Below are 115,343 nucleotides of genomic sequence, written 5' to 3'. Positions count from 1 at the left end.
TTGTACACATTCAACTGCAAGTGACCTTGGCTGGCAGCGATGCCGATGGTCACGTCATTGCCCAGCACCTGGCAGGCCAGCATCGACAGCGCTTCGCACTGCGTCGGGTTGACCTTGCCCGGCATGATCGAACTGCCTGGCTCGTTGGCCGGCAACTTCACCTCGGCCAACCCGGTGCGCGGGCCGGAGCCCAGCAGGCGCAGGTCATTGGCGATTTTCATCAGGGCCACGGCCAGGGTTTTCAGGGCGCCGTGTAGCGTCACCAACGGCTCATGGCCGGAAAGGGCGGCGAATTTGTTCGGCGCGGTGACGAACGGCAAGCCCGACAACGCCGCCAGCTCGGAGGCAATCGCCTCGCCAAAACCGTGGGGCGCATTCAGCCCGGTGCCGACGGCGGTGCCGCCCTGAGCCAACTCGCACACGGCGGGCAGTGCGGCGCGAACGGCGCGTTCGGCGTAGTCAAGCTGGGCGATGAACGCCGAAAGCTCCTGGCCGAAGGTGATTGGCGTGGCATCCATCATATGAGTGCGGCCGGTCTTCACCAGCTTCATATGTTTGGCTGCTTGTTCAGCCAGGCCGCCGGAAAGCGTCGCAATTGCCGGTAGCAAGCGCTGATGCACAGCCTGGACCGCTGCGATGCTCATGGCGGTGGGGAAGCAGTCATTGGAACTCTGGGAACGGTTAACGTGATCGTTGGGGTGCACCGGGCTCTTGCCGCCACGTTTGTTGCCCGCCAGTTCGTTGGCGCGGCCGGCGATCACTTCGTTGGCGTTCATGTTGCTCTGGGTGCCGCTGCCGGTCTGCCAGACCACCAGGGGGAATTGGTCGTCGTGTTGACCATCGAGCACTTCGTCGGCGGCCTGTTCGATCAAGCGGGCGATGTCGGCGGGCAAGTCGCCATTACGGTCATTGACCCGTGCTGCGGCCTTCTTGACCAGGGCCAGGGCGTGCAATACCGCCAGCGGCATACGCTGTTCGCCAATGGCGAAGTTAACCAGCGAACGTTGGGTCTGGGCGCCCCAGTAAGCGTCATCCGGGACGTGAACTTCTCCCAGGCTGTCGGTTTCGATACGGCTCATCGGGCACACTCCTTCAGGTTCGTTTGCGCAGTTTAGGCCGTGTTCGGCCAGGGGGGTTCCCTAAAAGACTTTTCATCGGTCAATCCTTATCCAGCAAGGCTCGGGGTTGAGCCATAAGGTTTTTTAGGCGCAGAATGGGCGCCCTTGGGGTCTGACCTCGCCTGCTAGAAAAGGAAACTCGATGACTCGTCTTCGTGCCATCTGTACCGCGGTTGCTCTGGTTTGCGCCAGCGGCCAGGTTCTTGCCGATACCGCCAGCCACAACGCCAGTGCCGAAGCCTTCCTTACCCTGGCCCATGCCGACAAGCTGGGTACCCCGGTGTACATGCAAGTGCAGCAAATGTTCGCCCAGCGTTTTGAACAGACCAAGGCGCCTGCCGCCAAGCAGTCCGTACTGGACAGCTACCAGGCCAAGGCCAACGCCGCCCTGGACCAGGCCATCGGCTGGCCAAAGCTGAAACCTGACATGGTCAAGCTCTACACCACCAACTTCAGCGAATCCGAACTCAAGGACCTGGTTGCCTTCTACCAGTCGCCGCTGGGCAAGAAAGTCCTGGAAAAAATGCCGCAGCTGACCCAGCAATCGGCCCAGATGACCCAGGCCAAGCTGGAAAGCGCCGTGCCGGTAGTCAACAAGCTGCTGGAAGACATGACCAACGAGCTGTCGCCTAAAGCCGCCGCTCCGGCCAAGAAGAAGTAAGCAGGAATGACCATGCAACAGCGTATCGAAACGGCGCTTGCCGCCTTGGGCACCAACCACTTGAGCGTGCTGGACGAAAGCCATATGCACAGCCGTGGGTTGCAGACCCACTTCAAGGCCGTGCTGGTCAGCCCGCAGTTCGAGGGGCTCAACCGCGTCAAGCGCCACCAGAAGGTCTACGCCACCCTGGGTGACCTGATGAACGAGTTTCATGCGTTGGCGCTGCATACCTACACGCCTGAAGAATGGGCGAAAATCGACGCAGCCCCGGCCTCGCCGACCTGCGCTGGCGGACATGATTGATGATCGGGTGTCTCTGACACCGGGCATTTGTTAGAATCTGCAACGCGCCGCTCAGCCGGCGCGTTTTTTTTGCATCCGGTTCACCCTTTGCGAGGGTAGCCACCTGGAGAGAACACCCATGACTCAACCGATTGTCGTGGCGGCACTGTATAAGTTCGTCACCCTCGAAGACTACGTCGCCCTGCGCGAGCCCCTGTTGCAGGCGATGGTCGACAACGGCATCAAAGGCACCTTGCTGATCGCCGAAGAAGGCATCAACGGCACGGTTTCCGGTAGCCGCGAAGGCATTGATGGCCTGATGGCCTGGCTGAAGCAAGATCCGCGCATGGTCGACATTGACCACAAAGAATCCTACTGCGACGACCAGCCGTTCTACCGCACCAAGGTCAAGCTCAAGAAAGAGATCGTGACCTTGGGCGTCGAAGGCGTCGACCCGAACAAGAAAGTCGGTACCTACGTCGACCCGCAGGACTGGAACGCGCTGATCAGCGACCCGGAAGTGCTGTTGATCGACACCCGTAACGACTACGAAGTGTCCATCGGCACCTTTGAAGGCGCGATCGACCCGAAAACCACCAGTTTTCGCGAATTTCCCGACTACATCAAAGCCAACTTCGACCCGGCCAAGCACAAGAAAGTCGCGATGTTCTGCACCGGTGGCATTCGCTGTGAGAAGGCGTCGAGCTACATGCTCAGCGAAGGCTTTGACGAGGTCTATCACCTCAAGGGCGGCATCCTGAAGTACCTTGAAGAGGTGCCGCAGGCAGAAACCAAATGGCAGGGCGACTGCTTTGTTTTCGATAATCGCGTGACCGTGCGCCACGACCTGAGCGAAGGCGACTACGATCAATGTCATGCCTGTCGTACACCGGTCAGTGTCGAAGACCGCGCCTCCGAGCATTATGTGGCTGGCATCAGTTGCCCGCATTGCTGGGATAAGCTGCCGGAGAAGACCCGCCGCAGCGCGATCGACCGGCAGAAGCAGATCGAGCTGGCCAAGGCCCGCAACATGCCGCACCCGATTGGCTTCAACTACAAGCAAACCCCTTCCGAGGCCTGACCCATGTCCGCGCGGCTGCTCTATGTAATGGACCCGATGTGTTCCTGGTGCTGGGGTTTTGCCCCGGTGGCCGAGGCGTTGGTGGAGCAGGCCCAGGCGGCCGGCGTCGAGCTGCATCTGGTGGTGGGCGGCTTGCGTACCGGCAGCGGCGCAGCGCTGGAGCCGACCACTCGGCGCTATATCCTGGAACACTGGCAGGCGGTCACTGACGCCACCGGCCAGCCGTTCAAGCGTGAAGGCGCGTTGCCCGACGGTTTTGTCTACGACACGGAGCCGGCGTGCCGCGCCATCGTCACCGCACGCAGCCTGGCGCCGGACTGCGCCTGGAAACTGCTGGGGCTGATCCAGCGTGCTTTCTATGTGGAAGGCCGCGACGTGACCCTCGCCAGCGTATTGGTGGAATTGGCCGAGCAGGCGGGTATCCCGCGCATCGAGTTTGCCGGCGAGTTTGACCGCGCTGAGCAGCATGCCGCCACGGCGGCCGATTTCACCTGGGTGCAAGACCTGGGCATCGCCGGTTTCCCGACGCTGCTGGCCGAGCGTAATGGTCAGTTGGCGTTGCTGACCAACGGTTACCAGTCGCTGTCCGAGCTGTCGCCTCTGCTGGGTCGATGGCTGGAGCGAGCCACCTGTGCATGAACCCGCCCAGCGCACCGATCGCCTGACCTGGGCGGAAATTCGCCGCCTGGCCCTGCGTCACAAGAAATCCCTGTGGATCGCCAATGGCGTCGCCGTGCTGGCGACCCTGTGCAGCGTACCGATTCCCTTGCTGTTGCCGCTGCTGGTGGACGAGGTCCTGCTGGGCCACGGCGACGCTGCCCTCAAGGTGATGAATCACGCGCTGCCGCTGGGCTGGCAGAAGGCGGCCGGCTATATCGGCCTGATGTTGCTGGTGACCCTGTTCCTGCGTTGTGGTGCCCTGGTGTTCAACGTGGTGCAGGCGCGGCTGTTTGCGCGGCTGGCCAAGGACATTGTGTACCGCATCCGTGTACGCCTGATCGAGCGGCTCAAGCGTATCTCCCTGGGCGAGTACGAAAGCCTGGGCAGCGGCACGGTAACGACTCACCTGGTCACCGACCTCGACACGCTGGACAAATTTGTCGGAGAAACCCTCAGCCGCTTCCTGGTGGCCATGCTCACCCTGGTGGGTACCTCGGCGATCCTGGTGTGGATGCATTGGCAGCTGGCGTTGCTGATCCTGTTGTTCAACCCGCTGGTGATCTACGCCACGGTGCAGTTGGGCAAGCGCGTCAAACACCTGAAGAAGTTGGAAAACGACAGCACTTCGCGTTTTACCCAAGCGCTGACTGAAACCCTGGACGCGATCCAGGAAGTCCGCGCAGGCAATCGCCAGGGCTTCTTCCTCGGGCGTCTGGGCCAGCGTGCCCAGGAAGTGCGCGACTACGCGATCCATTCGCAGTGGAAAACCGACGCCTCCAGCCGCGCCAGCGGTTTGCTGTTTCAGTTCGGTATCGACATCTTCCGCGCAGCGGCGATGCTTACCGTTTTGTTCTCCGACCTGTCGATCGGCCAGATGCTCGCGGTGTTCAGCTACCTGTGGTTCATGATCGGCCCGGTGGAGCAATTGCTGAACCTGCAATACGCCTATTACGCGGCAGGCGGCGCGCTGACGCGGATCAACGAACTGCTGGCGCGTGCCGATGAGCCGCAATACGTCGGCGGCGAAGATCCTTTCGTTGGGCGCGAGACGGTCGGCATCGAAGTGCGCGGCCTCAATTTCGGTTATGGCGAAGACTTGGTGCTCGACCAGTTGAACCTGGCCATCGCACCCGGTGAGAAGGTGGCAATCGTCGGTGCCAGTGGCGGCGGTAAAAGTACCTTGGTGCAACTGTTGCTCGGACTTTATACGCCACAGGCTGGAACTATCCGCTTTGGTGGTGCTACCCAGCAGGAAATCGGCCTGGAAACCATTCGCGAAAACGTCGCCGTGGTGCTGCAACACCCGGCGCTGTTCAACGACACGGTGCGCGCCAACCTGACCATGGGCCGCGAACGCAGTGATCAAGCCTGCTGGCAGGCACTGGAAATCGCCCAGCTGGATGCTACCGTCAAGGCATTGCCCATGGGCCTGGACAGTGTGGTGGGGCGTTCCGGGGTGCGGTTTTCCGGTGGGCAGCGTCAGCGCCTGGCGATTGCGCGCATGGTGCTGGCCGAGCCAAAAGTGGTGATCCTCGACGAGGCGACTTCTGCCCTGGACGCCGCCACCGAATACAACCTGCACCAGGCGCTGGCGCGGTTCCTCAGCGGCCGTACTACACTGATTATCGCCCACCGCCTGTCGGCGGTTAAGCAAGCCGACCGAGTGTTAGTGTTCGACGGCGGTCACATTGCAGAGGACGGCGACCATCAACAGCTGATTGCTGACGGTGGGTTGTACGCCAAACTCTACGGACACTTGCAGCAAGTTCGTTGATTTAGCCTAGGCTGAGCTATCGGAAGCGGTGTTTCGCGTGCGTATCCAGCGGTGCATGTGCAAGGGGCTTCATGAAGCAAAAGCGGACTCTCGGAACGCCACGGCTGTTGGGCATTGTCTGGCCCTTCATCGCCGTTGTGCTGTTCCAGGCATTGTTAGGCTGCGTCAGTCTTTACGTGCTCTCGGCAGTGCGCGGCTACGTCGCAGGTGAAAGTCTGTGGTCCAAGGGCCAGAAAGATGCCATCTATTACCTGACGCTCTACGCCGACAACCGCGACGAAGCCACTTACCTCAAATACCAGCAGGCCATCGCCGTGCCCCAGGGCGGGCATGAATTGCGGGTTGCGCTGGACCAATCCACACCAGACCTCAGCGCTGCCCGCTTGGGCATCCTCAAGGGGGGCAACCATCCGGACGATGTCTCCAGTCTGATCTGGCTGTACCTCAACTTTCGCCATTTCAGCTACCTGGAAAAAGCCATCGAGCTATGGACAGTGGGCGATGGTTACCTGATGCAACTGGATGAGTTGGCCCGCGAGATGCACGGCGCAATCACCCGCGACCACGTCAGCGCCAACGACGTACGCCAGTGGAAAGCACACATTATCGCCATCAATGAAGGTGTGACACCGGCGGCCAAAGCGTTCAGTGATGCCTTGGGCGAAGGCTCGCGGATGATCCTGCGGTTGCTGCTGATCACCAACCTGGCCACGGCCCTCGGCCTGATCGTCCTGGCACTGCTGCGTACCCATAAGCTGCTGACCCAGCGCCACGCGTTTGCCAATGCCTTGCAGCAAGAGAAGGAGCGTGCGCAGATCACGTTGGAGTCGATTGGCGACGGGGTGATCACCACCGACGTCGACGGCGCCATCACCTACATGAACCCGGCGGCTGAGGCGCTGACCCACTGGAATTCGGCCCAGGCCCAAGGCCTGCCCTTGGCTGCGCTGTTCAACCTGCTGGACGACAATGCCCAGCCCGACGGCTTTACGCTCATTGAACACATCGTCAAGGGCCAGCTCAGTGGCGGCAGCGAGCATTCCAAAACCATCCAGCGCCTGGACGGCAGCACGGTCTCGGTGACGCTGGTGGGCGCGCCGATCCGCAGTGCCGGCAAGGTCACGGGTGCGGTGCTGGTGTTGCATGACATGACCCAGGAGCGTCAATACATCGCCAACCTGTCCTGGCAGGCGACCCACGACGCCCTGACTGGCCTGGCCAATCGTCGCGAATTCGAATTCCGCCTGGAACAGGTGCTGCATCCCACCGCGCAGCGGCTGGGCGAGCGTCATGCGTTGATGTTCCTCGACTTGGACCAGTTCAAGCTGGTCAACGACACTTGTGGCCACGCGGCCGGCGACGAACTGCTGCGGCATATCTGCGCGCTGCTGCAGTCGGACCTGCGCGAGGGCGACACCCTGGCGCGCCTGGGTGGCGATGAATTCGGCATCCTGCTGGAAAACTGCCCGGCGGCAGTCGCGGAGAAGATCGCCGAGAGCCTGCGCCACACCGTGCAAAGCCTGCACTTTGTGTGGAAGGGCCGGCCGTTCATGACCACCGTCAGCATCGGCCTGGTGCACCTGGGCCACACTCCGACCACGCTGGAAACCTCACTGCGCGCCGCCGACATGGCATGCTACATGGCCAAGGAAAAAGGCCGCAACCGCGTGCAGGTGTACCACGCCGACGACTCGGAACTGTCGCTGCGTTTTGGCGAAATGGCCTGGGTGCAGCGCCTGCACATGGCGTTGGAAGAGAACCGGTTCTGCCTGTACGCCCAGGAAATTTCACCGCTGGGGCCTACCGACGGCGGCGATGGGCATATCGAGATCCTGTTGCGCCTGCATGACGAGGCCGGCCGTATCATCCTGCCCGACAGCTTTATCCCGGCGGCCGAACGTTACGGTTTGATGACGTCCCTGGACCGCTGGGTGGTGGAGAATGTGTTCAAACTCATCAGCCGGTGCATACAGGAGCGGCCGGGACGCCCGATGGCCATGTGTGCGATCAATCTGTCAGGCATCACTATTGGTGATGAAGACTTCCTCGGGTTTTTACGTGAGAAGTTTCATACATACAATATTCCGCCGGGCATGATCTGTTTTGAAATAACCGAAACCAGTGCGATTGCAAACTTGGGCAGTGCGATCCGTTTTATTAATGAACTCAAAGCTTTAGGTTGTCAGTTTTCGCTGGATGACTTTTGTGCCGGAATGTCCTCATTCGCCTATCTCAAACATTTACCTGTAGACTTTCTGAAGATCGATGGAAGTTTCGTAAAGGATATGCTGGACGACCCGATTAACCGCGCAATGGTCGAAGTGATAAACCACATCGGCCATGTCATGGGTAAGCACACAATTGCTGAATTTGTCGAGACACCGCAAATCGAACAGGCATTGCTCGAAATTGGTGTGGATTACGCTCAGGGCTACCTGATTGAACGACCGCAATTGTTTACCTTTGATAGCTTGCAGTGTCGACCTGTGCGGCCGCAGCCTCTGTTATTCAAGGCGCCCGGCACATTCCGCTGAAACATTCGCTGGTCTGTACAATCACACTTAAAAAGGAACCTTAACAGTGATCGACACATTCATCAGAACCGGCCCGCTTATGGAAGCCTCCAGTTACCCTGCCTGGGCTCAGAAACTGATCCTGGACTGTAGCGAGAGCAAGCGCCGCGTTGTCGAACACGAACTGTACCAGCGTATGCGCGACAACACGCTCAGCGCCAAGACTATGCGCCACTACCTGATCGGTGGATGGCCCGTGGTGGAACAGTTTGCCTTGTACATGGCACAGAACCTCACCAAGACCAAATTTGCCCGCCATCCTGGGGAGGACATGGCGCGCCGCTGGCTGATGCGCAATATTCGCGTGGAACTCAACCACGCCGACTATTGGGTGCATTGGGCCCGTGCCCACGGCGTGAGCCTGGAGGAATTGCAGGCCCAGAACGTACCACCGGAACTGCACGCGCTGAGCCATTGGTGCTGGCACACCAGTTCTGCCGACTCGCTGATCGTGGCCATTGCCGCGACCAACTATGCGATCGAGGGCGCCACGGGTGAATGGTCCGCCGTGGTGTGTTCTACCGGCGTCTATGCGGCGGCTTTCCCAGAGGAAGAGCGCAAGCGTGCGATGAAGTGGCTGAAGATGCACGCGCAGTACGATGATGCCCACCCATGGGAAGCCCTGGAAATCATCTGCACCCTGGCCGGGATGAACCCGACCAAGGAACTGCAGACCGAGCTGCGCCAGGCCGTATGCAAGAGCTACGACTACATGTACCTGTTCTTGGAAAGCTGCATGCGCCTGGAGAAAGAAAAGACCCCAGCCGTGGTGCGCGAGCGCCAGGTGCGGGTCGCCAGCGAAGCTTGATGAAATGAGGGTGGCGGGGGCTTACCCCGCCATTGCCAGGCGGTTGCGACCCTCTCGCTTGGCCACATACAAGGCGCTGTCGGCCCGACGCAGCAGGCTTTCGGTAGACTCTGCGGCCAGCAAAGTCGAGCAGCCCAGGCTCACCGTCAATTCGATCCGCGTGTCATCCGCCCAATAATCCTGGGCCTGCGCCGCTTGGCGTAGGCGCTCACCGACCATCGCAGCGGCATCCCGGCCCGTGTTGGACAGCAGGATCAGAAACTCTTCCCCGCCAAACCGGAACACCATATCCACGTTACGCAACTGGCGCTTGATCGCCCCGGCGACGGCGCGCAGCACCTTATCGCCAGCGGTGTGGCCGTAAGTGTCGTTGATGATCTTGAAGTGATCGATGTCGAGCATCAGCAAGGACAGCGGATTGAGGTGCCGGCGCGCCATGTCGACTTCCCGTTGCAGGGTCTGGTCCATGGCTATACGGTTGCCGGTCTCGGTCAGCGGGTCGCGCAAGGCACTGCGGGTGGCGGCGCGGTAGAGCAGGGCGTTGCGGATTGGGTAGAGTAAGGTGGCCAGCAGGGATTCGAGCTGGCCGAGCTCTTCTTCCGCCAGGCGCTGGTTGCGACGAAAGATCAGCTCGCCCAGGTGCTCGCCTTCATGGCTCAGGCTATAGCTCACTGAGTGATGGCCGCGATGGCCGAACTCCAGGCGCAGGTCGCTGGCTTGATGGCGGTACTGCAAGGCGTCCAGGGGCACCAGGCGTTGGATCTCACGGAAGAACACACCGAGGATGCGCTCCGGCTCCAGGCTGGTTTGTAATTGCAGGCCCAGTTGCTGGCGAAGTTGCTCCAGCCTCGTGGGGCGGCGTGGGAGGAGGGATGGCTGACCAAACCCCAGGCGTTGCAATTTGGCACTGTCAAAGTCAATTGCGTTGGTCTGGGTGGGTGTTTTCATAAGCGATCGGCCTCTAAGCACTGGGCTGTCTTACAGGCTCGATGAGAGTGGCGAATGCCAAGCGTCTTACTGTTCCTTCAGTTCCGTAAAACATGAGTAACAGTTTAGACCGCTTTTCACAGGGTTATAACCCCTGGGCGCTGCCGCACGTCTTGTCATCGCTTAACCTGCTTGAATAAGGTTAGAGCGAGATTCATGCCAAATCGCTTCAAACTAATAAAAGTCATATAAATCAATCGACTGCTTTTATCGCTAAAAGCAGTCGCTGGATGATGACGCCAGTTAATTGGCAACTAAGCGGTGGCCTTACTGTTTCTGCGGATCGAACTGTTTATCGCGAATAAACAACGCCGGTATGACACCGCAGATAAAGTACGCGCCGCCCATCACCAAAAAGCCCATGCCGATGGAGCCATGGGACGCCAGGAAGCCGATGGCTGCCGGCGCCACCGCCGCGCCGATACGGCCGATGTTGTACGCACCACCCACCGCCGAACCACGAAACTTGGCCTCAAAGCTTTCGGTCATGTAGGTCGCGTTCACGCCATAGGGAATGCCGTACAGGAAGCCGAACACCACCAGCATCCACAGGATATTCTCGGGGCTCTGGAACAGCACGATCACCGGCAGGAAGATCGCCGTGCCCAGAGCGCCGAACGCGAACACCACGCGTCGACCGAGACGGTCCGCCGCCAGGCCCGCGAGGATCTTGCCGAAGATCATCGCCGCATAAGTGCCGACCATGTAGCTGGTCATCGACTTGAAGTTCATCCCCAGCTCGCTTTCCAGGTACGACGGCATCCAGTTGTTCACGCCGTAGTAACCGAATTGCAGGAAGCCTGCGGTCAGGGCCCAGAGCAGGAACATACGGCTGGCCTTGGGGTCGCTGAAGATCAGCTTGAACATGCCATCGGGCTTTTTCTTCAGGACGTCCTGGCTACCGTTGGCTTTGTCTTTCGCCCGTTCGGCGCGCGCGGTCAACCAGGCCTGAGGCTCCGGCACCAAGCGTTGCATCAGCACGGCGAGGATCACCGGGATGATGGCCACGTAGAACAGCCAGCGCCAGCCGTGCTCCGGGAGAATCCAACCGGCCAGTAGGGTGGCAACGATGTAGCCCACCGACCAACCTGCCTGCAGGGTGCCGAGCACGGTGGTGCGGTAGCGGGTCGGCACGTATTCGGCCATCAACGTGTTGCACGCCACATACAGCGCGCCCAGGCCGAGGGAGGCGAAAAACCGGGTGGCTGCAAACTGCCAATAGCTGTGGGTCATGCCCAGGATCGCCGTGCCCACGGAAAACAGCACGATGCTCCACACCACGGTTTTCACCCGGCCGAAACGGTCACAGGCCCAGCCCCCGTAGATACCACCGATGGCCATGCCGGCCAGGGTGAAGCTGCCCAGGCTGCCGGCTTCGACGCTGGTCAGGCCGAACTCGGCCTTGAGGCTGCTGAGGCTGTAGGACAGCAACATCAGGTCCGCGCCATCGATCAACAGGCCGAGGAAGCAGAAGATGAAAACGACGATCCACAGTTTGCTTTTTGCAGGCGACAACGCGCCCGCCGATGCGGCGACTTCCATAGCGATACCTTGCTTGTAGTTGTTAGGGCATTGGGTATGGTGGTGCGGTGAGGCCTAGCGTTGCGCCGCGCGAATCATGTTGCGGGCAATCACCAGTTGCTGGATTTGCGTGGTGCCTTCATACAGGCGGAACAGACGCACATCCCGGTAGAAACGTTCGATGGCGTACTCGCTGATATAGCCGGCACCGCCGTGGATCTGCACGCAACGGTCAGCGACGCGGCCGCACATCTCGGTGGCGAACATCTTCGAACACGACGCCTCGGTGCCGATGTCCTGGCCTTCGTCGCGCTTGCGGGCGGCATCGAGCACCATGCAACGCGCGGCGTAGATCTCGGCCTTGCTGTCGGCGAGCATGGCCTGGATCAGCTGGAACTCGGCAATCGGCTGGCCGAATTGCTTGCGCTCGATCGCGTAGTTCAGCGCGTCGTTCAACATGCGCTCGGCAGCCCCCACGCTGACAGCGGCGATGTGCAGGCGGCCTTTGTCGAGGACCTTCATCGCGGTCTTGAAGCCCACGCCTTCCACGCCACCGATCAACTGGCTGGCCGGCACGCGTACGTTGTCGAAAATCACGTCGCTGGTGTGGGCGCCTTGCTGGCCCATCTTGTGGTCGCGTTTGCCCAGGGACAGGCCGGGTGTGTCACGTTCGACGATGAATGCACTGATACCGGCCGAACCACGGATCGCCGGGTCGGTGCGCGCCATCACGGTGAAAATCCCGGCGTGGGGCGCGTTGGTGATAAAGCGCTTGGTGCCGTTGATCACATAGTGGTCGCCATCGCGCACGGCGGTGGTTTTCAGTGAGGCGGCGTCGGAGCCCGAGTCTGGCTCGGTGAGGCAGAACGAGCTGAGCAGCTCGCCGCTGGCCAACAGCGGCAGGTAGTGCTCTTTCTGTGCGTCGGTGCCATCCAACAGGATGCCGATGGAGCCGATGCCATTGTTGGTGCCGAAGTAGGAACGGAAGGCCGGTGAGGTGCGCCCCAGTTCAAAGGCGATGGTCACCTCTTCTTCCATGGTCAGCCCGAGGCCGCCGTAGGCTTCGGGGATGGTCAGGCCGAACAGGCCCATGTCCTGGAACTGACTGACGATGTCCGCCGGGATTTCATCGGTCTCGGCGACTTCGTTTTCCCGTGGGATCAGCGCTTCGTCGACGAACTGCGCAATGGCGTCCACCAGGATATGAAGCGTTTGTGCGTCTCGGATCATGTGCATTCCTCAGCGGCCCGTTCGGCGGGCCTGTTATCGTCAATCTGCCGAGGCCATGCACCGGTCCAGCTAGCGGGTGGCGGCCTCGATGTTGTTCACCATGTGCTTGAGGCGTGGGCCGATGTCGTCTTCGAGTTTCTCCCGGGAGAGGTGGAAACTCGGTCCGCCACAGTTGAACGCCAGCAAGCCGTGTTGTGCGTGTCGCAGCGGCACGGCGATGGCGTTGACATCGCGGTGCCACTCACCGATCGACATGCAATAGCCGAAATCGGTGTAGTCCCGGAAGGCGCGTTCCAGCCCCTTGCGGATGCTCGGCCAGTCCTCCAGATGGCGCTGGCGGATATGGTCGAGAATGAACTCCCGCTCGTTTTCCGGCATTGCTGCCAGGCAGGCGCGGCCTGCTGAACTCAAATGCAACGGCAACCGTGTGCCGACCTGGCGGCGCATGGTCATGTTCGCTTCGCCCTGGACCACGTCCAGGTACACCGCGTCGAGGCGGTCCCGAGTGGCCATCGCAACGGCCGCCTGGGCGTACTTGGCCATGGTCTCCATCAACGGATGAGCCACGGCGCGGATCGACAGGTTCGACAACATCGCGTAACCGAAGGCCATCACGCCCACATCCAACTGATACCGGCCTGACTGCGGCAGGTGCTTGAGGTAACCCAAGCGGGTCAGGGTGTGGGTCATGCGGGTGATCGTCGGTTTCGGCAGGCCGGTCTTGCGCGCCAGTTCCTGGTTGCCCAGCACGCTTTCGCTCGGCGTGAAACAGCGCAGCAGTTCCAGGCCACGGGCCAGGGCGGTGACGAATTGGCGATCCTTGTCTTCCTCCTCATCGTTGTTCATCGGGTCGATCAACACATGCTCGAAAGCGGAAACTTCTGTGCTGTCCGGCTCGGGGTTTCGACGGCGCATGGTAATCCTCATTTTTTTATAAAATCAACAAAACAAAATAGTATTCCGCACTGCGAAACTAAGCAATCTTTTGCGCCTTGATTTTAAGATGAGATAAAACCCTTTAAAACAGCGAGTTAGTCGATGGTTTGAGCATTGTCCGCGTTTTTCCGTTTACACCAGCGGGGTCGGTATTTATGCTAATTGTCAAATACGGAATGTTATTTCGCACAGCGAAACATGCGCCAGCCCAACTAACAAGAACAGTGCAGCAGGAGTGAATGTGACCAGCGCCAACTCACCCGTGGTGACCCTCGACATCCATGACAATGGCGTGGCCGTGGTGCGTATCCACCGCCCTGAAGTGAAAAACGCCCTCAACGCCCAGGTGCGTGAAGCCCTCGCCGAGCACTTCCGCGCGCTGTCCCGACGCCAGGATGTGCGCGCCATCGTACTGACCGGTGGCGAGCAGTTCTTCGTGGCCGGCGCGGATATCAAGGAGTTCGCCAGTGCGGGCGCAATCGATATGTACCGCCGCCACACCGAATACCTGTGGGAAGCCATCAGCCGTTGCCCTAAGCCGGTGATTGCCGCCGTCAACGGTTTTGCCCTGGGCGGTGGCTGCGAGCTGGCGATGCATTGCGACCTCATCGTAGCGGGCGAGTCGGCGCGATTTGCCCAGCCGGAAGTGAAGCTCGGCTTGATGCCCGGTGCGGGCGGCACTCAACGCCTGATCCGCGCGGTGGGTAAATTCCAGGCCATGCGCATTGCGCTCACGGGCTGCATGGTCAGCGCGAAAGAAGCGCTGGCGATGGGCATGCTCAGCGAAATGGTCAGCGACGACCAGACACTGCCCCGCGCCCTGGAACTGGCTGCGCAGATTGCCGCATTGCCGCCGTTGGCGGTGGAGCAGATCAAGGAAGTGATGCTGGCCGGCGCCGACCTGCCGCTGGAAAGCGCCTTGGTGCTGGAGCGCAAGGCGTTCCAATTGCTGTTTGATTCCAAGGACCAGAAGGAGGGCGCCGCCGCGTTCTTCGAGAAACGCACACCGCACTACCGGGGGGAATAAGCATGACCGACACCCTGAATACGATGGGATTGGTGGGCACTGGCGTCATGGGCGCCGGTATCGCACAAATCGCGGCCCAGGCCGGTGTGGTGGTGCATCTGTTCGATGCCCGTGAAGGCGCTGCGCAATCGGCTCGGGATAATCTCAGCGGCACCTTTGCCAAGTTGGTGGGCAAGGGCAAGCTCAGCCAGGCCGCGATGGAGGCGGCGCTGGCCAACCTGCGGGTTGCCGAGGCGATTGATGACCTGAGCGATTGCGACCTGGTCGTCGAAGCCATCGTGGAAAACCTCGATGCCAAGCGGGGTCTGCTGCAACAGCTGGAAGGCATCGTCAGCCCGACCTGCATCCTCGCCACCAACACCTCTTCGCTGTCTGTCACGGCTATCGCCACCGGTTGCCAGCACCCTGAGCGCGTGGCCGGGCTGCACTTCTTCAACCCGGTGCCGCTGATGCGTGTGGTGGAGGTGATCGACGGCCTGGCCACCGCGCCAAAGGTTGGCGACGCGCTGTTGGCCCTGGCTGCACGCATCGGCCATCGCGGCGTGCGCGCCAAGGACACGCCGGGTTTCATCGTCAACCACGCCGGTCGTGCTTATGGTACTGAAGCGTTGAAGATGCTTGATGAGGGCATCGCCGAGCGCGGTGATATCGACCGCATCCTGCGCGACGGCGCCGGGTTCCGGATGGGGCCGCTGGAGTTGCTGGACCTCACCGGCCTGGATGTGTCGCACCCGGTGATGGAGTCGATCTACAACCAGTTCTATCAGGAGCCCCGCTACAAACCGTCGCCCCTGACCCGGCAGATGTTGGTGGCTGGACGTCTTGGGCGCAAGACCGGGCATGGGTTCTATCAGTATGAAAACGGCCAGCTCATCAATGGCCCTCAGCCTCAACCCGTACCGACTGTAAACCCGCAACCGCCGGTTTGGATCGCCACGGAAAACAGTGAAGACTACGAGCGCTTGAGCGCCCTGGTGATCAACCTGGGCGCCCATCTTGAACACGCCGCGCAACCTTCGCCTGAGGCGTTGTGCCTGCTGGCCCCGTATGGCCGCGACGCCACCAGCGCCTGCGTGCGCTTCGACACCGACCCCGCGCGCACCCTGTGCATCGACCTGCTGACGGACCTGTCGCGTCATCGCACCTTGATGCAGAACCCACTGACTTCGCCCGCCATGCGCGATGCGGCTCACGCTTTGCTCGCAGCAGACGGTGTGGGCGTCACGGTGATTGGCGACAGCGTTGGCTTCGTGGCCCAGCGCACCTTGGCGATGGTGGTCAACCTGGCCTGTGATATTGCCCAGCAGCGCATCGCCAGCGTCGAGGATATCGACCAGGCCGTGCAACTGGGCCTCGGTTATCCCAAGGGGCCGCTGGCTTGGGGCGATGCCCTTGGGCCTCGGCGGATCCTTACGATTTTGCAGCGCATGAGCGAACTCACCCACGACCCACGTTACCGCCCCAGCCCCTGGTTACGGCGGCGGGCGATGCTGGGTGTTTCCCTGCGCCATGAAGAGCCGACAGCCGGCTGATTTCCCAACCTCACAGGATAAGAACAATGGGTGCATTGACAGGTTTGCGGGTACTGGATTTAAGCCGTGTGTTGGCCGGCCCCTGGTGTGGGCAAGTGTTGGCCGACCTTGGCGCGGAAGTGGTCAAGATCGAACGCCCGAAAAGCGGCGACGACACCCGTGCCTGGGGGCCGCCCTGGATGAAGACCGACACCGGCGAATCGTCCGGCGAAGCTTCTTATTATCAGTCGACCAATCGCGGCAAGTTATCCGTGGCCATCGATATGGCCACTCCCGAAGGTCAGGAATTGGTACGCGCTTTGGCGGCCAGCTCGGATGTACTGATCGAGAACTATAAGGCCGGTTCCCTGGCCCGTTATGGCCTGGATTACGCGACCCTGGCCGAGATCAATCCGCGCCTGGTGTATTGCTCCATCACCGGTTTCGGCCAGACCGGGCCGCGTGCCGAAGAGCCGGGCTACGACTTCATCATCCAGGGCATCGGCGGCTTGATGAGCATTACTGGCGAGCGTGATGATTTGCCGGGCGGCGGTCCGCAAAAAGTTGGCGTGGCGTTTTCCGACTTGATGACCGGCCTGTATTCCACCGTGGCGATCCAGGCTGCATTGCTCAGCCGTGAGCGCACCGGCGTTGGTCAATACATCGATATGGCGTTGTTGGACGTGCAAGTCGCCACGTTGGCCAACCAGAGCATGAACTACCTCGCGTCGGGCAAGGTGCCGCAGCGTTATGGCAATGCCCACGCCAACATCGTGCCTTACCAGGTGTTCCGCGCCGCCGACCGTGACTTCATCATCGCCTGCGGTAATGACAGCCAGTTCATCGCCCTGTGCCAGAGCATCGGCCTGCCGCACTTGCCGGAGGACCCGCGCTTCCGTCGCAATGCCGACCGCGTGGCCCATCGCGAAGACATCGTCGCGTTGCTCTCGGCGCACTTCCTGGGGCGCAGCGCCGATGAGTGGGTGGCATGCATCCACGCGTCGAAGGTGCCGGTGGGGGCGATCAACTCGATTGCGCAATCCCTGGAAGAACCCCAGGTGATCGCGCGCAACCTGATGGTGAACATCCCACACCCGCAGAACCCGGACTTTGCCATGGTCGGCAGCCCGATCAAAATGTCCGGCACGCCCGTGGAATACGTGCGGCCGGCGCCGAGGTTGGGGCAGCACACCGACGATATCCTCGGTGAACGGTTGGGCTTGTCGGCGCAGCAACTGGCCCAACTCAAGGCGCGAGGGATCGTCGAGCAGCAGGGTTAGACCAAGGTAGAGCGGTCGATCTGCGCGATGGAGGTGACGCCGGTGAGGGTCATGGCCACGCGCATTTCCTTGGCGAAGATGTCCAGCAGGTTTTCCACGCCGTGCTGGCCGTCGGCGGCCAGCGCGTAGGCGGTGGCACGCCCCAGCAGGCAGGCCTTGGCACCCAAGGCCAGCATGCGCACCACGTCCAGTCCGGAGCGGATGCCGGAGTCCACCAAAACCGTGAGATCGTCGCCCACCGCATCGGCAATCGGAGGCAGGGCCTTGGCAGTGGACAGCACACCATCCAACTGGCGACCGCCATGGTTGGAGACCACGATGCCATCGGCACCGAAACTCACTGCGTCCTTGGCGTCCTGAGGGTCGAGAATACCTTTGATGATCATCGGGCCTTTCCAGAATTCGCGGATCCATTCCAGGTCCTTCCAACTGATGGAGGCGTCGAAATTGTTCGCCAGCCAGCCGATGTAGTCTTCCAGGTGTGTGGGTTTGCCCAGGTATTTGGAGATGTTGCCCAGGTCATGGGGTCGGCCCATCAGTCCTACATCGAAGGCCCATTGCGGCTTGGTGACGGCTTGCAGCATGCGCCGCTGTGCTGCGAACGGTCCGGACATGCCCGAGTGGGCATCGCGATAACGCGCGCCGGGCGTGGGCATATCCACGGTAAACACCAATGTAGTGACGCCCGCGGCTTGCGCGCGCTCCAGCGCGTTGCGCATGAAACCACGGTCCTTGAGCACATACAGCTGGAACCAGATCGCCTGCGCGCTCTGCGATGCCACCTCTTCAATCGGGCACACCGACACCGTCGACAGGCAGAACGGAATGCCCTTGTTCGCCGCCGCCTTGGCCGCCTGCACTTCGCCACGTCGCGCGTACATGCCGGTGAGGCCCACCGGGCTGAGTATCACCGGCATGTCCAGCTCCTGGCCGAACAGCGTGGTCTTCAGGCTCAGGTTGTCCACATTGCGCAGGATGCGTTGGCGCAGGCTGATCTCGGCCAGGTCCGAACTGTTCGCACGCAGCGTGTGTTCGGCGTAGGCGCCGCCGTCGATGTAGTCGAACAGGAAGCGCGGCAACTTGCGCTTGGCGGCTGCGCGGTAGTCGGAGGCGGACGAGATGATCATTATTGGAGGGCTCCACAAGGCAAGGTGGAGTCAGGATAGGCAATTCTCTGGCATGATAAAAACAACTTTTATCGCTGGTGGTCAGTCGCCGAAGGAATACCGATGAACCTGAGAACATTGCGTGCCTTTGTCGAAGTGGTGCGCCAGGGTGGTTTCTCCCAGGCCGCCGAGGTGGTGTGCCTGACCCAATCCACCGTGAGCAAGGCGGTCAAGACGTTGGAAGATGAACTGGGCACACCGTTGCTCAACCGCCTGGGTCACCGTAACGAACTCACCGCTGCCGGCGAAATCGCCTACCGCCGAGCCTTGGTGCTGCTTGCCGAGCGCAACGACTTGGTGGCCGAGATCAACGACCTGCGCGGTTTAAAGCGTGGCGTGCTGCGTATCGGCCTGCCGCCGGTGGGCTGCGGTGTGCTGTTTGCGACGATGTTTGCGACCTACCGCAGCCGCTACCCGGACATCGACATCGAACTCACCGAGTACGGCAGCAAAAAGCTGCGCGAATGCCTGGAAGCGGGGGAGGTCGACCTGGCGGCGCTGCTGCTGCCGGTGGATGAAGACTTCGACTACCAACCTGTGCGCAATGAGCCGCTGATGGCCGTGCTGCCCATCAGCCACCCTTTGGCCCAGCGCAAGCGCATCGACTTCACTGACCTGGCCGATTCACCGTTCATCCTCTTCGAAGCCGGCTTTGCCCTCAACGCCAAGATCCTCGCTGCCTGCGAGCGCAAAGGCGTCACCCCCAAGGTGACCGCACGCAGCGGGCAGATCGACTTCATCATCGACCTGGTCGCCGCGGGACTGGGTGTGGCCTTCGTGCCTCGCATGCTGGCGCACAAACATCAACACGCTGGCATCGCCCTGATCCCGTTGGATGAACCCCACACCGACTGGCACATCGCCCTGGCTTGGCGCTCGAGCGCCCATCTGCCACCGGCGGCTTTGGCCTGGCTGGAGTTGGCAAGGGAACACGCCGATTCAACCGGTCATCCGATTTAATCACACCGAATGAAAGGGGGCGCTTGACTTATCCTTTTTAATCAGTAACATACGGCGCATTCCGCGATAGCTCAGTTGGTAGAGCAAATGACTGTTAATCATTGGGTCCCTGGTTCGAGTCCAGGTCGTGGAGCCAGATAGCGACATAAAAAAGCCTGCAGAGATGCAGGCTTTTTTTTGCCCTGGATTTCTCCAGCGTGATCAGACGTACAACGCGGCCAGCATTCAGCCGTCTCTGTATCGATGTTGAAACAAATTCATACATTTAATTGACGCCACTATATCGCCACCCTATGATCGCCGCTCATTGATGGCTCTGTGCCATATAGAGGGATCTATTAATGTGGCGTTTGTTACGCCGGACCGGGCTCGGCCTGCTGTCCGCTTTTTTTTGCCTGAGCGCAGCCGGATTGGCTCAAGCCGCCGCCCCGCAGAACACGCCGGGCATCACCGATCTGATTCGTGACCGTCAGGACCGTTTGCTCGAAGAGCAGCAGCGTCGCCTCGAAGAGCTCAAGGACCTGCCAGGGAAAACCGTCGCGCCCACTGCGCCAACGGCCCCCGTCGACACTCGTTGCTTTCCCATCAAGACCCTCGAAGTTTCCGGTGCCGACGCGCTCTCTGAACGCGAACGCCAAGCGCTGATCCAGCCCTACATTGGCCAGTGCCTGGGCGTGCCGCAACTCAATGAGGTGCTCAAGGTCATCACTGACCGCTACTTGGCCAAAGGGCTGGTTACCAGCCGTGCCTACTTGCTTCAGCAGGACCTCTCCAGTGGCGTGCTCAAGATCCAAGTAGTCGAAGGCCGACTGGAAGGGTTGAAGGGCGCGCAGGGCAGCGGCATCACCGACCGCCAACTCGGGATGAGCTTTCCAGGTAAACAGGGTGAATTGCTTAACCTGCGCGAAATTGAGCAGATGGTCGACCAGTTGAACCGCCTGCCGTCGAATCAGGCGCAGATGGAACTGGCGCCGGGTAAAGAAGTGGGCGGCAGCGATGTACTGGTCAAAAACACCCCACAAAAGCCCTGGCGCGTTGGGCTGTCACGCCATAACGGCGGTCAGCGCAGCACCGGTGAGCAGCAATGGGGCGCCAGTCTCGATTGGGATAACCCGCTTGGCCTTGCCGACCAGCTTTCCCTGCGTGGCGGTCATGATGCCGTCAGCGACCACCAGAAAACCTCGCGTAACTCGATGCTCAATTACAACCTGCCGTTTGGCTGGTGGAACCTCAATTACAGCTACAGCGAGTCCGAATACCGCTCCCTGGCCCAGGCCAACAACTTCAACTTCAAGCAGTCGGGCGACAGCCAGAGCCACCAGTTGCGCCTGGAGCGAGTCATTCACCGTGACGCGCTGAGCAAAACCTCCCTCAGCACTGGCGTGGCTTACCTGCGTACCAATAATTTCATCGAAGACAGCAAGCTGGCCCTGAGCAGCAACCGTCTCAGCGAAGCGCAGTTCGGCATCAACCACGGTCGGCGCATTGGCGAGTCATTCCTTAACATCGACCTGGGCATGCAGGACGGCATTGGCGCCTTCGACGCCCAGGCTAATCACAACCCACGGCCGGGTCAGGCTGATGCGCGCTACCGCAAATACACCGCAACCGTGAGCTACCTGTACCCGTTCAAACTGTGGGGCGAGTCGTTGAGCTTCAGCAGCCTGATGACCGGCCAGCGCAGTGAGGACGTGCTGTTCAGCCCACAGCGCATAAGCCTGGGCGGGCAGTCATCGATTCGTGGTTATAAGGATCAGATGCTCTCCGGCGACAGCGGCGGCTATTGGCGCAACGACCTGCGTTGGAGCCGCCCGGTGACCTGGGCCTGGCTGCAACCCGTGCTGACCGAATACGGCACCAGCCTCGGCTACGACCAGGGCGTGGTCCGCCATGGTCGCTACAACGCCGAGCAGCATGGGCGCATGAGCAGCAATTCCCTGGAACTGTTTGCACGCGGCAAGAACGTCGCGGCCACGGTGACCTTTGCACACTCTTTGGAACGACCGGACCCGATCACGGAACGTGAAGCGCCGATCTATTTCCGCATGGATTTCTTCCTTTAAATTTTTACCGCCCTTTGGGCATCGAGACATGACATGGATGTTCGCCAGTTCGCCTACCTTGCGCGCCAGCCTTCTGCAGCCGTAAAAAACCGGTCCACCTTCCTGGGCTTGCCCAAGCGCGGGTTGGCGTTGGTATTGGCGAACGCCATGTTCTGGCAGCCGCTACTGGCTCAGGCGGACGGGATTGCAGTGAGCGGGCCGGGTACCACGCTCGGACAAGCGGGCAACGGCGTACCGATCGTGAATATTGCCGCGCCGAACGCGAATGGGCTGTCGCATAACCAATTCCACGACTACAACGTCGGTGCCAACGGGGTCATCCTCAACAATGCCACCGACCGCACCCAGTCCACCCAGCTCGGCGGAATTATTGTCGGCAACCCAAATTTCCATGGCAGCGCCGCCAGCGTCATTCTCAATGAGGTGAATGGCGGTAGCCCCAGCCAACTGCGTGGCTACACCGAAGTGGCGGGGCAGTCGGCCCATGTGATCGTGGCCAACCCTTACGGCATCAGCTGCAACGGCTGCGGTTTTATCAACACTCCACAAGCCACACTCACCACGGGCAAGGCGGTCATCGAAAACGGCCAGATCAGCCGTTATCAAGTGGACAAGGGAAATGTGTCCATCGAAGGCACCGGCCTGAATGCCAGCAACGTCGACCAGTTCGAAATCATCACCCGCGCCACCACCATCAATGCACAAATCCAGGCGAAAAAACTCACCATCGTCGCGGGGCGCAACGATGTGGATGCGCGCACTTTGAACGCCACGGCGCGTGCAGCGGACGGCAGCAAGGCGCCGGACCTGGCGATTGACTCGTCGGCGTTGGGCGGCATGTACGTGGGGGCGGTGAAGCTGGTCGGGACCGAAGCAGGCGTCGGCGTAAAGCTGTCCGGGGACATGGTTGCCGGTGGCGATATCCAGATTGACGCTGCGGGTAACGTGGTCATGGGCCAAACCTCCGCCGGTACGGCAGTGGCGGTCAAAGCGGCCAGCGTAGAGACCAAAGGCGCGGTGTATGCCGGTACTGACTTGTCGGTGAACACCCAAGGTGCGCTGACCAATCAGCAAACCCTGGCGGCCAAGGACAGCATCACACTGGACGCCGCTGGGCGGTTGACCAACAACGGAATTATCGAAGCCGGTGTCAATGCCGATAACAGCCGCAATGCCCAAGGCGATGTGCGCTTAAAAGCTCAAAGCATCGACAACACTGGCAAGACGGTGATCGCCAGCCGTGACTTGACCATCAACACGGGCGAGCTGGCCAATCAGGGCGGTACCCTGAGTGCCCAACGGGCAGCCCAACTGACCGCCACCCAACTCGATAACCAAAACCAAGGCCGCATTCTCAGCGCAGGCAACCTCAGAATCAACGCGGATCAACTGCTTAACAGCCAACGCGGATTGGTCACCAGCACCGGCAACCTGACGGCGGGTATCGGGCAATTGATCAACCGCAGCGGCGAGCTGTCGAGCCAGGCGCAGGTCACGCTGCAATTGGTAGCGTTGGATAACGTGGCAGGCCTGGTGTCGGCCGGGCAGTCGTTGAGCCTCAACGCATCAGGTTTGATCAATAACCAGGGCGGCCGAATTGCTGCGCGTCAGACAGTACAGATCAATAGTGGCGCCCTGGACAACAGCCAAAAAGGCTCGCTCACCAGCCAAGACTCACTGACGCTGAACCTCAACCAAGGGCACTGGGATAACCGCAACGGCCAGATCAACGCCAGCGGTCAATTGACCCTTGATAACCTCAATACGGTCGATAACCGCCAAGGGGAAATCTCCAGCACGCGGTCATTCCTCTTGGCCGCCAACCGCCTCGACAACGGCGCGGGTAAAGTGCTCAGCGACCAAGATCTGACCCTGCGTATCGCCGGCGCGATGAACAATGCGTTGGGCCTGGTTTCGGCGTCAAACCTCGACATCAACGCCGCCAACCTGAACAACCAGGGCGGCAAGCTCAGCGCACGTAATCGTCTGACGGCGAACACCGCAGGCCTGCTGGACAATCGCAGCGGCGAGCTTCTGGCTACCGACCTTGCGTCCACCACGGGTGAACTGAACAACGACCGCGGCCGCCTGCAAGGTGATCGCGCCCTGGTGCTCAACAGCGGTGTGGTGTCCAACCAGCGCGGGACATTGGCGGCAGGTGCAACCGCTACCCTCAATGCATCCCGCCTGGACAACAGCGCAGGCACGCTCACCAGCGACGGCGCGTTGGTCGCGGCGATCGCCGGGCAATTGCTCAACCAGACCGGTCTGTTTGCCGCCAAAGGTGATGCACGCCTCAACCTGGGTCGCCTTGATAACCAACAAGGCACGCTTGTCGCCCATAACCTCACTGTGCAATCGAGTGGCCCGCTGAATAACCAGCGTGGCACCTTGCGCGGTGATGGCGCATTCAACTTGAACGCCGGCCAAGTGGATAACAGTGAGGGCGGCCGCATCAGCGCGGGCCAAATGCTGAATGCTGGCGTCAGTGGTCTTGATCAGCACAACGATGGTCGTTTCTTCGGCCAGGGGGATGTGCGCCTCAATCTTAATAACGGTCATTTGAATAACCAGGGTGGCACGATCAACGCCCCTGGCCAATTACTGCTGAGCAACCTCGCCAGCGTCGATAACCAGGGCGGCGAAATTTCCAGCACCCAGGCGTTCACCCTGGCCGCGGACACCCTGAATAACCACCACGCCAAGCTCCTCAGCGAGCAGGGTTTGACCGTGCGCATCGCCCACGCACTCGATAACACGCAAGGCTTGATCTCGGCTAAAACCCTGGATGTGCGCGCCGCCAGCCTGGCTAACCAAGGCGGCACGCTCAGCGCCGGCGATGGCTTAATCGCGCAGATCGACGGAGCATTGGATAACCGCACTGGCAAGCTGTTGGCGCGCACGGTATCGGTCAACAGTACGTCGCTGGATAACCGCGAGGGCCTGCTGCAAGGCGACGCGATGCTCTCGCTCAACAGCGTGGGCCTGATCGACAACCGCCAGGGCACGCTGTTCGCCGGGCAGGCGATGGACATCACCGCGACGCGCTTGGACAACAGTGGCGGGAAGCTGACCAGCGACGGTCGCCTTACCGCGTTGATCAGCGCGCACTTGCTGAACCAGGCCGGTCTGTTCAGTGCAACCGGCCCATTGCGGGTGAGCACGGCAAGCCTGGACAACAGCGCCAAAGGCAATATCCACAGTCAGGCGGGTGTAGACCTGGACCTGAACCACGGTCACCTGAATAACCAAGGCGGTTTGATTCATGCGCCGGGTGTACTGCTACTGAGCAATTTAAGCAGTGTCGATAACCAGGGCGGGGAAATTTCCAGTGCCCAGGCCCTGGTGTTTACCGCCGGCAGCCTCGACAACCGGGGCGGCAAGTTGCTCAGCGAGCAAGGGCTTGTGGTGCGCGTTGCCAACGCGCTGGACAACACCAAAGGCTTGGTCGCTGCCACGGGGTTGGACCTGCACGCAAACAGCCTGGTTAACGCCGAAGGCAAGCTCAAAGTCCGCGATGATCTGACGCTGTCCGCCGACACGGCCCTGGACAATCGCCACGGTGAAATCATCGGTGCTACCACCACCTTGAGCAGTATGAGCCTGGATAACAGCCAGGGGTTGTTGCAAGGGGACCGGTTACTTGACGTCACCACCCGTGGTATCGCAATCAACCGTGGCGGCCGTTTTGTCAGCGGTCAGCAGGCGGACCTGGCGATGGGTCAATTCGATAACCGTGGCGGCAGCGTAACGGCAGCCGGGCCGATGCGGGTAAGCGGCACGCAACTGGATAACCGCGAGGGTGGCTTGCTCAATGCACGCCAGTCGCTGGTGATGAAGGTTGATCGCCTGAACAACCAAGGCGGCGAAGTTTCCAGCCTCTCCGACCTGTCGTTCAACGGCAAGCAGTTCGACAACAGCCTCAAAGGACGCCTTCTGGCGAACGGCGCACTGAGTCTGGAACTCGACCAACTGAACAACCAGCAAGGCACCGTGCGCAGTGACAAGCGCCTGACCCTGCAAACCGCCACACTGAACAACGACGGCGGCCGCCTCAGCAGCGGCGCGGCTTTGAATCTGACCGCCAACGGCGTTCTGAGCAACCGCAACGGCGAACTGCTTAGCGCGATGGCGTTGACCGTGAGCAGCGCCAGTATCGACAACGGCGGCGGCAAAATGATCGGCGACGGCGCTGTGCGCATCACGACCGGTGCATTGAATAACCAAAGCGGCGGGCGCCTGACCAGTGCCGATCGCCTGGATCTGACGGCAGGGCAGGTGGATAACCGTTTTGACGGCCATATCGCCAGTAACAAGGCACTGACCGCCAGCCTCACCGGCCTGGATCAGCGCAACGGTGGCCAGCTCTACAGCACCAGCGATTTAAGCCTGGACATGAACCTCGGCGCTCTCAATAACGCCGGTGGCCTGATCCACGCGCCGGGGCAATTGCTGTTGAAAAACCTCGCCTCCGTCGCCAACCAGCACGGCGAGATTTCCAGCGAACGTAGCTTCGTCCTGGCCGCGCAACGTCTGGATAACAGCGACGGCCATGTGCTCAGCGATCAGGCGCTGACCCTCAAAGTCGACCAAGCGCTGATCAACCTCAAGGGCGTCATTGCTGCGGCAGGCCTGACTGCTCAAGCAGAACGACTGGATAACACCAGCGGCGTATTCAGCAGTTCCAAAGACCTCGCGTTAACGTTGGGGGCCGACCTGCTTAACGACAACGGCGAAGTTTCCAGCAGCGGCGCCACAGTGGTCAACGCGATGACCCTGAACAACCGCAACGACGGTCATGTGATGGGCGACATCAGCCTCGACCTGACCACCACCGGCGCGCTGTCCAACCAAGGCGGCACCTTGGGCGCCGGCCAGCGTTTGAACGTGACCGCGGCCAGCCTGGATAACAGCCAGTCCGGCAGCCTGGCGACCGATGGCAGCCTGACGGTGAAGGTCGACGGCCTGCTTGATAACCAAGCCAAAGGCGCTGTGCTCGCCAAAGGCGTGATGGACATCCAGGCGGGGAGTGTGGACAACCGCACCGGTCGCCTGTCCGGACAGAACCTGCTGACGCTACGCAGCAATAGCTTGGACAACCGTGGCGGCGCGGTGCGCGCCAATCAGGGCCTGAACCTGCGCGTCGGCCAACTCGACAACCGCGAAGGCGTGCTTAACAGCAAGCAGGCGCTGGCACTTGCCGGCCAGTCTTTGAACAACCAGAACGGCCTGACCAGCGCGATGGGCCCGGTACGCCTGACCCTCGATACCGTCGAAAACGCCAAGGGGCGCATCGCCAGCCAGGATGATCTGGACGCCACGGTTGGTGTGCTGAATCAGCAGGGCGGTCAGTGGGTCGCCCAGGGCAATCTGAGCCTCAACGCTGACACGTTGGATAACCAAAGCGGCGGCCTGCTCGCCGCGACAAAAGTGCTGAAACTCAAGGTCGGCAGCACCGACAACCGCAGCGGGGAAATCTCCAGCCAGCAGAACATCGAGTTCAGCGGCACGCGTCTGAATAACAGCGGCGGCAAGTTGTTGGCCGGTACTGGGCTGGAATTGGCGATGGCCGAGGTGATCAATCAGGCCAAAGGTTTGATCTTTGCCCAGGACGCTCGGCTTACCGGCACTGCTGTAGATAACACCGATGGCACTGTTGGTGCTCAGCGTGCTTTGGCACTTCAACTGAAGGCAGGCCTGGACAACACAGGCGGCAAGCTCACCAGCGAAGGCTCGATGGAGCTGGCAGGCCAGCGCATCGACAACACCCGCGGCAAGATTTCCAGCGCAGGACCGCTGACCCTTGCGAGCGCAGCGGCGCTAATCAACCAAGGTGGCACCGTCGAAAGCGGCCAAAACCTCACAGTGACCAGTACCAGCCTGGAGAACACTAACGGCCTGCTCAAAAGCCAAGGTCTGGCAACGGTCAACACCGGACTGTTCACCAACGGCATCGACGGCCGCGTGATCAGCGCCGACAAGCTCGACCTCAGCGCCACCCAGCTCAACAACAGCGGGCATATCGGCAGCGTCGGCGCCATGAATGCCAGCCTCACCGGCCTGACGCAATGGGGCGGCGCCGAACTGGTCAGCACCACGCAACTCAACCTTGACCTGCACAACGGTGAACTGGTCAACGCAGGGGTGATCAACGCACCACTGCTGACACTCGACAACCTCGCCACTATCAACAACCAGCACGGCGAAATCTCCAGCCAAAACGCCTTCACCTTGGTCGCAAAAAACCTGGATAACAGCAACGGCAAACTGATCAGCAACCAGGCACTGACCCTGCGCGTCGACCAACTGCTGGCCAACCTCAAAGGCCATATCAACGCCGCCAGCCTCGATGCCCGCAGCACTCGCCTGGACAACACCGAAGGCCTGCTCAGTGGGCGTGGCGATGTCACCCTCAGCGCCAGCGAATTGATCGATAACCAACGCGGCAGCGTGATCGCCGACGGTGCCTTGTTGCTGACCAGCGCAGCGCTGGACAACCGCAATGGCGAGATTGCGGGCAAGGCGCTTGCGACGATCAACGCCAGCAAACTCGACAACCAGAACGGCAAACTGATCAGCACCGACGCCCTCAACCTGAGCGGCGCAAATCTCGATAACCGCAACGGTCTGGTAGGCGCCACAAAAGCGCTGAAACTCGACGTGGCGACTGTCGACAACCGCACCGGTGAACTGACCAGCAACGCCGACGTCAGCGTCATCGGCCAACAACTCAACAACAGCGACAAGGGCATGGTGTTCGCAGGCGGTACGTTGAACCTCGCCGTTGATCAACTCATCAACCGCACCCTCGGCGAACTCAACGGCCAACGCTTGATCCTGACCGGCACATCGCTGGATAACAACGGCGGCAAGCTGCTCAGCCAAGAGTCGCTGAAGCTGGACCTCGCAGGCGGCTTCGATAACAGCCAGGGCGTGCTTGGCAGCGAAGATGCATTGGCCGTCAAAGCCCGCAGCCTGAACAACAGCAAGGGCAGCCTGTCCAGCGCCAATGGTTTGAGCGTCGCCGTCACCGACAGCCTTAACAACAGCGAAGGCAAATTGGTCACCGACGGCGGCCTGACACTGCAAAGCGCCAATCTTGGCAACAGGCAAGGCATCATCAGCGGCAAAGGCCCTGTCGCCATCACCACGGGCGAGCTGAACAACCAAACCGGCCGTCTCAACAGCGGCGACACCCTGGCCCTGACCACCGCACAGTTGAACAATGGCGGCAGCATCGGCAGCGCGAAGGCGCTGACCGCCAGCGTCACGGGTTTGGATCAGCAGGGCGGCAAGCTGTTCAGCAACGCGGGTTTGAGTCTGGACTTGAACAACGGCCAACTGAACAACAGAGGCGGATTGATCAACGCTATTGGCCCGCTGGCGCTCAACAACCTCAACAGTGTCAATAATCAGGACGGTGAAATCTCCAGCGCCCAAGCCTTCACCTTGGCCGCGCAAAGTCTGGATAACAGCAACGGCAAGCTGCTGAGTAACCAGGCCCTGACCCTGCGCGTCAATCAAGCCCTGGCGAACTTGAAAGGCCTGATCGGCGCCGCCAGCCTCGACGCTCACGCAGGCTCCGTCGACAACCGTGGCGGCACGCTCAATAGCCGCAGCGACTTGCAACTGACCAGCGATGGCCTGCTGAACAACCAGGACCAAGGCTTGATCAGTGCCAAGCAATCCCTGAACCTCAACGCTGCCAGCCTCCACACGGGCAACGGCGGTGAGGTCTCGGCCAAAGGCGTGTTGACCGCAAACCTCAACGCTTTGGCGCTGGCGGGCGGTCGCGTTGTGGGCGAGCAGGGGATGACCCTGGACCTCAACAACAGCGACTTGGACAACCGCAACGGCCTGCTGCTGACTAACGGCCCGCTGACCCTGAAAAACCTGCGTGACCTGAATAACCAAGGCGGCGAAATCTCCAGCCAGCAAAGCTTCGCCCTGACGGCGCGCAACCTGGACAACAGCGCCGGCAAGCTGATCAGCAGCCAAGTGCTGACCGTCAACGCGTCCACGATGAACAACACCGCAAGAGGCCTGCTGTCCGGCTGGCAAGGTCTGAACGTCAGGGGTGACAACCTCGACAACCGTGACAACGGCACGCTCTCCAGCCGTAGCGGTGCAATTGATGTGCGCCTGAGCGGCGCGTTGCAGAACAACAACGAAGGCGCGCTGGTTAGCCAAGGCCGTTTGGGCGTCAGTGCCGCCAGCCTGGATAACAGTGGCAAAGGCGTACTGTCCAGTGGCGACGGGCAAACGCTCACCGTGGCCGGTGCGTTGACCAACGTCGATGGCGGTTTGATCGAAAGCGGCACCACGCTGGATCTGCAGGCGGCAACGCTGACCAACCAAAGCACGATCAACGCCCAACAAGCGATGACCGTCACCGGCACCGACCTGAACAACAACGGCGGCACATTGGCCACCAACGGCCGCCTGACCCTCAACCTGCTCGGCACCCTCAACAACAGCGGCGGCAGCATTGCCAGTTCCGGCCCATTGCTGCTGCAACGGGCGATGCAGGTCAACAACGACGCCAAGGGCAAAATCATCAGCCAAAGTCTGTTGACGCTGTTCAGCGGTGGCCTGAACAACAGTGGCAGCGGCACCCTCGCTGGTAAAGACCGCGTAGCGATCACCAGCACCGGTATCGTGCAGAACAACAGCGACGGTCTGATCTACAGTCAGGACGCCGATGTGCAGTTGACCGCGGTGGGATTGAACAACGCCAAAGGCAAGGTGCAGGGCCAGACCGGCCTGGGCCTGAACATCAGCGGCGACCTCAATAACCAAGGCGGCACGCTCCAGGCCCATAGCCTTGACCTGAATGCCAACCGCCTCGACAACCAGAGCGGCTTCATCGCTGCGCAGACCGGCGATGCAGTGGTCAACGCCAACTACTTCGCCAATGCCAATGGCGGGGTGTATGCCAACGGCTTGATGCGAGTCAGTGGTGTGCAACTGGACAACAGCGCCGGGCAGATTGCAGGTCGTGCGGTTGAGCTGAGCGCCAGTGGCGCGCTGATCAACCGCAGCGGCGTGATTGAAAGCGACAATACCCTGAGCGTGACGGGCGGCAGCGTCGACAACCAAGGCGGGCAACTGCGCGCGCTGGGCCGCAGCGGCAAAACCAACTTCCAGCTCGGCGGTGCATTCGATAACCGTAATGGTCGACTGGAAACCTCCAACGCTGACCTGACCCTGAATGCCGGTGGCTTCCTGAACCAAGGCGGTAGCCTGCTGCACGGCGGCACCGGCACTTTTGATATCGCCACCGCCAACCTGATCAATGCAGGCGGCAACCTGGTGACCCGTGGCGGCCTGACCCTGGCAGCAGACAGCTGGACCAACAGCAGCGTGATCCAGGCCGGGCGCCTGACGGTCAACGTCAATACCCTGAACCAGACCGCCAGCGGACAGTTACTCGCTTCCGACAGCCTGACGGGCAACGGCGGCAACTGGAACAACGATGGCCTGATCGCCAGTGACGGCACGGCCAATCTGACGCTGGCCGGCAGCTACGGCGGTAACGGGCGCTATAGCAGCCTGGGCAACCTGGGTCTGAGCGCCGCGCAGATAACCGTGAATGAAACTGCCAGCGTGGCAGGCGGTGGCGCTTCCCAACTGACCACCGGGAGCCAACTGCTCAACCGTGGGCGTTTGACCTCCAGCGGCGATCTGCGCATCAACGCCGGCAGTATTGTTAACACCGGCACGTTGGGGGCTTCACAGAACCTGGTGCTGACGGCCCAGAGCCTGCTCAACGATCATGCTGCAAGCGGTATCGGCGCACGCGGATTCCTGTTCAGCGGCCAGGATTCGACCTTCAACCTGGGCAGCCTGACCAACAACTATTCGGACATCTACAGCCTGGGCAACCTCACGGTAGCGGGTGTAGCCGGTGGAACCCTGGCGCAGAGCGTGCACAACGTTTCGGCCAGCATCGAGAGCATGGGCGACCTCAGAATCGCGGCCAATGACGTGGTCAACGAGCGCGAGAAATTCAAGCTCAACCAGCAACTGACGTCCGTGGGCGTGGGCATTCGGTGCACCCAGCATTGCAGCGGCGGTTGGAGTGACCGACGCCCTGCGGTGACCTTGAGCCGTACCGTGTCGAGTGTGCTTGAAATCGACTCGCCTTCGGCCACCCTTAGCGCCGGGCGCAACATGGTGGTAACCGGGCAGAACTTCACCAACCGCTACAGCGTGGTGTCGGCCGCCAATGACCTATCGATTACTGGCGAAAACATCCTCAACCAGGCAGCTACCGGTGGTTCCGGTTCCCAGAGCCAGGAATACAGCGGCATTACCAAAATCTCCAAAGGCCAGTACAACCAGATGGTCGCGGCGGTGCAGTCCTATAACCGCGCGCACCCGCAGGGCTCGCCAGTAGATGAGGCGGCGTTTGCGGCCTTGATGGCGCGCTTTAGTCCGTCGCTGTTTCCCGGCATCAACCAACCCATCGCCGTACAAGGCGGCACCCAAGTGGTGGCCCCGGCGATTATTCAGGCCGGTGGCAACGCTGCGCTCACCGCCAGTAAAAGCATCAACAACATCAACGTGATCAAGACCGCGCTGGCGGTGGGTGGGCGTTCGCTGGACACCGGCGTAGGCGCCAATAAAACCCAGGTGGTGGTGCTCAATGCACAGTTGCCACCCGACCTTGCCCAACAGCAGGTCAACCCCCTGACCCTGCCAGGCTTCGGTTTGCCCAGCGGGCAGAACGGGTTGTTTCGTTTAAGTGGCCAAAGCGGCACGACGGGGCAGACGGGCACTGTTAATCAGAATTGGACGCTGGGCAGCGCCAGTCTTGATCCGAGCCAGCGCCAGCAAGCGCTGCCATCCACCCATGGACGCGTGATTCAAGTCGGCGAGGCGGCGCAAGTCGCCACCAGCACGCGGCAGGTCGCCGTGGCTGCCCGTGAAGCGGGTTTGCTTAATGCGGTCGCCAGTGCCATCGATACCGGCGGTGTAGGCAGCGCCGATGTGCAAACCCGGCTACCGGGACGCACCAACGGTGCCGACATCACCCGCGTTGACGGCATTGACCCGCGCAATCCCGCGGGTGTTTCCCAGCCTGCGGTCGATGGTTCGCGGCCGGGCATCGACCTGCCTGCCGTCACGCCAGGCGATAGGGTTGTGCATACGTCGCCAGACGGGACGCTCCCTGATCTGAGTGTGCCGGGCCTGTCGACCATTGCGCGCAGTACCGACGTTGCGGCGATCGCTGCGCCGGAGACCCAACTGCCGGGCCTTACCCCGGCTGCCCAGGACGTACTCGCTGGCGGTCACGTACAACCACCAGCCGTCAGCCAGCCCACGGCATTGGCCGGCCAAACCATCAGCCGCGTCCAGGGCCTGCCGGACAGTCGTGCCGTCTCGCAGCCGCACAAGTACCTGATCGAAACCAACCCGGTACTCACCGACCTCAAGCAATTCATGAGCTCGGACTACCTGCTGCAAGGCCTGGGCTACAACCCAGACGAAAGCTGGAAGCGCCTGGGCGATGGCCTGTACGAACAACGTTTGGTTCAGCAGGCCGTGCAAGCGCGCACCGGCCAACGCTTTATCGACGGCCAGACCACCGACGAAAAGCTGTTCAAGTACTTGATGGACAACGCCATCAGCAGCAAGCAGCAACTGAACCTGTCGATGGGCGTCAGCCTCACCTCGCAACAGGTCGCGGCCCTGACGCATGACATCGTGTGGCTGGAAGAGCACGAAGTGAACGGTGAAAAAGTCCTGGTGCCGGTGCTGTACCTGGCCCAGGCCAATAACCGTCTTGCCCCCACCGGAGCCTTGATCGCCGGTAACGACCTGAACCTGATCGCCGGTGAAAACCTGGTCAACGCCGGCACCTTGCGCGCCACCAACAACCTGTCGGCCAAGGCCGCCAATGATGTGACCAACAGCGGGCTGATCGAAGCAGGCAACCGCCTGGACCTGTTGGCGGGCAACAACATCGTCAACAAAGCCGGAGGCATCATCAAAGGGCGCGATGTGACGCTGACCGCCATTAATGGCGATGTGATCAACGAGCGCAGCGTGACCAGTTGGGATGACAAAGGGGCGGGGTATTCGCAGCATCGCGATTATGTGGATAGCGCTGCGCGGGTTGAGGCGGCGAATGATCTGAGTATCAAGGCGGGGCGAGACGTCTCAAACCAGGGCGCAGTGTTGCAGAGCGGGCGCGACACCACTATCCAGGCCGGGCGCGACCTAAGCTTTGGATCGGCCGAGCAGGTCACCGGCTACACCGGAGGTCGCATCAGCAACAGTACGGTGACCCAGCACGGTTCTTCTGTGACTGTGGGTCGCGACCTTAAGGCGGTGGCTGGTCGGGATTTGACGGCCATTGCCAGCCAGATTGAGGCCAAGCGTGATGTGGCTATGTCGGCTACTGGGGATCTAAGCCTGATTTCTGCGGCGGATGAGCAACACTCAGCGTACAACTCGAAGAAGCTCAAGACTCGGGAAGACCATGTCAGTCAGGTGTCGACGACGGTAAAAGCCGGAAGGGATGTGTCGTTGAGTGCTGGGCAGGACTTGGCCGTTACGGCTAGTCGGGTTTCTGCGGGGGACGAAGCGTATCTGTTTGCCGGTAATGACTTGAGTCTCAACACTGCCGAGGACAGCGATTACTCCTATTACTCCAAAACCAAAAAAGGGTCGTGGGGTAAAAAGAGTACAAAAATGAGTGAGAGTGAAAGCGATGTTGCTATCAGCTCATCCATTGATGCGGGCAAGAAGGTTGTTGTTTCGGCAGCTCAGGATATCAATCTTGAGGGGGCGAAAATCAACAGTGGCGGCGAACTGTTGGCTTCCGCTGGGCACGACATCAATCTTGAGGCTGCGCAAAACTATTCCAGCCAAGCCAGCGCTTCCTCCAAGAAAGGGATGTTTTCGAGTAAGTCTCGTAGCCAGTCGAGTAGTCAAACAACGCTCAACAGTACTGAGCTGGTTGCCGAGTCAATCAAACTACAAGCGGATAACGATATTTCCCTAGAGGCAGCGGCTTTGCGGGCAGAGGGCGCCATAAAGCTCAACGCTGGCAATGACGTTGAAATCGGCACGGCGCAGGTGCAGCAAACCTCTAGCCAATCAAAGCAGTCCAGCAAAGTCGGGCTGTCGCTGACTGTTGGTATGTCGGCGACTCAGAAAGGCCAGCAGGCCCAGCAAAGTGCCTCGCAAAGTATCGGCAGTGACATCAGCGCTGATAGCTTGCAGATCACCAGCGGTCGCGATACCACCGTGCGCGGAAGTACGTTGGTCACGGACCGCGATCTGCGGATCGACACGGGGCGCAATCTTGAAGTGGTCAGTGCTGAAAACAGTGAAAGCGCCAGCTCCAAGGCCAATAGCAAAAAGGTCGGAGAGGTAGGTTCCTGGTGGCAAAGTGCGACGGGTGTCGTCAAGACCAAGAAAACCGAGCAGAGCGACACCACGCGTCAAACGGGTAGCCAGATCGCCTCGCTGGGGGGTGACGTCGGCCTGTCAGCGGGCGAGCAATACACCCAAATTGCCAGCCAGGTTGTTGCGCCTAAAGGCGATATCGATATCAAAGCCAAGCATGTGGACATCGTGGCCGGCTTTGACACCCTCAAAGCCAGCAATACGGCGAGTACCAGTCGCACGGCAATTGGCGGAACGGTCAGCGTCCCAATGGTTGACGCGTTGCGAAGCCTCCAAGGAACAGTTGAGTCGGCCCAACAAACCAGCGACGGCCGCATGCTTGCGCTGTCTGCCGTGAATGCCGCCATGAGTGCCAATGCGGCCATCGAAGGTGGCCAGGCGTTGATGAACCAAAACCTCACTGGGGTGAAGATCAGCGTCAACTTGAGCGACAGCCGCAGCCACAGTGCGAGTGAGCAAAGTGGTCGCAATGTGGTCGGCAGCAGCGTGGTTGCAGGGGGGGACGTCAACATCACTGCCAAGGGAGCTGGCGCTGATAGCAATCTAAATGTGGTGGGCAGTCGGATTGACGCAGGAGGCGACGCCAACCTTAAGGCTGACGGCAAAATCAATCTGCTCGCTGCACAAAATACGGCACATCAGGAGAGCACCAATAACAACAGCGGTTGGAGTGCTGGAATTGGTTTCAGTTTTGGTGGGCAGCAAAACGGGTTCACATTGGACCTGGCGGCCAACAAAGGCCGGGGTATGTCCGATGGTGATGACGTCACTCAGACCAACACGTCCGTTAAGGCTGGACAGACGGTGCGCCTTGACAGCGCTGGGGATACCAACCTCAAGGGAGCGGTCGTTACTGGTCAGCAGGTTCAGGCCAAAGTGGGCGGCGATCTCAATATCGAGAGCCTGCAAGACACCAGCACCTATCGCTCGGAACAACTGAGTGCAAACGTCGGGGTCAGCATTTGCATACCGCCGTTCTGCATGGGCATGAGCAGTGTCAGTGGTGGCATTGGCCAGCAAAAAATGCACAGCGACTATGCCAGTGTCAGTGACCAATCGGGCATCAAGGCGCGCGACGGTGGCTTCCAGGTTGAGGTTAAGGGTAATACCGACCTCAAGGGCGCAATTATCGCCAGCACTGATAAGGCAGTCGCTGATGGTAAGAACACGCTCACAACGGGCACGTTAACCACTTCGGACATCAAGAATAAAGCCGATTACGACGCTACCAGTATCAATCTGAGCGTTGGCTACAGTGCTGGCGGGAAGGTTGGCAGGGATGCAAATGGCAACGTTGATGCCACCAAGACCGGTACGCCAGTGGCTGATAAAGGCGGATTTGGCGTCAACGCGCCTGTTGCGCTGTATGCCGGTGACAGCTCCAGCAGTAAAACCTTAAGCGGTATCAGCGGCGCAGCAGTGACGGTGACTGACAGCGCCAAGCAGCAGGCGTTGACCGGCCAGACGGCCGAGCAAGCTGTGGCTGCAATCAATACTGATGTGTCCAGTGATCGAGATGGCAGCAACAAGCTAAAGCCAATTTTCGACGCGAAGGAGATTCAGGTCGGTTTCGAGATTACCGGCAAGTTTGTTCAGAACGTAGCTGCGTATCTGGAGACCCGCGCCCGCGAGGCGGATACGCTGCGTAGCGACGCTGAAAAGGAATACGCCAAATCCCGCGACCCTGAAGTCGACCCTAACGTACAAGCGGTTCATCGACAGAAATACCTGGACCTGAATAAACAAGCCAATGCCATTGCTGCTGATTGGGGAGCAGGCGGCACCTACCGACAAATCGCCACCGCATTGGTCGCGGGCGCAAGCGGTAACGTAACCGGTGGTGGTGCGCAGTTTGCGCAGAATATGGTCGTTAACTACGTCCAGCAGCAGGGCTCGGACTACATCGGCAAACTGGTCATCAAGGGGATGAAAGAAGGCAGCCCTGAGCATGCCAGCTTGCATGCCATTCTCGGCTGTGCCGGTGCTGCTGCCAGCAGCCAGAGTTGCTCAGCGGGTGCGCTGGGTGGTTCGGCCAGTAGTTTGCTCGCAGGCCTTTTTAACGAAACCAGCCCTAATGAAACGAGCGAGGAGCGAGAGGCCAAGCGCAACATCATCGCGTCGATGGTGACCGGCATTGCTGCAATGAGCAACCCGAACGGCGCGGCGACGGCTACCAACGCCGCGGTTGCGAACGTCGACAACAATTGGCTGGCGACCCAGCAAATAGTCCAAATGATCAAGGAGGTCGCAGAGGCCAAAACCTTCGATGACAAAATGAAGGTGACGGGCAAATGGTTATCCATTTCGGGTAATCAAGATCTGGCCACAGCCAGCGCACTCTTCAACAGTTTCAAAGACAGCATGGCAGGCGCGGGTGTAGACGCGCTAAACAGCGCCGTGGGAGTGCTACGCGATCCAATAGCAAGCATTGACGCTATGAACGAGTTCATATTGTCAGTGGAGGGGGAGAAACTTTTCGGAGCGGCAGCCGCTGGCTTCAAATCGCAAATTACACAGCTTCGCGATGCACTGGTTGTTGGCGGTGATGACAACGCCGAGAAGCTGGGTAAGCAACTTGGTGAGGCGGTGGCCTTGTATGCACAAGTCGTCGCTACCGGCGGTTCAGGGGGGGCGGCTCAGGGGGCGTCAACGCTTTCTAAAGCAGGTGTCGACGTCTCTATCAATGGTTTCAAAGAGATTGCCGCCACCACCAAAGCTGCGGGTGGTGTTGAGGGTAAGCTGGCGAAGTTTGAACGTGTCGTGCCAGAGCCCGATGCGCCACGTCCGATCGAAGTGCCAAATCACGTGCCGGTGGGTGGACCCCAATACGTTAAAAGCGCCACGATTCAGGCCAATACGACCGTCGAACTCAGTGAGAGCGTAACGCTGCAGAGTGGGAAGGTGATTCCCAAGGGCAGTATTGTCACGGTCAGTGACGATACGATGAAGGTTGTGTACGCTGATGGAACGAGTGAGCTTGCTTCTTATTCTAAGGTTAGTACGGCACCATTGGGCTTACCTAATGCCAGTCAAATTGAAAAGGCGGCCACTCAAGCTCGACAAGATTTATTAGATGAAATTAACAAGATATCTTCAAAAACACAGGCAAGTAAACAAGCAACGATGGTGGGTGCATATGACCCTGTCACGGGCAAGACGGCGATAGGAAGTAGCAATGGCGCCATAGCGGCCGATATGTTGCATCCGAACACAGTAAAATATATTGAGGATAAGTTGGGTGTGAAGATCGGAGAGTTTACCGACTTTTGCAAAAACAAGGCGGGTGCCTGTGCAGAAGTATCGGCTGCGGATTCTCTTGTCAGGCAAGGAGTTGATCCCTCGGGGATAAAGTTTACTGACGCGGTCCGTCCACGTGATGTGTGGGGAAAGGACCGTATTCCTGACGCAGCGATAATTCCGACCTGTACAAACTGCAGCGTAACCTGGCCACGAGGAGATCTCTAATGAGTTTATTGAATGCAGAGTGGCGGCCTGGGTTTGGAACGATAGTCACGTGGTTCGCAATAGATAAGGCGGGTAAGATCGCAGTGATGGTAAATAACTGCTACGGAGAATTGCCAAGGATATTGTTGAGCACAGAAAATGTGGAAGCTTTACTTGATAAGATGTCTGAGTTTATGTGGGACGAGTCTTCTGAGTTTTTGAGCGATACGTCGAATAAACAGGGAGAACTCAAGGTCGACTTGTATTCTGCTTGGCGGTATGGGCACCTCCAATCAAAAGACAGTGTGGTTGAGCACCTTGAGTTTGATTTGGCAGAGTCAGCGTCTTACGCTGAGGCTAATCTGTCCGTCAATAAAGGCTTTTTTGTATATCATGGTGTTGAAGGCGATAACGAAGGCGCGGACTATCCAGTTGGCTATAGTGGGAAGTCTGGGATGGGGGATTATTTCAGGTATCTAGTGCCTACTAAATTTGCTAATGTCAATGATATTCCAGAAGCTTTGCATTGTGTGCTAGTGAAGTCTGATAGTTTTGATTTTGCAAACGATCAGTTGCTCAGGAACGATGAGGTAGAACGTCATTTTTATCAAATGTTTTCTAGTTGGACAAACGAAAAAAGGGGGCAGATTTGAATGGCACTTACTTAACCTTCTTCGGGTGCCCGTTTTTCCTGACTTCGTCCCTTGCTGAGTGGCGTGTTTTCATCAGCATGGGGTAAGGTTTGGGTCTTCGTTTTATGGCGCGTGGCTCGATCCTGCCTCATCCAGGACGGCCGTTTCTTGGGCTTTTTCAACTCAACCAAATGATCTTCCTCTCCCAAAAATTTCCCCAGTTGAAAGTCGGTGCTGCACCGTCGAGCACCGTATTGCTCGAACACCCCGTCCACGCCTCGTCGTTGCAGTTCGCACAGTGTCCAGTCCTGAAATAGGTTTACACCTATTTCAGGACTGGACAGCCCCAGTGCACCTAACAGCTTGCAAATGACTGTTAATCATTGGGTCGATTCGAGTCCAGGTCGTGGAGGCAGATAGCGACATAAAAAAGAGCCGTACAAATAAACCCTCAAACGATGCCATGCACACCTATGTTGCAATATTGCCCTTTGAAATACAGCAATGGCCGCGTCGCAACAGCTTCTTTGGATAAATCCAGCGCTTTCACTTCACCAATCACGATCAGGTGATCACCCGCGACGTGCTCGGCGTGGATTTCACAATCCAGCCAATGCAGGCTGCCGGCAATGACCGGATTACCCAGCGGCGATTCCTGCCATTCGATGCCGTGCCATTTATCCGTGCCTCGACGGGCGAACTGGTTGGAAATCCTGACCTGCTCAACTGACAGGATATTCACCGCGAATCGACCTGCCTGGCGAATCTTGGGATAGCTGGCCGAGTTGGACATGACGCTGAATGACACCAGCGGCGGGCTCATCGACACGCTATAGAATGACTGGCAAGTAAAGCCAATCGGCTCGTCATCCACATGGGATGTAATCACCGTGATACCGGATGCGTAGTGACCGAGCGCTTCGCGAAAGCACAATGGCTCGATAGCGGTTTTGGAAAGCGACATAGTCAATCCTGAATAGTGAGTGCTGTTTGAAAGCGCAAAGGCACGAAGTGGCGCGGCACTTTCTATCCTGTCGTGCACCGCTTGCGGCCTTCACCCGGCACTAGTTCGAGAGCTCTCTTCGAACGATTTCTGCACCTGCACTCAGTGCATTCAGCTTGCCTCTGGCTACCTGGCGAGGCAGCGGGGCCATGCCACAGTTGGTGCAAGGGTAGAGCTTGTCGGCGTCCACAAATTGCAGCGCTTTGCGGAGGGTGTTGGCGACTTCCTCGGGCGTTTCAATGGTGTGGTTGGCCACATCAATGGCCCCTACCATCACTTTTTTGCCGCGAATAAGTTCGATCAGATCCATGGGGACATGCGAGTTGTGACATTCCAGCGAGATGATATCGATGCTGGATTTTTGCAGCTTTGGAAAGGCTTCTTCGTACTGTCGCCACTCTGAACCCAGCGTCTTCTTCCAATCGGTATTGGCCTTGATGCCATAGCCATAGCAAATATGCACAGCCGTTTCACATTTGAGGCCTTCAATGGCCCTTTCCAGGGTGGCCACGCCCCAATCATTCACCTCGTCAAAGAAAACATTAAAGGCCGGCTCGTCAAACTGGATAATGTCGACACCCGCCGCCTCCAGTTCCCTGGCTTCCTGATTGAGAATCTTGGCAAATTCCCACGCCAGCTTTTCGCGACTTTTATAGTGGTTGTCATACAGCGTGTCGATCATCGTCATGGGGCCTGGCAGCGCCCACTTTATCGGCTGCCTGGTTTGTTGGCGCAAGAACTTGGCGTCCTCAACAAACACAGGCTTTTGGCGAGACACTGCGCCCACGACCGTGGGGACGCTTGCATCATAGCGATCACGAATCCGGACGGTTTCACGTTTCTCAAAGTCAACGCCGTCCAGGTGTTCAATGAAGGTCGTGACGAAGTGTTGGCGTGTTTGTTCGCCATCGCTGACGATGTCAATGCCGGCGTGTTGTTGTTCTTGCAACGACAAACGCAAAGCATCGTGTTTGCCTTCAACCAGTGCCTCGTCTTGCAGTTTCCAGGGTGACCAAAGCGTTTCAGGTTGGGCAAGCCAAACGGGTTTAGGCAGGCTGCCAGCAGTTGAAGTGGGTAGTAATTTTTTCACGATGGGTGACCTTGTATTCTGATAAGTCAAAGCGCGCAATGAGCGGACCACTGCTCAAGAACAGCGTGGTAGGGTTTGATGAAGTTCTCTTCGACAAACTTTCCTTGCTCGATAGCCAGCCGGCTACGTTCTTCTCGATCATAAACAATCAGGGTTAACGAATAGTCCTGATGCTTCAAACTGGGTTGGTAGGATTGTCCGGCTGCCGAGTTAGCGTTGTAAATCTCAGGCCGGTAGATCTTTTGGAACGTGTCCATGGTGCTGATGGTGCTGATCAGCTCAAGAGGGGTGTAATCACTGAGCAAATCGCCAGAAAAATAAAATGCCAATGGCGCAACGCTGTTGGACGGCATGAAGTAGCGAACCTTCAACCCCATCTTCTTGAAATATTCATCGGTTAACGAGTATTCATCCTGCTGGTATTCAATGCCCAAGACCGGGTGCTGGTTCTCGGTCCGGTGGTAGGTTTTGGTGTTCGAAACGCTCAGGCAGATAACCGGTGGTTTATTAAAATTTTCTTTGTAGGCGTCTGAGTTGACGAAGCACTTGAATAGCTTTCCGTGCAGCTCGCCAAAGTTCTCCGGCGTGCTGAATTGTGGCTGATCCTTGTTGTGCCCCAACAACACCACGCTAAAGTCATAATCACGCACGTAAGAGGAGAAGTTATTGCCTACAATGCCTTCAATACGCTCGTTGGTCGTGTGATCAATAATGTTCGATTTCAATATTTCAATCAGGGGGATGGCGTTGGTACGGCTGCCCACATCGATAGCCATCTCAACAGAAATGATTTCAAGTTCGACGGTGTAACGATCACCTTTGGGGTTGTCCCAATGCGCCAGGGTATTAAAGCGGTTGTCAATCATCCTCAACGTATTGCGCAGGTTCTCTTGACGACTTTTGCCTCTCGCCAAATTGGCAAAGTTGGTCGTGATGCGCGTGTTTTCGGACGGTTGATAGTTTTCGTCGAAACGAATTCGCTTAATGCTGAACGTGAATGCTTTGCTCATTACCCTGGCACCCTGATGTCTGAGATAAACCTGAAAGAACGTCTCATCTGGTTTTCACTCAGAGGTCTTTACAGTGTCTTTAATTAACAAACATTCTAGGCTGGGCGATTGCTTGAGTGAAAATGAATTGATTTCACTGAACCGTTAGCCCTACTCATGACGGGGCAGCGAATAAAGAAAAGCCTGCAGCGATGCAGGCTTTAACCAGATCTATGCCGAGTTCGCCACCCTGGCCGACGGCCCGACGCGCCAGTTGCCGTTCAAGCGGGGCATCGTCGGTGGCGTGGGCCCGCAGCTACCGCATTTCCTCAGGCCCCCGTGCACCGGATAAAATTTTTTTGTGGGTGCCGCTTGAAAATTTATCGCCTGAACCTATTTAGGTTTTACGCGATGCCGAATCCGGGTCGCGTACCAAATCACTTGGAGAAACCTCAGGAGATTTTGCAATGGCTACTACTCTTTCGTTGGCCCCACTGTTCCGCCATTCTGTCGGCTTTGACCGTTTCAACGACCTTTTCGAATCGGCGCTTCGCAGCGAGGCCGGTACCACCTATCCACCCCACAACGTCGAAAAGCATGGCGATGACCACTACCGAATCGTCATCGCAGCCGCAGGCCTGGTGGAAGATGACCTGGAAATCCAGGTGGAAAAGGGCGTGTTGACGGTCGCCGGCGGCAAACGTGAACATAACGAGGGCATCACCTACCTGCACCAAGGCATCGCCCAGCGCGCGTTCCGTCTGTCGTTCCGCCTGGTCGACCACATCGAGGTGCAAGGCGCGCAGCTTTCCAATGGTTTACTGAGCATCGACTTGCTCAGGGTAGTACCGGAGGAAGCCAAGCCTAAACGCATTGCGATTGGTGGCGCTGCCAAGGCTGATGTGAAATCCATTGGCGAGCAGTGAGTTGAAATGAATAAAGGCGCTCTAAGGAGCGCCTTTATTCGTAAGCCCCGTCGCTAACGCGCAGGCAATAGGGGTTGAAGCAAGAGGTGGCGCAACTGGCACAGGCGTGCTGCAATTTCTCCCGGCTGTTGTTATAGGGAGCGATCATGAAACGCCATTTCGAAGATTTGCAGCTCGGCAGTATCGAACTCTTCTGCCTCGCCGCCGAAGCCAGCAGCTTCACCGCCGCCGCGCAGGTGGCGGGTGTCACCCCGGCTGCCGTGAGCCGCAGCATTTCGCGCCTGGAAGAACGCCTGGGTTCACGCCTGTTTGTGCGCACCACCCGCAGCATCCGTCTCACCGACAGCGGCCGGACGTTCTTCGAGCAATGCCGCCAGGCCCTGACCCAGCTGGTGGAAGCCCAACAGGAAGTGATGGGCGCACAGGCCGTGCCGTCGGGCTTGCTGCGCATTAGCATTCCTACCACCTACGCCCATCACCGCTTGTTGCCGCTACTGCCGAAGTTTCGTGCGCTGTACCCACAAGTCACGGTGGATATCCACATCAGCAACCGCAATATCGACTTTGTCGCCGAAGGGTATGACCTGGCCATCCGCGTGCGCGCCCAGCCGGACTCGTCGCTGATTGCACGCCTGTTGGAAGAAGGCGAATTGGTGATAGTGGCGTCACCGTCCTACCTGAAGCGCGCCGGCATCCCACAGACGTTGGAAGATTTGCCCGCCCATGAATGCATCCAGTACGAACTGCCGAGCAGTGGCCGGCGCATCTCATGGTTATTTCAGGTGGATGGCAAGCCTCAGGAATATGCGGGGGAGGCGGGGTACAGTTGCTCCGACGATGTACTTGGCGGCGTGACCCTGGCCAAGCATGGCGCGGGGTTGTTCCAGACCTACAAGTTCATTGTCGAGCAGGAGTTGGCCACTGGCAGCCTGGTGGAGGTGTTGCAACCGTTTGGCGGGCGCTCGCGGCCGTTTACCTTGTTGTATCCCCATGGGCGCTATGTGCCGCATCGGGTGCGGGCGTTTGTGGATTTCCTGATGCAGTGTCGGGACGAATGGGCGGCGCCGTAGAGGCGGCGATATCCCAGGTCAACAGCAGTTGGCTGATCGCTGCGTCGATGGTTGCATGGGGCACATTGTCCCGCGCCAGGATCGAAATGCCCTGCAGGAAGCTGTCAAACACCGTCGCCATCACGTCTGGGTTGAGCGTTTTCGGCAACTGGCCCAGGCGCATCGCCCGCTCCACACACGCTACAATCCCCGCACTGGTGCGTCGTCGCGACTGCGTCAACCCGCCCGCCACCCGCGCATTCTCCGGGCTCGGAGCGCTCATCACCCCCAGCGCTACCATGCAGCCCTTGGGGTGGCCGTCTTCGCACTGCATGCGCGCCGACTGGCGCAGTGCTGTTTCAACCGCCTTGCGCGGTAACAGGCTTTCGTCCCACAGGCACTCGGTGACCTGGGCGTAGGTTGCCAGATAACGCTGCACGCATTCATCGAACAACGCCTCTTTGGAGCCGAACGCCGCGTAAAAACTCGGCGCGGAAATACCGCCACCCAAGCCGGCCTTGAGCTGGGCGAGGGAGGTGGCGTCGTAGCCGTGCTGCCAGAACAGGTGCAACGCCTGGTCTACGGCGTGTTCGCGGTCGAAAGTGCGGGGGCGGCCCATCTGTGCCATGTCTGGTCTCCGGTGGATAGCGAGATAAATACTAGTCGATACATAAGTCGTTGACAACGCACTGCGCTCGCCTGCAACATTTATATCGATCAGTATCTAAGTCCCGCTCAAGGAGTTTCCCGTGACCCCCTCACTTACGTTACCGGCGTCATCCGACCGTTTGCCCATCGGTGCTTTGCTTGCCCTGGCCATGACCGGCTTCATCTGCATCGTCACCGAAACGCTACCGGCGGGCCTGTTGCCGTTGATCAGCGAGGGGCTGGCGATTTCGCCGTCGATGGCCGGGCAGATGGTCACGGCCTATGCCTTGGGCTCGGTGCTGGCGGTGATTCCCATGACCATCGCCACCCGTGGCTGGCGGCGGCGCAATGTGTTGTTGCTGACCATCGTCGGCTTTTTGCTGTTTAACTCCATCACCGCGTTGTCGTCTCACTACGGCGTGACCCTGGTGGCGCGGTTCTTTGCCGGTGTGGCGGCGGGCCTGGCCTGGAGCCTGCTGGCCGGTTACGCCCGGCGCATGGTTGCGCCGCACCAACAGGGCAGGGCACTGGCACTGGCGATGGTCGGTACGCCGATTGCTTTGTCGTTGGGTGTGCCGTTGGGTACGTGGCTGGGTGGGCTGGTGGGCTGGCGCACGACCTTTGGCTTGATGTCGGCGGTGAGCCTGGTGTTGATTGCGTGGGTGTTGGTGAAAGTCCCGGACTACGCGCCTCAACCCGCGCATCAACGCCTGTCCTTGGGCAAGGTGTTGGCCACACCGGGCGTACGGCCGGTGCTGGCGGTGGTGATCAGCTGGATGCTGGCGCACAACATGCTCTACACCTACATTGCGCCGTTCGTGGTTCCTGCCGGTTTGACGGACCGAGTCGACTTGGTGCTGTTGGTGTTCGGGGTCGCCGCGTTGGCAGGGATCTGGCTTACGGCCAAATTGGTCGAGCCGCTGCTGCGTAAAACCGTGCTGGTGAGTTTGGTGACCTTTGCGGCGATAAGCCTGGTGTTCGGCTTCCTGGGGAATGTACCTGAGGTGATCTACGTCGGCGTAGCGGTGTGGGGCCTGAGTTTCGGCGGCGCCGCGACCTTGCTGCAAACCGCCTTGGCCGATGCGGCGGGGGACGGCGCGGACGTGGCGCTGTCGCTGAATGTGGTGGCGTGGAACAGCGCGATTGCTGGCAGCGGTGTGGTCGGCGGGGTGTTGCTGGACACCTGGGGCGTGGCGTCGTTTCCGTGGGCCATGCTGGTGTTGATCGGGGTGGCGCTGGTGATCGCGTGGGCGGCGCGCGAGCATGGTTTCAAGCCCGGGCAACGGGCGGGTGCGGCAGTCGTGGCGCATTAAACCCTCGGTCGGGCGCCATAAGGTGTAGGCTGGGTCTCAATTCATCGGATATTAGCCCTTCATGTCCACGCTAAGCGAAGAGAGCCGCCAGATCGTAGCTTCTCTGGCGCACCGTGTTGGTCCCACCGCTGATATTGCAGGCATCGCCGACGCGATCATTTCGATATTGCAGGACATGGACGCAGCACTCACGCCCATCATCGGGCAGCAAGGCTGTGTCGCACTGTTGCGCCGCAGCCTGCACCTCAGTGCCTCGTCCCATGCCCGCTTGGCCGGTACTTACGAGCATTTGCAGGCAACGCCCGACCGTGACGGCCTCAAGGCCGTATTGCTCGAGCAGAGTGAAGCCGATGCGCTGTTTTTCGGTGAGGTGCTGCTGACCACCTTCTACACCTTGCTCACCTCGCTGATCGGACCCTCGCTGACCGCCCGTTTATTGCGCGACGTGTGGGCACCTTCTTTGAGCGACACCCCTTCGCAGGAAAATTCGCCATGAGCACCAAAGTAACTATCAACCGCCTGGCTACCGGTGTGCCAGGTCTGGACGAGGTGCTGGGCGGAGGTTTGCCGGAGTTTTCGTTCAACCTGATCGCCGGCCCGCCCGGCTGTGGCAAGACCACCCTGGCGCATCAGATGATGTTTGCCCTGGCGACACCCGAACGTCCCGCGCTGTTTTTCACGGTGCTGGGCGAGCCGCCGCTGAAGATGCTGCGTTATCAGCAGCAGTTCGACTTTTTCGACGACGAAGCGATCAGCCAGTCGATCCGCTACATCAACTTGGCCGACGACACCCTGGCCGGAGACCTGGATGAAGTGCTGCGGCGCATTGTCAGCGAAGTGGAGGCGCACTCGCCGTCGCTGGTGTTTGTCGACTCCTTCCGCTCGGTGGTGATGGCCAGCCAGACCCAGCACAATCCCAATAACAACCTGCCGCAGTTCGTTCAACAACTGGGCATGTTGATGACCACCTGGCAGGCGACCACATTCCTGATTGGCGAGTATTTCACCGAGACCGACACCAACCCGATTTTCACCGTGGCCGATGGGCTGATCTGGATGCGCCAGAGCGTCGAACGCAATTCGATGGTGCGCAAGCTGGAAATCATGAAAATGCGCGGCCAACCGACTTTGCCGGGGCTGCACACCTTCCGTATCGCCAGTTCCGGCATCAAGGTTTTTGCACCGGCCGCGCTGAACCCGGTCGATAAACCGATGACACTGCCTGTGCAGCGCCTGAAAATGGGCGTACCACGCCTTGACGAGATGCTCGGCGGCGGATTGCCACGGGGTTATTCACTGCTGGTTGCAGGGCCTTCGGGGTCGGGTAAAAGCGTTTTGGCGGCGACCTTCCTGGCCGAGGGCGCGCGCAGTGGCGAAACCGGGGTTGTCGCGGTGTTTGAGCAACGCCCCAACCACTCGCAAAACGCGGTGCTGGCCGATTTGATCGCAAGCGGGAAGGTCGGTTTGGTGGACAGTCGGGCGCCTGACCTGTCGATTGACGAAATTGTTCACTTGCTCCTCAGCGAAATCACCCGCTTGAGTGCCACGCGGGTGGTCATCGATTCGTTGTCGGGCTTTGAGCTGGCTCTCGCGCCGACGTTCCGCGCGGACTTCCGTGAGTCGTTGTCACGCATGGTCACCGCGTTGACCCGCGCCGGCGTCAGCGTGTTGATGACCTCGGAACTGGAAGACCGCTACACCGACCTGCGCTTCAGTCCCTACGGCACGGCGTTCCTGACCGATGCGATCATCGTGCAGCGCTACATCGAAGTACGCAGCCGATTGTTGCGCATCATGGCCGTGGTCAAGGTGCGCGCCAGTGCTCACTGCGATGAGTTGCGCCAATACCACATCAATGACGACGGCCTGCAGATCGGCGAGATGCTGCCTGATCAGGAGGGGCTGCTGGGTGGTCGCCCGACTACCCGGCGCACAGGGAGTGACAATGTTTGAGCTGACGTATGAATAACGGCGCCGGAGAAGACGAGCGCAGGGTCGCCAATGCGGCCCACGAACTCTTCCTGCTCGGTCGCAAAACCGTTAAAGCCCGCGCCGTGTTGGCTGCGCTGCAGGACCAGTTGAGCGACGCGAACAATCGTCTGGAGGACGCTCAGCACGTCGAACAATTGGTCGAAGCCAATCAGCAGTTGGTGCTGGCAATACTCCTTGCGCAATCCGATGCGACTGCGGCGCCTCAGGCCGAAGAGCAGCAGCTGTTCCAGGAACTGCGCGAAGCGAATGCGCAGTTGGTAATCGCCGCGCTCAGCGCTCAGGACCTTCAGGGCACCGCCGAACGTGCGCTGGGCCAGCAGAAAAGTATCCTGGCGATGGTGGCCCATGAACTGCGCAACCCGCTGACACCCATCAGCATGATCGCCGAGCGCATGGTCAGGTTGCCCAGCGACCAACTGCCGCGCATGCGTGAGTTGATCGAAGGCCAGGTTCAGCATATATCCCAGCTGGTCGACGACCTGCTGGATGTGTCGCGCGCCAGCACCGGCAAGCTGCGCATCCACTGCCGTGAGGTGGACATGCTGCGCATCCTCAATGCTGCTGTCGATACCTGTAGTCCAGTGATGATCGCGCGTAACCAGCAATTTGATGTGGCGCTTCCCGACGCTAGCCTGCTGATGAACGGCGACCCGGTGAGGCTTGCGCAGATACTGCACAACTTGCTGGGTAACGCAGCCAAGTACACCCAAGCGGGTGGCAAAATCTCGATGGTTGTCGCCGTCGAGGCCGAGCAGGTGAGGATCAGCATTTGTGACAACGGCATCGGTGTGACCGCCAAGGCTTTGCCGTTCATTTTTGATCCTTACGTGCAAGACGCACACGCTATCGGTTTCAACAGTGCTGGCCTGGGTATTGGCTTGACCGTCGTGCGCGAACTGGTGGAAGCCCACGGCGGCACGGTGACGGGCATGAGTGAGGGCCACGGCAAGGGCAGCGAGTTTGTGGTGATGCTGCCGCTATTGGCATAACGGGGCGAGCGCGCGGCACCAAATTGGCTTATGAGGGTCCATAAGCTCCGCCCGATCGCCTGAGGTCGTGCGTCTGTCGGCTCAGCGCCTCGGAGCCTGTCGTCCGTTTCACCCTCACCATAAGATCTAACGCATGTACCTACGCAACATTGCAGTCGGGCTGTCGGCCCTTGTTTTGCTTTGCGCCGCTGTCGACGCTCGCAGCCTGGCCAATCCCTATTCCCCCGCGCAGCAACGCAGTTCGTTTGAAGGTTGTGCGCAACTTTTCCCCGCCACCACGCCGATCAAAACCGCCACCGTCCCGGCATCGATGAAGCCTCTGGCGCTGTGCTCCGACACCTTTGCGGTGCTGTACTCGCAAACCAGCAAGACGCCGCTGGTGGTGGTCGAACGTCTGAACGCCGCGCAGTTGAAAGACGCCAAAGGCGAGGAACGCACCAACCAGTTCTACCCCGACCCACGCATCCCCAAGGCGGGGCGCGCGGAGCTGAGTGACTACCGCAGCCAGCATCCGGCGGTGGACCGCGGCCACCAGGCTCCGGCCGCTGATGCGCCTGACGCCCACGCCATGGCCCAGTCGTTCGCGCTGTCGAACATGGTGCCGCAAGACCCGACCAACAACCGCAAGATCTGGAGCAAGGTCGAGGCCGACGTGCGCAAGTTCGCCAAGCGTGCTGGCGGCGATGTGTATGTGTTCACCGGCCCGTTGTTCGATGCTGGCTACGGCACCATCGGGGACAACAAGGTCTGGGTGCCGACGCGCCTGTTCAAGCTGGTGTACGACGCCTCCAGCAAACGTGCCTGGGCGTATGTGCTGCCCAATGCCGAGACGCGCATTCAAAAACCGATGGATTACGAGACGTTTGTGAAGAGCACCGGGCTCAGGTTGTTGGGGGATCTTCCGGTGTCGGGGTCGGTGGGGCGGACCTGACAGCCGGACCTGGATGTTGGGGTTGACCGAGTACATATCCGTTATTTAGGTAACGGCTGATATGGGTTCCGCCCTTACGGCGGCTCACTTTGCAAAAGCGGCAAAGTAAGCAAAACGCTCTTGCCCCAACACTCGGCACCTCGCCTAGGCTCGGTGTGCCCGTAATCCGACATGGATTTGGGGGGCCGCCGCCACGCGCCATCCATGGCGCGGGGCGGCTAAACCGGCATCCCTGCCGGTTTACCCCCCAAATCCCTGTCGAATTCCGGCCAGCGTGTTTGACGGGGCGCCTGAGATCAAAAGCAAGATCAAGAGCGGCTCGCTTCGCATCGTGGTTAGCGCTTGGGTTTATACTCGCGCCCATTCAAACCTATCGAGATACCCCATGAACACCTCTGTTCCTCTCGCTCCCGTGCGCAAGCCCGTTGCGCCGTTGGTGGCCTTTATCATCCTGGTGCTGGGCGCCTTGTTCCTGCAAAACAGCGTCGGCTCGCACCAGGTGCTGTTGCTGGTGGTTGGCGCGGTACTGGGTTTGACCCTCTACCACGCCGCCTTTGGGTTTACCTCGGCCTGGCGCGTGTTCATCAATGATCGCCGTGGCGCCGGTTTGCGTGCGCAGATGGTGATGCTGGCGATCGCGGTGCTGTTGTTCTTCCCGGCGTTGGGGGCGGGCAGTTTGTTCGGGCAGCCGGTGGTCGGGCTGGTGGCGCCGGCCGGGGTGTCGGTGGTGTTTGGGGCGTTCATCTTTGGCATCGGCATGCAGTTGGGCGGCGGGTGTGCGTCGGGCACGCTGTTCACCGTGGGCGGCGGCAATGCGCGCATGCTGGTGACGTTGTTCTTCTTTATCTGTGGTTCGCTGATCGCCACGCACCACGTGGACTGGTGGTTTGCGCTGCCGGCCTTCCCGGCGGTGTCCATCGTCAAGAGCTTCGGCGTGGTGCCGGCGATGGGCCTGAGCCTGGCGGTGTTCGCGATCATTGCGCTGGTGACCGTGCGCCTGGAGAAGCGCCGTCATGGTCAATTGGAGGAGGGCGTGAAAAGCGAGCACCAAGGCCTGCGCCGCTTCCTGCGCGGACCGTGGCCATTGGTGTGGGGCGCCATCGGCCTGGCTTTGCTTAACTACGCCACCCTGGCATTGGCGGGGCGGCCTTGGGGCATTACCTCGGCGTTTGCGCTGTGGGGGGCCAAAGTCGCCAGTGGCTTGGGTGTGGACGTAGCCAGCTGGGCGTTCTGGCAGATGCCGGGCAACGCCAAGGCCCTGGCTGCACCGGTGTGGGAAGATATCACCAGCGTGATGGATATCGGTATCGTCCTCGGCGCGTTGTTGGCCGCCGGCCTGGCCGGGCGTTTCGCCCCCAGCCTGAAGATTCCGGCGCGCTCACTGGTGGCTGCGGTGATCGGCGGCCTGCTGCTCGGCTACGGTTCGCGCTTGGCGTACGGCTGCAACATCGGCGCGTACTTCAGCGGCATCGCCTCGGGCAGCCTGCATGGCTGGGTATGGCTGGTGGCGGCGTTCATTGGCAACAGCGTGGGTGTGCGTCTGCGACCGTTTTTCTTTGCGGGTGAGCGGCCGCAGGTGGCATTGAGCGGTTGCTGAATCAGCTTTCCGAGGAACTGTCTGGCGCCTGAGCCGCTTCAGCCGCCAGCTTTTCCCGATCCGCCTTGCTGATGTATTTATCCTTTTTCTTCGGCGCCAATTTCGCGTTGGCCTTCCTGGCTTTTTCCTTGAAGAGCTGCTGGAGTTTTTTCTGGCGGTTCATGTCGTTCTACCCGGGTTGTTCAGGCTCGGGATGATACCAGCTTCGCTCACTGGGTCGCTTTTTAGCGCCGATCTGTGCATTGAATCGCCTGTCCTTTCGCCAATAATCGGGTGCTCCACCGCACAACGGAAGTCACCAGATGAGCCTCCACACCCGCACTAAACGCCTGACCGTCCCACAATTGGTTGCCATGAAAGGGCAGCAGAAAATCGTCTCTCTGACGGCCTACTCCAGTGCCATCGCCAAGCTGATCGATCCGTTGGTCGATTTCATCCTGATCGGCGATTCCACGGCCATGGTCGGTTATGGCCGGCCTTCGACCTTGAGCATGCAGCTTGAAGAAATCATCGGCCACACCCGCGCCGTGGTCGACAGCACGCGCCTGGCGTGTGTCATTGCCGACATGCCGTTTGGCAGTTATCAGGAATCCAACGAGCAGGCCTTTCGCAATTGCGCCCAGGTGCTGGCGCGCACGGGCTGCGATGCCGTGAAGCTGGAGGCCAACCAGGCCTTGGCCGGCACTGTCGAATTCCTGGTGGCGCGGGGTATTCCGGTGATGGCCCATATAGGACTGATGCCGCAATTCATCAACGTGATGGGCGGCTTCAAGGCTCAGGGCCTCACCGCTGAAGCCGGCGCGCGGATTGCCGAGGACGCACGGGCCAATCTGCAGGCGGGGGCGTTCAGCCTGGTGCTCGAAGGCGTGGCTGAAGGCGTGGCCCGTCAGATCACCCTCGACTCGAAAATGCCGACTATCGGCATCGGCGCATCACCGGCCTGCGACGGCCAAGTGCTGGTCACTGAAGATGTGCTGGGCCTGGGTGGTGAACACCTGCCGCGCTTCGTCAAACAGTACGCGGATGTGGGGGCAGTGATCCGCGACGCCTGCGAGCGGTTTGCCGAAGACGTTCGCCACGGCCGCTTCCCAGAGGCGCGGCACTGCTACGGGCTCTGACGAACCGCGTGCGACAACTGCTCCACGGCCTGGGCGATATCCTTGCTCCAATCGAGGGTGAAGCTCAGGCGCAGGTGCTGTTTCCAGCTGCCTTGCTGGCTGAACAGTTCACCGGGGGCGATGACGATGCGCTCGGCCAGCAAGCGTTCGAGCACCTGGCGCATGTCGACCGGGTGCGTCGCCGCAAGCCAGAAGCACGCGCCGCCTTGCGGAGTCATGACCTCAAAGGCGCCCTGGGCGTATTCGTCCAGCAGGTTTTTCATGCGGATCATGCACTCGTGCAGCAAGGCCCGCAGCTTGTGCAGGTGCGCGACGATGCGTTTGGAGGTGTACAGCTTGGCGATCGCTTTCTGACGGATCGGTGAGAGGCGAAACGCCCGTTCCAGGAACAAACGCTGCAACTGCGGCTCACACGCACGGCACAGCACATAACCATAGGGGGCTTCCGAGCCGATCACCTTGTCGAAGGTCGAGAAAACCAGCAGCTTCTGTGGGTCGGCAAAGTCGCGATAGCGCGCCGGTTGGGGCGCGAAATACAAGTCGCCGTACGTGTCGTTTTCGAACAACCAGATAGCCCGCTCCGCCAGCCACCGGCAGACCTGCTGCTTATCCTCGGCGGGCATGCGGCTGCCGTGGGGAATGTTCACGGTGGATGACAGCACTGCCAGGCGGACGGGCGTATGTTCGAGCAGTTCATTCAGGGCCAGCAGGTCGAAACGACCGTTGTGGTCCAGGTGCAGTTCGATCACACGGATGTTCGCCGCCTGCAACTGGCGCAGGATCGCCCACGAACACGGAGACTCTACCAGCGCCACGCTGCCTGCCAGGTCCAGGGCGTTGAGCGCCAGCTCCAACACACTGTGCAGGTCCGCACCGATGTACACCTGATCGGCCTGCCAGTAGTTGCCCGTGGAACAGGTGTAGCGTTCAGCCAATGCCGCGCGCAACTCGGGCTCGCCGAAGGGCAGGTACTGCGGTGTCAGGGCGCGCGGGTAGTGGCGGGCCAGTTCGCGCTCGATCATCAGCAGCGGGTTTTCCAGCGACAGCAGGATGGCCGGGACGTCGGCGCTCAACGCCAGCATGCCCGGTTGGCGGGAGTTGGCGAAGACCTGGTCGAGCAGGTTGGATGAGCGTTCAGTCGACAAAGGCGCGGGTATCCACCGCGTGAAATAACCGAGCTTGGGCCGTGCGTAGATCCGTCCCTCATCCTCCAGCAACGAATAGGCGTATTTGGTGGTCGACACCGACACGCCGAGGCGCTGCGCCAATTGGCGCAGGGACGGCAGTTTTTGCTCGCTTTGCGCGGGGCCAGCCTCGATCAGCTCGACGAGGTAGCGGTACACCGCTTGATAGGCGAAAGCGGTGTCCTTGGGGTTAGCCATGCGTACTCAAGAGCCGACGGTCGTGTGCGCGTCAGCGCTCTGCGGCTTATGCATGACAAACGTTGCCTTTACCCGTCTGGAGACCAGCATGTAAGGCACCCATATGAACAAGGCGATCAATGTCCGTGCCAGCTCTTTTGTCGTGTTGGCGTCGAAGATGGGTTCATCTACGAACACTAATGAGCACACCCAGGCATCGAGCGGAATGAACACCGCCGACGCAATCACCGTTGCGATATAAACCTTGGGAAATAGATAGTGCTCGGTGATGAAGAGGTAAATGAGGTACGCGTAGGTGGCGACAAACAACACATTAATCAGCGCTTCCGACACCAGAATCGGCGCCCACAACGGGTTGTACAACTCAGTCCCAGGCGTCGACAGCAGGGTAAAGGTGCCATCCGCAAAAACAGGGTAATGCACCGCAAGCAGGCTATAGGCCGTGCGGGAAATCGAGATGACCAGGCCTATTACAATGAGCACGAGCCAGCCTCGTAACCCTCTCAACTCTTCGCTTTCTTGCATGTTGCGCTCCATGGGTGACTCAGTTGATCAATGGCTGAACGATTGCTGCAGAAACGCAGTCATCAGTCCTACCACCTGTTGTTGGATCTCTGCCCTTGGCCGAGCCCCTTCTCCATCCCGGCAAATCATGCCATCGCCCGGCGAACTTTCTTCAATCAGCTCCATGCCGCCCGGCTTGCAGATCGACATGAACGTGAAGTGAGTGGCGTCGCCGATCTCCACGTACTGGGTCGAGGCTTTGGGCAGGCGCTTGACCAGCGCGGCGGATTCCAGGTTAGGGTCCATATCTTCCGTGGGCACGCCACCCGCGATCACCAGCGCCGGTACGGAAAGTGCGGCCAGACTGGCGTCGGTGAAGCCGGGCGCGAGGCCCAGGTCCAGGGACACAATGGCGGTGACGCGTTTGTCGCTCAAGTCCGCGGCCAACTGGGCTTTGCCTTCGGGTGTGCCGGCGGGGTTCATCTCGTGGTAACCCATGCAGCCGCCGAGCTTCGGGTGTGCGTTGCAGACTTGGGTGAACAGATCGGGATCGAAACGCGCGCCAGCAATCTCGAGCACGGTCCAACCGCCGAGGGAGTGGCCGACGGCGGCAATCCGGTTTTTCGCCACCGCGCCAAATTGCTTGGGCTGGGCCAGGACTGCGTCGATAGCGCGACTCAGGTCGGCCGGGCGTTTCCATAATTGAGCGGCGGCCTGCGGGCTGCGATCTTTGGTGGTGGTGCCAGGGTGGTTGACTGCCGCCACGATGTAACCTTTGTGCGCCAAGGCACTGGCCAACCACACCTGTTTGCCCCAATTACCGCCGTAGCCGTGGGAGAGCACGACCAAAGGATGCTCACCGGCAGCCGGTGGTGCGTCTGTCACCGCGAGGGCGCCGATGAACACCCCGTTGTCGGCGATCAGCTGGGGTTCTGCGGTGGTTGCAGCTGCGGGATACCAGACCACCATTTCCAGCGGGCGGCTGGTCTGCGCGTCGGGCAGGGTGGTGGTCTTGAAGCCGACAGGGCTTTCGGCCGCGAGGGCGGGCGTGGTCAGGCAAAACACAAGCAGGGCGCGCAAGGCGGTTTTCATTGTTGTTATCTTCCTTGATTTTGGTCGCGCATCATTACCTGAAACCGATCGTCTGGGTACCCCCCTTTACCCTTGGTATTTGCCAACCCAACCCCATAACTTGCCTGAATCCATTGCGCGGAAGAACCGACCATGACCAACCCAACCGAAACCGCCATCCTTGCCGGCGGCTGCTTCTGGGGCATGCAAGACCTGTTGCGTCGCTACCCCGGCGTGCTGCACACCCGCGTCGGCTACACCGGCGGCGATGTGCCGAATGCCACCTACCGCAACCATGGCAACCATGCGGAGGCGATCAAGATCGAGTTTGACCCGGCGGTAATCAGTTATCGGCAGATTCTGGAGTTCTTCTTCCAGATCCATGACCCGAGCACACCGAACCGACAGGGCAATGATCTTGGGCCCAGTTATCGCTCGGCGATCTATTACCTGAGTGAGCAGCAACGGGATGTGGCCGAGGATACGGCAGCGGATGTGGATGCTTCGAAGTTATGGCCGGGCCGGGTGGTGACCGAAATTGAGCCGGCGGGGCCGTTTTGGGAAGCGGAGCCGGAGCACCAGGATTATCTGGAACGGATTCCCAATGGGTACACCTGCCACTTTATCCGGCCGAACTGGAAGTTGCCGAAGCGGGGTTGAGAAGGCGCAACGGAAGGGGACGAATCAGTCGGTCCCCTTCACGGTTAGCCAGCACAACTCTGCTTGTCGATTTCGAATCGCCCAACCTCTTTTACGTTTTTACTGCCAAAAATGTAAATGAAGGTGCCGCCCAGTGTGAGAATTGACGAGTCTTTTGGCATCTGCGCGGTGCAAACAGCCTGGGTGATGTCTGAGAACGTCGCGTCCAGGTCAAAGCTATCAGGCTGGGTATCGTAATTGACCAACGTGTAATAGAACCTTATCGCGTGGCTGTTAGCCGCTTCCGCCCGGTCGAACCTTATATCCTCGTTGACCATTCGATTACGAGCCGTCGTTCGCGCGGTCAGGATGATCAGGTCGCTGAGGTAGCTGGGTTTGCTGGGCTCGGGTGTTTCTTCGAAGGCCTGTTTTATCAGCACGCCGGCCAAACCCGCAAACAGTAATCCCCACGCCGAATACCAAAACACTTTCCTGGTTTTTTCTGTTGCCACGTCATCGTTTCCTTGTGTCCCGGGGCAGCACTACCGGCTGTTCCCTGGCTAAATCCATGGGGTAATAGAGCCCATGTTGACACAACACCGATGAATCGAGAAAACACCAAACCATCGTCAGGGCGTTAGGATTTGCCGTACGCCATGTACTCATTCTGCAACACGATGTGGTCCGCTACATACTTCGCGTCGTGCCACACCCCGTAGATAAACGATGACGCGCGGTTGACCAGATTCGGCAGGCCTAAAAAGTAAATCCCGCTCTGCGCGGAGATCCCGCGCTTGTGGAACGGCTCGCCTTTCTCATCGAATGCATCGACCTTCAACCAGCTGAAATCGAACGTGAAGCCAGTGGCCCAGAGGATCGTGGTCACGCCTGCTTCTGCCAGGTCCAGGCTCAACATCGGATTCACCAAACACTCAGGATCTGGCAACAGTTCCCAGGCCTGCGGTTCTAGGGGAAACGGCAACCCGTTCGCCTCGATATAGGCATCTGCATCGCGCAGCACATCAAAGTAGGCGCGATCCCCTTGAGCCACGTTCTCGGCCAAGCCGGGTTGGAAGGTCATGACGCCGTCTTTCCAATCCTCGGTGACGCCCACCAGATGAATCCCTTGGTGCGCCAGGCGGCGGAAGTCGACCGTCTTACCGCCTTCGTAACCGCTGACCGCGAAGGCGACGTGCTTCTTCTTCGGCTGGATTTTGACTTCATCCCATAGGCCCAACGCACCCAGCCACCAGCAGTAATCGCGACCGCGATAGGCGCGGGGAGGGCGGTAGTGTTCGCCCACCGAGAGGTACACGGTCTTGCCGGCCTTTTGCAGTTCTTCGGCGATTTGCGAGCCGGAGGCGCCAGCGCCGACGACCAGCACGGCGCCCTCGGGGAGTTGGCCGGGGTTCTTGTAGGTGCAAGAGTGCAGTTGATGCAGCGGCGCGTTGGTCGGGACGATGTTCGGGATGGAAGGGCGCTGGAACGGGCCGGTGGCGGCGACCACATTGGCGGCTTCGATCACGCCGGTCGATGTGGTCACCTTGAAGCCGGGTCGTCCCACATGACGCTCTACCTGCTGCACCTCGACGCCGGTGCGCACGGGGGCCTGCAATTTGTCCACGTAGGCTTCGAAGTAGTCGGCCATACGCTCTTTGGGGGGGAAGGCTTCCGGCGAAATGCCTTCGAATGTGAGGCCGGGAAACCGGTCATGCCAGGCCGGCCCGTTAGCGACCAGGGAGTCCCAGCGCTCCGAACGCCAGCGTTCGGCGATGCGGTGGCGTTCCAGCACGATATGCGGCACGCCCATCAGCGATAGGTGTTCGCTCATGGCGACGCCGGCCTGGCCTGCGCCGACGACCAGGGTGTTGATGGTTTCTACTGACATGGTCGGTTCCCGAGGATAGGTTAACTATTTGTGGTGAGCGGGCTTGTCCCGCGCTGGGGCGCGTAGCGGCCCTGATCAAGTCATGGCGTTCTTTCAGGCAAACCTCGCTGTCAGGTGTGGGGCCGCTTCGCACCCCAGCGCGGGACAAGCCCGCTCACCACAACAGCTCGGCTGTGTCTGAAGCTTATGTTTCTAAAAGCTCAGCCACGGCTGTGAGTGCCAGTTGGTAACCCAGCGCCCCCAACCCGGCGATCACACCGGTGGCGGCCTTGGACACGTAGGAGTGGTGCCGGAAGCGTTCGCGCTTCCAGATATTGCTCATGTGCGCTTCGATGATCGGACCGTCGAAGGCCAGCAGCGCATCAAGGATCGGCACCGAGCTGTAGCTGAGCCCAGCGGCGTTGATCACGATGGCGTCGGCGTTCAATCGTGCCTCTTGAATCCAGTCCACCAGCACGCCTTCATGGTTGCTTTGGCGAAAATCCAGGGTCAGGCCCAGGGTCGCGGCGAGGTCTTGGCAGCGGGCTTGGATGCTGGCAAAGCTTTCGCTGCCGTAGGTGCCGGCTTTGTCCAGGCCGTAGAGGTTGGCGTTGGGCCCGTTGAGGAAAAACACAGGGTGGGTCATGGCGTACTCCAGGTTATTCAGGGCTGCCAGTCATCCGGCACAACCGCAATCACGTCGATTTCCATCAACCACTCCGGCTGGCCCAAGCCCGAGATCACCAGCCCGGTCGAGATCGGGAATACGCCTTTGAGCCACTTGCCGACTTCCTGGTACACCGGCTCGCGGTAGCGCGGGTCGATCAGGTAGGTGGTGGTCTTCACGATGTGCGACAGATCAGAACCCGCCTCTTCCAGCAGTTGCTTGACGTTCTTCATCGCCTGTTCGGCCTGGGCGCGTGGATCGCCGAGGCCAACCAAGTTGCCGTCGAAATCAGTGCCGATCTGGCCGCGCACATAAATGGTGTTGCCGGCGCGCACGGCTTGGCACAGGTCGTTGTCCAGCGTCTGGTTGGGGTAGGTCTGTTGGGTGTTGAACATGCGGATGCGGGTGTGGGTCGGCATAACGGCAACTCATGGGAAGCGGGATGCCGCCAGCTTCACACTGGCCCGGTTGCGACGAAACCAGCATTTGTGCGGGGTAGTGCTTAGGAAAAACCGAAGCCCGTGCAACTCATCGCCTAGCGCCTGACCCGGCACGAACCCTGCAACGCTCCCGGTACAGTCATTGTTGAGGGGCAGGCGTGATGCTCAGTCGTATTACTCAGCGTCAACTGGAGTATTTCGTTGCGTCGGGAGAGGCGGGCAGCATCAGTGCTGCCGCTGAACGCATCCACGTGTCGTCGCCGTCGATCTCGGCGGCGATCACCCATATGGAGGCCGAGCTGGGCATCCAACTGTTTATCCGCCACCACGCCCAGGGCATTTCCCTCACGGCGGTGGGGCGCCTGGTGATGCAGGAAGCCAAGCTGATCCTGGAACAGATGACCAACCTTTACACCATCGCGTCGGAGTCCTTGAATACCGTGCGCGGGCCGTTGCGGGTCGGCTGCCTGGCGTCGCTGGCGCCGATGATCACGCCGGAATTGGTGTTTGGTTTCGGCCGTGCGTTTCCCGGCGTGCGGCTGACGCAAGCCGAAGGCAACCACGAAGAGTTGCTGGAAAAACTGCGCAGTGGTGAGCTTGATATCGCCCTGACCTACGACCTGGTGACCAGCCCGGACATCGACTTCCAGCCCCTGGCGCAGCTGCCGCCCTATGTGATGGTCGGCGAGTATCACCCGCTGGCGAACTCGCCGGCTGTGAGCATGCAAGACCTTGAGGCTTACCCGGTGGTGCTGCTCGACACACCGTGGAGCCGCGACTATTTCCTTAGCCTGTTTATCCAGGCCGGCACCACGCCGAATATCATCATGCGTTCCACCAATCTCGAAACGGTGCGTGCCATGGTGGGCAACGGCATCGGTTATTCCTTCGCGAATGCGCGGCCGAAATCGAACCTGTCCCAGGACGGCAAGCGCGTGATCCGCCTGCGCCTGGCCGGCGCCCACCGGCCGATGCGCCTGGGCTACGCCACGGCCAGCAACACTCAGCTGTCGCGCGTGGTGTCGGCGTTTGCCGAGCGCTGCCGCATGTTTGTGTCCGACCAGTACATCCCCGGCATGGCGCCGCCGAGCTTTTTTGACCCGCATGCAGTACGGGCGATGGCGGTGTGAGCTGAGATTGCACCAGTAAGTGGCGTGCGCAATACGGCCAATTCAAGCCTGCACCAAAGGTGGGAGGGGGCTTGCCCCCGAAAGCGGTGTGTCAGCTACCTATCAGTTGGCTGACCCATCGCCATCGGGGGCAAGCCCCCTCCCACATTGGATTTTGGTTGCTCTCAGGCTGCATAGGTTCTGCCTACCCAGTGCCCCGGCTTTTACGAATTGACCCCAACCGCCTCCCCCCACGACTCTGAACCCATCGATGTAGATCAACTTCTCAGGGCACAGCGACGATGACATTCGACTGGAATTACATGTTTGGTTTGCTGGGCGATGCCGAGTTCTGGCGCGCGACGTGGACGGTGATCAAGCTCAGTACCCTGACCTGGGTCTTGAGCATCGGCCTGGGCTTTCTGCTGGCGCTGGCCAAGCAATCCAGGCACGGCCTGCTCAGCGTGCCGGCGCGTGGTTATATCTGGCTGTTCCGCAGCCTGCCGCTGCTGGTGCTGCTGATCTTTATCTACAACCTGCCGCAAGCGTTGCCCGGCACCTCGGCGATCCTGGCCGACCCTTTCTGGTCCGGCCTGCTGGCGCTGGTGATCTGCGAGACTGCCTACGTGGCCGAGATCCATCGCGGTGGCCTGCTCTCGATCCCCAAAGGGCAGGGCGAAGCGGCGCGGGCGCTGGGCCTGAAGTTCTTCGGCACCCAATGGCGCGTAGTGATTCCCCAGGCATTGCGGGTGGCGTTGCCGTCGCTGGCCAACGAATACATCTCCATCGTCAAGCTCACCTCGTTGGTGTCGGTGATCTCGCTGACCGAGATCCTGATGGTCGGCCAGCGTCTGTATTCGCAGAACTTCCTGGTGATCGAGACCATGGCGGCGGTGGCTTTCTTCTACGTGTTTATCGTCACGGTGTTCGACTTCCTGCTTAAACGCCTGGAGCGCTTTCTCGACGTCAACCAGCGCAACGTCTCCCGCGTTCCCGATGCAGCGGTGCTGGCTCTGGCCACCCAACAGCGCATCGCCTTGGCACGCCCGGCCAGCAACGGCGAACCCGCGTTGCAAGCCGCACGGCTGCACAAGGCCTACAACGATATCGAGGTGCTGGGCTCGGTCAACCTGCAGATCCAACCCGGCGAAGTGGTGTCGGTGATCGGCCCGTCCGGCTCTGGCAAAACCACGCTGATCCGCCTGCTCAACGGCCTTGAACAACTGGATAACGGCGAGATCAGGATCAACGGCCAGCCCTTTATTCACCTGAACAAAGTCGGCGCGCAGAAACCCCAGTACATCGAGCACGCCGAACATCGCCTGAACATCGGCATGGTGTTCCAGAGCTTCAACCTGTTCCCGCATTTGAGCGTGCTCGACAACCTGCTGATGGCGCCGAAATACCATCGGCTGGGCGCGACGTCCGAGCTCAAGCAACAGGCCTACGCACTGCTGCACAAGGTCGGCATGCTCGACCACACCTGGAAATACCCGCACCAGCTGTCCGGCGGCCAACAACAACGCGTGGCCATCGCCCGCGCCTTGATGATGCGCCCGCAGATCATGCTGTTCGACGAGCCCACCTCGGCCCTCGACCCGGAGAAAGTCAACGAAGTGCTGCAAGTCATCGAAGCCCTGGCCGAGGAGGGCATCACCATGGTGATTGTCACCCACGAGATGAACTTCGCCTTCAAGGTCTCCGACCGCATCGTGTTCATGGAGAAGGGCCGTGTGGTCTGCGACGACACGCCGGGCGCCTTGCGCAGCGGCCACAACCCACGCGTAGAGGCGTTCCTCAAGGACGTCTCGCTGGCGTGACCTTTCAACGTTCAGGAAAAACACAATGATCGAGCAAGCGCAAATCGAACAATTCCAGCGTGACGGTTTCTTGGTGGTCGAAGGCGTGTTGTCGCCGGAAGAAGTGGCCGCGTTGCAGCACGATTTCGACCAGTGGGTCGAAGAAAGCCGCAGCCACGCTCAGGGCTGGGGCGCCACCGTCGATGGCCGCGAGCGTTTTGACCTGGAGGGCGATCACCGCGCCGATCACCCGTCGCTGCGCCGGGTCAGTTCGCCCACCGAGATTTCAGCGGCCTATGAACGCGTGGCGTTGCACTCACGCATGGCGGCGATTTCCGCGCAGTTGATTGGCGCCCACGGCACGCGCTTTCACCACAGCAAGATCAACTCGAAACTGCCCCATACGGCGACCCAGGTGAAGTGGCACCAGGACTTCCTGTTCACGCCCCACAGCAACGACGATATCGTCACCGCCTTGCTGATGGTCAGCGAAGTGACCCCGGAAAACGGCCCGCTGAACGTGATCCCCGGCAGCCACAAAGGCCCGCTGTGGTCACACTGGCAGCACCAGCGTTTTACCGGCTCGGTGGACGACGCTGTCGTCGAGGAACACTGCCAGCAACCGGTGGCCTGCTACGGCCCCGCGGGCTCCGTGTGCTTCATGCACACCCGCCTTTTGCATGCTTCCAGCCCTAACGAGACCGAACTGCCTCGCACCCTCTTCATCAGCGTGTACGCCGCTGAAGACGCGCTGCCATTCGGCGAAAACCCTCTGCCCAGCGCACATGCCGGCCTGCTGGTGGCCGGTGAAGAAAGTGGCTTGGTGCGTTCCACGGACAACCACATGCGCTTGCCGCAAAAGCCCCGTGGAGCTTCGTTCTTCGTGCAACAGGCCGGACAAGACTCAGCCACTGCCTAGCCACATTCCTTGCTACTTACTAAAACCTTGCAGGTAATCACCATGACAGCGTTTCGTAAAAGTGTTCGTCCCCTTGCCGTGTGCCTGCTGGGCGCTGCGGTTGCGATGACTTCGTTGGCGGCTTCGGCGTTCCAGCAGGACGGCAAGATCATCGCCGGTTCCGACGTAACGTTCTTCCCCTATGAGTACATGGATAACAACAAGCCCGCGGGCTTTGACATCGAGTTCATGGACGGCCTGGGCAGGGTCATGGGGCGCAAGGTCGAGACCCTCGACACGCGTTTCCCCAACCTGATCACCGGCTTGCAAGCCGGGCGTTTCGATGTGACCAATTCGTCGATGTACATCACGGCGGAGCGGGTCAAGGTCATCGACATGATCCCTTACCTCAAGAGCGGCGAGTCGATCCTCACCCTCAAGGACAGCAGCTTCCAGCCCAAGACCCCGGAAGAGTTCTGCGGCCACAAGATCGGCTCGATGGGCGCCACGTCGTGGTTGGCGCAGATGAACAAGCTGTCGGCCGAGTACTGCGTGGCCAAGGGCCTGAAGCCGATCCAGATCAGCGAATACAGCACCGACCCGCAAACCACCCAGGCCCTGCTGGCCCACGCGGTTGAAGCGCAGATCACCGACGCTGCCGTGGCCCGTGGCGTGATCGACAAGCTCGGCAGCCGCGTGGTGATTTCCTCCGACACGCTGATCTACCCGGTGCTGAACGGCTTCGGCGTGAAGAAGGGCAATGACACGGTGAAAAAAGCCTTGCTTGAAGGCCTGGAAAAATACCGCGCTACGCCGGAATACGCCGCTTTGCTCAAGAAGTACAACTTCGAAGCGCCTACCGATGCGGACATCGCGGCACTGATGCCGAAGTAAACCTATCAGCGCGTGCCGCATTCGCATGCGGCCGCGCCCTGCGGAGACCGATTCATGGCGTTATCCCACGAAGACCAGACGCGCATCGACCTGGCGGCGACCTTTCGCATCATCGCGCACCTGGGCATGCATGAAGCGGTGGCCAACCACTTCAGCGCCGCGGTGTCGGCCGATGGCAAACAGTTTTTGCTCAACCCGAAGTGGAAGCACTTCTCCCGTATCCGCGCCAGTGACCTGTTGCTGCTGAACGCGGACGACACCTCCTGCGCCGAAAACCCCAACGTGGACGCCACCGCCTGGTCAATCCACGGGCAAATTCATCGGCTGCTGCCGCAAACCCGCGCGGTACTGCATTTGCACCCGGTCTACACCACCGCCGTGGCGTGCCTGGCCAAGCCGCATGTCCCGCCGATCGACCAGAATACCGCGCGCTATTTCAACCGCGTGGCGGTGGACGAGCTGTACGGCGGCATGGCCGACACCGAGGCCGAAGGCGCGCGCCTGGCCGGGCTGCTGGATGGCAAGAGTCGGCTGCTGATGGGCAACCACGGCGTGATGGTCACGGCGGGTTCCATCGGTGAAGCGTTTGACGATATCTGGACCCTGGAGCGCGCCTGCCAGATCCTCGTCACCGCCTGGTCCACCGGGCAGCCGTTGCGGGTGTTGTCCGATGAAGTGGCGGAAAAAACCGCGCGCAGCTGGGAAGGTATTGCCGATTTCTCGCGCCAGCACTTTGAAGAAATGAAGCAGTTGATGATCGACGCAGACCCTTCCGTGCTCGACTGAGGACTCCACATGACTTTTTCCGTTGTCGCCCGCTGCGCCGAGACGGGCCAGTTGGGCATCGCCATCAGCTCATCGAGCATTGCCGTGGGCGCGCGTTGCCCGTGGCTGCGGCCCGGCGTGGGGGCGGTGGCGTCGCAGAACATCACCTTGCCGAGCCTGGGGCCGCAAGTGCTGGACCTGTTGGAACAGGGGGTAGCGCCGAGTGAGGCGCTGACCGCCTTGGCTGGGCAGGATCACAGTGAATATCGCCAGGTGACGGTGATTGATAACGCAGGCCGCACGGCGCATTTCAGCGGCGCGCAGACCCTGGGCATCCACCATGCGGTGAGTGGCGAGCAGTGTGTGGCGGCGGGGAATATGCTCGCCCAACCTGCTGTGATCGACGCCATGGTGGCGGCTTTCGAACAGGCCTCCGGACATCTGGCCGACCGCCTGCTGGCGGCGATGCACGCCGGTTTGGCAGGCGGTGGTGAAGCGGGGCCGGTGCATTCTGCGGCACTGGTGGTGGTGGATGACCTCTTGTGGCCCATCGTCAACCTGCGCGTGGACTGGGCGGATGAAGACCCCATCGGCGCCCTCGACCAGCTCTGGCAGGCTTATCGCGGGCAGTTGCAGGCCTACATCGACCGCGCCATCAACCCACAGACCGCACCCGGCTACGCCGTACCGGGAGACGACCGATGAACAGCCGCGACCTGCTGGCGCAACTGGTGCGTTTTGACACCACCAGCCGCGAATCCAACCTGGCCTTGATCGACTTTGTGCGCACGTATTTGCAGGATCACGGCGTGGCCTGCGAGCTGGTGTACAACGAACACAAGAGCAAGGCTAATCTGCTCGCGACTATCGGCCCGGCGGAAGTGCCCGGTATTGTGTTGTCCGGGCACACCGACGTGGTGCCGGTGGATGGGCAGCGCTGGAGCGTGGCGCCGTTTGACCTCACCGAGAAAGACGGCAAGTTGTACGGCCGTGGCACGGCGGACATGAAGGGTTATATCGCCTGTGTGCTGGCGTGTGTGCCGGCCCTGGCGAAGGCTTCACTGCGCATGCCGGTGCACATTGCGCTGTCGTATGACGAAGAAGTCGGTTGCCTGGGTGTGCGTTCGCTGATCGAGCGATTCCATGGGCAACCGGTCAAACCGCTGCTGTGCGTGATCGGCGAACCCACCGAGCTCAAGCCTGTACTCGGCCACAAGGGCAAACTGGCGATGCGTTGCCACGTGCACGGTGCGGCGTGCCATTCGGCCTATGCGCCGACGGGCGTGAATGCCATTGAATACGCCGCGCGCTTGATCAGCGAACTGGTGCGGCTCGGCGAAGCGCTCAAGGCGCCGCAGCATCTGGATCAGCGTTTCGATCCGGCATTTTCCACGGTGCAGACCGGCCTTATCAACGGCGGCAAGGCCCTGAATATCGTCCCGCAGGACTGCAGTTTCGACTTCGAAGTGCGCTCCTTGCCGAATCAGGATCCCTGGCAGGTTGCCCGGCAATTACAGGTATACGCCGAGCAAACCCTGCTGCCGGCGATGCGGGCGGTGAGTGGGCAATCGGCGATCAGTCTCAGCGAGTTGTCCAGCTATCCAGGGTTGGCCACGTCGCTGGAAAGTCAGGCCGCCGAGTGGGTGGCGCAGTTCTGCGGCTCAAGGGAATTCGGCACCGTGGCTTTTGGCACTGAAGGTGGGCTGTTCGACCAAGCCGGCATTCCCACGGTGGTGTGCGGGCCGGGCAGCATGGAGCAGGGGCACAAGCCGGACGAGTTCATCAGCGTGGCGCAGTTGCAGGCCTGTGATCGGATGCTGGCGCGGGTGCTGGGGTTTGTGAGCCAGCCTGCAAACTAAGGTATACACGGCCCATACCCAGGTAGGATTCCGAGCGTTGTAGCCCCGTCGCACACTGTTTGGCAGGCGAGACATTCGCCTTCAAACAACAGGAGAGCGACCATGACAACCCTACTGAAAGCCCCGACCGAAGAACTGGTGCCGTCGCGCTACGCAGTGCGCGTCGGCGAAATTGATGTGCTGGTGATCAGTGACGGCGAGCGGTGAGTTGTTCGTGGCTACCCACCTGCCGTTTCCGTCCGTGGGGCGGGTGGTGGTGGATGGGGATGCGTTTCGCTGGGTGGCGGCGTTTTGGGACTTTTGATGGTTGGCCGAGTTTTTTTTGGGGGAGCAGGCTTTGGTGGTGAACAGCCTTTTGTGGTGAGCGGGCTTGCCCCGCGCTGGGCTGCGCAGCGGCCCCCCCTAAAGCCAGCGCATTTTTCCTGCAAAAACGCGTTAGCCGTTTTGGGGCTGCTTCGCAGCCCAGCGCGGGGCAAGCCCGCTCACCACAGCAAGCCCGCTCAACATACAGAGGCCCGCTCAGCATAGGGCCAAGTTATGGCCGTTATACCTTCGCCACGCCTACTCGCCATTGTGCAGGCGGCAAAATCCCATTCACCAGGTAATTCCCCACAATCCGCGATTTGTACACGCGCGGGTTGTGGTTCGCCAGGGTTCGCGCGTTTCGCCACAGCCGGTCCAGCGCCTTGTTGCTGGCGGTGGCACTGGCGCCCAGTGCATCGAACAGCGCCGTGGTGGCCGCCAGTGTCGCATCCACCACCGGGTTCACTGCCAGGCACACTTCCAATTCAGCCAGCGCAACCTGCGGATCGTCATCGTGCAACGGCTGGTCATGCGCGATCACATACCGCGCGGTGTGCTCCAGCCGTTGCGCCGCTTGCTGGGCGATGGCTTGTGCGGCGTAGGCCTGGCTGGCGACTTCACCGATCACTTGCAGCAGTTGTACGTCCTGGCCGGCGGTGTCGGCATTGCCGGTGGTGAAGGTGCGCGCGCGTTGGCTGAGTTCCTCGGCACCACTGAGGGCGGCGCGGCGGGCGATGCCGGCGAGGGTGCTGAGGTGGTAGAGCTGGAAGAACGACTGGCCGTGGCCAAAGCGCTGTTGGGTGGGGCGTACGTCGTCATCCACCACGGGCGCGTTATCGAAGATGCAGGTGCCGCTGGCGGTGAGGCGTTGGCCGAAGCCATTCCAGTCGTCGACGATCTGCACACCGGTAGCCTTGAGGTCGACGACTACGCTGTAGATCGTGCCGTCTTCGCCCGTCGCGATGGTGTTGATCAAGTCGCTGTAGAGCGCGCCGGTGGTGTAGAACTTTCTGCCGCTGATGCGCAAGGCGCCGGCTTCGTCACGATGCAGGCGGGTTTCGAAATCGCCACGGGCCTGGTTGCCGACTTCAGTGCTGCCGGGAGAGAGCAGGGCACCCTGGCCGAGCCGGTCCAGCCACTTGGCGCGCCAATCCAAGTCCTTGGCGCTGAGCACGTCTTCGCAAAAACCGAAGTGCCCGCGCAGGGCTTGGGTGATGTTGGAGTCGGCGGCGGACAACTCTGTGAGCAGCGCCAGCAACTCGACCAACGTTGCATCCTGGCCGCCATAACTCGCTGGCAGGCGCCAGCGCGGCAGGCCCAAGGCGTTCAGTTGCTGGATCACGGTGGCGAGGCTGCCGCGTGTCTGATCCGCCACCGCCGCCTGCGCGAGAATCTGCGCAAAGAGCGGGCGAAACGGTGCGGCCAGTTGTTCGTAACGGGCAGTGGGCGGTGCGCCCCAGATGTTCAAAGCGGGAATCGACATGCAATGGACCTTGCAGAAAATGGTTCAGATGCTGGGGTCCAGTGGTCTGGTGAGCTCACCCTAACTCAGGCGCGGCGAAGTTTTTAATACGAAAAGCAGCTAGCGACCTGTACGACGGTTCTATCGATAGTGCCCAACAGTATTAAACCCCGCGCTTTTATTGCGTTAGCTTCTACGACAACGACCAGACTGCACGCCCACGGATGGTTGAACCAACCCTCCAACCCTGTGGGATTTTCCATGATCAACCGTCGAACACTGCTGTCTTTGCTGGGCCTGGCCTCTCTTGCTTTGTATGGGCCATCGGCCGGCGCCGCCGAACCGCTGACCCTTACCGTGGGTGACCAGTTCTTCTCCAACCGCATCGTGCTGGAGCTGTCGGGCGAGCTGAAAGACTTGCCCTATAAAATCGACTTCAAGCGCTTCAACACCGGCTCGCCGGTGGCCTCGGCCGTGGCCAGCGGCGCGCTGGACGTAGGCATCGTCGGCGACACCCCGGTGATCAGCCTGGCCGCCAATGGCGCGCCGGTCAAAGTCGTCGCCAGCACCCAGACCAGCCTCGACGGCGTGGGCATCGTGGCGCGCAAGGGCATTCAGTCGGTGGCCGATCTCAAGGGCAAGACCGTCGCCATCTGGAACGGCTCATGGAGCCAGCAACTGGCCTATAAAGCGCTGGATGAAGCCGGGGTGCCGCGCAGCAGCGTCCACTTCAAATACCTGCTGCCGGCCGAGGCCAGCCTGGCGCTGACCCAGGGCGACATCGACGCCTTCGGCACCTGGGAACCCTACGTGTCGCTGCAGGAAAAAGAAGGCAGCACCCTGATCCGCAACGCCAAGGGCCTGATGAGCGCACCCACCTACATCGTCGCCTACGAGCCGGCGCTGGCGCAGAAAAGCGCGATCATCAAGGACTTCATTGCCCGCCTGACGCGCGCTCGGGTGTGGAGCAACACGCACGTTGATGAATACGCCGAAGCCTGGTCGAAGGCCAACCAGTCGGCGCCGGAAATCGCCAAAGTGTGGTTCAAGCGCGACGCGATCAAGGTGCTGCCGATCTCGCCGACGATTATCAGCGAAGCCCAGGCCACGGCGGATTTTCTGGTGGATGCACAGATGCTGAAGCAGCGGTATGACGTGGCGCCGTTGTTTGATCGGGTGCTTTAATGTGGGAGCTGGCTTGCCTGCGATGGCGGAGTGTCAGTCTAGATACCTGCAGCTGACCCACCGCGATCGCGGGCAAGCCAGCTCCCACATTGGATAGACGGTGTTTGCCTTATTACCGCACCAGGCACGGCTGCTTGTTGTTGAAGCGCCACCCCGGAATCAAAAACTGCATCGCCACGCTGTCATCGCGCGCGCCGAGGCCCATGCCTTTGTACACCTCATGGGCCTTGGCGACCGCGTCCATGTCGATCTCCACCCCCAGGCCAGGCTTGCTCGGCACTTTTACATAACCCCCTTCGATTTTCAGCGGCGCCTTGGTCAGGTGCTGGCCGTCCTGCCAGATCCAGTGGGTGTCGATGGCGGTGATGTCGCCCGGTGCTGCGGCGGCGACCTGGGTGAACATCGCCAGGGAAATGTCGAAGTGGTTGTTGGAGTGCGAGCCCCAGGTCAGGCCCCATTCATGGCACATCTGCGCCACGCGTACCGAGCCCTGCATCGTCCAGAAGTGTGGGTCGGCGAGGGGGATGTCCACCGATTGCAGCTGGATCGCGTGGCCCATTTCGCGCCAGTCGGTGGCGATCATGTTGGTGGCGGTTTTCAGGCCGGTGGCGCGGCGGAATTCAGCCATGACTTCGCGGCCCGAGTAGCCGTTTTCGGCACCGCAGGGGTCTTCGGCGTAGGCCAGTACGTGGTGCTGGTCGCGGCACAGGCGGATGGCTTCTTTCAATGACCAGGCGCCGTTCGGGTCGAGGGTGATACGCGCATCCGGGAAGCGTTCTGCCAGGGCGGTGACGGCTTCGATTTCTTCGTCGCCGCTCAGCACGCCGCCTTTGAGCTTGAAGTCATTGAAACCATATTTGGCTTTGGCGGCTTCGGCCAGGCGTACCACGGCGTCGGCCGTCAGCGCGGTTTCGTGGCGCAGGCGGAACCACTCATCGTCGCTGTCGGCTTCGTTGCGGTAGGCCAGGTCGGTGGCACTGCGGTCGCCGACATAAAACAGATAGCCGAGCATTTTTACCGCGTCGCGCTGCTGCCCTTCACCGAGCAAGGCGGCCACCGGGACCTCGAGAAATTGACCCAGCAGGTCGAGCAGCGCGGCTTCCATGGCGGTGACGGCATGGATGGTGATGCGCAGGTCAAAGGTCTGCAAACCACGACCCGCCGCGTCGCGGGAAGCAAAAGTGCTGCGCATCTGGTTGAGGATGCGCTGGTACTGGCCGATGGGTTGGCCGATCACCAGGCTGCGGGCGTCTTCCAGGGTTTCGCGGATGCGTTCGCCGCCGGGCACTTCACCCACGCCGGTGTTGCCGGAGCTGTCCTTGAGGATGACGATATTGCGTGTGAAATACGGGCCGTGGGCTCCGCTGAGGTTGAGCAGCATGCTGTCGTGGCCGGCGACGGGGATGACCTGGAAGTGAGTAACGACGGGCGTAGTCATGGCATGTTCCTGAATAGTCTTAAAGAGGTTTGCTGAGGGCGGCGCGGGTGGGCACGGCGCTCGGTGAAGCCAGCGCGGCAGAGGGCGCGGTCTTGGCGAAAAACACCAAGATCGCGGCGAGCACCGACGTGCCGGCCAGGCCATAGAGCCCGCCCTGGATCGAACCGGTGGTCTGTTCCAGGAAGCCGAAAGTGGTGGGCGCAACGAAGCCGCCCAGGTTGCCGATAGAGTTGATCAACGCGATCACGGCGGCGGCGATACGCACATCCAGGTAGCCCTGGGGAATCGGCCAGAACAGCGACGATGCCGACTTGAAACCGATAGCCGCAAAGCAGATCGCCACAAAGGCAAAGACCGGCCCGCCCGTGGTGGACATGAACATGCCCGCTGCCGCAATCAACAGCGCTGCCGCCACCCAGGCCTGCTGGAACTTGAACTTGCCCGACAACGAGGCGAAGGCGTACATGGCGATGATCGAGATCAGCCAGGGGATCGAGTTGAAGAACCCGACCTGCACATCACTGAGGTCACCCATTTTCTTGATGATGCTCGGCAGCCAGAAGGTGGCGGCGTAGATCGTCAGTTGGATGCAGAAATACAGCGCGCAGAACAGCAGGATCTGGCGGTCCTTGAGCAGCTTGCCGAGGGTCGGCTTGACGGTGGTGAGGGCCTCACGGTCGCGCTGTTCCTGATCGATGGCATTGACCAGCGCGTCCTGCTCTTCGCGGCTCATCCATTTTGCGTCGTGAGGTTTGGAGTCCAGCCAGAACCACACAAAGAAGCCAATCACCACCGAAGCCAAGCCTTCAATGGCGAACATCCATTGCCAGCCGTGGAAGCCAAAGCCCTCGATCTGCAGCAGCACGCCTGACAGCGGGCCGGAAATCAGCGACGCAACCGCCGAGCCGCTCAAAAAGATAGCGATGGCTTTACCGCGTTCCACGCCAGGCAGCCAGCGCGTGAAGTAGTAGATCACCCCAGGAAAGAAACCGGCCTCGGCCACACCCAGCAGGAAGCGCAAGATGTAGAAGTGGGTTTCGTTCTGGATGAACGCCATCAGCGTGGCGACGATGCCCCAGGTGAACATGATGCGGGTCAGCCAGATACGCGCACCGACCTTTTGCAGCAGCATGTTGGAGGGCACTTCGAAGAGGGCGTAGCCGATGAAGAACAGTCCGGCGCCGAAGCCATAGGCGGCGGCGCCGATGCCCAGGTCGTGCTCCATGTGCGTGCGCACAAAGCCGATGTTGACCCGGTCGATGTAGTTGAGGATGAACATGATCACGAACAGCGGCAGCACATGGCGCTTCACTTTGCTCACGGCGCGCGCGAGGACGGGATCACTTTCGGGTACGGCAGATACATGGATTGAATTGGTCACAATTCAAAACTCCCCCTGATTATTTTTATGCGGGTTTGCGTGTCTTGTTGATAGACATCATACAAGTAGACTTCTTGAGATCGCAATCCAGGGGTGAGTGTTTTTCTTCTTATAATGCGGTGTGTGGAACAGAGGTTTTGGTTATTTGCTCAGTTTTTGCTGGGGATTATGCTGATTTTTTAACGGGATTTTTCCCGGTGGGTACCGTGAGAGGAGTATTTGTGACAGTGGTCGTTAAGTTTAGTTGTCATACAAGTTGATGGTTTTTTCAATCAACCCAGGTTTGACGCCGGACTGGGTGTTAAGCTCCGCACAGCTCAACCCCGTGGACCTGTTGCAATGCCCATTGAAAGTGGAATCCCCCTGCGTAAACGCTCCACCAACCTGGCCCAGGGCGTGGTCGACGCGCTGACCCAGCGCATCCTGCTCGGCCAGTTGAAACCCGGCGAAAAGCTGCCCTCGGAATCCACCATCGTGGCTGAGCATGGCGTGAGCCGAACCGTGGTGCGCGAAGCGATTTCCAAGTTGCAGGCGTCCGGTCTGGTGGAGACTCGTCACGGCATCGGCACCTTCGTGCTGGAACAGCACGCCCAGCAGGGCTTGCGCCTGCATGTGGACACGGTGGCCAGCGTGCGCAACATGCTCGAGCTGCGCCTGGGCCTGGAAGTGCAAGCCGTCGCGCTGGCCGCCTTGCGCAGAACCGACGAACAGCTGGCCCACATGCGCCGGGCACTCGACGACTACCAGGCCTCCCTGGCCAACAACGACAGTTGCGTGGAGGAAGACAAACGCTTTCACCAACTGATCGCCGAGGCCACCGGCAATACCTTCTTCACCGAAATCATGCTGCACCTGGGCAATGCGATGATCCCGCGCACCCAGGTGAAGGGCGATGAGCGTGGCGGCGCCGACTTTGCCCACCTGGGCCAGTTGGCGAACCTGGAACATGAGGCGATCTTCAACGCGGTCAAACGCCAGGACCCGGACGCCGCCCGCGCCGCCATGGTGTTGCATCTGACTAACAGCCGGGATCGTTTTTCGGGGGAGCAGGGGCGTTGAACGAACATACCTTATCCCTGCGCCTGGAGCGCGTCGCCGCCAACGTACCGAAGGGCGCGCGTCTGGCCGATATCGGCTCCGATCACGGTTATTTGCCGGTAGCATTGATGCGCCGTGGCCTGATCACGATGGCAGTGGCGGGGGAGGTCGCGACCACACCCTTTCATGCGGCGCAACGTACCGTGCGCGACAACGGCCTGGAGCGGCAGATCAGCGTGCGTCTGGCTGATGGTTTGGCGGCCATGAAGCCCGATGACGGCATCACCGCGATCAGCGTCTGCGGCATGGGCGGCGAGACTGTCCGTGACATTCTCGAAAGCGGTAAGCGGCACCTGAGCGGCCAAGAGCGATTGATCCTGCAACCCAACGGCGGTGAGCAACCGTTGCGCCAATGGCTGATGGATAACGGTTACTCGATCCTTCGAGAAGAGTTGCTGCGCGAAAACCGCTTTTACTACGAGATCATTGTCGCAGAGCGCGCCGGGCCAGTGGCTTACACCGCTGAGCAGCTGTACTTCGGGCCGCTGCAACTGCAGGCGCGCAGCCCGGTGTTCATTGCCAAGTGGCAACGTATGCTGCGCCAAAAACACAAGACCCTGGCCAGCTTCGAGCGCGCTCGGCAAGCGGTGCCGGAAGAGAAGCGAAAAGAGATCGCGCAGCAGGCCAGATGGATTACCGCGCTACTGGCCTGATACCCCTTCATTCAAACCTGATGACCTAGGACACCCACCATGGCCGACGCCACCGACTCCACCTTCTACGACCGCGCCGACGCGCATATCGAACTGTCGAACGAACAGCTGCAGGCTCACGAAAACCTCGGCCAGGTCAGCGCCTCGATGATGTTCGGCACCACACGCTTCAATGCCTGGGCCAGTGCGCGCAACTTCAAGTCCGGCGCGGAAATGGCCGAGGCGCGGGAGGCGATGTTGAAGTACTTCTGCGACCAGTACCGGATGATGCTTGAGGATAATCTGGATGATCACATCAATAATTTCGACCGGTACAGGGTGATGCCATAGGCCTTTAAAGAGCCCTTAGGGCGCGAAGTCCGAAGGGCCCTGTGCGGTGGGCTGTTCGTTCATGGGGGGAGGGCCTGGCGGAATTGCGGTAGGGCTGATCAAGTTGGTGTACTCCTCGATGATTCGATTGATCGCCTCCGGTGGCTCGCACGCCTTGAACTCGATGCGAATCTGCACCTCATCTGGATCGCGCTCCTGACCCTCACGCTTGGTGGCGCCAAAGGTCACGAAAAACTTCTCGCTGTGCAGGTCACCGTTCTCGAGGTCGTGGCTGGCTTTTTGCATTTCAGTGCTATGCATCTTTACCGATAGGTCTACATCCATCTTGTGCAGCGCCAAGCCCTTCGGCGCGACCAGTGCGATCAGCGGCACGCTGATGGTATGTCCCTCGGTCAGCGAGATCTCAACCATCTTGGCCTTCATCGGCGTGCCCAGGTCCTCAGCGTTGTAATCGAAGAACTGGTCGAACAGTGCAATGTATTGATGGGCGATCAGGTTATGCGTGGCCGCCGCGGCCTGCTGCAACCCGCGGGTGATGTGGCTCAAGTCGCTGGCCGACATGGGTTCCTTGGGGCGCGAAAAAAATGCCATGGTGAACTCCTTTCAAGTCGAGTGGGTTGCCCCGCCCTGACGGACGGGGCGGGTTGGGACTATTTGGTTTTTTCCGCAGGCTTGGCGTCAGGCAGTGGAAGTACCCCTGCTTTTGGCAGCTCTGTCGGGCTGGTTGGGGTGGCGCTCGGCAGTGTTACCGGCTTGGTGGCGGCATCGGTGAGGAAATCGATGACGCGCATCAAGGCCTCCGGCGGGTCTTGACGAACGATTTTGGTCTTGATTTCGTAGCGTGCGCGGGTGTCTGTCTTGCGAGTCTGGGACGACTTGTGGCTGGCGGCACCTTTGACCGAAACGCTGAAAGGCCCCCAGCCCATCTTGGCGTCGAAGCTGCCGGAAGCATCGTTGGAGCTGGTGTCCTCGGCCATCTGGGTGATGGTCAGCTCGAACTCGATGCTGCCTTCTTCAATGGTGATATTGGGGTGGCTGATAGCAGCGAGCAGCGGAATGCGCATGGTCTTGCTGACCGTGCCCTTGTAGATTCCCTGCTCGTCGACGAGGGTTTCGTCATAGTCGAACTGCACCGAAACGGCTTTGCCGTCCTGGATACACACACCCATGAGAAAGTCCGCATACGCTTTGCTGGCGGCGACTTGCGCCTGAATCATTGCCATCAGCGGCCCGGTGATCATCTTGTCCAGTGGAAGTGCGGCGATCACGCCTCCAATGAGACCTTTATCAATATCTGGCATTTTTAATTTCCTTATCGTGAGTGCGCGAAAGTGCGCAACTTCAATTTATCCGTGTGGAACTTTGTGATTCAGTAGGAAGTAATTACCGATGAATAAAGGTGTCCTGGCGTCGAATGTTGGCGATTTGCCGAAGGCTCAGTCCGTACTTCTCGGCTAGTGCACTTCGTGATACGCCATCGGAAATACCCATTTGAATATTCTGATTACGAATTTGCCGAAAAAAATGATCGGACTTTGGGATCTCTAAAGAGATACCCGCGAAATCACTGATCAAGGCTTGCAGGGCTTCCGGCGATAAAATCAGCGCCAGCGAAGTACGTTGTGCGTGTTTGGGGATGTACTTAGGGCGGCCGCCATATACGCAGGTCAGGCGGAACGCGTTTTCCAGACCGATACAGGCAACCAGCACCTGTAGGGAATGGGGGAGTTGTCGTACATCGATATGTTCCAGGTCTTTCGGTTCCATCGGCCTAACCTCCTTGTGATGAGAGCTGGTCAGAGCTTAGGAAGTAATGCGTGCGAACAATCAGTAGGAAACTTTACCTATGAAGATGAGGAAACTTTACCTTCTGAAGAGCGGATGGCGCGAGTGATGGACTGCAGTTTCCTAAAACCAAAAGGAAACTCACCATGTCCAATAATTTGATAGATATGGCCTTCATCGCTCAGCTCGAAGGCGGTAGTGCCACACGTGGTTACGTGCCTGATCCGGAAAACAGCCGTAGCGGCGTCACCATCGGCACCGGCTTTGACCTGGGCCAGCAAAAGAACCTGAACATGCTGCCCAAGGATCTCAGCGAACGGCTTTTACCCTACTTGGGGTTGATCGGTGCACAAGCCGTGGCATGCCTGGAACGCCTGCCGCTGAATGTCAGTGCGCAGGATGCACGCAGGATTGACGAGGCCTACAAGGCGCCTTTCATTGAGCGCCTGGCCAGTGATTACGGCAAAGCTGCGGGACGCCCGTTTGAAGCATTACCGGCGCCGATGCAAACCGTGATCGCCTCAGTTGCCTTCCAATATGGCAACCTTGCCAGCCGTACGCCGAAGTTCTGGGCGCAAGTTGTGGCGGCGGACTGGAAAGCGGCCGAGAACAACTTGAGGAATTTCGGCGATCGCTATTCCACCCGACGTTGCAAGGAAGCCGCTTTGTTGGCGAGTGCGTTGTAACACTATAGATACAGCCACCCAGGGAAATCCTGGGTGGCCGCTTGCATCATGGGCAGGGTTTGGCGAGCAACAGGGTCACCGATCGCATCGCGTGGGCATCTTCAACATCGGTTCCATCAGCAAGCGTGCGCCAGTCCACATCCACACACAGTGCCGTGACGGCCACGTGCTCGAATAACCCTACTTTGTCTGCAAAGTCATAGCGGTAGGTGGCGCGGGTTGTAGCGAAGGGTGTAACGGTCGTTGCCTTGTTCAAAACGGTAGACACGAGATCGGGTACTTGCGCCATCGGTGCAGTGAAGTGCGTGGCGGACTCTTTATTGAAGTAACCGTGTTCACGCGTGGCTTTCCATAATTGCTGCCATTGAAACTTACTCGCATGGGCGTTCAGTGTGACGGCAAACTCTTTTAGTGCTTGAGGTTCAACATTGGCAGTATTGAGCGCCTGTGCTGGTGCAGCCAACATGTACAGCGCTGCCAGTGAGGCGCTCATCAATAATCGACGTTCCATGTTCAACTCCTGATCGTGGGCGGGATAAAAAAGCCTGTCCGAAAACAGGCTTTTTCGAGTGCTGCAATCGCAACTCAGTAGGTGTGTTCCACCAAGTATTCCCAGTTGTCGGCGTTGGTCAGGACGGTGTGCAGGTTGCCGTCGCCTTGCTCGGCTTGTTGCACCAGTCGCAGGCAGGCTTCCTGACCGTAGGCGTGGTCGTCGGTGCCCAGCACATCGTTGAAATGGCTGGTTTCATGGATCAACGTACCAGCGCGCGAGTCGTTGCCATAGGTCGGGGCGGTGAAGAATGCCCCTCCCAGCGTGATGTGATGTCCCGCGTCGCTGGGGTGGACCTCTGCATACCAATTGGCATTGGGTTCGCAGTTGACTTGCCCTTCATGAATGTTTTGCAGTGCCTGAAAAATCCGGTACAGGCGTTGAGCCAAGGCTTGCAGGTTTCCAGGTTGCTGGACGCCCATCCACACCCGAGCGACATCGGCATTGCCGCCGTTCAGGTGATGAATGGTGAATTCGAGCGAGCGCAACGCGGCATAGCGAGCTGCACGGAAGGTTCTGCGTTCGGAGCTGTTAAGTGCACGTGCCATGATGAATCTCCAGTGGTATTAGGAGATTTCAGTGTGAGCGGGAGGAAAAGTGCTAATCAGCAGGAAGTAATTCCGCTGTTCCTACGCACTGCGCCATTAGTTACAGCTATCCCTTCGCCACTGAGTGCTTTTGCCCCATTTTCGAGCACGGCACGTGCACGCTCAGTGGGCGCGCCCGTCTGTCTCCAGCCCTTCTACCAACGGCCCGTATCTTGCTTGAGCCAGGCTAATCAATGACATGGCATTTTGCCGTCAGTCATTTCAAGGCTTCACCCCGCGGTGCACCGCGTGGGTCGTTTTTGGGGAGTGGTCGGACATGCACAGCCTTTTATCACCGGGTATTCGCCTGTTGGGGCGTTTCGGCTTTGCGCGCAAGTTCCAGATCCTGTTCTTCCTGTTCATGCTGCCCCTGGCGGGTAGCCTGTGGATGATCGGCTCGGACTATCGCGACAAATTGACCGTGATTTCCAGCGAGCAGTCCGGTGTCCGGCAACTGTTGGCCCTGGATGCGTTGGATGGCCAGTTGACGGCCCAGCGCAACCTGGCCGCGCGCTGGAAGGCGGCGGACATACTGCACGCGCCCACCCCGGCGGCGAAGGCGGCGATGGACAAGGTCGACGCCAATTTCCCTGTGATCCTGCAAAGCCTGCAAACCCTGGGCGATTCACTCAAAGCCCAGAACGCCAGCGCTGATATCCTCGCGCGCTTCGACACCTTGCAGGCGACAGTCAAGGGCATGGACTCCCAATCCCTGCGCACCGTGGGCTGGTGGCCGGACGGTTACGACCGTTTCACATCGGCCCTGACCGCGATGCAAACCCTGCGCGAGCAGATCACCCTCGACGCCGGGTTGATCCTCGACCCGTGGCTGGAAACCTACTTGCTGATGCAGATTTCCACCCAGCACACCCCCGACCTGATCGAGCGCATCGGCCGCATGGCCAGCGTCGGCCAGTCGTCCATTGCCTCGGGGCAGTTCACCTTGCAGAGCCGTTTGCAGATGCGTGACCTGCGCAGCCGCATCGGCGATGCGCGGGACCAATTGGTCAAGGCCGCGGCCTCGCTCAAGGCCAAGCAATATGCCGGTCTGGAGCCATGGACGGCGCAGTACGACAGCAGCCTGCAACGCCTGGACAACGAACTCAAAGTGCTCGACGACGGCGTGTTCGGCGGCACCATCAAACTCGACACGGCGGCCTTTGAAACCAGTGTCGACGGCATGCTCGGCAGCCTGGGCGCGCTGCGTAACCAATCGCTCAATTCGCTGGATGCGCGCTTGGGTCACTACCGTGATCGCTCGCTGCAGAAGTTCGTGCCGGTAGCGGCGACCTTCAGCCTGTTGGCGCTGGCCGCGTTGTACCTGTTCATCTGCCTGCAAGCCTCGATCCGCCGTAGCGCCAGCGGCATCACCACCCTGGCCGAGTCCCTGCGCGACGGCAACCTGTGCGTCGAGGTGGCGGTGGAAGGGCGCGACGAGCTCGCGGCCATCAGCACCGCGCTGAACGTGGCGGTGGTGCAGTTGCGCACCAGCCTGTTGGGGGTCAATCACGAGACGCAGCAACTGGGGGCGGCGGTGCTGACCCTCAACTCCCAGTCGGGTAGCACCCTCACCGAAGTCGAAGACCAGCAACAGCAAATCAGCCAGATTGCCGCTGCTGCCACCCAACTGGCCGCGACGTCCCTGGGCGTCGCCAAAAGCTGCGAACAAGCCTCGGGCAGCGCCCAGCAGACCCGACGCATCGCCGAAGACAGCAGCCGCGACAGCCAGCGCACCACGGCCAGCATCCAGCAACTCAACCTGCGCCTGACCGACACCGCCGATGCGCTGGAGCAGGTCAGCCAGCAGGGCCAGCAGATTCAGTCGGTGGTCGACACCATCCGTGGCATTGCCGAGCAGACCAACCTGCTGGCGCTCAACGCCGCCATCGAAGCCGCCCGTGCCGGTGAGCAGGGCCGCGGGTTTGCCGTGGTGGCCGATGAGGTGCGCAGCTTGTCGCAACGCACCCAGGCGTCTACGGCGCAGATTGCCGGCACGGTCGACAGCCTGCGCGCCACGGTCAGCCAGGCGGTCACGTTGATGGGCGCCGCGTGTGAACAGGCACTGACGGATGCTGAATCCGTCACCGGGCTGGGCACACGTTTGGGCGAGATTGCGGGTGCGGTGCAACACGTCACCGACACCCTGACGCAGATCGCTACTGCTGTTGAAGAACAAGCGGCGACGGCGGATGAAGTGAGCGGCAATATCCAGCAAGTGGATCAGGCGGCCGGGCGTTTGCTTGACGGCGCGCGGGCTGTGAACCGAGCGGCCGATACCTTGAGCAAAGGCAGCCAGGCATTGAGCGACAACACCGCGCGGTTTCGCCTGGGCTGAACCGGTTTTTGTGGTGACCAGGCATCCAGTGGTGAGCGGGCTTGCGCAGCCCAGCGCGGGGCAAGCCCGCTCACCACAGGAACCTTCGGCTTCTACAGGGCTCACTTACTAGGTCGCCCTGTTTCGTCGCCGAAAGGACTCCGCATGACTTCAGCCCCGCCAACGACCCTCACGCACGGCCCCGTCACCCGCGAACTCAGCCTGCGCGCCGTCATCACCGGCAGTGTCCTCGGCATCCTGCTCACGCCGTCCAATGTCTACGCCGGGTTGAAGATTGGTTGGTCGTTCAACATGTCGATCATCGCGCTGTTGATCGGCTACGCCATCTTTCAAGGAGTGGCCAAGCGTTCCACCGAACACCTGCCGTGGACCTTGCATGAAAGCAACATCAACCAGACCGTCGCCTCGGCCGCCGCTTCAATCATTTCCGGCGGACTGGTAGCGCCGATCCCGGCCTATACCTTGCTGACGGGCAACCAGCTAGACGCTATCCCCATGATTGCCTGGGTGTTCTCGGTGAGTTTCCTGGGCATCTGGATCGCCTGGTATCTACGGCCCTCGTTGCTGAATGACAAGGCGCTGAAATTCCCCGAGGGCATGGCCACCCTGGAAACCTTGCTGCACATCTATAACCATGGGCGCGAAGCCGCGACGCGCTTGAAGGTGCTGCTCAGCGCCGCGTTGCTCTCCGGGCTGGTCAAGTGGGTCGATACTTTTATGTGGGCCTTCCCGCGCTGGTCGCCCAGCGGTCAGTTGGAGCGCCTGACCTTCACCGCCGACCCTTCGCTGTTGCTGGTGGGCTTCGGCGGTATCATCGGCATTCGCGTGGGCCTGACCCTGCTGCTCGGCACCTTGCTCGCGTGGGGTGGCCTGGGCCCCTGGTTGTTGGCGCAACACCTGGTGACCTTGCCTGCGGGCAGCAGCGGTCCGCAGTTTGCCGCGCTGGTGGAGTGGTTGTTGTGGCCGGGCGTGAGCCTGATGGTGTGTTCCACCTTGGCCTCGCTGGCGATTCGTTTGTGGGCCTTGTACCGATCAACGCACTCCGGCGGCGAATCGACCTGGACGGTGCCCAAGCCGGGGCCGGCCGCCGGTTTTGTGCTGGCGATTGTGTTGGTGGTGAGCCTGCAGGCGCTGCTGTTCGGCATCAATCTGGGCATGGCGTTGCTCACGATCCCATTGGCGATCTGCCTCGCCGCCGTCGCCGCGCGCGTGGTGGGCGCCACCGGCATTCCGCCCATCGGCGCCATTGGGCAACTGTCCCAGCTGAGCTTTGGCATCGTCGCGCCGGGGCAGGTGCCGATCAACCTGATGAGCGCCAACACGGCCGGTGGCTCGGCCGGGCAGTGCACCGACTTGATGAATGATTTCAAGGTGGGCAAGGCCATTGGTGCCACGCCGCATAAGCAGGTGATCGCGCAGATCCTGGGGATTTTCATCGGCAGTATCGTTGGCGTATTCGCCTACTTGGCGTTGATCCCGGATCCGCAAACCATGCTGCTCACCGAAGAGTGGCCGGCCCCGGCGGTCGCTACCTGGAAAGCCGTGGCGCAAACCCTCACCCATGGGTTGGATTCACTGTCCACCAGCATTCGCTGGGCGATTGCCATCGGCGGCCTGGTTGGCGTAATGCTCGGTGTGCTGGACAGCACCTTGCCTGCCCATCGTGCCCGCTTCCTCCCGAGTGCCGCCGCCCTGGGCCTGGCCTTTGTGCTGCCGGCCTCGGTCTCGCTGATGATGGCCCTGGGCGCCATACTGACCTGGCTGCTGAGCTGCCGCTGGCCAAGCCTCACCGAGCGCTTTGCGATTACCGCCGCCGCTGGCTTGATTGCGGGGGAGAGCATCACCGGCGTAGGTGCTTCACTGTGGTCGATGGTGCACTGAAGCGTGGCTCGGCAGTTGCCGAGCCAGCCGCCATGGCCTCAGGCGATCTTCACATTCATGGTGATCCTGGCGGTGAACACCTTCACTTCGCCCTCATCAAAAATATCCACCGGCACGATCTTGTCCCCCGCGGTGGACCAATCAATACCGCTGCCATCCGCTACGGCACGGATGTTCGACTTGGCCTTCGCCAGGTACTCCACGGTCATGCCCTTGGGGATCCATTTGGCACCTGACGGTATCGACACGTCCGTCATCGTCCCCCCCGCCAATTCCGCCGCGTTGCACAACGCAATGGCATGCACGGACGCCAAGTGGTTGGTGATTTCCTTGCGAAACGGCACATTGACCACGGCATGCCCAGGGCGCAGTTCGGCGATTTCCGGGTTGATGGTGCTGAAGTAGGGCGCCACTTGGCAGGCCATTTGGCTGAAGGCTGCAGGGCCTACACTGTTGAACATGCTGAGAAACTGGCTCATGGATTATCCTCGCAATGGGTTAACAGAATAATATTCTGTAACGGAACGATATTCTGTAAATTCCACAGGTGTCAAGCCATGCCTTCTCTGCAGGAGGCTGTACCTTTAGACTCCGTACATTTGGCGAGCCACTTCATGCACGCACCTGACCTGATCGAGCGCACCTTCCCGGGCCGGCGCAGCGACCTCAAGCGCAGCATCCTGCGCGAGGCCCTGGCCAGCTTTAACGACGTGGGTATTGAAGCGACGAATATCGAAACCATCCGCGCGCGGTGCGAGACCAGCGTGGGCGCCATCTACCATCACTTCGGCAACAAGGAAGGCATCGTCGCCGCGCTGTTTTTTGCCGCGCTGGAAGATCAGGCCGCCTTGCGAGACCACTATCTGAAGCCGGCGCAAACCGCCCAGGCCGGTGTGGAAGCGCTGGTGCGCAGTTATGTGGAGTGGGTGGATGCGCAACCCGAATGGGCGCGCTTTATGTTCCAGAGCCGTTTCGCCGTGGCCAACGGCCCGCACAAGGACGAACTGCTCACCCGCAACAAGCAGCGCAATGCGCAATTGACCGAGTGGATGAGCGACGAAGGCCGCCGCGAGGCGTTCAGCCATATTCCGGCAGAACTGCTGCTGTCGCTGATCATCGGCTCGGCCGAAAGCTATGCCCGTGCGTGGTTATCCGGCCGGGTCAAGCACAGCCCGAATCACTACGCCGCGTTGCTGGCGCAGGCGGCGTGGGCCTCGATCAGCCAAACGCCTCCACAATAAACGCCTCCAGGGTCGCCTCTTCCAGAATCTCCATGGAGAAATGCCCGAAGCGCTTGGGCAGCCAGATAATGCGCCCCCCGGACGGCGATTGCAGGTTCTCGCGGGCCAGGGGCACGCCGTTTTCGTTCTCAGGCTGCACACCGGCGGCGATCAGCTCGTCATAAGCGATCTCGATGTCTGGCGTGGTGTAGCAATGGCGGTAGATCATGCCTTCGCCGTGGGCGTCCAACAGTTCGCGCAGGTTGTCGGCGATCGGCTGGACCAGCATAAAGCGTTCTTGCCCCATCAACACCACGGCATAGCGCACATGCAGGCCGCCGCGTTCCCACACGAACGTCTTGGAGATGCGTGCCTTGAGAATGCGTGCGTAATAGGCGCAGGCTTGCTCAAGATTTTCGACCAGTATGTCGACGTGGCTGAATTTCAGATCCATGCTGTGCCTCCTCTCTAACCGATCCCCATGGTAACCACGGCGTTTGTCACGCAGAAAATTATTTGTCGGCACTCCCGAAGGCTGGCGTAGTCTGTTTCCAAGACATTCCTCTCGCCCTGCGGAGCCTTCAATGATCATCGTCCACCACCTCAACAACTCACGCTCGCAACGCATCCTGTGGCTGCTCGAAGAACTCGGCCTGCCCTACGAGATCAAGCGCTACCAACGCGACCCGAAAACCAACCTCGCCCCGCCGGAGCTCAAGGCGATCAACCCGTTGGGCAAATCCCCGGTGATCGAAGACGGCGGCCTGGTGCTGATCGAGTCCGCCGCCATCATCGACTACCTGATCCGTCGCCACGGCCAGGGCCGCCTGCAACCGGACCCCGCCAGCGCCACCTACGACCACTACGTGCAATGGCTGCATTTTGCCGAAGGTTCGGCCATGTTGCCGTTGATGCTCAACCTCTACGTCGGCCGCCTGGGCGAGGCAGGCGCGCCGTTGCATCCGCGTATCGAGTCGGAAGTCGCCAACTACCTCGGTTACCTGAACGACGTGCTCGCGGGCAAAGCCTACCTGCTTGGCGATGAGCTGAGCGGTGCGGATATCCAGATGAGTTTTATCGGTGAAATCGCCAGGGCCCAGGGCAAGTTGCAGGCCTACCCGAACCTGGCAGCGTGGGTGGAGAAATTCCAGGCGCGACCTGCGTATCGCAAGGCGGTGGAGCAGGGCGGGGCGTATGCGTTTGCCAAGTGAAGCCAATGGCGTGACGTCTTAAGGCGGTAGCAAGGCGCCGTTCACCCCGCGCGCAGTGTTTACAACTGTTAACGGATTTGACGGCGCAATCGCTATAGGCTTTGGGGTGTCCGCCCTGGAGCCCATCGCCATGAACCTGCGAGCCGTCACTGCCACGTTGTTTGCCTTTGTCCTGTTGCTGCCGTCACCTGCCGAGGCCGCGACGCCTATCACCCACGTCGCCATCTACCGGGGCCCGGCGGGTTGTGACGACTGTTCCGAAAACGTGGCGAAGGCCCTGCAACGACTCAACCCCAACTATCACATCGATTTTGTGGGCGCGGATGAGTCGATCGACATCACGCCACAAACCCTGGCGCGCTACGACCTCTACGTGCAGCCGGGCGGTGGTCAGGACATTCCTGGCGCGCTGCGTAGCCTGGGTGAAGCACGCAGCGAAGCCATCCGCAGCTACGTCGCCAACGGCGGCCGCTACCTGGGCTTGTGCATGGGCGCCTACCTGGCGGACGACAACAACCTCGGCCTGATCCCCCAAGACCTCGACGGCGAAGCCGGTCGCCCTGGTTTTGAGGTGGCCGGCATCGCCGATGCCGCCGTACAGGTCACGTGGGCGGGCAAGGCTGATCATGTCTTCTTCCAGGACGGCCCCTACTTTCCCAAAGGCTCATACAAGACTATCGCGACCTATCGTAATGGCGACGTAGCGGCGGCGCGGTATACCTATGAAAAGGGCGTGGTGGTGCTGAGCGGTCCGCACCCTGAGGCCAGTCAGGAGTGGTTTGAGAATGCCGACATTCCGTTGAGCAAGATGCCTGAGGGGGATCTTTTCGGCTCGCTGATACGCAGCTTTTGAGACCCACCTATCCTTTGTAGTGGTTAGACCACCCTGTGTCAGCGCACCACGTCCAGCGTCTGGATTTCATTCACATAGTGGGTCTGGCTCGACGTCGACTCCAGCGTCAACGCCACGCCCAGGTCTTCGATAAATGCGCGATTGGACGAATAACCGTCCTGCTCGCAGGTCAACCGAATGGCATCGCCCGTCAACGACGCAAACACCTGGCGTGCCGGGAAGCGCTCGCCCACCTTGCAGGTCAAGGTGGTTTCGACCGGTTTGTCGGTAGGCTTGACCGGCACGTTGGCCATCTTCAGGTGCGCACTCAGGGTTTGGCCCGGCACCCAGCTCGTCGGCAGTTTCACCTCGGCCTCGCGGGTCTGCAGCACCTGGCCTTCGCCCACGCCGTTCATTTTCGATTTCAGCTGGATCAGGTCCGCCAGCATCAGGCGGTCCACATTGAAGGCGCCGCCGTAGGCTTCATTCTTCACCAGCAAACCGCCCTCGGCCTTGAACCGGATGGTGATCGGCGCGTCCTTGCCCGCGCCGTTCTTCGACAGGTAGCTGTAGCTCAACGTCTTGAACTTGGGCTGCAACAGCGGCGCGTCGAGGCCCTGGAGCACGTTGGGCGGCACCGGCACATCGGCCAGATGGGTGTCGGCCACGGTGCGCGGGTAATCCACCGGCGCGATGTCCGGCCGCAACAACGCCAGCAACCCGGCATTCACGCCACCCTGCACCGAACAGCTCACACGGGAATGCTTGCCCTCCGGCTCCACGATCAGCACCCGCTCCACATTGCGCAGCCCCGGTGCCTTGCCCGGCATGGGCTTGATCGCCTGCCAACTGTTGCCCACCTTCAACTCGCTGCGCGTGTATTGCCCCTCGCCTTTTTGCAGCGCACCGGGTTGGTCCAGCAACGCCGCGACGCGCGGGGCGACTTCATCAATCGTGCCGTCCACCGTGAAGCCCCAGAAGTAATACAGGCCCAACGGGCCGAGATCGCTGACCTCATCGTTATAGGACAGCAGCTTCAACCCCGCGATGGCCGGCGCGGTCACTGGCACTGCCGAGGCCTTGGGTTCGGTGCGGTCGCGCACCGCGATCCAGGTGAAGTTCTTTTCCTGCTTGAGTGGGGCATAGGCCTGCCACGCATCACGGTGCGTGTTCAGGCGGCTGAAGAACGTCTCGTCACAACGGGTGAAGGCCTTGAGCGTGTCGACCAACGCGGCGTCGTCGGCCTGGGCAAAGGAAGGCGACAGCAGGGCTGACGCGAGCAGGGCAGCGGAAAACGGCAACTTCATGGGACAGGACTTCCTTATCGACAAGCGAGGAACAGGGCGGGGACATTATCCAGCAGTTGGGTGTCAGTCTCTAGTTGGCTGAGCGCATCAGGCGCAAACGCCAGTTTCCGCCGTGCTGGGCATGGCAGGCTTCTTCAGAATCCAAGTGAACGCAACGCGCCAACGGTACGGGCGGGATCTCGGCGTCGTCCAGCGCAGTGGCGGTCAACTCGCGGATACGCGCGTCCAGCCCTGTCGCCACGGCCTGCGCCTGGCTGGCGCGGGTGTCAAAGACCCAGGTGATACGCAGGCTGCCGGGGAAGTCGGCGTAATTGACCGTGTGGGTCAGCCATTCAAACCCGGGGATTTCGGCTTTGGCGGTTTCGCAGGCGTCGGTGAGCGTGGCGACGAGGCGGCGTTCGATGCGGGTGCTGTCGCGTTTTGATGAACTCACAGAGAGCTCCGTAAGAAGGCAGGTGCCGCAGATTAACAGGGCGCGCGCTACGCCTGAACCCTAAGCGCACGGATGATAAACGCATGCAGACTGTTGACCGCCTTGGACCCGCGAGAGTCTCGACTGCGCAGAATCGACACCTCCATCGGTTCAATACTCCCCAACCCTTGTTCGCTGCCCAAGACCTGCAGTGACGGCTGCACGGTGCACTGAGTGATCGCGGCAATCGCGAGCCCGCCCTCGACCGCAGCCACTTGGCCGGCGAGGCTGGAGCTGTTGTACACCACCTTGAACTGACGCCCCTGCTGGGCCAGTGAATTCACCGCATACCGCCGCGCCAGGCTGGCGCTTTCGTAGACGGCGATGGGCACCGGGTCCCGGCGCCACAGTTCGAACTGAGGCGAGCCTACCCACACCATCGGTTCCTTGAACAGGAAGGTGCCACTGTGCGGCGAGTCCCTGGACACCAGCGCCAGATCAAGATCACCGCTACGCACCCGTGGGATCAGGGCGGTGGACTGTTCACAGGTCAGTTCAATGTCCACACCGGCGTAGCGCGGCGCAAAACGCTTGAGCACCGGCGTGAGGTACTTTGCTGCATAGTCTTCCGCGACCCCAAGGCGGATGCGCCCGGTCAAGGTTTCGCCATGAAACGCCGCCTGGGTCTCCGCGTGCAGCGCGAGCATACGGCGCGCATAACCCAGCAGCGTCTGGCCGTCATCGGTCAACTGCAGATGCCTCGGGCCACGGTTCAACAAGGGCCGTCCCAGCGCGGCCTCCAGTTTCTTCATTTGCATGCTGACGGCGGACTGCGACCGGTTGACCTCATGGGCCGCGCCCGACAGCGAACCTGCGTCCACCACCGCGACAAAGCACTTGAGCCAATCGATCTGCAAATCACTGGAAGGCATGCGGGTGACCTCTATTCGTTAATCGAATGGCTGTGGCGTGAATTATGCGCTTTTCATGATAGCCGTTCGCTCGCAGGATGCGGGCTTGAATCCACCGTTGCCGGACCTGATCATGCCCTTCGAGACTTGGTTGCTCTACTTCTTCACCTGCTGCGGCATCGCCGTGGTGCCAGGCCCGAATGCATTGCTGGTGCTGACCCATGGCGCGATCCACGGCAGCCGCAAAACCCTGTTCACCATCAGCGGCGGCGTGCTCGGCTTTGCCATGGTGCTGACGCTGTGCGCGTTGGGCCTGGGGGCACTGATCCAGGCTTCGGCCACCTGGTTCACCGCCTTGAAAGTGGCCGGTGGGCTGTACCTGATCTGGTTGGGCTTCGGGTTGTGGCGTTCCGCCCCGGTCAGCCTGGAGGCGGCCGGTACCCCGACGCTACAGGGTTGGTCGTTGTTCCGTCAGGGGCTGGTATCGGCCCTGTCAAACCCCAAGGCCTTGTTGCTGTTTACCGCGTTTATTCCACCGTTCCTCGACCCACACAGAAGCCTCATCGCGCAGACGGCTGCCATCGCGTTGACCTACGCGGTCGTCGAGTTTGTCGTTGAATACACCGTGGCCAGCGCCGCGCACCGCGTTCGGCCTTGGCTGGCGCGAACCGGGCGACGGTTCAACAAAGTCTGCGGCGGGTTCTTTGTGCTGTTTGGGTTGGCGTTACCCATTCACAGCTGATGGCAATGGCACGGGCTTCAGTTCTTGCGACCTTCACACACCGCTTTCAAGCCCAGCACGGTAGTGGGCGTCTGGCCGATATGCGTGGTAGTGCTCACCACCATGTTCGCGCCACTGTCGCCTTCCAGGTGATACGGTTTGCCGTCGCAGACTTTCGCGGCTTTCTGGTTGATGTTTTCCAGCAGGCCCTCACGCGAATTGAAGATGCTGCCATGGCTGGTGATCATGTATTCGCCCGGTGCGACTTCATTGGCGCCGGTAAAGGTGCAGCCGGTCAAGGCCGAGGAGATGCATCCGAGCAGCAGGAGTTTTTTCACGTCCATGTTCTCAAGGAGGGGGTTGAAGGCCGGGAAGTCTACAACAATGCCAGGCTGTCTTAGCTGTTGCACCTGCGACCCCAACTTCAGCAACAACAAAGATCAACTGTGGGAGCTGGCTTGCCTGCGAAAGCGAAGTGTCAGACAAGAATAAGCCGGTTGACAGGCCGCTTTCCCAGCCTAGCTAAAGCCCAAGCAGCGACCCCCACCGAACGTCTACCCATAGCGCGTGGGCACAGCTTTGCTGATACGCGGCTAGTAGCTCAATGCCGTTCCCTTGGTAGCCCCATGAAAACCCTACGCACCGCCTTCCCGGCCGCTTTCCCCCTTGGCGTTTCCCGTGATTCGGAAACCGCCCTGTCGGACATCGAATGCCTGCACCGTATCAGCCTTGACCTGATCGGCGAGCAAGACCTCAAAGCCCTCTCCGGCAAGATTGTCGACGCCGCCTTGTCCATCACCGGCTCGCCGTTCGGCACCCTGCAGTTGCTGTGCCCCGAAAGGCGCGCGTCCGGTCGTCTGAGTGCATGATATCTTCGACTATCCAAAGCTGGCTTTTCCAGTTTGACCGCTACCTCACTCAGATCACCAAAGGCAACATATGCCTGTAACTATCCGCCTTGCTGTACCGGAAGATGCACAACGCCTGCCTGCCATTGAAACCTCCGCTGCTCAAGCATTTCGCTTGATTGATGAGTTGAGTTGGCTGGCTGAATCGCCTCCGATGTCCATCGAACGTCACATCCAACTCATTGCGCTATCGACATGTTGGGTTGCAGTGGATGCCGAGAATCGGCCACAAGGATTTCTCAGTGCCGAGCGCCACGGCAGTGATCTTCATATCTATGAATTATCAGTGATGCAATCGATGCAAGGACAAGGTACTGGGCGGCGTCTGGTTGAGGCCGCGAAGGATTATGCGCGCTCAATCAGACTTGGTTTCGTAACGCTTACGACATTCAAAAACGTGCCATGGAATGCACCCTTTTACTCCCGCATAGGCTTTCAGGCTAAAGCCACCGCAGATCTGGATGAGAGGCTGGCGGGGATATTGAGTGAGGAATACAAGCATGGATTCGCTCCGGACAGTCGGTGTGCCATGGCATGGCAAGTGGCGTAATTACAAAACTGTCAGGCCTCCAAGCCTCTAGAAAAGGAAGGTCAGTCTGCCGGACGCTTGTTGAGGGCGGATGTACACATTGATCTGCTGGTGATGGATGTGGGGTTGCTGGGCGGGATAGGTGCGTTGAAGCCGTTTGCGGTGGAGGTGTTGGGGGGAGGGTTCGGGAGTTGCTGGGGAGGTAGGGGGATAGTTGTGTACTCCGGAGCAGAGCGAGAATGACTGTCTGCTATCGGCCAGAAGCTGCCGTTCACGCCTGCTCGCTTTCGCCCTGAATCATTCACCCGATACTTTCCCAACTCGGATAGGGAGTTGGCGTCAGCGATATTCGGCGCTAGCCATACTGCACGCCTCTCATACAACCAGATCTCTACTGCTGAAGCATCAAACTGCGCCATAAGATCACTGTCGGTGCAACAGGTAAGAGGTCTGTTTGTGGCGCTATCTGTTTCGGCAACTTTTTTGCAGCCGACTCGCTCAGCTCGGATGACGAGTGCTGGTGTGTTTCAAATTGCTCGGGCGCAGTCGGCATTGATAGGCGGGTAGTCATTTGATCGTAACGACGACCTTGCCTTTGGCTCGTCCCTGTTCGACGTATTTCAGAGCATCTGCCGTTGATTCAAAGGAAAACGTTCGATCAATCACCGGATTGATGATGCCCGCCTCAACCAGTGCGCTGATTTGTTGCAGTTGGGTGCCGTTGGCGCGCATGAACACGAACGTGTACTTGATGTCCTGCTTGCGTGCCCTGCGCCGAATGCCGAGGCTCAGCAGACGCATAACCTGCTGCAATGGCCAGGATAACCCTTGCTCCTGTGCGAACAGCGCAGTGGGCGGCCCTGAGATGGAAATCAGTTGGCCGCCGGGCTTGAGGACCTTGAGTGACTTGTCCAAGACATCGGTGCCGAGGCTGTTCAACACCACGTCGTAGCCGTGTAAGACATTTTCGAAATTCTGCTTTTTGTAGTCGATGACCACGTCAGCCCCCAGCACCTTGACCCATTCGACATTCGCGGTGCTGGTGGTTGTGGCGACAAAGGCACCCAAGTGTTTGGCAAGCTGGATGGCAATGGTGCCGACGCCGCCGGAGCCTGCGTGAATCAACACCTTCTGGCCCTTTTGTAGCCGGGCGGTGTCGACCAGCACTTGCCAGGCAGTCAGTGCCACCAAGGGCAGGGACGCGGCTTGCGCCATGCTGGTATTGGCTGGTTTCAGGGCGATCGCGTTCTCGTCCACGGCAATCCTTTCGGCGAACGTGCCGATCCGTCTTTGCGGCGGGCGAGCGTACACTTCGTCACCTGGTTTGAAGCGTGTCACATGCGAGCCGACCGTCACCACTACCCCCGCCAGGTCGTTGCCCAGAATCAGCGGAAACGAGTAGGCCAGGATCAGCTTGAACTCGCCTGTGCTGATCTTCGAGTCCAGCACGTTGACACTGCTGGCATGGACCTCGATCAAGACGTCGTGGGCACCCACTTCAGGGGCTGACGCTTCGCCGAGGCGTCCGGGTTGCTTGCCGTAGCGATCAATAAGAAATGCTTTCATCGAGGTGCGGCTCTTGTCGGTTGTAGGGAGGGTAGCCGGTGCGTGGTCAGGCATCGAGGAACGCCTGCGCCTTGGCCACAAAATCAACGTGGTGCTGGAAAATCCCGCCGTGACCGGTATCCTGATAAATCACCAACTCTGCGTTGGGGATACGCTTGGCCAGTTCAAACGAATTGATGCTGGGCACCATGATATCGGTGTCGCCGTTGACGACCAGCGCTGGTGCCTGCAAGCGTTCGAGGTCTTGCGGCGGCTGTTTGCCCCACGCAGTGATCGCTTTCAACTGGCGCAGGAAAGCACGGGGCGTCGGGCCTTGGTCACGATTGTTCTTGCGGGCTTGCAGGCGCTGCAAATACTGCGCGGCAGATCGACGGCCGTTGGCCGTAGAAGTGAAGAACAGATAGAATTTCGGATCGCGCAGGGTCAGCAGGCCTTTGAGAATCAATGGCCACGACACCGCGCCAACTTTGCCGATACCGCTGCCGCCGGCCGGCCCGGTGCCGGTCAGAATCAACCTCCGCACCCGATCAGGCGCCTTCAGAGCGATGTCCTGAGCGACGAAGCCGCCGAGGGAGAATCCGAGCACATCAACGGTTTCCAGCCCCAGCGCACGGATCAACTGAATCGCATCGTCGGCCATCTCGCCAACGGTCAGTGGCGCGGTTCCACCCGAGCCGCCGATGCCACGATAGTCGGTGGTAATGACGCGTCGGGTTTGCGCCAGGCCATCGATGATTGCGGGATCGAAGTTATCGAGCACCGCGCCCCAATGGTTGAACATTACAAGGGGCACACCGGTAGTGGGGCCGATATCGCGGTAGGCGAATGGAATACCGTTGACCGTGATCGATTGGTTCGCAGCGTTGATGAACGACGTTGGCGAACCCGAAGGGGGATTTGTCTGGGCTGAATTCATTACCACTCCCGATTTCTGGACGGATTCGATGCAGCGCCTTGCGCTTGCATCGAATCCGCCCCAAATGCTCACTACCTGAAGATCACGCTGGAGTCTGGTAACGCTGAGCAACCGCGGACTGACGTATTTGCCCGATCAGGCCCAGTCGTGCGCCCTGCAGGACATCCCAACGCTCCGCTTCGTGCAGCGGCGGAATGGTCACGGGTTCGCGACGATCGAAGCCGACGAGAGCGGCATCCACCAGATCGCCCACTTCCATGATTTCACTCAGGGTGTTGATGTCGACGCCGGAGCGATCCCATATTTCCGTACGCGTGGCGGCCGGCAGCACGGCCTGCACGTAGACGCCTTGAGGCGACAGTTCCAGGCTCAAACCTTGGGACAGGAAAAGCACAAAGGCCTTGGTCGCACCGTAGACCGTCATGCCGAATTCCGGTGCGAGGCCTACAACCGAACCGATGTTGATGATCGAACCTTCACCGGCCTTGGCCAGGCGTGGAGCGATGGCGCTGGCGAGCCGAACCAGCGCCGTGGTATTGAGGGCGACCAGTTGCGCCACTTTATCGGTGCTTTGCTCGACGAAATGACCGGACAGTGCAGCGCCGGCGTTATTGACGAGGATCCCGATGTGGGCGTCGTCGCGCAGACGGTTTTCAACGTTGCTCAGATCGCCGGGTTGAGTCAGGTCCGCCGGGATCACATCGACGTTGACGTTGTGTTCGCTGCGCAAGCGCGCGGCCAGTACATCCAGGCGCGCCTGATCGCGGGCAACTACCACCAGATCGTGGCCGCGTTGTGCAAAGCGTTCGGCGTAGACGGCGCCAATCCCGGTGGAGGCGCCAGTGATCAAAACAGTTGGGCGAGTGCTCATGGGGTATCTCTCTTTCAGGATATGAGAAACAGAACGAGCTCAGCTTGCGCTGATGCTCGATTCAGCCAGTGTCGGGTAATCGATGTAGCCTGCCGCGCCGCCGCCATAGAGGGTGGCGGGATTGAACGCGGACAACGGCGCGCCATGTTTCAGGCGTTCCACCAGGTCCGGGTTGCCAATGAAGGGGCGACCGAAGGCGATCAGGTCTGCCTGGTCTTCAGCGAGCCGCGAGGTGGCCAGATCGAGGTCATAGCCGTTGTTGGCGATGTAGGTGTTTTTGAAGCGCTGGCGCAGGGCGGCGAAATCGAAGGGCGCCACGTCACGCGGGCCGCCGGTCGCGCCTTCGACCACGTGTAGGTAAACCACGCCGAGGGCGTCGAGTTGTTCTACGACGTAATCGAATTGCGCCTGCGGATCGCTGCTGGATACGCCATTGGCCGGCGACACTGGTGACAGGCGTACACCGGTGCGGTCGGCACCGATCTCACTAACCACAGCCTCCGTCACTTCGAGCAACAGACGAGCACGATTTTCAATCGAGCCGCCGTAAGCATCGGTGCGCAGATTGGCGTTGTCCTTGAGGAATTGATCGAGCAGGTAGCCGTTGGCACCGTGAATTTCCACGCCATCGAAGCCAGCGGCGATCGCATTGGCCGCCGCCTGACGGAAGTCGCTGACGACTCCCGGCAGTTCGCTGATGTCCAGTGCGCGAGGCTCGGAGACGTCTTCGAAGCGGTTGTTGACGAACACTTTGGTGGCGGCGCGTAGCGCAGAAGGGGCCACGGGGGCAGCGCCGTTTTCCTGCAGGTCGACGTGCGAGACGCGGCCGACATGCCACAGTTGCAGAAAGATTTTTCCTCCCTTGGCATGCACGGCATCAGTCACGGCGCGCCAGCCATCGATCTGTGCCGGCGTGTAGATTCCCGGGGTGTCTTGATAGCCCTGTCCCTGCCGGGAAATCTGCGTGGCTTCGCTGATTAGCAAGCCGGCGCTGGCGCGCTGGCTGTAATAGGTCGCCGCGAATTCGCTAGGGACGAAGCCTTGACCGGCGCGGTTGCGTGTCAGCGGCGCGAGAACGACGCGGTTTGATAGCGTGAGGCTGCCTAGTATGTAAGGAGTGAACAGAGTCTGCTTGGTCATCTGATGAATCTTCCGTGCCCGTTGATGAAGATCAGTGGTGCTTGCAATTAGGATGATGATCGAAATCTAAACTGTCAACAATTTTGATTATAGGTGACATCTATGTATCATCGGACTTAGGATTTCCCGGGAAACACGAGGTATTGCAAGTGAGAGTAACCAAGGCCCAGGCGCAGGCAAATCGAGAGCGCATCGTTGAAACCGCCTCAGAGCTGTTCCGTGAGCGGGGCTTTGACGGCGTCGGCATTGCTGATCTCATGGCGGCCGCCGGTTTCACTCATGGTGGTTTCTACAAACATTTCGGGTCGAAGGCAGACCTGATGGCCGAAGCCTCGGCGTGCAGTCTGGCCAAATCGCTGACAGCTGCCCAAGCTCTGGATGTTCCGGGCTTCATCAACGTTTACGTGAATAGAGAACATCGCGACGGACGCGGCAGTGGTTGCACGATGGCCGCGCTGTGTGGCGACGCGGCGCGTCAGGCGGACGATGTGAAAGCGACATTTGCCGAAGGCATAGAACACACCCTGCAGACGCTAGAAGAGAAATACCCGACGGGAGCGGATCCTGAGCCGGGTGAGGGCAGAAAGAAAATGATCGACCTGCTTTCACGTGCCGTCGGCGCGATTATTTTGTCGCGCGCCTGCCCGGATGACTCCGCACTTGCTGATGAAATACTTGAAGTGTGCCGGGCAGAAATGGTTGCTTCATTGCCGGTCGATGAGGTGGAGCCGGTGTAGAGACGGCGCTCATTCAAAGAGTAGCTTCAGTAGAAGTGCGATGATTATGCTCGGAGCAGAAAGCTGATTTGAGTCCAAAACGATGGGGCGCGAATGACGGTTTTTGGCCGATAGCTGCCGTCCACAAATGACTGCTTTCGGCCATAGGGAGTATGACGGGACTCCAGTAGAGCGGTCCGTAGGGCGCGGACGAAATCGCTAGGGTGCGGCGTCGTCTTGGCATCGCCCACGCCGTAGCCACGGGTGAACAATCAGGCTTGAAAATCGCAGCGTTCGATGTGGCCACCTGCGGTGTCGTGAACGTCCGTAAAAGGGCGGATTTCCAAAAGTCGAGACAGCGAAGTCAGCCAGACGGCAACAATGTGATCCTGCTTTTTTTGTTAGATCTGAGTCTGTTTTTAACGGGGCGACGCTCTATAGAGTGTATATCCGACGCAAAAGTGGACAGTGATCGGCCCGCTACTGTTTCTGGCTCTCTGAAGACCGGACGAATCGAGAGTCTTCAGGAATCACCATGAATACTCGTCCAAGCTTTCAGAGCAAGACCTTCCCCCAATCGCAACGTGACATTCTCGGCATGATCGCGACCGATCAGCATCTGGGCGATGTACTCTGCGCCATCTGCCAGATGCTCGACACACAGACTCCCGAAACCTACTGCTCTATCCTGCTGGCGGATGCAGAGGGCAAGCACTTACTCAACGGCGCGGCACCAGGTCTGCCGGCCGAGTACAGCGAGGCGATAGATGGAATGGCTATTGGTCCGCAGGAAGGGACCTGCGGCACAGCAGCGTTCCGGCGCGAGCTTGTAGTCACCGAAGACATCGCACGGGACCCGAACTGGGAACGTTTCCGCAGCCTGGCGCTGGGGCATGGCCTGCGTTCCTGCTGGTCAGTCCCTTTGCTCTCCCATGAAGGAACGGTGTTGGGGACATTTGCCCTGTACCAAAAGAGTATCCATGCGCCGGACGAGGTGCAGATTCAACAGCTGGTGTTTGCCGCGCAACTGGCAGTCATTGCGATCCGTCATGAGCGTGACGGTCGGCGATTGGAGGAGAGCGAACAACGTTTTCGTTCATTGTTCACCTATAACCCCAACCCGGTGTTCGCCCTCGATCTGGCCGGCAACGTCCAAAGCGTCAATCCTGCGGGCCTGAAGCTGAAACCGCAGACGGCCGTCAATTTCATTGGTCATCATTTTTCCCATCTTGTACTCGATGAGGATCTGCAACGGGTCAGTCAGCATTTTTGCGCAGCCCGTGCCGGATCGCCTCAGCGCTTCGAGGCACAGCTTCGCGACGAAAGTGAGCAACTGTTGACCATGGATATCTCCAACCTGCCCATCATGGTCAACGGAGAGATTGTGGGAGTATTCGGCATTGCCCGGGACATCAGCGCACAGAAAAATTTCGAACGCGAATTGAGCTTCAATGCCAGCCATGACCGGCTGACCGGTTTGCTTAACCGTGTTTCGCTTGAAGAGCGACTTGTTCGGGATTGCCACATCAGTCGTCGGCGTAATCGGCGTCTGGCGGTAATGTGCATTGATCTGGATGGATTCAAATCCATCAACGATTCGATCGGGCATTACTTCGGCGATCAGGTGCTGATCGAAGTGTCGCAACGCATGACCCAGCAAGTTCGTCCCGGTGACACCATCGTGCGCATGGGCGGTGACGAATTCATTGTGCTGCTGCCGGACCTGCTGCGTGACGAGGACGCAGTGCCAGTCGCCGAGCGCTTGATGGCCAGCATTGCCAGACCCTACTGCATCCAGGGCATTGACCTGCATGTGAGTGCAAGTGTCGGCATCACCCTGAGCGATGGTCACATTGAGCAGCCGATGCAACTGATCCAGCAGGCTGACATGGCCATGTACAAAGCCAAGCAGCAAGGGCGCAACAACTTTCAGTGGTACACCAGCGAGCTCAATCAACGTGTTTGCGAGCACGCGAGCCTGCGCAATGACTTGCAAAAGGCTATCGAAACTCAATCCTTCCAGCTGCATTATCAACCGCAGATAGACGCACGCACGGGGCAGGTGGTCGGGATCGAAGCCTTGCTGCGCTGGGAGCATCCGGAAAAAGGATTTATCTCACCAGCGGTGTTTGTAACAGTGGCTGAAGACAGTGGTCAGATCATCCCGCTGAGCCTTTGGGTACTCGATACGGCCTGCGCGCAGTTGCGTCAACTGGGCGAGCAGGGCATCACAGGCATCTCGATGGCCGTGAATATTTCGCCGATGCATTTCCAGCGTGGGCAGTTCGTCGAGTGTATACAGGCAGTGCTGAACAGGTACGAACTTAGCGCCGGGCAGTTGGAACTGGAGATTACCGAGTCGCTCCTGTTGCATAACGTTGAGCAGGCGATCGACACGTTGCACCAGCTCAAGGCTCTAGGTGTACGCATTGCGCTCGATGATTTCGGCACCGGTTATTCCAGCCTCAGCTACCTCAAGCGCTTACCCATCGACAAAATCAAGATTGACCGTTCTTTCATCCGGGATATCGCTACCGACCATCACGATGCCGCGATCACCCAAGGCATTATTTCCATGGCCCATCACCTCAGCCTGACGGTGGTCGCCGAAGGTGTGGAAACCAAGTCTCAAGTGGATTTTCTCAAGGGCGGTCGCTGCGATGTTTTTCAGGGGTATTACTTTGCTAAACCGATGCCCTATGCTGACCTCGAAGCCTTCCTAAGCCTTCGCGCGTCCCGGTCCCTGACGCCCGATCTTGTCTGTTCCGAAGTTTGAAAAGGCGAATCTTCAGATTCGAACGAGTCCGGTTGCCCTGAACCACACTTCAGTTGCCACTTCGGTCCTGGAGCGTTCCTGTTGAGCGCTTCAGATCTTTTGCCGGGTCCAGAAGCGTTTGGGAAACTGAGCGCTTTAGACCCAAGCTCTGCTCAACACGCCTGGCCGTGGACGCATTAAGCGCGTGACTGTTGTTGGCACTGGAGGGTACAGAAAATTCGTTCAGTTACTACGGTAAGCGTCATCAACGACTATAGTCATTGGTGAGCCAGAGCGAATCCGACCATTCCGCTGCCAACCTGGCCTAATCCAATTCCGCGATTACACGGCGGATCTTCTTGTGTTCCTTGATGCGGAACGTAAACGTTTCGCTGCCGAAATTACTCAGGCTCAGGCTGAGATCGAGGCAGCGTTGTCTTTTTTTTCCCCTTGATGGTGGATGGAGTTATCCCGCCGGGCACGTCGTATCCCACTGAGCACGTCCCAACCACCCATCTATCAAGGTTCAAGCAATGAATACTTCAGAGTTAGATGATGCACAAAAAACCAATGGCGACCTGGTTCAGGGTCCGCTGCCGGCCGGCACTGTCGCGCCCGACTTCACTCTTCACGCAACCCCTGATCAACAGTTGTCGCTGCGTGAGCTAAAGGGAAATCCCGTGATACTGGCGTTTTATCCCGCTGACTGGACTTCGGTGTGTGGTGACCAACTGACCTTGTACAACCAGTTGTTACCCACCTTCAGAGAATATGGTGCGGTGCTATTGGGTATCTCGGTTGACAGCGCCTGGTGTCATCAGGCCTTTGCCAAAGATCGAAATTTCCACTTCAGCCTGCTGGCCGATTTCGAGCCCAAAGGGGCGGTGGCACGACAGTATGGAGCGTACGAGTCCCAGCTCGGAGTTTGTAAGAGGGCACTGTTCGTGATTGACAAGGAGGGGGTGGTCGCCTGGAGCTACGTCTCACCAATGGCAATCAACCCTGGGGCGGACGGCATTCTGGATGCGCTGGATGCTCTGGTGAATTCGCCACAAAGCACGCCAACCAAAAATTAACAGGTGATTACATGGCCACTCTCAAAGTCCCGGTAAGTGCCAACGACCATCGCCAGGGAAGTGCGCATGCCAAGGTCACCTTGGTGGAATTTGGCGACTATGAATGTCCCTATTGCGGTGAAGCTTATTGGATGGTCAAGAATCTGCAACAGCATTTTCGCGATGACTTGCTGTTTGTGTTCCGTAACTTCCCTCTTACCACCGCTCACCCCCATGCATTGGGTGCAGCGGTCACCGCTGAGTATGCCGGGAGTCGAGGATTCTTCTGGGAGGCCCACGACGAATTGTACGAAAATCAGGATCGATTGGGCCTGCCGCTGTATCGCGCCATCGTTCTCAAACACGGCCTTCCCAAGGAGGAATTCGATCTTGCAATGCAAGAGGATACTTACATTCCCAAAATACAAGCCGATTTCAATGGCGGTGTACGCAGCGGCGTGAATGGCACCCCAGCGTTTTACATTGACGGGCTTCGCTATGACGGAGTTCCAGAGTTCATCGGGATGAGTCAGATGATTGAACTTTTGTTAGTGCGTGGACGAAATCGCTAGAGAGCCAAATCGGCTTAACATCACCCACATCGGAGCCGAGGAAAAACCAACGTTAGCTTCCTTTTACATTAAAGAGGTGGACACGGAGCCGGCAACTAATGAAATCTTTGAAGTATTATGAAGAAAATCGACACGCCACATGGTTGGAGTTGTTTTTTGACCTGACTTTCGTTGTTACGATAGGCCAGGTTACGCACACTCTCGGACATGTTCATGACGGCCACTTTGAACATAAGCAATTATGGACATTCTTACTGCTTTTTGTACCGTTGTGGTGGATCTGGTCCAGTCACACGATTTACTCCAACAGGTTCGATACAGACAGTAATCTTCACCGTTTGGCAACATTATTCATAATGCTCCTGCTCATTGTGCTATCGGCACGGATTGGGGAAGACCTGGAAGTGAACTACCCGCTTATTATTGCCTGCTATTTTGGTATACGAGCGATCATCAGTGTTATGTACATTTCATCCATTAGTAAACTCGATTCTCGCGGCGAACTTTCCTCAAGGCTTGGTTTCGCCCTATTAGTTAGCGCAGTTATTAGTCTTTCATCCGTTATTTTTGACCCGCCCTTGCGTTATCTTGTTGCTTATATTGGGATTGTTCTTGATATTCTGTTTCCTGTGTTTTTCTGGACTAAACTAAAGCCGTTGCCAGCACACACGGAACATTTGGTTGAGCGCATAGGTCTACTCACCCTAATCTTATTGGGGGAGTCAATTATTAGCCTTTCCGGAGGCTTGTCTAACATTCAATGGGGTTATTATAATGTGATGGCGGCCATCACCGGATTTATCATGATTTGCAGTATCTGGTGGATCTATTTTGATAGTTTTTACTTATTGAACAAACATCAAAGCAGTATGAGTGGGCACGCCTTAATCTACTCGCACCTTTTTCTTTTTATGGGGCTGGCACTTCTGGCGAATTTGATTAGGCATGCGATCCTGAACGACATTGCGATACGCGATTTCCAGATTATGTCGATCACCGGCATGGCCTTGTTTTTCCTAGGTAAGCAATATGGCTATTTCATAGCCGTGAGTAGAATAAGGAAATACATACTACAAAACACGTTGATAGTGTTTTCTTTGGGCGGGTTAGTCGTGTTTTTACCCCGCGTCGAGTACATATTGGTCGGCCTGACAGCAACCATGATCTCTTATGTTTTTCTAAATTTCAGATATCGTTGAATCATTATTATCAGACCAGAGGGTGGGACCAAGTGAGCAAGCGGCTGACTTGCGGTTATATGCTGCCCACTACGTCGTTCTCACTGCCCGTGCGCTACTCGCCGCTACCCTTGGTCTATTTGGGTTTGTAATCCTGGTATCGTCGACCATAGTTAAGAGTCTCGGATACCCCTCTTAGCTATCGCGATCTGATAGCGCCAGCCGCATCGTAACAACAGGAGCCACATCATGGTCAAAGTAGCGTTGTTCGTTCGCCTGGAAGCAAAACCCGGGAAAGAAAAGGATGTAGAAAGCTTTCTTTTGGGCGGCCTTCCGTTAGTGGAGGAGGAGCCAGCCACTACAGCCTGGTTTGGAATCCGCTTGGGGCCGTCCACCTTTGGCATCTTTGACGCATTCCCGGATGATGCGGGCCGGCAGGCTCATCTTTCGGGCAAGGTCGCGGCGGCGCTTATGGCAAACGCTGCCGAGCTGTTTGCCGAACCGCCATCAATCGAGAAGGTTGACGTCCTTGCAGCCAAGCTGCCCGGTTAAGCAAATCCAACAGGAAGTTTCATTCAGTTCGGGGAGGCTCACGATGTCTTGTATGAAAATCAGGATCGCCTGGGCCTGCCGCTGTCCCGGGCGGTGATCAATTAAAACACTTGTATTGAAGATAAATGTCATGGCTAAAGTGCTGTGTCCAGGATTCATGCCATGCTTGCGCGTTCGGTATAAGTGAAAGGATATGCGCGCAAATCGTGTCCATGGACGGCGTGGAAGCCGCACAGAATCTGCAAGGCAATGTGCTCATCACGTGTTCAGGATGAGTAGGGTAGATTGTTTGCCGGGCACCGGTCGCTCATGGCGCGAAGATCTCCATCATTGATATAGAACCGTAGGTCATCCGCGCCGTGACACCTAATGGTTTCGTCAAGTGAGCATTCGTCGGCGTAGCAGTGACCGATGTTCAATGAGCTGCCTGACGCGGCTGCACTCCGAACTGCGCAACGATGTGCGTACCCAATTCCTCAATAACTTCCACCGCAGGGCGCTTGCCGTATTTGAGATTGAGAATGACGTGGTCCACGCCGATTTCCTCAAGCGACTCCAGCAAAAATCGTAGATGGTAACGTCCAAGTCTGAACCCCAAATGGATACGTGTGGGTGGCGTTGACGGATTCTCATCGAGATCGATGTACAGCGACTGAGTAAAGGGCTTATACACAGAACCACATTGTTTCGTGACCTCCAGTCGCCAATCTTCCACGACCAGCCGCTGCATGTTCGGAATGCGTGGATAGTTGATCCATCCGTTGCTCTCACGCGCGATCCAATCCAGTGACTGGCGACTGTTGCCGGTCACGAGCATTGGAATGAATTGGGTGGTAGGTTTCGGAATCAGGTCTGCGCCTTGCATTTCACCAGTGCTCCAGTGGATGGGCTCAAAACTGGTGCTGTGGGCACGGCGAATCACTTCGTAGTGTTCTCGAAAGATCTCTCCACGCCTTTCGGGATCGACGCCAAACGCCGAAAACTCCACTGGCCGATCTCCCGAAGCAACCCCCAGAATCAAGCGACCAGTGCTCAACTGATCGACGCTGGCTGACGCCTTGGCCGTGTGCAGGGGATGGTGCAGCGGGATGGCGATGGAGGCGGTGCCAAGTGCAATCTCCGAGGTATGGGCGGCCATATAACCCAGGTAAACCCAGGGGTCGAAGACTTGGCCGACATCCCCGAAGCCAGGGTCGCGAAGCGGCACGTCGCGAAACCAGAGCGCGCAGAAGCCCAGCGCCTCGGCTTGTTTAGCCAGTGTGACCTGGTTGAGCATGCTCGGAGTGTCCCCGTCGAAGGCCTCCATGGGAAAGAACAATCCAAGGCTCAAATGCCCCTGAGTGAAGGTTCGGCTGAACCCTCGATGCTGCTGGTAAGGAATCGTGCTCGGCCGATACATACGGATTGACCTCATGGCAGAACGTGAACAGCGCCCCCGTTTCCTGAGGTGCTGCGGCATCGGTCGCGTTTGAACGGCAGGTGGGGGGACTGGGTCTGGCTTTTACCCGTTGCGCCGTACTGCTGGTCGTGTGGACCGGACTCAGGGGCCAGTTGCTGGCGATAGGCGAGGGTTGGCCCGGGTGGGTGTTAAGCGGACGGTCAAAGGAAGTCAGATCTCTCGGCTCTATACCACCAGATGGGCAAGGCGTTCGAGGAATCATTCTATAAGCGTAGGCGGTTTTGCAGCTCTCCGCCATATTCTTACAATCGAGCCGCTTCCGGGCGAAAGTTGCGTATCGAAGACAGTTATCGGTCGTTTCCTACCATTCCAGAACGGCCGCTATTGGCCGAAAGCAGACCCTGAACTACATAGGTAAAGCCGGGAGTTTAGACCTGCTCCGGAGTTCATCGATTTCATGGGAAGCAAAGTCGCCAAATCGTAACTCCCGCATACGACGATTCGACGAGCAGTCCGCTAGTGACTGGAATTTCTGTTATTTAACGAGGGCACGGTGCTTCGCGGTCGAGGAGTCTTGCCGTCATCAGCACGCCCAATTCGCTCAATTGGTGAATCGCCAGTGCAATGTCACGGTGCTTACCGCTGAGGTCTTCCGAGAGGTCGAGCAGAAGAGTGCTAACCGAGCTAAAGGTCTCGTAGCTATTGGTAATGAGGCTTTCAGTACTGGCGTCGGGACTGACAGTAAAGAGGACGGTTGGGTCAGATGAGGCTTTGCACATATTCGTAATTCCCAAGTCGGGCCGTCACCCCATCGCTACTAAACGAAAGGGTGGCAGCTGTACGCAGGTTAGTAGACCGGGGAATTACGCAAAGCCGGCGCGCCCGGAGGCGCCCTACGCACAGCCACCATCAAGCACCGACAGGAATGTCAGATTGATGAAGCTTGTGCACTCAACGTAATTGAACCATCAGGCTACTAAACCCGATCACCAAAAAATTCAGCGACCGCGCAACCATAGATTCCACCACCTCAGCACACAAGCCAGCGGATTCTGGGCTAAGCGTAGGCAATCGGGCAACCCACTCGCCACCTTTGGGAAATGTCCTAGGACGATTCCCTTATACCGTCACCACCACCTTGCCCACTTGCTGGTTCGCCTCCAAATACCTGTGCGCGTCCTGCACTTCATCCAACCCAAACGCCTTCGCAATCACCGGCGCCAACGCGCCCGACGCGAGCCCATCCAAGATGAACGCTTTAGCCCGTTCCAACGCCGCCGGGTCGGCGACGATCTCGGCATACAAATACCCCTTGAGCGTCAAACATTTCCCCAACACGGTAAACAACGGAAACGGCGTCGGCTCGGAGCTCAACGCGCCGTACTCCAGCAAGATCCCGCCCTGGGCCATGCTTTGGGTGAGTGCTTCAAAGCCCGGCCCGCCGATAGGGTCGAACACCACGCGGGCGCCTTTGCCGTCGGTCAGTTGCATCACGCGTTGCACCAGGTCTTCTTCGTCGCTGACGATGACGTGGTGGGCGCCGGCATCGAGCAGGGCTTGTTGTTTGGCGCGGGTACGGGTGACGGCGATGGCGGTGGCGCCGACGCTGCGGGCGATCTGGAAGGCGGCGAGGCCGACGCTGCTGGAGGCGGCGGTGACCAGTACGAAGTCGCCTGTGGTGAGTTTGGCTTGTTCGACCAGGGCACCCCAGGCGGTGACGTATTGCATCCACGAGGCGGCGGCTTGGACGAAGCTGAGGTTGTGCGGGTGTTTGACGGTGAGGTGGGCGGGCACGTTGGCGACTTCGCCGTAGGTGCCCCAGCGGGCGATGTCGAGAGGTGGGATGACGCTGACGGCGTCGCCCACTTGGAGGTCGATGACGTCGGCGCCGACTGCGGTGACCACGCCGGCCGCTTCGTAGCCCAAGCGGCTGGGGAATTCGGCTTCTTGCAGGTAGGCGTGGTTGCGGAACATGACTTCGGCGCGGTTGAGGCCGAAGGCTTTGACGTCGATTTGCACTTCATCGGCGGCGGGGGCAGGGACGTCGATGTCTTCGAGTTTCAAGACGCTGGCGTCGCCGTAGGCGTGGATTCGGACAATGCGTGGCATGGGGGGCCTCGGTGTTGATCGATGAGGCGTTCAATGTAGGCCACTCCAATCGCCAGTGCCAACATAGCGCCACTGGGCTGGGTCGATGCGCTGAGCAAGGTGCCGAACAGTGGCCAGGGGGGAAGTAACTTATCGATATCACGGCTTTGTGGGCAGGGTCATGAAAGAAATGGGCGCGCTCCCGTATCATCCGGTGCCTCGCAAGCGCATCAGGAGAGCGGCATGTGGATTGGCCATCGGTTCGAGCGTACCGCGCAAGATGACGTGCTCATCCACTCCCACAACAGGGTACAGAGTGGTGCTGTGTGGCTGGTGGGCGGGCTGGCCGTGAGCGTGCCTGTGGCGTTTGTGGTGTGTGGAATCATTGAAGGGTATTTGCCGCTGGTCGGCCTGGACCCACTGTCCTCGCTGCTGATCGTGCTCGCGTTGCTGTTGATGCCTGCCCTTGGCCTGTTCCTGATGTTTTACACCGGCATTCGCGAGATCTTGCGCCTGTCGCGGCACGACGGCGAAGGCCAACGTCTGACCCGCAATGCCTTTGGGCGCCGTGAGCGTGTGCGTCAGGCCTTTCGGCTCGACCACCCCAGCCATTTCGAACTGCGCCGCCGTCCGCAGGCCGAGCCGGTCTACACCCAGCTGTGGCTGGTGATGCGCGATGGCACCGAGCACCGCCTGACCACCGACAACGTTCCGGTAGTGCCGGGCAGCCCACGCACCGAGCGGTGGCTGGTGGAGTTGGCTGGCTATCTGAACGTGGCGGTGCCGTTCGACGTGATCGATGCATCGGCGCCTCGCAAGCCGCCGCCCTATCGGTCTGCTCCATCCCCGGCCAAGGTCGCCCGTGCGCGAAAAGAAAAAGAGCCTGCTTCTTTACCTGAATCGACCGAAACCATCGGCAGGCCCGCACGGGGTCTACTGGGCTTGCTGGGTGCGTTTCTGGGGGTGTTGGAGCTGTCGCAGGTCTTCGCACTGGTGCCCGCCTTGTTGACTGGGCGGCTGCGGGTCAGTGGGTTTCGATCACGTGCAACGACCTTCGACTGGGCCGATCACCCTGTGAGCTTTTCATTCAACCTGTTTATCGGTGTCGTCGAGGTGGTGATCATTGGCTACATCGCCTGGGCCTGTCTGCGTATTGCGATTCTAGGCCGGTTCAAGTCCGGCCCCTGAGTGCGATTTGCGCAAAAGCCGCCCCTTTCTATGCCAGCCGGTCTACCATGCCCTCCCGGCAGTGGTTCCACGCGCTACCGATCTCTCTCTCGCAAGGTATTGCCCATGTCCATCGACCAAATCTCCCTGCCGAAAGGCGTAGGCCCCCACGCCAGCAAGCTCTTCGACGCCATCACCGGTGCCGCCACCCACGAAGCACTCAACCGTGCCGGCGGTAAAGCCGAAGGGTTTGTGCTCGGGCTGGAATCCACCAAGGCCATCAAAAGCCAGATCGCCGAGTCGTTGTATGTGATTTACGACGACGCGGCGACTCACCGTGCAGGTGAATTGAAAGGCTGATACAGCGTGGTTCCAAGGAGTGCATATGACATTGACCGTCAAAACCCTGCTCAACCTGGCCATGGCCAACCCCATCAACGCCGAAATCACCGCGCGCCTGCCTGACCTCGGGGTGGACCAATGTTTTCTCACGGCGGGCTGCCTGTTCCAGGCGGTGTGGAATCATCAGTCGAACTTGCCTGCTGCCCAGGGCGTAAAGGACTACGACGTTTTCTACTTTGATACGGACTTGTCCTACGAGGCCGAGGATAGGGTAATCCGTGCGGCCGAGCAGTTGTTCCAGGACCTGGGCGTGAATGTGGAAGTAAAGAACCAGGCGCGGGTTCATCTTTGGTATGGCGAGCGCTTTGGTCGACCTTATCCGCAGTTGCACACGGCCAAGCAGGGGATTGACCGGTATCTGGTGGCGGGCACCTGCATCGGCCTGGAGATTGCCACGGGCGAGTTGTATGCGCCGTATGGGTTGGAAGACATCGCACAGGGCGTGCTGCGCATCAACCCGCTGCATCCGGAGCCAGCGTTGTTTGCGCAGAAGGCCAGAAGTTATCAGGCGCGCTGGCCTTGGCTGCGGATCGTGGAGCGGGGTTCAGCCCAGTAAGCCTCCCAGTACGCCGCAGCCGGCCACGACCAGCCAGGGTGGCAAGCGCCATACCATCAGTGCTGTCAGGGCAACCACTGCCAGGCTGAAGTCCAGCGCAGTGAAAATCGCGCTGGTCCACACCGGCTGGTACAACGCCGCCAGCAATAGCCCCACCACCGCCGCATTCACCCCGGCCAGTGCAGCCTGGGTGCGTGGGCTGCGGCGCAAGCTGGCCCAGAAGGGCAGGGCGCCGAAGACCAGCAGAAACGACGGTGCGAAGATCGCCAGGAGGCCGACCGTGCCGCCCAGCCAGCCGGTCGGGGCGTGCTTCATCGAGGCGCCGAGGAAGGCGGCGAAGGTAAACAGCGGGCCAGGTACGGCTTGGGTGGCGCCGTAGCCGGCGAGGAAAACGTCGTTGCTTACCCACTGCGGTGCCACCACGTCGGCTTGCAGCAGGGGCAACACCACGTGACCGCCGCCGAATACCAGTGAGCCGGTGCGATAAAAGGCATCCACCAGGGCCAGGGTGGGATTGGGCAGCCAGGCGACCAGGACCGGCAAGCCCACCAACGCAATCACAAACAGCCCCAGCCACAGGGCGCCTGCGCGGCGGTTGATGGCGATGGGCAGCGCGTCATGCTCGGCGCCGGGTTCCAGCTTGAACAGCAGCAGGCCGGCCACGCTTGCTGCGATGATCACACCGACCTGGCCCCAGGCAGACGGCTCCAGCAGTGCCACGCCTGCAGCCATCAGCATCAGCGTGAAACGCGCCACGCCCCGGCACAAGTTGCGTGCCATACCCCAAACCGCCTGGGCCACCACGGCCACGGCGACGACTTTGAGGCCATGCAACGCACCGGTGGGGATTACGGCACCGTAGTGCGCAAGACCCAGGGCGAACAGGATCAGCGCAATGGCCGATGGCAACGTGAAACCGGCCCAGGCCGCAGCGGCACCGCCGTAACCCGCGCGGGACAGGCCCAGGGCGATGCCGACCTGGCTGCTGGCCGGGCCGGGCAGAAATTGGCACAACGCAACCAGTTCGGCGTAACTGCGCTCGCTCAGCCAGCGTCGCCGTGTGACGAACTCCTCCCTGAAATAGCCGAGGTGCGCAATCGGGCCGCCGAAGGAGGTGAGGCCCAATCGCAGGAAGATCAGGAACACCTTCCAAGGATGGGTAGAGGGCTGAGCCAAAGTGAGGGATCTCGCTCATGACAAATCGGGCTAAGGTGCGAGCACCTTAGCGAAATTTGATGACGTGAAGAAGCGGTGTCGGTTTGCCCGATGTGCCGCTTTGATTGAATTTTTGCCCGCGCGCTTGAGTCATTTAAGCAGGCACGGAAAAAGCCGGCCCTTCACAACCGCTGACTACAGCCAAGGACAGACGATGACTTTCTTTATTTTTCTGCTGGCTTGTGCCGCCGCCGCGAGCACCGGCCTTATTTTCAAGCCGGGTGCCTGGTACGAATCCCTGGTCAAACCCAGCTTCACCCCACCCAATTGGTTGTTCCCGGTGGCGTGGACGAGCATTTATCTGCTGCTGGCCTGGGCCGGTTACCGCCTCAGCCTGATCCCTGGCAGCCAAATGGTGTTGGCGCTGTGGGCGGCGCAGATAGCGTTGAACACCTTGTGGACGCCGGTGTTCTTCGGCGCCCATCGCATCCTCGCGGGGATGGTGATTCTGGCAGTGTTGTGGTTGACCGTCGCGACGATGGTGGTGCTGGCGGTGCAGTTGGACCTGATCACCGGCTTGATTCTGTTCCCGTACCTGGCGTGGCTGTGTGTGGCGGCGGCGCTCAACTTCTCGATTCTGCGGAATAACCGCTGATGGCCGTTAAAGCCTGGCCCGCCAGCGAGCCCGAACGGGCCGAGATGCGCCGCTTCAACCAAAAGCTTGCCTGGTTGCCGCGCTTCAAGATCCGCAATCGCGTCACGCCGCGTTTGATCCAGGCGCTGTTGCGGGTCAGTCAAAAGATCAAGCAAGCGCCTTTGGCTGACACCCACTACGTCGACTCAGTCCCCGTGCGCATCCTGCGCCCCAGCGGCAAGCCCAAGGGCGTGGTACTGGATATCCACGGTGGCGGCTGGGTGATCGGCAATGCGCAGATGGATGACGACCTCAACCTGGGCATGGTCAACGCCTGCAACGTGGCGGTGGTGTCGGTGGATTATCGGCTGGCGGTCGACACGCCCGTCGAAGGGCTGATGGACGACTGCCTGGCGGCCGCGCGGTGGCTGCTCACCACTGAGGAATTTGCCGGCCTGCCGGTGATCGTCGTCGGCGAATCGGCGGGCGGGCACCTGGCAGCGGCGACGTTGCTGGCGTTGAAGCAATGGCCCGCGTTGCTCCAACGGGTGAGCGGGGCGGTATTGTATTACGGCGTCTACGACCTGACCGGCACACCCAGCGTGCGCGCGGCGGGGCCCGACACCTTGTTGCTGGACGGCCCAGGCATGGTCGAGGCGCTGCGCCTGCTCACGCCGGGGTTGAGTGATGACGTGCGTCGGCTGCCGCCGCTGTCACCCTTGTATGGCGACTTCGAAGGCCTGCCCCCGGCGTTGATGTTTGTGGGTGAGTTGGACCCGTTGAAAGATGACACGCTGTTGATCGCTGAGCGGTGGCCGGGGGCTGAGGCGCATTTGTTGCCGGAGGCGGCGCATGGGTTTATTCATTTTCCGGTGGTGATGGGGAAGGAAGTGCTTGCCTATAGCCGTGAGTGGATAAGCCAACGAGTGAACGGGGAAGTACTCAACCTTCCATCGTCCGAGTAATCTTTCGCCTTTCAATACAGCGCCAAGGAAAAAACGTGCCTGTGAACGCACTGAGCCTACGCCCGGCGATTGTCACTGACCTCCCGTCAATCTACCGAGGGGAGCTGGCCTACATCCAACAATGGGAGCCCACTCACGAAGCCGGTTGGCGCACGCAGGTGGAGCACAACCTAGCTCTGTGGGTCGATAACTTCGAGCTACTCACGGTAGCGGTGCTTGACGGTCAATTGGTCGGGTATTCGTTATGGAGACCCGAGGACAGTTTCGCCGAGCTCTACACGATCAATGTCAGCGAGACTTATCGGCGCAAGGGGATAGGTCGGGCATTACTGGATGCCTATGGGGTTGCGGCGCTGGGCAGCGGCTGCACTCACCTGAGTTTAAGCGTGCGCCCAGACAACCCTGCCCGGCTGATGTATGAAGGTGCAGGGTTTATCGCGGTGGGGACAGACTCCCATGGTTACCTTCGTTATGAACGCGCAAATGGACTGGGAACTAAAAACTTGATCGGTTAGTCAGGTTAATCAGTTGCTCTTATTCTTTAAAAAGGACTCCCCCATGCGCGAATACACCCTCAACTACCTGTTCAACGACGAGCCCCGCACCCATGTGTTCGAACTCAAGCAACCCCAATTGCAGGTGCATGAAGCGGCGTTGCACCTGCTACAGCTGCATTTTGGCGACGCCGAGAATGGCTTGATCCTGCCGCCCGCGGATGCCAGCCCGGATGAAATTCTGGAGCAGGCGCAGGTGGTGGGGATTACGCAGATAGCCGTTGCATGAGTTCAAGCCCGATCATTCAGGTGGCCACGGCGGCGGATATCCCTGAGGTATTGAGGTTCGTGCTGCAAGCCCGTGCCGAGCTTTTCCCCAAGCTCAGTGCGACGGGGATGCCGGCGGACTTGGCGCAGTTCGAGGCGATCTATCTGCAGGGCGACGGGCAATTTCTGGTGGCCCGCGGTGAGGGCCAGATTGTCGCAGCCATCGGCTATCTGCCCTATGACGAGCGTTTCCCGCAGTTGAATTATCAGGGCCGCAGGACCGTGGAGGTGGTGCGCCTGTTTGTGCTGCCGGCGTTTCGCCGCTTGGGTTTGGCGGGCGATTTGTACCGTGCGCTGGAGGCGCAGGCCAAAGCAGATCGGGTCGAGGTGATGTACCTGCACACCCATCCGTTTTTGCCGGGGGCGATTGATTTTTGGCTTCGGCAGGGGTTCGAGGTGGTGGATGTGGACGCGGACCCGGTATGGCGCACGACGCATATGCAACGCACCCTCTAACCCCACCACCCACTGTAGGCGCCGACTCCTACAGTGGGATACGTTGATCAGTTTGGGCGTAGCCGCAATATCTGCGCCCCATCAAACGGGTCCGTCAGGTAATGCGCCTGCACCCCAAACGTTTCCTGCAAACGCTGCGGCGTCAGCACCTCCAGTGGTTTGCCCAGCGCCACCAACCGCCCGTGATCCAGCACCGCCAGCCGATCACAGGTCAATGCCTGGTTCAGATCATGCAGGGCAATCAAGGTGGTGACGGGCAACCCTTGCACGCCCTTCAAAATCCCCAACTGGTGCTGGATGTCCAAGTGATTGGTCGGTTCATCCAGCAACAGGATCTGCGGCCGCTGCGCCAAGGCACGGGCGATGTGCACGCGCTGGCGCTCACCGCCCGAGAGGCTGCGCCAGGCGCGATGGCTCAGGTGGGTGGCGTCGACGTCGTGCAGCGCCTGGTTGACGATGGCGTCGTCCTCGCTGGACCAGGGGCTCAGCGCCGACAGCCATGGTGTGCGGCCCAGCGCTACGGCGTCGAACACGCGGATGGCGTCGTCGGTGTCGGCCTGCTGTTCCACCACCGCCAGTTGCTGCGCGATGGCGCGGCGCGATAGCTTGCCAAGGCGCTTGCCGCCTAACAGGACTTCGCCGGACGCTGGCGTGCGCAGGCCTGCGAGCAACTTGAGCAAGGTGGATTTGCCAGAACCATTGGGACCGACAATCCCCAGTGTTTCACCTGGCTGAACGTCCAGATGAATGTCGCTCAGCAACTGCGCCTCGCGCACTTTAAAACCCAGTCCTGTGCAGCTCAGCACGGTCATCGCGCATTCCTCCGGCCAATGAGGATCAGCGCAAACACCGGCGCACCGACCAGCGCCGTGACCACGCCGACCGGAATCACCTGGCCTTTGATCAGGGTGCGTGACAGCACATCCGCCGCAATCAAGAACAACGCACCGCCCAACGCACTGGCTGGCAGCAAGCGCGAGTGCCCGGTGCCGAGCAGCAGGCGCACGGCGTGGGGAATCACCAATCCGACAAAACCGATGGAGCCGACAATCGACACCATCACCGCTGTCACCAGCGCCGCGCAGCCCACCAACACAAATTGCACCCGGCGCACCGGAATGCCGAGGGACGCCGCCGAGTCGCTGCCGAAGGTAAACGCATCCAACGCACGACGGTGCCACAGGCACACGGCCAACCCGGCAATCGCCACCGGCACAGCCAGCCACACCGAAGGCCAGCGCACGCCGCTGAGGTTGCCGAGCAGCCAGAACATGATGCCGCGCGCCTGTTCGGAACTGGCGGATTTGGTGATCAGGAACGCGGTGAGTGCATTGAACAACTGCGACCCGGCAATGCCCGCCAGAATGATCTGGCCGGTGCCGCTGGCCGAACCGCTGGCGCGCGCGAGCAGGATCACCAGCGCAAACGCGGCCATGGCGCCGACAAACGCCCCCGCCGACAACGAAATCAACCCGCCGCCCACACCGATCAACGCCACCAGCACCGCGCCGGTCGAGGCGCCGGCGCTGATGCCCAGCAGGTAAGGATCGGCCAGCGGGTTGCGCAGCAGCGATTGCAGGATCACGCCACACGTCGCCAGTCCGGCGCCACACGCAGCGGCGACCAGGGCGCGGGTGAGGCGATAGTTCCACACCACGCCTTCGTCGATGGGGTCGAGCGCATAACCGGCGGCCCACAGTTTGTTCGCGAGTACCTGGAGTACCACGTGCGGCGAGATGGCGGTTTCGCCGATGGCCACGCCCGCGAGGACGGCGGCTAATAGCAGGGCCAGGGCGAGTAGGGTGCGCATCATTTGGTTAGATCGTAGCCGTCGATGGCCGTGGCCAGTTGTTCAAGGCCGTCGAACGTGCGGATGCTGGCCTGCAGCGCCAGGGCGTCGAGGATGATGATGCGGTTGTTTTTCACCGCGTCCATGTTGCGGGTCACCGGATCGCTGCGCAGGAAGGCGAGTTTCTTTTCATGGTCGTCGGCGGGGTAGCGGCGGCGGTCCATGCGCGCGATCACCAGCACGGTCGGGTTGGCCTTGGCGAGGGTTTCCCAGCCGACGGCGGGCCACTCTTCGTCGGACTGTACGACGTTATGCAAGCCGAGGGTTTCCAGCATGAATTGCGGAATGCCCTTGTGGCCGGCCACATAAGGGTCACTGGCCATCTCGGAACTGGAGAACCACACCAAGGCGCTGGCTTGCTTGAGGCCCTTGCTTTGCACGGTGGCGACGGATTTGGCCAGGCGCGCCTTGAGTTCTTCGTTCAGCTGTTGGCCGCGTGCCTGCACGTCGAAGATCTCGGCGAGTTGGCTGATGCTTTTATAAATGGTTTCGATACGGAACGGCTCCAGCCGCGTGCCATCGGCGCCGACCAGGTTGTCCTTGCCTTCGCAGTCCGAAGGCAACAGGTAGGTGGGGATCTTCAGCTCATGGAATTGCTCGCGGGTGCCAACCACGCCTTGCGGCCCCACAACCCATTCCAGTTCGGCGGCCACCAGTTGCGGGCGTTTGGCGATCACGGCCTCAAAGCTTGGCTCATTGTTGGCCAGGCGCTCGATGTTGTCGTTCTGCGCTTTGTACTGTGGCAGTACGCTGTTGAACCACAGCGAGGTGCCGACCACTTTATTGCCCACGCCCAGGGCGTAGAGCATTTCGGTGGCGGCCTGGCCGATGGTCACGCTGCGGGCCGGCGCTTGCTGGAAGGTGAGGTGGCTGCCGCAGTTTTCCACGGTCAGCGGGTAGTGGGTGGGTGCGGCTTGGGCCAGGGCACAGAAACCCAGGCCAGTGAGCAGGGCGGTAACGCGTGGCAGCATGGGGCAATCTCCGAGTGAAGCGTGCGTGTCATTCGGAAATACACCCTTAAGCGCTGCGAGAGCGACAGGCAAGAATGTCCTTCCCGGACACCCCGCCGGTTAGTCATTGAACTTGGGCCGGCAGGTCTCCTGACTGATGCGTCGTCGCCAGGCTCCGGCCTTCCCGGACAAGGTCCAGTGGCATCAGGGAGCAGGCTCAGCACCTACAGTTGCGGGGGCAGTTCCGATTGGCACGGGTGTACCGCGCTTCGGATTCCCTATTAGTCCCGTTCGGGAACCGGCGCGGTATGGTAGTCGATCACGCGGTTGAACGGGAGGCCGTGAACTCAACGGTAGCTCTCTGGCGTTGAGGCTCCTATGATGGTCAGCCCATGGATCGCTTTATCACAAGGAATACACCGTGAAATCATTTGTCGCGCTCGTCCTTATCGCCACCCTGGCCGGTTGCGCCACGCAAGGTAAATCTGAACAGCAGATTCTCGACGAGGCCACCACCGCCTACGTCAAGTCGATGCCGGCCGATTCAGACAAGCTTCGCTTGCACACGATGAGCATCCCCAAAAGCGGTATGTTCGGCGACACCCTGGCGATTTCCATGGCCGGCGACCAAAACGCTGCCAGCCTCAGGAGCGAATTGCTGAATACCAAGCGCTTGGGCGATGTGTTCTTTTTGATCATGGGGGCCGGCACCCCGGTCGACGTTGCCGTGATCGGCAAAGCCGTCGAAGGGCAGGATTTGAAGGGCCTGCAGATTTACTACTCGGGCACCGATGCGCAGAAGGACAAAGTGCGTGCGGCGGTTGAGAAGTCGCAGGCGCAGTTTCATTACATCAATGCGCAATGAGGCGGCGGCCAAAGGGCGCAGGTATCTACACCACGCGGGGTACGGCGCTGGCGGCTTGACGGTCGGCCGCAGTCTTACTGTTACTCCCGCGATCCAAATGTGGGAGCTGGCTTGCCTGCGAAGGCGGCCTGACGGCTGGCCTGGATGTTGGATCAGGCCGGGTACATATCCGTTATTTAGGTAACGGCTGCGATTGGTTCCGCTCTTACAGCGGGTCACTTTTGGAAGGACCGGAATGCCGGCCCAGCCAAAAGTAACCAAAAGGTCCTCGCCCCAACACTCGGCACCTCGCCTAGGCTCGGTGTGCCCTCACTCCGG

102 protein-coding genes, 1 tRNA gene, 2 pseudogenes and 1 riboswitch (1 of these 106 running past the window's edge) are annotated in these 115,343 nt (G+C 59.8%); of the genes and pseudogenes, 61 read left to right on the top strand and 44 right to left on the bottom strand.

The annotated features are described in order from the left end of the window. Positions 1–1,079, bottom strand: the 5' portion of a protein-coding gene (locus tag WH299_RS08770; RefSeq protein WP_123474410.1) for a class II fumarate hydratase. Its footprint begins 304 nt before the window's first position; only the first 1,079 of its 1,383 coding nucleotides appear in the window; it begins with the start codon at positions 1,077–1,079; its stop codon lies off the left edge, out of view. Between the two features lie 181 nt (positions 1,080–1,260). Here WH299_RS08770 and WH299_RS08765 point away from each other — a divergent pair, with 181 nt between their 5' ends. The 7 genes from WH299_RS08765 to WH299_RS08735 all read left to right on the top strand — a co-directional run bounded on the left by WH299_RS08765 (position 1,261) and on the right by WH299_RS08735 (position 8,957). Beyond that, positions 1,261–1,779, top strand: a complete 519-nt coding sequence (locus WH299_RS08765; protein WP_016976397.1) for a DUF2059 domain-containing protein — start codon at positions 1,261–1,263, stop codon at positions 1,777–1,779. Positions 1,780–1,785: 6 nt separating this feature from the next. After that, the gene (locus tag WH299_RS08760; protein WP_122725775.1) at positions 1,786–2,082 is read left to right on the top strand and encodes a BolA family protein; all 297 of its coding nucleotides are present in this window, start codon (positions 1,786–1,788) and stop codon (positions 2,080–2,082) included. 118 nt (positions 2,083–2,200) lie between these two features. Next, positions 2,201–3,142 carry an oxygen-dependent tRNA uridine(34) hydroxylase TrhO gene (gene trhO, locus WH299_RS08755; RefSeq protein WP_122725778.1) on the top strand — a complete coding sequence of 314 codons (942 nt, stop codon included), beginning with the start codon at positions 2,201–2,203 and terminating at the stop codon, positions 3,140–3,142. 36 nt (positions 3,143–3,178) lie between these two features. Further along, positions 3,179–3,781, top strand: a complete 603-nt coding sequence (locus tag WH299_RS08750) for a DsbA family protein (protein WP_177128180.1) — start codon at positions 3,179–3,181, stop codon at positions 3,779–3,781. Next, positions 3,774–5,576, top strand: coding sequence for an ABC transporter ATP-binding protein (locus WH299_RS08745; protein WP_123474409.1), 1,803 nt, complete (start codon positions 3,774–3,776; stop codon positions 5,574–5,576). Before WH299_RS08750 ends, WH299_RS08745 begins: the two co-directional genes overlap by 8 nt. Before the next feature lie 71 nt (positions 5,577–5,647). Beyond that, positions 5,648–8,110 (top strand): EAL domain-containing protein, encoded by a 2,463-nt coding sequence (locus WH299_RS08740; RefSeq protein WP_339497925.1) that lies wholly within the window; start codon positions 5,648–5,650, stop codon positions 8,108–8,110. Positions 8,111–8,156: 46 nt separating this feature from the next. Further along, complete coding sequence (locus WH299_RS08735) at positions 8,157–8,957, top strand: TenA family transcriptional regulator (RefSeq protein ID WP_122725784.1); 801 nt, start codon at positions 8,157–8,159, stop codon at positions 8,955–8,957. A gap of 21 nt (positions 8,958–8,978) precedes the next feature. Here the strand turns inward: WH299_RS08735 and WH299_RS08730 are convergent, their stop codons facing one another. The 4 genes from WH299_RS08730 to WH299_RS08715 all read right to left on the bottom strand — a co-directional run bounded on the left by WH299_RS08730 (position 8,979) and on the right by WH299_RS08715 (position 13,610). Continuing rightward, positions 8,979–9,905, bottom strand: a complete 927-nt coding sequence (locus WH299_RS08730; RefSeq protein WP_339550063.1) for a GGDEF domain-containing protein — start codon at positions 9,903–9,905, stop codon at positions 8,979–8,981. Positions 9,906–10,211: 306 nt separating this feature from the next. After that, entirely contained in the window at positions 10,212–11,486 is a 1,275-nt protein-coding gene (locus WH299_RS08725; RefSeq protein WP_028617231.1) for an MFS transporter, read from the bottom strand. A gap of 54 nt (positions 11,487–11,540) precedes the next feature. Continuing rightward, on the bottom strand, positions 11,541–12,695 hold the full coding sequence (locus WH299_RS08720) for an acyl-CoA dehydrogenase family protein (RefSeq protein WP_028617230.1): 1,155 nt from the start codon (positions 12,693–12,695) through the stop codon (positions 11,541–11,543). A 69-nt stretch (positions 12,696–12,764) separates the two neighbouring features. Continuing rightward, on the bottom strand, positions 12,765–13,610 hold the full coding sequence (locus WH299_RS08715; RefSeq protein ID WP_122555173.1) for an IclR family transcriptional regulator: 846 nt from the start codon (positions 13,608–13,610) through the stop codon (positions 12,765–12,767). A 262-nt stretch (positions 13,611–13,872) separates the two neighbouring features. Between WH299_RS08715 and WH299_RS08710 the strand changes: the two genes are divergently transcribed. Genes WH299_RS08710 through WH299_RS08700 form a run of 3 tightly spaced genes read left to right on the top strand, consistent with a single transcriptional unit; the run spans position 13,873 to position 17,449 of the window. Next, on the top strand, positions 13,873–14,658 hold the full coding sequence (locus tag WH299_RS08710; RefSeq protein WP_016976408.1) for an enoyl-CoA hydratase: 786 nt from the start codon (positions 13,873–13,875) through the stop codon (positions 14,656–14,658). A gap of 2 nt (positions 14,659–14,660) precedes the next feature. Continuing rightward, positions 14,661–16,190: a 3-hydroxyacyl-CoA dehydrogenase gene (locus WH299_RS08705; protein WP_339550062.1), complete on the top strand. Its 1,530-nt coding sequence runs from the start codon at positions 14,661–14,663 to the stop codon at positions 16,188–16,190. A gap of 26 nt (positions 16,191–16,216) precedes the next feature. Beyond that, positions 16,217–17,449: a CaiB/BaiF CoA transferase family protein gene (locus WH299_RS08700; RefSeq protein WP_126570973.1), complete on the top strand. Its 1,233-nt coding sequence runs from the start codon at positions 16,217–16,219 to the stop codon at positions 17,447–17,449. Here WH299_RS08700 and lldD read toward each other — a convergent pair. Further along, the gene (gene lldD, locus WH299_RS08695; RefSeq protein ID WP_010208917.1) at positions 17,446–18,576 is read right to left on the bottom strand and encodes an FMN-dependent L-lactate dehydrogenase LldD; all 1,131 of its coding nucleotides are present in this window, start codon (positions 18,574–18,576) and stop codon (positions 17,446–17,448) included. The two genes, WH299_RS08700 and lldD, sit on opposite strands and share 4 nt — an antisense overlap. A 102-nt stretch (positions 18,577–18,678) precedes the next feature. Between lldD and WH299_RS08690 the strand changes: the two genes are divergently transcribed. The 5 genes from WH299_RS08690 to WH299_RS08670 all read left to right on the top strand — a co-directional run bounded on the left by WH299_RS08690 (position 18,679) and on the right by WH299_RS08670 (position 39,154). Then, on the top strand, positions 18,679–19,575 hold the full coding sequence (locus WH299_RS08690; protein ID WP_339550061.1) for a LysR family transcriptional regulator: 897 nt from the start codon (positions 18,679–18,681) through the stop codon (positions 19,573–19,575). 60 nt (positions 19,576–19,635) lie between these two features. Then, positions 19,636–19,711 (top strand) — tRNA-Asn (locus WH299_RS08685). Between the two features lie 205 nt (positions 19,712–19,916). Further along, entirely contained in the window at positions 19,917–21,638 is a 1,722-nt protein-coding gene (locus WH299_RS08680; RefSeq protein ID WP_126570971.1) for a ShlB/FhaC/HecB family hemolysin secretion/activation protein, read from the top strand. 33 nt (positions 21,639–21,671) lie between these two features. Further along, positions 21,672–38,522: a hemagglutinin repeat-containing protein gene (locus tag WH299_RS08675; RefSeq protein ID WP_339550060.1), complete on the top strand. Its 16,851-nt coding sequence runs from the start codon at positions 21,672–21,674 to the stop codon at positions 38,520–38,522. Beyond that, positions 38,522–39,154 (top strand): hypothetical protein, encoded by a 633-nt coding sequence (locus tag WH299_RS08670; protein ID WP_339550058.1) that lies wholly within the window; start codon positions 38,522–38,524, stop codon positions 39,152–39,154. The genes WH299_RS08675 and WH299_RS08670 overlap by 1 nt, the downstream gene beginning before the upstream one ends. A 128-nt stretch (positions 39,155–39,282) precedes the next feature. On the opposite strand, the pseudogene WH299_RS29645 reads toward WH299_RS08670, so the two are convergent. From WH299_RS29645 to WH299_RS08650, 4 genes and pseudogenes are all read right to left on the bottom strand, one after another. Next, positions 39,283–39,432, bottom strand: a pseudogene (locus WH299_RS29645) (IS4 family transposase); the annotation flags it as partial. A 152-nt stretch (positions 39,433–39,584) separates the two neighbouring features. Then, positions 39,585–40,097 carry a flavin reductase family protein gene (locus WH299_RS08660; protein WP_123474401.1) on the bottom strand — a complete coding sequence of 171 codons (513 nt, stop codon included), beginning with the start codon at positions 40,095–40,097 and terminating at the stop codon, positions 39,585–39,587. Positions 40,098–40,197: 100 nt separating this feature from the next. Next, on the bottom strand, positions 40,198–41,226 hold the full coding sequence (locus WH299_RS08655) for a methionine synthase (RefSeq protein WP_068932097.1): 1,029 nt from the start codon (positions 41,224–41,226) through the stop codon (positions 40,198–40,200). 26 nt (positions 41,227–41,252) lie between these two features. Next, positions 41,253–42,236 carry a DUF1852 domain-containing protein gene (locus WH299_RS08650; RefSeq protein ID WP_339550057.1) on the bottom strand — a complete coding sequence of 328 codons (984 nt, stop codon included), beginning with the start codon at positions 42,234–42,236 and terminating at the stop codon, positions 41,253–41,255. Between the two features lie 446 nt (positions 42,237–42,682). Between WH299_RS08650 and WH299_RS08645 the strand changes: the two genes are divergently transcribed. Together WH299_RS08645 and WH299_RS08640 are read left to right on the top strand one after the other, a co-directional pair. Further along, a complete protein-coding gene (locus WH299_RS08645) occupies positions 42,683–43,141 on the top strand; it encodes an Hsp20 family protein (RefSeq protein ID WP_028617212.1) in 459 nt (152 codons plus the stop codon). A gap of 146 nt (positions 43,142–43,287) precedes the next feature. Further along, entirely contained in the window at positions 43,288–44,211 is a 924-nt protein-coding gene (locus tag WH299_RS08640; RefSeq protein ID WP_339550056.1) for a LysR family transcriptional regulator, read from the top strand. On the opposite strand, the gene WH299_RS08635 is transcribed toward WH299_RS08640, so the two are convergent. After that, positions 44,114–44,818, bottom strand: a complete 705-nt coding sequence (locus WH299_RS08635; RefSeq protein WP_122725832.1) for a TetR/AcrR family transcriptional regulator — start codon at positions 44,816–44,818, stop codon at positions 44,114–44,116. The genes WH299_RS08640 and WH299_RS08635 overlap by 98 nt on opposite strands. Before the next feature lie 121 nt (positions 44,819–44,939). Between WH299_RS08635 and WH299_RS08630 the strand changes: the two genes are divergently transcribed. The 6 genes from WH299_RS08630 (at position 44,940) to WH299_RS08605 (ending at position 51,660) form a co-directional block, all read left to right on the top strand. Beyond that, positions 44,940–46,151 carry an MFS transporter gene (locus WH299_RS08630; RefSeq protein ID WP_339550055.1) on the top strand — a complete coding sequence of 404 codons (1,212 nt, stop codon included), beginning with the start codon at positions 44,940–44,942 and terminating at the stop codon, positions 46,149–46,151. Between the two features lie 61 nt (positions 46,152–46,212). Then, on the top strand, positions 46,213–46,647 hold the full coding sequence (locus WH299_RS08625) for a hypothetical protein (RefSeq protein WP_122725836.1): 435 nt from the start codon (positions 46,213–46,215) through the stop codon (positions 46,645–46,647). Continuing rightward, positions 46,644–48,104, top strand: a complete 1,461-nt coding sequence (locus tag WH299_RS08620; protein ID WP_339550054.1) for an ATPase domain-containing protein — start codon at positions 46,644–46,646, stop codon at positions 48,102–48,104. Before WH299_RS08625 ends, WH299_RS08620 begins: the two co-directional genes overlap by 4 nt. Positions 48,105–48,112: 8 nt before the next feature. Next, on the top strand, positions 48,113–49,132 hold the full coding sequence (locus tag WH299_RS08615) for a sensor histidine kinase (protein WP_339550053.1): 1,020 nt from the start codon (positions 48,113–48,115) through the stop codon (positions 49,130–49,132). A gap of 133 nt (positions 49,133–49,265) precedes the next feature. Beyond that, a complete protein-coding gene (locus WH299_RS08610; protein WP_028617205.1) occupies positions 49,266–50,063 on the top strand; it encodes a DNA/RNA non-specific endonuclease in 798 nt (265 codons plus the stop codon). Between the two features lie 385 nt (positions 50,064–50,448). After that, a complete protein-coding gene (locus WH299_RS08605) occupies positions 50,449–51,660 on the top strand; it encodes a YeeE/YedE family protein (protein WP_339550052.1) in 1,212 nt (403 codons plus the stop codon). A gap of 1 nt (position 51,661) precedes the next feature. Here WH299_RS08605 and WH299_RS08600 read toward each other — a convergent pair whose 3' ends face one another. Next, positions 51,662–51,823: a DUF2986 domain-containing protein gene (locus tag WH299_RS08600; protein WP_122725846.1), complete on the bottom strand. Its 162-nt coding sequence runs from the start codon at positions 51,821–51,823 to the stop codon at positions 51,662–51,664. Between the two features lie 139 nt (positions 51,824–51,962). Between WH299_RS08600 and panB the strand changes: the two genes are divergently transcribed. Further along, positions 51,963–52,778 carry a 3-methyl-2-oxobutanoate hydroxymethyltransferase gene (gene panB, locus WH299_RS08595; RefSeq protein WP_122725848.1) on the top strand — a complete coding sequence of 272 codons (816 nt, stop codon included), beginning with the start codon at positions 51,963–51,965 and terminating at the stop codon, positions 52,776–52,778. Here panB and WH299_RS08590 read toward each other — a convergent pair. From WH299_RS08590 to WH299_RS08580, 3 genes are read right to left on the bottom strand one after another with little or no spacing between them, the layout of a single operon-like run. Then, positions 52,766–54,160 (bottom strand): aminotransferase-like domain-containing protein, encoded by a 1,395-nt coding sequence (locus WH299_RS08590; protein WP_323624220.1) that lies wholly within the window; start codon positions 54,158–54,160, stop codon positions 52,766–52,768. The genes panB and WH299_RS08590 overlap by 13 nt on opposite strands. Before the next feature lie 6 nt (positions 54,161–54,166). Further along, on the bottom strand, positions 54,167–54,685 hold the full coding sequence (locus WH299_RS08585) for a DUF2569 domain-containing protein (RefSeq protein WP_122725853.1): 519 nt from the start codon (positions 54,683–54,685) through the stop codon (positions 54,167–54,169). 27 nt (positions 54,686–54,712) lie between these two features. Further along, complete coding sequence (locus WH299_RS08580; RefSeq protein WP_339550051.1) at positions 54,713–55,756, bottom strand: alpha/beta hydrolase family protein; 1,044 nt, start codon at positions 55,754–55,756, stop codon at positions 54,713–54,715. Between the two features lie 132 nt (positions 55,757–55,888). Here WH299_RS08580 and msrA point away from each other — a divergent pair, with 132 nt between their 5' ends. Next, positions 55,889–56,395 carry a peptide-methionine (S)-S-oxide reductase MsrA gene (gene msrA / locus WH299_RS08575; protein WP_123474384.1) on the top strand — a complete coding sequence of 169 codons (507 nt, stop codon included), beginning with the start codon at positions 55,889–55,891 and terminating at the stop codon, positions 56,393–56,395. 44 nt (positions 56,396–56,439) lie between these two features. On the opposite strand, the gene WH299_RS08570 is transcribed toward msrA, so the two are convergent. The 4 genes from WH299_RS08570 to WH299_RS08555 form a co-directional block, all read right to left on the bottom strand. Then, positions 56,440–56,886: a hypothetical protein gene (locus tag WH299_RS08570; RefSeq protein WP_339550050.1), complete on the bottom strand. Its 447-nt coding sequence runs from the start codon at positions 56,884–56,886 to the stop codon at positions 56,440–56,442. Between the two features lie 125 nt (positions 56,887–57,011). Further along, entirely contained in the window at positions 57,012–58,262 is a 1,251-nt protein-coding gene (locus tag WH299_RS08565; protein ID WP_339550048.1) for a flavin-containing monooxygenase, read from the bottom strand. Between the two features lie 184 nt (positions 58,263–58,446). After that, complete coding sequence (locus WH299_RS08560; protein WP_028617196.1) at positions 58,447–58,887, bottom strand: type II 3-dehydroquinate dehydratase; 441 nt, start codon at positions 58,885–58,887, stop codon at positions 58,447–58,449. Between the two features lie 17 nt (positions 58,888–58,904). After that, the gene (locus WH299_RS08555; protein WP_028617195.1) at positions 58,905–59,327 is read right to left on the bottom strand and encodes a RidA family protein; all 423 of its coding nucleotides are present in this window, start codon (positions 59,325–59,327) and stop codon (positions 58,905–58,907) included. A 182-nt stretch (positions 59,328–59,509) separates the two neighbouring features. Here WH299_RS08555 and WH299_RS08550 point away from each other — a divergent pair, with 182 nt between their 5' ends. The 8 genes and pseudogenes from WH299_RS08550 to WH299_RS08515 form a co-directional block, all read left to right on the top strand. Beyond that, positions 59,510–60,478, top strand: coding sequence for a LysR family transcriptional regulator (locus tag WH299_RS08550; RefSeq protein ID WP_122725874.1), 969 nt, complete (start codon positions 59,510–59,512; stop codon positions 60,476–60,478). A 281-nt stretch (positions 60,479–60,759) separates the two neighbouring features. Next, a complete protein-coding gene (locus WH299_RS08545) occupies positions 60,760–62,277 on the top strand; it encodes an amino acid ABC transporter permease/ATP-binding protein (RefSeq protein WP_339550047.1) in 1,518 nt (505 codons plus the stop codon). 25 nt (positions 62,278–62,302) lie between these two features. Further along, on the top strand, positions 62,303–63,175 hold the full coding sequence (locus WH299_RS08540) for a phytanoyl-CoA dioxygenase family protein (protein WP_122725878.1): 873 nt from the start codon (positions 62,303–62,305) through the stop codon (positions 63,173–63,175). A 42-nt stretch (positions 63,176–63,217) separates the two neighbouring features. Next, positions 63,218–64,048: an ABC transporter substrate-binding protein gene (locus WH299_RS08535; protein ID WP_323624225.1), complete on the top strand. Its 831-nt coding sequence runs from the start codon at positions 63,218–63,220 to the stop codon at positions 64,046–64,048. A 54-nt stretch (positions 64,049–64,102) separates the two neighbouring features. Then, entirely contained in the window at positions 64,103–64,834 is a 732-nt protein-coding gene (locus tag WH299_RS08530; RefSeq protein WP_339497951.1) for a class II aldolase and adducin N-terminal domain-containing protein, read from the top strand. 9 nt (positions 64,835–64,843) lie between these two features. Then, entirely contained in the window at positions 64,844–65,518 is a 675-nt protein-coding gene (locus WH299_RS08525) for a DUF1028 domain-containing protein (RefSeq protein WP_122725882.1), read from the top strand. Next, positions 65,515–66,672: an acetylornithine deacetylase gene (gene argE / locus WH299_RS08520; protein WP_122725884.1), complete on the top strand. Its 1,158-nt coding sequence runs from the start codon at positions 65,515–65,517 to the stop codon at positions 66,670–66,672. Before WH299_RS08525 ends, argE begins: the two co-directional genes overlap by 4 nt. 196 nt (positions 66,673–66,868) lie before the next feature. Continuing rightward, a pseudogene (locus WH299_RS08515) lies at positions 66,869–66,976 on the top strand (MBL fold metallo-hydrolase); the annotation flags it as partial. 240 nt (positions 66,977–67,216) lie between these two features. Here WH299_RS08515 and WH299_RS08510 read toward each other — a convergent pair. Next, positions 67,217–68,458 (bottom strand): acyl-CoA dehydrogenase family protein, encoded by a 1,242-nt coding sequence (locus tag WH299_RS08510; protein WP_122725887.1) that lies wholly within the window; start codon positions 68,456–68,458, stop codon positions 67,217–67,219. 240 nt (positions 68,459–68,698) lie between these two features. On the opposite strand from WH299_RS08510, the gene WH299_RS08505 reads away from it, so the two are divergent. Then, complete coding sequence (locus WH299_RS08505) at positions 68,699–69,622, top strand: ABC transporter substrate-binding protein (protein ID WP_122725889.1); 924 nt, start codon at positions 68,699–68,701, stop codon at positions 69,620–69,622. A gap of 112 nt (positions 69,623–69,734) precedes the next feature. Here WH299_RS08505 and gudD read toward each other — a convergent pair whose 3' ends face one another. Both gudD and WH299_RS08495 read right to left on the bottom strand, forming a co-directional pair. Then, complete coding sequence (gudD, locus tag WH299_RS08500) at positions 69,735–71,060, bottom strand: glucarate dehydratase (protein ID WP_016976454.1); 1,326 nt, start codon at positions 71,058–71,060, stop codon at positions 69,735–69,737. A gap of 19 nt (positions 71,061–71,079) precedes the next feature. Further along, positions 71,080–72,441, bottom strand: coding sequence for an MFS transporter (locus WH299_RS08495; RefSeq protein WP_122725891.1), 1,362 nt, complete (start codon positions 72,439–72,441; stop codon positions 71,080–71,082). Positions 72,442–72,780: 339 nt separating this feature from the next. On the opposite strand from WH299_RS08495, the gene WH299_RS08490 reads away from it, so the two are divergent. The 3 genes from WH299_RS08490 to WH299_RS08480 are packed head-to-tail and all read left to right on the top strand — an operon-like array spanning position 72,781 to position 74,522. Further along, the gene (locus WH299_RS08490) at positions 72,781–73,500 is read left to right on the top strand and encodes a FadR/GntR family transcriptional regulator (RefSeq protein ID WP_339550044.1); all 720 of its coding nucleotides are present in this window, start codon (positions 72,781–72,783) and stop codon (positions 73,498–73,500) included. Beyond that, positions 73,497–74,192: a tRNA (adenine(22)-N(1))-methyltransferase gene (locus WH299_RS08485; RefSeq protein WP_339550042.1), complete on the top strand. Its 696-nt coding sequence runs from the start codon at positions 73,497–73,499 to the stop codon at positions 74,190–74,192. Before WH299_RS08490 ends, WH299_RS08485 begins: the two co-directional genes overlap by 4 nt. A 39-nt stretch (positions 74,193–74,231) precedes the next feature. Beyond that, positions 74,232–74,522: a DUF3144 domain-containing protein gene (locus WH299_RS08480; RefSeq protein WP_123474373.1), complete on the top strand. Its 291-nt coding sequence runs from the start codon at positions 74,232–74,234 to the stop codon at positions 74,520–74,522. A gap of 15 nt (positions 74,523–74,537) precedes the next feature. On the opposite strand, the gene WH299_RS08475 is transcribed toward WH299_RS08480, so the two are convergent. From WH299_RS08475 to WH299_RS08465, 3 genes are all read right to left on the bottom strand, one after another. After that, positions 74,538–75,113 (bottom strand): DUF2589 domain-containing protein, encoded by a 576-nt coding sequence (locus WH299_RS08475; protein ID WP_339550039.1) that lies wholly within the window; start codon positions 75,111–75,113, stop codon positions 74,538–74,540. Positions 75,114–75,172: 59 nt separating this feature from the next. Then, positions 75,173–75,823 carry a DUF2589 domain-containing protein gene (locus tag WH299_RS08470; RefSeq protein ID WP_122725901.1) on the bottom strand — a complete coding sequence of 217 codons (651 nt, stop codon included), beginning with the start codon at positions 75,821–75,823 and terminating at the stop codon, positions 75,173–75,175. A gap of 82 nt (positions 75,824–75,905) precedes the next feature. Then, the gene (locus tag WH299_RS08465; protein WP_122725903.1) at positions 75,906–76,289 is read right to left on the bottom strand and encodes a Mor transcription activator family protein; all 384 of its coding nucleotides are present in this window, start codon (positions 76,287–76,289) and stop codon (positions 75,906–75,908) included. Positions 76,290–76,453: 164 nt separating this feature from the next. Between WH299_RS08465 and WH299_RS08460 the strand changes: the two genes are divergently transcribed. After that, positions 76,454–76,993, top strand: a complete 540-nt coding sequence (locus tag WH299_RS08460) for a pesticin C-terminus-like muramidase (protein ID WP_122725905.1) — start codon at positions 76,454–76,456, stop codon at positions 76,991–76,993. 46 nt (positions 76,994–77,039) lie between these two features. Here the strand turns inward: WH299_RS08460 and WH299_RS08455 are convergent, their stop codons facing one another. Beyond that, positions 77,040–77,504 carry a hypothetical protein gene (locus tag WH299_RS08455; RefSeq protein ID WP_122725907.1) on the bottom strand — a complete coding sequence of 155 codons (465 nt, stop codon included), beginning with the start codon at positions 77,502–77,504 and terminating at the stop codon, positions 77,040–77,042. Positions 77,505–77,578: 74 nt separating this feature from the next. Next, positions 77,579–78,091, bottom strand: coding sequence for a M35 family metallopeptidase (locus WH299_RS08450; protein ID WP_126570954.1), 513 nt, complete (start codon positions 78,089–78,091; stop codon positions 77,579–77,581). A gap of 316 nt (positions 78,092–78,407) precedes the next feature. Here WH299_RS08450 and WH299_RS08445 point away from each other — a divergent pair, with 316 nt between their 5' ends. Then, on the top strand, positions 78,408–80,465 hold the full coding sequence (locus WH299_RS08445; RefSeq protein ID WP_122725912.1) for a methyl-accepting chemotaxis protein: 2,058 nt from the start codon (positions 78,408–78,410) through the stop codon (positions 80,463–80,465). A 144-nt stretch (positions 80,466–80,609) separates the two neighbouring features. Continuing rightward, on the top strand, positions 80,610–82,346 hold the full coding sequence (locus WH299_RS08440; RefSeq protein ID WP_339550037.1) for an OPT family oligopeptide transporter: 1,737 nt from the start codon (positions 80,610–80,612) through the stop codon (positions 82,344–82,346). Positions 82,347–82,384: 38 nt separating this feature from the next. Here WH299_RS08440 and WH299_RS08435 read toward each other — a convergent pair whose 3' ends face one another. After that, complete coding sequence (locus WH299_RS08435; protein ID WP_122725916.1) at positions 82,385–82,825, bottom strand: hotdog fold domain-containing protein; 441 nt, start codon at positions 82,823–82,825, stop codon at positions 82,385–82,387. 135 nt (positions 82,826–82,960) lie between these two features. Here WH299_RS08435 and WH299_RS08430 point away from each other — a divergent pair, with 135 nt between their 5' ends. After that, positions 82,961–83,587 (top strand): TetR/AcrR family transcriptional regulator, encoded by a 627-nt coding sequence (locus tag WH299_RS08430; RefSeq protein WP_122726093.1) that lies wholly within the window; start codon positions 82,961–82,963, stop codon positions 83,585–83,587. Here WH299_RS08430 and WH299_RS08425 read toward each other — a convergent pair. After that, positions 83,565–84,020: a VOC family protein gene (locus tag WH299_RS08425; protein ID WP_339550035.1), complete on the bottom strand. Its 456-nt coding sequence runs from the start codon at positions 84,018–84,020 to the stop codon at positions 83,565–83,567. The two genes, WH299_RS08430 and WH299_RS08425, sit on opposite strands and share 23 nt — an antisense overlap. 130 nt (positions 84,021–84,150) lie before the next feature. Here WH299_RS08425 and WH299_RS08420 point away from each other — a divergent pair, with 130 nt between their 5' ends. Both WH299_RS08420 and WH299_RS08415 read left to right on the top strand, forming a co-directional pair. Next, on the top strand, positions 84,151–84,777 hold the full coding sequence (locus WH299_RS08420; RefSeq protein ID WP_122725920.1) for a glutathione S-transferase family protein: 627 nt from the start codon (positions 84,151–84,153) through the stop codon (positions 84,775–84,777). A gap of 130 nt (positions 84,778–84,907) precedes the next feature. After that, complete coding sequence (locus tag WH299_RS08415) at positions 84,908–85,630, top strand: BPL-N domain-containing protein (protein ID WP_339497962.1); 723 nt, start codon at positions 84,908–84,910, stop codon at positions 85,628–85,630. Between the two features lie 38 nt (positions 85,631–85,668). On the opposite strand, the gene WH299_RS08410 is transcribed toward WH299_RS08415, so the two are convergent. The 3 genes from WH299_RS08410 to WH299_RS08400 form a co-directional block, all read right to left on the bottom strand. Then, on the bottom strand, positions 85,669–86,916 hold the full coding sequence (locus tag WH299_RS08410) for a hypothetical protein (protein ID WP_122725923.1): 1,248 nt from the start codon (positions 86,914–86,916) through the stop codon (positions 85,669–85,671). Between the two features lie 70 nt (positions 86,917–86,986). Continuing rightward, the gene (locus tag WH299_RS08405) at positions 86,987–87,349 is read right to left on the bottom strand and encodes a hypothetical protein (RefSeq protein ID WP_123474366.1); all 363 of its coding nucleotides are present in this window, start codon (positions 87,347–87,349) and stop codon (positions 86,987–86,989) included. Between the two features lie 47 nt (positions 87,350–87,396). Further along, a complete protein-coding gene (locus tag WH299_RS08400) occupies positions 87,397–88,260 on the bottom strand; it encodes a LysR family transcriptional regulator (protein WP_028617169.1) in 864 nt (287 codons plus the stop codon). 112 nt (positions 88,261–88,372) lie between these two features. On the opposite strand from WH299_RS08400, the gene WH299_RS08395 reads away from it, so the two are divergent. After that, on the top strand, positions 88,373–88,981 hold the full coding sequence (locus tag WH299_RS08395; protein WP_122726095.1) for a LysE family translocator: 609 nt from the start codon (positions 88,373–88,375) through the stop codon (positions 88,979–88,981). A gap of 17 nt (positions 88,982–88,998) precedes the next feature. Here the strand turns inward: WH299_RS08395 and WH299_RS08390 are convergent, their stop codons facing one another. Further along, on the bottom strand, positions 88,999–89,298 hold the full coding sequence (locus tag WH299_RS08390; protein ID WP_122726097.1) for a hypothetical protein: 300 nt from the start codon (positions 89,296–89,298) through the stop codon (positions 88,999–89,001). A gap of 288 nt (positions 89,299–89,586) precedes the next feature. On the opposite strand from WH299_RS08390, the gene WH299_RS08385 reads away from it, so the two are divergent. Together WH299_RS08385 and WH299_RS08380 are read left to right on the top strand one after the other, a co-directional pair. Beyond that, complete coding sequence (locus tag WH299_RS08385) at positions 89,587–89,829, top strand: hypothetical protein (RefSeq protein WP_240037322.1); 243 nt, start codon at positions 89,587–89,589, stop codon at positions 89,827–89,829. A 70-nt stretch (positions 89,830–89,899) separates the two neighbouring features. Then, the gene (locus tag WH299_RS08380) at positions 89,900–90,418 is read left to right on the top strand and encodes a GNAT family N-acetyltransferase (RefSeq protein ID WP_339550034.1); all 519 of its coding nucleotides are present in this window, start codon (positions 89,900–89,902) and stop codon (positions 90,416–90,418) included. A gap of 546 nt (positions 90,419–90,964) precedes the next feature. Here WH299_RS08380 and WH299_RS08375 read toward each other — a convergent pair. From WH299_RS08375 to WH299_RS08360, 4 genes are all read right to left on the bottom strand, one after another. Further along, positions 90,965–91,963, bottom strand: coding sequence for an NADP-dependent oxidoreductase (locus WH299_RS08375; RefSeq protein ID WP_339550075.1), 999 nt, complete (start codon positions 91,961–91,963; stop codon positions 90,965–90,967). Between the two features lie 46 nt (positions 91,964–92,009). After that, entirely contained in the window at positions 92,010–92,879 is an 870-nt protein-coding gene (locus WH299_RS08370) for an alpha/beta fold hydrolase (protein WP_339550033.1), read from the bottom strand. Between the two features lie 82 nt (positions 92,880–92,961). Then, complete coding sequence (locus WH299_RS08365) at positions 92,962–93,750, bottom strand: SDR family NAD(P)-dependent oxidoreductase (RefSeq protein WP_339550032.1); 789 nt, start codon at positions 93,748–93,750, stop codon at positions 92,962–92,964. Between the two features lie 39 nt (positions 93,751–93,789). Beyond that, the gene (locus WH299_RS08360; RefSeq protein WP_305381952.1) at positions 93,790–94,890 is read right to left on the bottom strand and encodes an alkene reductase; all 1,101 of its coding nucleotides are present in this window, start codon (positions 94,888–94,890) and stop codon (positions 93,790–93,792) included. Positions 94,891–95,039: 149 nt separating this feature from the next. Between WH299_RS08360 and WH299_RS08355 the strand changes: the two genes are divergently transcribed. The 6 genes from WH299_RS08355 (at position 95,040) to WH299_RS08325 (ending at position 101,718) form a co-directional block, all read left to right on the top strand. Beyond that, positions 95,040–95,627 carry a TetR/AcrR family transcriptional regulator gene (locus WH299_RS08355; protein ID WP_178083559.1) on the top strand — a complete coding sequence of 196 codons (588 nt, stop codon included), beginning with the start codon at positions 95,040–95,042 and terminating at the stop codon, positions 95,625–95,627. A gap of 514 nt (positions 95,628–96,141) precedes the next feature. Continuing rightward, positions 96,142–98,382, top strand: a complete 2,241-nt coding sequence (locus tag WH299_RS08350) for a putative bifunctional diguanylate cyclase/phosphodiesterase (protein ID WP_339550029.1) — start codon at positions 96,142–96,144, stop codon at positions 98,380–98,382. A gap of 512 nt (positions 98,383–98,894) precedes the next feature. Next, complete coding sequence (locus WH299_RS08340; protein ID WP_078047885.1) at positions 98,895–99,437, top strand: redoxin domain-containing protein; 543 nt, start codon at positions 98,895–98,897, stop codon at positions 99,435–99,437. An 11-nt stretch (positions 99,438–99,448) separates the two neighbouring features. Continuing rightward, positions 99,449–99,988: a DsbA family protein gene (locus WH299_RS08335; RefSeq protein ID WP_078047886.1), complete on the top strand. Its 540-nt coding sequence runs from the start codon at positions 99,449–99,451 to the stop codon at positions 99,986–99,988. Positions 99,989–100,086: 98 nt separating this feature from the next. Beyond that, positions 100,087–101,187 carry a low temperature requirement protein A gene (locus WH299_RS08330; RefSeq protein WP_064493025.1) on the top strand — a complete coding sequence of 367 codons (1,101 nt, stop codon included), beginning with the start codon at positions 100,087–100,089 and terminating at the stop codon, positions 101,185–101,187. 228 nt (positions 101,188–101,415) lie between these two features. Further along, entirely contained in the window at positions 101,416–101,718 is a 303-nt protein-coding gene (locus tag WH299_RS08325) for a putative quinol monooxygenase (protein ID WP_078047888.1), read from the top strand. Between the two features lie 415 nt (positions 101,719–102,133). Here the strand turns inward: WH299_RS08325 and WH299_RS08320 are convergent, their stop codons facing one another. From WH299_RS08320 to WH299_RS08310, 3 genes are all read right to left on the bottom strand, one after another. After that, a complete protein-coding gene (locus WH299_RS08320; RefSeq protein WP_043862986.1) occupies positions 102,134–103,117 on the bottom strand; it encodes an LLM class oxidoreductase in 984 nt (327 codons plus the stop codon). Positions 103,118–103,656: 539 nt separating this feature from the next. Next, complete coding sequence (locus WH299_RS08315) at positions 103,657–103,896, bottom strand: DUF6124 family protein (RefSeq protein ID WP_305381930.1); 240 nt, start codon at positions 103,894–103,896, stop codon at positions 103,657–103,659. Positions 103,897–104,236: 340 nt separating this feature from the next. Beyond that, a complete protein-coding gene (locus tag WH299_RS08310; protein ID WP_339550027.1) occupies positions 104,237–105,226 on the bottom strand; it encodes a zinc-dependent alcohol dehydrogenase family protein in 990 nt (329 codons plus the stop codon). A gap of 222 nt (positions 105,227–105,448) precedes the next feature. Between WH299_RS08310 and WH299_RS08305 the strand changes: the two genes are divergently transcribed. From WH299_RS08305 to WH299_RS08295, 3 genes are all read left to right on the top strand, one after another. Further along, positions 105,449–106,393, top strand: a complete 945-nt coding sequence (locus WH299_RS08305) for a hypothetical protein (protein WP_339550026.1) — start codon at positions 105,449–105,451, stop codon at positions 106,391–106,393. A gap of 105 nt (positions 106,394–106,498) precedes the next feature. Continuing rightward, positions 106,499–106,732 (top strand): hypothetical protein, encoded by a 234-nt coding sequence (locus tag WH299_RS08300; protein WP_028617151.1) that lies wholly within the window; start codon positions 106,499–106,501, stop codon positions 106,730–106,732. Between the two features lie 25 nt (positions 106,733–106,757). Beyond that, positions 106,758–107,330 carry a nucleotidyltransferase family protein gene (locus WH299_RS08295; RefSeq protein ID WP_339550025.1) on the top strand — a complete coding sequence of 191 codons (573 nt, stop codon included), beginning with the start codon at positions 106,758–106,760 and terminating at the stop codon, positions 107,328–107,330. On the opposite strand, the gene chrA is transcribed toward WH299_RS08295, so the two are convergent. Further along, on the bottom strand, positions 107,319–108,506 hold the full coding sequence (gene chrA, locus WH299_RS08290; protein ID WP_339550024.1) for a chromate efflux transporter: 1,188 nt from the start codon (positions 108,504–108,506) through the stop codon (positions 107,319–107,321). The genes WH299_RS08295 and chrA overlap by 12 nt on opposite strands. Positions 108,507–108,699: 193 nt before the next feature. Here chrA and tspO point away from each other — a divergent pair, with 193 nt between their 5' ends. The 5 genes from tspO to WH299_RS08265 are packed head-to-tail and all read left to right on the top strand — an operon-like array spanning position 108,700 to position 111,361. Beyond that, positions 108,700–109,140 carry a tryptophan-rich sensory protein TspO gene (tspO, locus tag WH299_RS08285; RefSeq protein WP_122725960.1) on the top strand — a complete coding sequence of 147 codons (441 nt, stop codon included), beginning with the start codon at positions 108,700–108,702 and terminating at the stop codon, positions 109,138–109,140. Then, positions 109,140–110,084 carry an alpha/beta hydrolase fold domain-containing protein gene (locus WH299_RS08280; RefSeq protein ID WP_339550023.1) on the top strand — a complete coding sequence of 315 codons (945 nt, stop codon included), beginning with the start codon at positions 109,140–109,142 and terminating at the stop codon, positions 110,082–110,084. Before tspO ends, WH299_RS08280 begins: the two co-directional genes overlap by 1 nt. Before the next feature lie 41 nt (positions 110,085–110,125). Then, on the top strand, positions 110,126–110,599 hold the full coding sequence (locus WH299_RS08275) for a GNAT family N-acetyltransferase (protein ID WP_339550022.1): 474 nt from the start codon (positions 110,126–110,128) through the stop codon (positions 110,597–110,599). 43 nt (positions 110,600–110,642) lie between these two features. Then, positions 110,643–110,867 (top strand): hypothetical protein, encoded by a 225-nt coding sequence (locus WH299_RS08270; protein ID WP_068932742.1) that lies wholly within the window; start codon positions 110,643–110,645, stop codon positions 110,865–110,867. Beyond that, the gene (locus WH299_RS08265) at positions 110,864–111,361 is read left to right on the top strand and encodes a GNAT family N-acetyltransferase (protein WP_323624242.1); all 498 of its coding nucleotides are present in this window, start codon (positions 110,864–110,866) and stop codon (positions 111,359–111,361) included. The genes WH299_RS08270 and WH299_RS08265 overlap by 4 nt, the downstream gene beginning before the upstream one ends. A gap of 47 nt (positions 111,362–111,408) precedes the next feature. Here WH299_RS08265 and WH299_RS08260 read toward each other — a convergent pair whose 3' ends face one another. The 3 genes from WH299_RS08260 to WH299_RS08250 are packed head-to-tail and all read right to left on the bottom strand — an operon-like array spanning position 111,409 to position 114,181. Beyond that, positions 111,409–112,173: an ABC transporter ATP-binding protein gene (locus WH299_RS08260; protein ID WP_339550020.1), complete on the bottom strand. Its 765-nt coding sequence runs from the start codon at positions 112,171–112,173 to the stop codon at positions 111,409–111,411. Then, positions 112,170–113,174: a FecCD family ABC transporter permease gene (locus WH299_RS08255; protein ID WP_123474347.1), complete on the bottom strand. Its 1,005-nt coding sequence runs from the start codon at positions 113,172–113,174 to the stop codon at positions 112,170–112,172. Before WH299_RS08255 ends, WH299_RS08260 begins: the two co-directional genes overlap by 4 nt. Next, a complete protein-coding gene (locus tag WH299_RS08250) occupies positions 113,171–114,181 on the bottom strand; it encodes an ABC transporter substrate-binding protein (protein ID WP_123474346.1) in 1,011 nt (336 codons plus the stop codon). Before WH299_RS08250 ends, WH299_RS08255 begins: the two co-directional genes overlap by 4 nt. A gap of 102 nt (positions 114,182–114,283) precedes the next feature. Further along, a riboswitch (cobalamin riboswitch) is annotated at positions 114,284–114,478 on the bottom strand. Between the two features lie 103 nt (positions 114,479–114,581). Here WH299_RS08250 and WH299_RS08245 point away from each other — a divergent pair. Continuing rightward, positions 114,582–115,025 (top strand): hypothetical protein, encoded by a 444-nt coding sequence (locus WH299_RS08245; RefSeq protein ID WP_123474345.1) that lies wholly within the window; start codon positions 114,582–114,584, stop codon positions 115,023–115,025. Positions 115,026–115,343 lie beyond the last annotated feature (318 nt).

It is taken from the genome of Pseudomonas sp. MYb541, assembly GCF_037479595.1.
Taxonomy (GTDB): Bacteria; Pseudomonadota; Gammaproteobacteria; order Pseudomonadales; family Pseudomonadaceae; genus Aquipseudomonas; species Aquipseudomonas canadensis.
Note: the sequence above shows the minus strand (reverse complement) of the source record. Positions and strands in the feature narration are given on the sequence as shown.

Coding starts and splice junctions, on each gene's coding strand:
- WH299_RS08765 (WP_016976397.1), top strand. CDS start 1,261: ATGACTCGTCTTCGTGCCATCTGTACCGCGGTTGCTCTGGTTTGCGCC.
- WH299_RS08760 (WP_122725775.1), top strand. CDS start 1,786: ATGACCATGCAACAGCGTATCGAAACGGCGCTTGCCGCCTTGGGCACC.
- trhO (WP_122725778.1), top strand. CDS start 2,201: ATGACTCAACCGATTGTCGTGGCGGCACTGTATAAGTTCGTCACCCTC.
- WH299_RS08750 (WP_177128180.1), top strand. CDS start 3,179: ATGTGTTCCTGGTGCTGGGGTTTTGCCCCGGTGGCCGAGGCGTTGGTG.
- WH299_RS08740 (WP_339497925.1), top strand. CDS start 5,648: ATGAAGCAAAAGCGGACTCTCGGAACGCCACGGCTGTTGGGCATTGTC.
- WH299_RS08730 (WP_339550063.1), bottom strand. CDS start 9,905: ATGAAAACACCCACCCAGACCAACGCAATTGACTTTGACAGTGCCAAA.
- WH299_RS08725 (WP_028617231.1), bottom strand. CDS start 11,486: ATGGAAGTCGCCGCATCGGCGGGCGCGTTGTCGCCTGCAAAAAGCAAA.
- WH299_RS08720 (WP_028617230.1), bottom strand. CDS start 12,695: ATGATCCGAGACGCACAAACGCTTCATATCCTGGTGGACGCCATTGCG.
- WH299_RS08715 (WP_122555173.1), bottom strand. CDS start 13,610: ATGCGCCGTCGAAACCCCGAGCCGGACAGCACAGAAGTTTCCGCTTTC.
- WH299_RS08705 (WP_339550062.1), top strand. CDS start 14,661: ATGACCGACACCCTGAATACGATGGGATTGGTGGGCACTGGCGTCATG.
- WH299_RS08700 (WP_126570973.1), top strand. CDS start 16,217: ATGGGTGCATTGACAGGTTTGCGGGTACTGGATTTAAGCCGTGTGTTG.
- lldD (WP_010208917.1), bottom strand. CDS start 18,576: ATGATCATCTCGTCCGCCTCCGACTACCGCGCAGCCGCCAAGCGCAAG.
- WH299_RS08690 (WP_339550061.1), top strand. CDS start 18,679: ATGAACCTGAGAACATTGCGTGCCTTTGTCGAAGTGGTGCGCCAGGGT.
- WH299_RS08680 (WP_126570971.1), top strand. CDS start 19,917: ATGTGGCGTTTGTTACGCCGGACCGGGCTCGGCCTGCTGTCCGCTTTT.
- WH299_RS08675 (WP_339550060.1), top strand. CDS start 21,672: ATGGATGTTCGCCAGTTCGCCTACCTTGCGCGCCAGCCTTCTGCAGCC.
- WH299_RS08670 (WP_339550058.1), top strand. CDS start 38,522: ATGAGTTTATTGAATGCAGAGTGGCGGCCTGGGTTTGGAACGATAGTC.
- WH299_RS08660 (WP_123474401.1), bottom strand. CDS start 40,097: ATGTCGCTTTCCAAAACCGCTATCGAGCCATTGTGCTTTCGCGAAGCG.
- WH299_RS08650 (WP_339550057.1), bottom strand. CDS start 42,236: ATGAGCAAAGCATTCACGTTCAGCATTAAGCGAATTCGTTTCGACGAA.
- WH299_RS08645 (WP_028617212.1), top strand. CDS start 42,683: ATGGCTACTACTCTTTCGTTGGCCCCACTGTTCCGCCATTCTGTCGGC.
- WH299_RS08640 (WP_339550056.1), top strand. CDS start 43,288: ATGAAACGCCATTTCGAAGATTTGCAGCTCGGCAGTATCGAACTCTTC.
- WH299_RS08635 (WP_122725832.1), bottom strand. CDS start 44,818: ATGGCACAGATGGGCCGCCCCCGCACTTTCGACCGCGAACACGCCGTA.
- WH299_RS08625 (WP_122725836.1), top strand. CDS start 46,213: ATGTCCACGCTAAGCGAAGAGAGCCGCCAGATCGTAGCTTCTCTGGCG.
- WH299_RS08620 (WP_339550054.1), top strand. CDS start 46,644: ATGAGCACCAAAGTAACTATCAACCGCCTGGCTACCGGTGTGCCAGGT.
- WH299_RS08615 (WP_339550053.1), top strand. CDS start 48,113: ATGAATAACGGCGCCGGAGAAGACGAGCGCAGGGTCGCCAATGCGGCC.
- WH299_RS08610 (WP_028617205.1), top strand. CDS start 49,266: ATGTACCTACGCAACATTGCAGTCGGGCTGTCGGCCCTTGTTTTGCTT.
- WH299_RS08605 (WP_339550052.1), top strand. CDS start 50,449: ATGAACACCTCTGTTCCTCTCGCTCCCGTGCGCAAGCCCGTTGCGCCG.
- WH299_RS08600 (WP_122725846.1), bottom strand. CDS start 51,823: ATGAACCGCCAGAAAAAACTCCAGCAGCTCTTCAAGGAAAAAGCCAGG.
- panB (WP_122725848.1), top strand. CDS start 51,963: ATGAGCCTCCACACCCGCACTAAACGCCTGACCGTCCCACAATTGGTT.
- WH299_RS08590 (WP_323624220.1), bottom strand. CDS start 54,160: ATGGCTAACCCCAAGGACACCGCTTTCGCCTATCAAGCGGTGTACCGC.
- WH299_RS08585 (WP_122725853.1), bottom strand. CDS start 54,685: ATGCAAGAAAGCGAAGAGTTGAGAGGGTTACGAGGCTGGCTCGTGCTC.
- WH299_RS08580 (WP_339550051.1), bottom strand. CDS start 55,756: ATGAAAACCGCCTTGCGCGCCCTGCTTGTGTTTTGCCTGACCACGCCC.
- msrA (WP_123474384.1), top strand. CDS start 55,889: ATGACCAACCCAACCGAAACCGCCATCCTTGCCGGCGGCTGCTTCTGG.
- WH299_RS08565 (WP_339550048.1), bottom strand. CDS start 58,262: ATGTCAGTAGAAACCATCAACACCCTGGTCGTCGGCGCAGGCCAGGCC.
- WH299_RS08560 (WP_028617196.1), bottom strand. CDS start 58,887: ATGACCCACCCTGTGTTTTTCCTCAACGGGCCCAACGCCAACCTCTAC.
- WH299_RS08555 (WP_028617195.1), bottom strand. CDS start 59,327: ATGCCGACCCACACCCGCATCCGCATGTTCAACACCCAACAGACCTAC.
- WH299_RS08550 (WP_122725874.1), top strand. CDS start 59,510: ATGCTCAGTCGTATTACTCAGCGTCAACTGGAGTATTTCGTTGCGTCG.
- WH299_RS08545 (WP_339550047.1), top strand. CDS start 60,760: ATGACATTCGACTGGAATTACATGTTTGGTTTGCTGGGCGATGCCGAG.
- WH299_RS08540 (WP_122725878.1), top strand. CDS start 62,303: ATGATCGAGCAAGCGCAAATCGAACAATTCCAGCGTGACGGTTTCTTG.
- WH299_RS08535 (WP_323624225.1), top strand. CDS start 63,218: ATGACAGCGTTTCGTAAAAGTGTTCGTCCCCTTGCCGTGTGCCTGCTG.
- WH299_RS08530 (WP_339497951.1), top strand. CDS start 64,103: ATGGCGTTATCCCACGAAGACCAGACGCGCATCGACCTGGCGGCGACC.
- WH299_RS08525 (WP_122725882.1), top strand. CDS start 64,844: ATGACTTTTTCCGTTGTCGCCCGCTGCGCCGAGACGGGCCAGTTGGGC.
- argE (WP_122725884.1), top strand. CDS start 65,515: ATGAACAGCCGCGACCTGCTGGCGCAACTGGTGCGTTTTGACACCACC.
- WH299_RS08510 (WP_122725887.1), bottom strand. CDS start 68,458: ATGTCGATTCCCGCTTTGAACATCTGGGGCGCACCGCCCACTGCCCGT.
- WH299_RS08505 (WP_122725889.1), top strand. CDS start 68,699: ATGATCAACCGTCGAACACTGCTGTCTTTGCTGGGCCTGGCCTCTCTT.
- gudD (WP_016976454.1), bottom strand. CDS start 71,060: ATGACTACGCCCGTCGTTACTCACTTCCAGGTCATCCCCGTCGCCGGC.
- WH299_RS08490 (WP_339550044.1), top strand. CDS start 72,781: ATGCCCATTGAAAGTGGAATCCCCCTGCGTAAACGCTCCACCAACCTG.
- WH299_RS08480 (WP_123474373.1), top strand. CDS start 74,232: ATGGCCGACGCCACCGACTCCACCTTCTACGACCGCGCCGACGCGCAT.
- WH299_RS08475 (WP_339550039.1), bottom strand. CDS start 75,113: ATGGCATTTTTTTCGCGCCCCAAGGAACCCATGTCGGCCAGCGACTTG.
- WH299_RS08470 (WP_122725901.1), bottom strand. CDS start 75,823: ATGCCAGATATTGATAAAGGTCTCATTGGAGGCGTGATCGCCGCACTT.
- WH299_RS08465 (WP_122725903.1), bottom strand. CDS start 76,289: ATGGAACCGAAAGACCTGGAACATATCGATGTACGACAACTCCCCCAT.
- WH299_RS08460 (WP_122725905.1), top strand. CDS start 76,454: ATGTCCAATAATTTGATAGATATGGCCTTCATCGCTCAGCTCGAAGGC.
- WH299_RS08455 (WP_122725907.1), bottom strand. CDS start 77,504: ATGGAACGTCGATTATTGATGAGCGCCTCACTGGCAGCGCTGTACATG.
- WH299_RS08450 (WP_126570954.1), bottom strand. CDS start 78,091: ATGGCACGTGCACTTAACAGCTCCGAACGCAGAACCTTCCGTGCAGCT.
- WH299_RS08445 (WP_122725912.1), top strand. CDS start 78,408: ATGCACAGCCTTTTATCACCGGGTATTCGCCTGTTGGGGCGTTTCGGC.
- WH299_RS08440 (WP_339550037.1), top strand. CDS start 80,610: ATGACTTCAGCCCCGCCAACGACCCTCACGCACGGCCCCGTCACCCGC.
- WH299_RS08435 (WP_122725916.1), bottom strand. CDS start 82,825: ATGAGCCAGTTTCTCAGCATGTTCAACAGTGTAGGCCCTGCAGCCTTC.
- WH299_RS08430 (WP_122726093.1), top strand. CDS start 82,961: ATGCACGCACCTGACCTGATCGAGCGCACCTTCCCGGGCCGGCGCAGC.
- WH299_RS08425 (WP_339550035.1), bottom strand. CDS start 84,020: ATGGATCTGAAATTCAGCCACGTCGACATACTGGTCGAAAATCTTGAG.
- WH299_RS08420 (WP_122725920.1), top strand. CDS start 84,151: ATGATCATCGTCCACCACCTCAACAACTCACGCTCGCAACGCATCCTG.
- WH299_RS08415 (WP_339497962.1), top strand. CDS start 84,908: ATGAACCTGCGAGCCGTCACTGCCACGTTGTTTGCCTTTGTCCTGTTG.
- WH299_RS08410 (WP_122725923.1), bottom strand. CDS start 86,916: ATGAAGTTGCCGTTTTCCGCTGCCCTGCTCGCGTCAGCCCTGCTGTCG.
- WH299_RS08400 (WP_028617169.1), bottom strand. CDS start 88,260: ATGCCTTCCAGTGATTTGCAGATCGATTGGCTCAAGTGCTTTGTCGCG.
- WH299_RS08395 (WP_122726095.1), top strand. CDS start 88,373: ATGCCCTTCGAGACTTGGTTGCTCTACTTCTTCACCTGCTGCGGCATC.
- WH299_RS08385 (WP_240037322.1), top strand. CDS start 89,587: ATGAAAACCCTACGCACCGCCTTCCCGGCCGCTTTCCCCCTTGGCGTT.
- WH299_RS08380 (WP_339550034.1), top strand. CDS start 89,900: ATGCCTGTAACTATCCGCCTTGCTGTACCGGAAGATGCACAACGCCTG.
- WH299_RS08375 (WP_339550075.1), bottom strand. CDS start 91,963: ATGAAAGCATTTCTTATTGATCGCTACGGCAAGCAACCCGGACGCCTC.
- WH299_RS08370 (WP_339550033.1), bottom strand. CDS start 92,879: ATGAATTCAGCCCAGACAAATCCCCCTTCGGGTTCGCCAACGTCGTTC.
- WH299_RS08365 (WP_339550032.1), bottom strand. CDS start 93,750: ATGAGCACTCGCCCAACTGTTTTGATCACTGGCGCCTCCACCGGGATT.
- WH299_RS08360 (WP_305381952.1), bottom strand. CDS start 94,890: ATGACCAAGCAGACTCTGTTCACTCCTTACATACTAGGCAGCCTCACG.
- WH299_RS08350 (WP_339550029.1), top strand. CDS start 96,142: ATGAATACTCGTCCAAGCTTTCAGAGCAAGACCTTCCCCCAATCGCAA.
- WH299_RS08340 (WP_078047885.1), top strand. CDS start 98,895: ATGAATACTTCAGAGTTAGATGATGCACAAAAAACCAATGGCGACCTG.
- WH299_RS08335 (WP_078047886.1), top strand. CDS start 99,449: ATGGCCACTCTCAAAGTCCCGGTAAGTGCCAACGACCATCGCCAGGGA.
- WH299_RS08330 (WP_064493025.1), top strand. CDS start 100,087: ATGAAATCTTTGAAGTATTATGAAGAAAATCGACACGCCACATGGTTG.
- WH299_RS08325 (WP_078047888.1), top strand. CDS start 101,416: ATGGTCAAAGTAGCGTTGTTCGTTCGCCTGGAAGCAAAACCCGGGAAA.
- WH299_RS08320 (WP_043862986.1), bottom strand. CDS start 103,117: ATGTATCGGCCGAGCACGATTCCTTACCAGCAGCATCGAGGGTTCAGC.
- WH299_RS08315 (WP_305381930.1), bottom strand. CDS start 103,896: ATGTGCAAAGCCTCATCTGACCCAACCGTCCTCTTTACTGTCAGTCCC.
- WH299_RS08310 (WP_339550027.1), bottom strand. CDS start 105,226: ATGCCACGCATTGTCCGAATCCACGCCTACGGCGACGCCAGCGTCTTG.
- WH299_RS08305 (WP_339550026.1), top strand. CDS start 105,449: ATGTGGATTGGCCATCGGTTCGAGCGTACCGCGCAAGATGACGTGCTC.
- WH299_RS08300 (WP_028617151.1), top strand. CDS start 106,499: ATGTCCATCGACCAAATCTCCCTGCCGAAAGGCGTAGGCCCCCACGCC.
- WH299_RS08295 (WP_339550025.1), top strand. CDS start 106,758: ATGACATTGACCGTCAAAACCCTGCTCAACCTGGCCATGGCCAACCCC.
- tspO (WP_122725960.1), top strand. CDS start 108,700: ATGACTTTCTTTATTTTTCTGCTGGCTTGTGCCGCCGCCGCGAGCACC.
- WH299_RS08280 (WP_339550023.1), top strand. CDS start 109,140: ATGGCCGTTAAAGCCTGGCCCGCCAGCGAGCCCGAACGGGCCGAGATG.
- WH299_RS08270 (WP_068932742.1), top strand. CDS start 110,643: ATGCGCGAATACACCCTCAACTACCTGTTCAACGACGAGCCCCGCACC.
- WH299_RS08265 (WP_323624242.1), top strand. CDS start 110,864: ATGAGTTCAAGCCCGATCATTCAGGTGGCCACGGCGGCGGATATCCCT.
- WH299_RS08260 (WP_339550020.1), bottom strand. CDS start 112,173: ATGACCGTGCTGAGCTGCACAGGACTGGGTTTTAAAGTGCGCGAGGCG.
- WH299_RS08255 (WP_123474347.1), bottom strand. CDS start 113,174: ATGATGCGCACCCTACTCGCCCTGGCCCTGCTATTAGCCGCCGTCCTC.
- WH299_RS08250 (WP_123474346.1), bottom strand. CDS start 114,181: ATGCTGCCACGCGTTACCGCCCTGCTCACTGGCCTGGGTTTCTGTGCC.